This is a genomic window from Sphingomonas humi, from assembly GCF_039536725.1.
Taxonomy (GTDB): Bacteria; Pseudomonadota; Alphaproteobacteria; order Sphingomonadales; family Sphingomonadaceae; genus Sphingomicrobium; species Sphingomicrobium humi.
Map to the genome: position 1 here is coordinate 54941 of NZ_BAAAZD010000002.1, position 107742 is coordinate 162682.

Sequence of the window (107742 nt, forward strand, 5' to 3'; positions counted from 1 at the left end):
GCCCTTGTTGTCCGCGCGCATGGCCACGAACACATACTTGAGGGTGACCACCAGCATCAGCGACCAAAAGATCAGGCTGAGCACGCCGAAGATGTGGAGCCGGTCGACCGCCAGCGGATGCGCGCCGACGAACGTCTCCTTCATGGCGTAGAGCGGCGAGGTGCCGATATCCCCATAGACGATGCCGATGGCGCCGAGCATGAGGGTGGGAAGCGAGTGCTGCTCGACCGTGGGGGGAGCGCTGTCGCCGGTGTCGGACGCAATGATGGCTGGGGTGGACATTGGCTTTACATGGTCGTCGTCGCCGTGAAGATTCCATGTGAAAGCCATGTGCTGGCCGTGAAGGATCAGGGGGGAAGCGGAGGGCGCCCCCTCGACCTTCGCGGGCGCCGGACGCACATGAGGGGAATGACGCGCACCCGCCTTGCAGCCTCGCCGCTGGTCCACCTGATTGCCGCCTTGCTGATGGTCGGGGTCTCGACGCTCGGCGGCCTGATCATCGCGCCGCGCTATGGCAATTCGGCGGTCGACCTTCTCTATCTGCCGGCGGTTCTGGGCGCAGCGGTGGTCGGTGGGTTCGGCCCGGCGCTGCTCGCTGCCGCAGCCGCCGCCTTATCCTACAACTTCTTCTTCACGCAGCCGCACTTCACCTTTCGGGTGACCGAGGCGAACGACCTGCTGACGATCGTCGTGCTGCTCGGCGTGGCGCTTGCGACGAGCCAGCTTGCGGCGGGGATTCGGCGCCAGGCCGAGCGCGCCAATGGCCTGGCCAACCGAAACGCGACGATCGCCGGGCTGGCGCGGCGCCTGCTGAGCTGCACGGGCGAGGAGGAGATTGCGGCGGTCGGCGCGAGCGAGGTGGCGCGCGTGTTCGATTGCAACGCGCTGCTGATCCCGGCGCCCATCACCGGCGCCATCCTTGCCGCCGCGCCGCATCCGAGCGAGCTTGGACCCAACGACTGGGCCGCCGCCGAGCTTGCCCTTCAGACCGGCGAACCGACCGGCCGCGGGGTCAGCCGCGCGGTGCCGACCGAATGGCAGTTCCGTCCCGTTCGGTCGGGCACCAAGGTGCTGGCGATCATGGCGATCGCCCGCGACGACGGGTCGAACCTCGACCCCGAAGGCCAGCTGAAGCTGCTCGACAATCTGCTCGACCAAGTCGCCCTTGCGCTCGAACGCGGGCGGCTGGAGGGCGAAATGCGCGAATTCACCCGGGTCCACGAACGCGACCGGCTGCGCTCGGCCCTGTTCTCGACGATCGGGCAGGACGTGCAGCCGACGCTTGTCGCCATCGGCAAGGCGGTGCGCGACATCCGCCGCGAAGGGGGCGCCGACCGCACGCTGCTGGGCGAGCTTGGCGGCGACGTGGCGAAGCTCGAACGCTATCTGATGAACCTGCTGAGCCTCGACGATGCCGACGACCAGCGCCCGGTGGTCAGCGGCGAGGTTTCGATCGACCTCTTCCGCCGCGAGGTCCGGCGAAGCGGTGAGCCGGTGCACCTGACCCCCAAGGAATATGGGCTGCTCGCCGAACTGGCGCGGCAGCCGGGGCGCGTGCTCAGCCATGCCCACCTCCTGCGTTCGGTGTGGGGGCCGGCGCATGAAGGGAACAGCGACTATCTGAGGGTCGCCGTGCGGGGCCTGCGGCAGAAGCTCGAAGACGATCCCAAGGCGCCCCGCCTGATCGTCAACGAGCCAGCGGTCGGTTACCGGCTGAACGTCTGAGCCGGACCCTCAGACGTTGAACTTGAAGTGGAGGACGTCGCCGTCCGCCACGACATATTCCTTGCCTTCCTGGCGGAGTTTGCCGGCGTCGCGGGCACCCGCTTCGCCGCCGAGCGCGACATAATCGTCGAAGGCGATGGTCTCGGCGCGGATGAAGCCGCGTTCGAAATCGGAGTGGATGACCCCGGCGGCCTGCGGGCCCTTGGCGCCCTTCTCGACGGTCCAGGCGCGGGCTTCCTTGGGGCCGACGGTGAAGAAGGTGATGAGGTGGAGGAGGTCGTAGCCGGCGCGGATGACGCGGGCGAGGCCGGTTTCCTTCAGGCCCATCTCGCCGAGGAATTCGAGCCGTTCGGCCTCGTCCATGCCGACCAGTTCCGCCTCGATCGCGGCCGAGACGACGACGGCGTTGGCGCCTTCCGCCTTGGCCTTGGCGAACACCTGCGCCGAAAGCTCGTTGCCGTTGGCGGCATCCTCCTCGTTGACGTTGCAGACGTAGAGGATCGGCTTGGCGGTGATCAGCTGGGCCTGGGCGAAGACGCGGGCTTCCTCCTCGTCCTTCGGCTGCGTCAGGCGCGCGGGCTTGCCGTCGCGCAGGAGCTCGAGCGCCTGGGTCAGGACCGACGCTGCGATCTTGCTTTCCTTGTCGCCCTGCTGGCCCTTCTTGACGAGGTTGGGGACGCGCTTCTCGAGGCTTTCGAGGTCGGCGAGGAGAAGCTCGGTCTCTACCACCTCGGCGTCGGCCAGCGGATCGACCTTGTTCGCGACATGCTGGATGTCGTCATTCTCGAAGCAGCGCAGGACATGGACGATGGCGTCCACCTCGCGGATGTTGCCGAGGAACTGGTTGCCGAGGCCCTCGCCCTTGCTGGCGCCCTTCACGAGCCCGGCGATGTCGACGAAGCCAAGCTGGGTGGCGATGATCTTGGCCGACTTGGCGATGCTCGCGAGCTGGTCGAGGCGCGGGTCGGGGACCGCGACCTGGCCGACGTTGGGCTCGATCGTGCAGAAGGGGTAATTGGCCGCCTGCGCCGCCTGCGTCTCTGTGAGCGCGTTGAAAAGGGTCGATTTGCCGACGTTCGGCAGGCCGACGATGCCGCAGCGGAAGCCCATGGAAAGTATATCTCGATAACGGAGGAAGCTCGCGCGCCCTTAGCCGCTGCAGCGGAGCAGACGCAACCGGGCGGCGGCGGGGCTACTCTGGAATGGAGCGGCAAGCAGAAGCGGATGCTAACGGCCTAGGCGAAATTGAAGCTGACGCTCAGCCGCTCGGACCGGCCGGCACCGGGCAGGACCTCGTGGCGCAGCCAGCTTTCCCACAGTAGCAGCTGGCCGGGTTGCGGGCGGACGGTCACGAAGGTCTGCAGCGGCTCGGGCGCATCGGTTCGGCGGGTCGGCGCGGCCATCATCATCGGCAGGCGCGGATCCTCGAAGCGGATCGCACCGGCGCCTTCGGGTACCTCGACATAGAAGGTCCCGCTGAGAATCGAGTGCGGATGGAGGTGGGCACTGTGGTGACCGCCGGGCTTCATCAAATTTACCCACAGGCTGTCGAGCTTCGGCTTCACATCCCACGCGAGGTCGCGCGCGAAGGTCGCGGCATGGCGGGTGAGCAGGCGGCCGAGGTCGGCGAACACCGGATCGCGGCGCGGCAGGTCGTTCAGCGAGGCGTAGCTGGTGTAGCCCTTGTAGCCATGCTCCTTCGCCCAGCGGCGCCCGGCACCATCGTCCTCGGCAAGGCTGCGGATCGAGTGGGCGATCTCGGCAAGGTCGATGGCGAGGTCGGCTTCGTAGAGCGGCGTGGCGAAAAGCTGGCGCGACATGGCAGCGGGTTAGTGCGCCGCGCCCGTGAAGGCAAAGGATGCGCTGCCCGGCGGATTGTCGCGGCCGCCTGCGGAGGCTAGCGGAAGGGGAGAAGCCCGAGGGACTGATGACACTCAAACTGCTTCGGATCGAACCCTTGTTCCAATCTCCGCTCGCGGTGTTCGAGGTGGAGGACAGTGGCCCGCTCAACGCCCGGCTGCTGGAAGAGATCGGCGTGCGCCGCGCGGGCGAGCCGTCGCTCAAGCGATCGAACCGGCTTGGCTGGCATTCCGAACCCGATTTCTTTCGCCGCCCCGAGCCGGCGCATCGCGAGCTTGCCGGCCAGCTGAAGGAGATGGTCGCCGCCGCGACCCGGCGGATCGCGCCCGACGCCAGTTTCGATCATCTCGAATTCATCTGTGACGGGTGGATCAACGTCAATCCGGCCAGCGCCTACAATACGCCGCACGACCATGTCGGGGCGCTGTGGTCGGGCTGCTATTATGTGGCGGTGCCGGCGGCGGGAGCGGACAATCCCGACGGCGGCGCGATCGAGTTCCTGTCGCCCAACCCGTCGAGCCCGTTTGCAGGGCTGCTTTCGTCAGCGATGACTGTCGACAAGGTGAAGGTGCAGCCATCCGCCGGCAAGGCATTGCTCTTTCCCGGCGCGCTGCGGCACTGGGTTCACCCGCAGGGCAGCGGCGAGGACCGGGTGACGATCGCCTTCAACGCAGTGCTCAGGAAGCGAGCCTGAGCGCGATCTCGCTCATGAAGCGCGCATCTTCCCCGCGCGCCAGCCACTCGGCCTCGGCGGAGATGGCGGCGAGGAGGTCGGACAGGGGCTCCATCTCGCTCTTGGCGTAATTGCCCAGCACGTAGCCGGTGACCCGGTCCTTGTGGCCGGGATGGCCGATGCCGATGCGGACCCGGCGGAAGTCGGGACCAAGCGCGGCGTTGATCGAGCGCAGGCCGTTGTGACCGGCAAGGCCGCCACCGACCCGCACCTTCACCTTCATCGGCGCAAGATCGAGCTCGTCATGGAAGACGGTGAGGGCGGCTTCGTCGAGCTTGAAGAAGTGCAGCGCCTGCTGAACCGAGTCGCCGCTGTCGTTCATGAAGGTCTGGGGTTTCAGCAGCAGGATCTTCTGCGTGCCGATGCGGCCTTCCGAAATGAGGCCGCGAAATTTCTTCTGCCAGGGGCTGAAGCCGTGGACTTCGGCGATCGTGTCGAGCGCCATGAAGCCGACGTTGTGCCGATGCAGCGCATATTGCGCGCCGGGATTACCGAGGCCGGTCCAGATCTGCATCGATGGGGCAACTCCCCTCCCGCGCGGACACGGGAGGGGAGGAGCCGATTACTCGGCGTCGCCGGCGGCTTCTTCGCCTTCGCCGTCGACGGTGGTGTCACCCTCGTCGCTCTTCAGCGCCGACGGAGCCACGATCGTCGCGATGGTGAAGTCGCGGTCGGTGATGGTCGGAACCGCACCCTTGGGCAGGGTGACGTTCGAGATGTGGATCGAATCGCCCACGTCGAGGCCCTTGAGGCTGACTTCGATGTCGTCGGCGATTTCCGACGCGTCGCAGGTCAGTTCGATGTCGTGCTTCACGACGTTGAGCACCGCGCCGCGCTTGATGCCGGGGCTTTCCTCTTCGTCGACGAAGCGCACGGGCACCGAGACGGTGACCTTGCTGTGCTCACCGATGCGCAGGAAGTCGACATGGACCGGGCGGCTGGAGACCGGGTGGAACTGCACGTCCTTGGGGAGGGTGCGCGTCGTCTTGCCACCGGCGTCGATCATCACGACCGAGTTCATGAAGTGACCGGTCGAAAGCATCTTGGCGAGGAGCTTTTCCTCGACGTGGATGCTCAGCGGCTCCTGGTTGGCGCCATAGACAACGGCGGGGACCCGACCCGAATTACGCAGCTCACGGGAGGCTCCCTTGCCAGCCCGGTCGCGCGTCTCGGCGGGCAGCGTCAGCTGTTCGCTCATACGTGCATTCCTTTGAAAAAGAGTTTTGTACCGCTCCCCACGCCTCCAGGGATGACCATGCAGGAGCGGCCGGGCGCATAGCGCGGGACGGGCGGAATGGCAAATTGCGGGGCCGATCGGTCATTGCGAGCGCTAGCGAAGCAATCCATTCGCCGCGTGGATTGCTTCGCCTCCGGCTCGCGATGACGGGGGAGACTATTTGAGCGTCTGGCGGAAGCGGAACAGCTCTTCGCGCTGCACTTCGCCGACCTGGCCCGGGGCGAGGTCGAGCATGGTGAAGGGGCCGTAGGAGAGGCGAATCAGGCGCGAAACCTGGAGGCCGAGATGCTCAAGGACGCGGCGGACCTCGCGGTTCTTGCCTTCGGTCAGCGCCAGTTCGATCCAGCAGTTGGCGCCGGTGCGGCGCTCGAGATTGGCGTCGATCGACCCGTAGCGCATGCCCTCGATCTCGACGCCTTCCGAAAGCTCCTCGAGCTGGGCCTGGCTGATCTCGCCAAAGGCCCGGGCGCGATAGCGGCGGACGACGGCGGTGGCGGGCAGCTCGAGCTGGCGCTTCAATTCGCCATCGTTGGTGAGCAGCAGCAGGCCCTCGGTCATGTAGTCGAGGCGACCGACCGGCATCACGCGCGGAAGGCCGGCGGGCAGGCGATCATAGATGGTCGGGCGGCCCTTGGGGTCGTTGGCGGCGGTCAGGCAGCCCGCGGGCTTGTGGAAGCGCCACAGGCGAGCGGCGGCGGGCGGCGCGACCGGCTTGCCGTCGACCGTCACTCCGCGCAGGTCCTCGAGCAGGGTGGCGGGAGTGGTCAGTACCTCGCCTTCAAGGGCGATGCGGCCCTCGGCGATCATCCGTTCAATGTCGCGGCGGGAGGCGACGCCGGCGCGCGCAAGCAGCTTGGCAATGCGCTGCGGCCCGGTGTCGCGAGCGGGGCCCGGCTTGGCGCCACGCGGCCCGGTCGGGCGAGGACCAGTCGGGCGCTGGCCGCCTAGACGCGGACCATCGGCACGCGGACCATCGGCACGCGCACCTGTGGCGGGCGGAGCACGCCGCGGCATTTTGGAAGGGGGACGGGGCCCGCGAGGACCTGTCGTTCGTTGCGGGGGCACAATCTAATTCCTCGAGGATCGCGAATGCTGTTCGGCAAGCAGGTACGCCACGTCAAGCGCATCCTCATCGTCGAGGACGAGCCGCTGGTGGCGTTCGACAATGAGCTGATGGTGGAAGCCGCCGGATACACGGTCGTGGCCACGGTGGATAGCGTGCGCGACGCCCTTACCATGCTGAGCCGCCATCACGAGGCCTGCGATCCGGCCGACAAGGAGTGCGGGATCGACCTCATCCTGACCGATATCGGCCTGACCGGAAACCGCAGCGGCGTCGATCTAGCGCGGGAAGCCGGAAAGATCGGCATTCCGGTGCTGTTCGCCACCGCCGCTCCGCCGGCCGGCGCCGAACAACTGGCGATCGGCGTGCTGCTCAAGCCTTACAACGACCGAACGCTCAAGGCAGCGTTGAAGGTCGTCGAGAAGCGGCTGGCGGGCAAGGCACGGATCAAAGCGCCCGACGGGATGATCCTCTACGACGAACCGCCGCTGGCGGCCTGAGACGGCCCTTCGGGCGCTGTCGTGACGGGCGGACGGGAGCGCTCGCCCCGGCGCCGGGCATAGCGAAGTATCATCTTCTGGGCCGGCTTTTCGAACCACCAGAAGAGCGCGATCGACAGCACCACCGCGAGCATGGCGACCAGCCATTCGGGGAGGAAGCGCAGATATCGAATGAGCGGCAGGTGAAGCATGTAGAGCATGAAGCTTGCATCACCGAGCAGGATCAGCGGCTGGGCGGAGAGAAGCCGCGCGAAAAGGCCCGAGGAGCGGGCGAAGACGGCGACCAGCGCGATCGCCGCCGGGATGAAGAGCAGGGCCGACCCGAAGGATCCCGGAACCCCGAACTCGAACGCCGCGAGGGAGCCCGCGGCCAGCAGGATCGCCGCCAGTTCGGACCCGGTACCAAGCGGGGGTCCGTCGGCGCGCAGCTTTGCGAGGCTGATGCCGATCGCGAATTCGAGCAGGCGGGTTGGCGGAAAGATGTAGAAAAGGAAGTGCGTGGGCTGATCGTCAAGAGGCTGCGGCAGGAAGATCGCGAACGCAGACGCCGCAGCGAGCAATAGAGCTGCCCAGATGGCGACGCGAAACCGGGTCACGAGCGGCAGCAGGAACGGGAAGACGGCGTAGAAGAAGGCTTCGTCGCTGATCGACCAGCTTGGCGCGTTCAGGCTGAAATAGGCTGTCCGTGTCGGCACCCAGCTTTGCAGCAGGGCCAGATTGAGTGGCAGCGTGAAGAGCGCCGAACTGATCGGGATGACGAGCAGCGCCGTCAGCAGATGCGTCGGGTAAATGCGCGCAACCCGCTTCCACCAGAACAGCCTTCGTTCCTCGGGCGTCGAGACCTTGCCTTCGTAGTTCATGGCCAGGACGAAGCCGGACAGGACGAAGAAGAAGGAAACGCCGGCATGGCCGGCCGAGAAACCGAAATAATGCTGCGCGACGACCAATGATGCCGCAAAGAAACGAAGCGATGTCAGCGGCGCGATCATCGCTTCGGCATAAGGCCTGAAGGATTTGCGTCCAGTCCGCGCTCCGCGGATGGCGCGCTAGAGGGTGGCCGGTGGTTCCGGCATCAGGGCGGCGGCGATATTGGCGTGGAAGTCGGCGACGCCATGTTCGAGGGTGCCGAGCGTGACCTCGTCGATCAGGCCGCTGGCGAGGCCCTGGTGGCAAAGCGCGGCGGCGCGGAAGTCTTCGGCGGCGAAGGTGCCGCCGTCGAGGAGGTCCCAGCTCTTCTGCCAGTGACGCTCTTCTTCTTCGGTGCGCGGCGGTTCGGGGATGAGCATGACGTCCTCGACCAGGGTGCGCCCGACCCCCCGCGGCCAGCAGGTGAGCAGGTTCACGTAATCCGGGCTCATGATCAGGATCGAGTTGGGGAACAGGTGATAGGTGTAGGTGACGGCCTTGCGCAGCTGGCGCCAGTCGGTGCGGTCGATGCGTTCGAGATAGTCGGTGCGGCCCACCGCGGCGCGCTGATGCGGTCCGATACGGTCGGCGACGGTGATCCCGTCGGCGAAGAAGGGCGCGATGGTTGCCGCGTGAAGCCGCTGGACGTGGTAGCTTTCGAGGAAAGCGTCGACCACCAGCTTCCAGTTGCAGGCAACGTCGTGGGTGCGGCGGCGATAGAGGTGCAGGTGGGGCAGGCCGAAGGCGTCGAGGTCGTCGGCCAGCGCCTCTGCGGGCGCAAAATCGGCATCCGGGTCCTGCGCGAACCAGATCAGGCCGCCGCTTTCGACCGCAGGGAAGCGGCGCAGGCTCATGGTGCCCTTGTCGAGCCCAGGGAAGCAGTCGGGGCGTGGCAGGGCCGCCAGGCTGCCGTCGGGCCTGTAGGCCCAGGCGTGGTAGGGACAGACGATGCGCGCGGCCGGGACCAGTTCCTCGCTCTCGATCAGCCGGGTGCCGCGGTGGCGGCAGGCATTGGCGAGGACATGGACCTTACCGTCGCCATCCCGGCTGACGATCAGCGGGACGCCATAGCCGTCGTGCGCGACCGCCGTGCGCGGGTTCGGCAAGAGGGCCGAGGGTCCGAGCACCAGCGGAAGCCTAGCGAACAGGTGTTCCTGCTCGGCCGCGAAATGGGCCTGGTCGGTATAAAGATTGGCCGGCAGCCGGGCGATGCCTTGTCCAAGCAATTCCTGTCCGCCCGCCAGCTGTTCGGCGAGGGCAAGTTGCCCGGGGGTGGGGCGGGTTGACCGGAGCGGCGCATCCATCGCGGCAGACTGCGCTTGGCGGCGGGCGGGCGCAAGCACTGACGGGCTGTTCACGCGAATTGCGGCTGCTAGGGTCCGGCGAATTCGTGCTTGGTGAAGGAAACGGAATGAACGGTCTGCAGGTGGCGATCTTCGTCGGGTTGCTGGTGGCGCTGGCCCTGCTGGCGACGCGGATCGAGTCCTTCCGGCCCTATCTGAAGAAGCGGCCGCTGGTCGCCTTCCTGCTCGGCATCAGCAGCGGCTTTCCGCTGACCTTGCTGCTGTCGACCATGACCTTCTGGCTGAGCAAGGTGGGCATCGACAAGACGACCATCGGCTTCGCGGTGGGCCTGACAACGCCTTATACGCTCAAATTCCTGTGGGCGCCGCTCATCGACAAGCTGCCCCTGCCGGTCCTGACACGGGTGTTCGGGCAGCGGCGCGGCTGGCTGTTCCTGATCCAGGCCCTGTTGTTCGTCGCGGTGTGGCAGCTTGGCGCCAGCAACCCGCAGGTCGGGGCGATGGGGACCTTCGCCTTCTGGGCGATCGTGGTCGCCTTCCTGTCGGCGACGCAGGACATCGTGATCGACGCCTATCGCATCGAGATCCTGTCGGACGAGGAAATGGCGCACGGCACCGCGACCAACCAGTTCGGCTATCGCACGGGTAATCTCATCGCCGGCGCGGGGACGATCTTCATCGCCTCGACCGAAGGGCTGGGGATGGGCTGGGCCGCGGCTTATGCGCTGACCGGCCTGGCGATCCTGCCGGCCATCGTCGGTGCGCTGTGGGCCGGGCCCGGCCGCTATGTCGATCGCTATGCGACGGCGGCGGGGATGGGCGCCGGCCAGTGGCTGCGCGAGACGGTGTGGAACCCGTTCCGCGAATTCCTTGGCCGCAGGGGCGCGTTCCTGATCCTCGGCTTCGTGCTGCTCTACAAGGTAGGCGACGCGATGGGGCAGATCATGCTGTCGCCGATGATCGTCGAGCTGGGCTTTGCCGACCTTGATTACGTGTCGGCAAACAAGGCGTGGGGCTTTGCCGCGCTGATCGTCGGCTCGGCACTCGGCGCGCCGTTCATCCTGTGGCTTGGGATGGGCCGGGCGCTGCTGATCTCGGGCCTGCTGATGATGGTCTCGAACGTCATGTTCATGCTCCTTGCGGCGGTCGGCAACAATTACTGGATGCTGGTCGCGGCGGTGGTGACGGAGAATATCACCAGCGGGATCGGGCTTACGGTGTTCACCACCTATCTCTCCGGCCTGTCGAGCCTCGCCTATACGGCGACGCAGTTCGCCCTGCTGTCGAGCTTCGCGGCGGTCGGGCGAACCTGGCTGTCGGCCCCTGCCGGGATTGCGGCGGAGAAGCTTGGCTGGGTCGGTTTCTGGGGCCTGACCATCGTCGCCGCGGTTCCGGGCATGCTGCTGCTGTGGCTGCTGTGGAGCAAGGGTTATGTCGTGCAGTCGGTACGGCAGCCGAGCACCGAGGATGATGGCGAGCCGCTGCGCACGATCCCCGAGCAGGAAGCGCCGCCGCCGAGGCCGGCCTAGTCCGGCAGCTCGCCGTTGAGCGCGAGCACTTCGCCCGCGAGGTAGAGCGAACCGGCGATGAGGATGATGGCGTCCGAAGCGGCGCCGGCGATGGCCGCGCGAAGATCGGTCTTCGCCGTCATCGGCAAGCCGAGCGTACGGCCGACGCCGGCCAGATCTTCGGCACGCATGGCGAGCGGATGCGCGAAACTGATCGCGCTCACCTGCTGCGCTACCCCGCGGAAAGGCGCGAGGAGCCCCGCCGCATCCTTGGTCGTGAGAGCGCCGGCGATGAGGTGGAGCGGACGGCCGTTCGCCAGTTCTTCGATGCTACGGGCGAGGACTTGGGCGGCTTGCGCATTGTGACCGCCGTCCAGCCAGATGTCGCGGGTACCGGTCAGCGGGCCGGGGCGGAGCTTCTGCAGGCGGGCAGGCCAGCGGACTTCGCTCATGGCGCGGGCGAGCGCTTCGTCAGGGACGGCCATCGCCTGCTGATAGCGTAGCATGGCGACCGCCAGCGCGGCATTGTCGGCTTGGTGGAGGCCGGGGAGGGCGGGCAGCGGGAGGTCGAGCGCACCTGCCCCGTCGCGGTAATGGAGGCGAGCGCCGGCGACATGGCTGTGCCACTGCGCCCCCTGGACGAGGAGAGGCGCGCCCGTCGCTTCGGCAAGCTCACGGATGCGGGCCGCGGCGTCGGGCGGATGGGCGAGGGTCACCAGGGGAGCGCCCGGCTTGGCGATGCCAGCTTTCTCGCTCGCGATCTCGGCCAGGGTCTCGCCAAGCCATTGCTGGTGATCGAGCCCTAGCGCGGCAATCCCCGTGACGACGGGGCGCTCGACCACGTTGGTCGCGTCGAGCCGGCCGCCCATGCCGACTTCGAGCACCAGCGCGTCGGCCGGGGCGCGGGCAAAGGCGAGAAAGGCGGCGGCGGCGGTTGCTTCGAAGAAGCTTGGCGCGATCGTGCCGGAGACGTCGAGAACCTCTTCGAGCAAGGCCGCGAGCGAGGCGTCGTCGATCAGCCTGCCGGCAAGGCGGATGCGTTCATTGAAGCGGACGAGGTGGGGTGAGGTGAAGACGTGGACGCGCTTCCCCGCGGCTTCGAGCGCGGCGCGCAGGAAGGCGGTGGTGGAGCCTTTACCGTTGGTGCCCGCGACGTGGAACACCGGCGGCAGGTGCCGCTGCGGATCCCCCAGCGCGGCCAGCAATTCGGCGATGCGTTCGAGGCCGAGTCGATCACCGCCCGGGCTCAGCCTCGCCAGCCGGTCGAGCTGCGCCTGCACGCCCGGATGGTCCGAGCGGGCGCCGTCCGCCATCAGGCCGCCGCCTTCTCCGTCGGGGCGAGATAGTCGATCAGCCGGGCGAGCCGCTCGCGCAGGTCGGCGCGGCGGACGACCATGTCGATCATGCCATGTTCGAGGAGATATTCGGCGCGCTGGAAGCCTTCGGGCAGCTTCTCGCGGATGGTCTGCTCGATGACGCGCTGGCCGGCAAAGCCGATCAGGGCACCGGGTTCGGCGAGCTGCACGTCGCCAAGCATCGCATAGCTGGCGGTGACGCCGCCGGTGGTGGGATCGGTCAGCACAACGATATAAGGCAGGCCCGCATCGCGCAGCAGCTCGATCGCGACGGTGGCGCGCGGCATCTGCATCAGGCTGAGGATGCCTTCCTGCATGCGCGCGCCGCCAGCGGCGGTGAAGACGATGTAAGGCGCACGGGCGGCAAGCGCGGCCTGGACACCCGAAACGAAGGCCGAGCCGACCGCGACGCCCATCGACCCACCCATGAAGGCGAAGTCCTGCACGCCGACGATCGCGGTACGACCCTCGATCGTCCCGCGCGCATTGAGGAAGGCGTCCTTCTCGTTGGTCGCGGTGCGCGCGGCCTTGATCCGGTCGCTATACTTCTTGGTGTCGCGGAACTTGAGCGGGTCCTCGCGCACGTCGGGGGATGGCAGCAGCTCATAATGGCTGTCGTCGAACACCTGGTCGAAGCGGGTGCGCGCACGGATGCGGTCGTGGTGGTCACATTTGGGGCAGACCTGGAGATTGTCTTCCCATTCCTTGGTGAAGACCATCGCGTCGCAATTCTTGCACTTGTGCCAGAGCGTGTCGGTGGTCTGGCGCTTCGGCAGGAAGGAAATGGAATTACGGACGCGGCTGAGCCAGCTCATGATACAGTCCTTGGGTTGGTTCAGACGCCGGCGGGTAGCGCGGCGGATGCCTTGAGGGAAGCAGCGATGGCGCGGGCGGCCTCCGCCGGATCGGGGGCGCCGGTGATCGGGCGGCCGATGACGAGCACGGAGGCGCCGCGCTGCAGGGCGTCCGCCGGTGTCAGCACGCGCTTCTGGTCGCCGACGTCGCTGCCGGCCGGGCGAAGTCCCGGTACGACAAAGGTGCCGCCGGGCCAGCGGGCCGACACCTGGCCGACTTCCTCGCCCGAGCAGACGATGCCGTCGCACCCGGCAGCGCGGGTGAGGTCGGCGAGGCGATCGACCTGTGCGGCAGGGGTGCCATGGACGCCCGCCTGCGCAAGGTCGGCGGCATCGAGGCTGGTAAGGACGGTAACCGCGACCACCTTGCATGCGGGCGGCGCGGCGGCGCGGGCGGCTTCGAGCATGGCCCGGCCCCCTGCGGCATGGACAGTGAGTATTGCGGGCGCGAGCGGGGCGAGGGCGGCGACGGCCTTGCCGACGGTATTGGGAATGTCGTGCAATTTGAGGTCGAGGAAGATCGGCAGGCCGACCTCGCCGAGGAAGCGAACGCCGGCAGGGCCGTTGGCGGCGAAGAATTCCAGCCCGAGCTTCAGGCCGCCGACATGGGGCGCGATGCTTCGGGCAAGGGCCTCGGCCGCCCGCAGGTCGGGCGTGTCGAGCGCGACGAAGACGGGGTTGCTCACTGAGCGAACTCGTCGGTGGGCGGAGGCGGCGGCGCAAGGGTTGGCGCAGGCGGATTCGAAACCGCGATCCGCCGCTCCAGCCGCCACAACCGGGCGCGGAGCAGCAGGAAGGGCGGCAAGAAGCCGACCAGCGCCGCGATCAGCACCAGCAGGGGCAGCTTGATGTCGGCCTGGAGCGAGCCCCACAGGTTGATCGTTACGTCCGACCAGTTGTTGCTGGCGATGATCGCCAGGAACACCGCCAGGACGACCCAGAAAAGTGTTCGCAGGAACTGCATGGGGCAGCGGTTTAGGAGCGATGGCGCCGCTTGGCCAGCCGCGCCGCTTCTCGTCGCTGCAGAGCTTCGTTTCGCCGCAGGCCCCGGGTGACGGCAGTTGAGCCTTGGCGTCAGTCGCTCCAAGCCCACGCCCGGGGAGGACAAGTCACTGAAGAAGCGCGTCGTCGCCGGCGTAGGCGCCGTCCTGTTCATGGGCGCCGCCATTGCCAGCATCCGGGTGGTCGAGCCCGTTCAATCCGCCAGCAGCAGTGCGGCCGAGGTGCGCGCGGCGAGCATGCGCCTTGCCAAGGTGCAGCCGGCCGCGCGGCAGAGGGTGAACTATGCCCAATTGGACGCGCGCCTGAAGCGGATGGCGGCCAAGCCGACGATGGTCGGTATGGCGGTCGGCGTGGTCGAGAACGGCCGCATCACCTTTCTTTCCGGCTATGGCGAGACGCTGGCGGGCTCGGGCGAGAAGGTCACCGCCGACACGGTGTTCCGCTGGGCCTCGGTCAGCAAGGGCGTGGCGGGAACGATGGTCGCCAAGCTTGCCGAGCAGGGCAAGGTCAGGCTCGACGCGCCGGTGGTCAATTACGCACCGGGGCTGAAGCTGCCGGCCGGAAACCAATATCGCGCTAGCGTCACCGACGTGCTCAGCCACCGCCTCGGCCTCTACAAGAACGCGCTCGACAACAAGCTGGAGGAAGGACAGTCGCCGCAGGTGCTGCGCGCCGAGCTGGGCTCGCTCAACGCCATCTGTGCGCCCGATACCTGCTGGTCGTACCAGAATATCGCGTTCGACACCGCCAGCGACATCGTCGCGCGGGCGACGGGGACGACCTATCAGGAGGCGGTCAGGCACCAGCTGTTCGAACCATTGGGCATGACCAGCGCGTCGCTGACCCGCGAAGGGCTGGTGACGTCGAAGAGCTGGGCCAGGCCCCACAGCGTCGGCCGCCGACCGCTCGAGGTGCTCGAGCCTTATTATCGCGTTCCGGCGGCGGGCGGGGTCAACAGCAATATCAAGGACATGTCCCTGTGGCTGATCGCGCAGATGGGCGGGATGCCGGGGGTGCTCGACCAGCGGGTGCTCGAAACGGTCCATGCGCCGCTGGTGAAGACCCCGAGCGAACGGGCGCGGATGCGCAAGTTCCTCGAGCGGGTGGGCGAGGCGACCTACGGCCTTGGCTGGCGCAATTATGATTATGCCGGGCACCGCATCATCGGCCACCGCGGCGGGGTCGCGGGTTATCGCTCGCTGATCCTGTTCGATCCGGTGCTGAAGAGCGGCGTGGTGGCGCTCTGGAACAGCAACACGAGCCAGCCCGGCGGACTGGAGTTCGAAGTCATGGACATGCTCTACGGCCTGCCGTTCCGTGACTGGATGGAGCTCGACAAGTCTGGCGACGCGACGCCCGAGCCGACCGGCGACGAGATCGCCACCGCGGGCAGCGGCGACCGGCGCTGACGATCACTTTACCGGGCGGATGAGGCCGACCCGGCTCTCCACGGCGTTCAGTTCGTGCTTCTGTTGCCTGCTGGCGAGCCAGCGCAGTCCCATGCCGCCGATCGATAGCGCCATCCCCAGCAGCACCGCGGGCATGTGCCAGGCGGGATCTCCGGGTTTGGGCCATGCCACGGCACCGAGCAGCAGCACGCTGACGATTGAGATGAGATAGCCGAGCCCACGCATTATCTTCCCCGTGACAGTTCGATGACGATCACCGGCGGAACCATCATCGGTTGCTTCCGGTTTCCCTTGCGAAACGATCAAGCAAGGACGCAGCCATGGCCGACACCGCACCCGACGCCGTCACCCTCCTGAAAGAGGACCACCGCGCGGTTGAGAAACTGTTCAAGGAATATGAGGATGCGTCAGGCAACGCCGCAAAGCGCAAGATCGCCGAGCGGATCGCCGGCTCGCTGATCGTCCACACCCGGATCGAGAACGAGATCTTCTATCCGGCCTGCGAGGGAAAGGTCGAGGAAGCGGACCTCAAGGAAGCCTATGTCGAGCATGACGCGGCCAACGTGCTCATCGCCGAGATCCTCGCGAGCACCAAGGGCGACGAATTCGCCGAGGCGAAGGTCAAGGTCCTGAAGGAAGAGATCGAGCATCATGTCGGCGAGGAAGAGCGCTGGCTGACCGGCATCTTCAGCCAGGCCAAGCGCCATGGGGTCGATATGGACGCGCTGGGCGCCAAGCTTGCCGACGCCAAGACGCGCTATGAAGCCGAGCTGGAGAAGGACGGGCCGGAAGTGCATCTCGCGGCCCTGAAGAAGACCAAGGTCGCAGCGGCCTAAGAAATGAAGGTGCTCCGGCCGACCGCCGGAGCACTTTTCATTCAAACGTGGGCGACGAGGAATTTCTCTAGGTCGCTGCAGCCGCCGATGGTCTTCCCGTCGACCACGATCAGCGGAGTCGTCGACAGGCCATGCTCGGTCTTGAAGGCGTCGGTTTCCTCGCGGGTCTTGAGCTGATGCTCCTCGACCTCGAAGCCATGGTCGCGAAGCAGCTGGAGCGCACGGCGGCCAAACGGGCATTCGTGGTCGGGCAGGACCATGCGGGTGATCTGGGCGGTGGGCATGAAAGGTTCTCCTGAAGGAACAGGGAAGCGCCCGGACCGCCGCCACGGTTCCACCCCGGTAGCCAATCGCAACGATTCGCACTAAGGGGCACTCATGCTCCATCAACATCTCCCTTCGGCGCTCGCCCGGGCGCTCGAAACGCGCGGCTATGAAACGCTGACCGAAGTCCAGGACGCCGTCTCGACTCCCGAGGCCGCCGGCCGTGACCTCCTCGTTTCCGCCCGCACCGGTTCGGGCAAGACCGTCGCCTTCGGCCTTGCCATGGCCGCCGACCTCCTCGGCGAGGCCGAACGCCTGCCCTTTTCGCTTAAGCCGCTGGCGCTGGTGATCGCCCCGACCCGCGAGCTTGCGCTGCAGGTGTCGACCGAATTGCAGTGGCTGTACGAGCCCGCCGGCGGACGCGTCCTGACCTGCGTCGGCGGCATGGACCCGGTGCGCGAGCGCCGCGCGCTGGAAAATGGCGCGCATATCGTGGTGGGAACCCCGGGCCGCCTTCGCGATCACCTCGAGCGCGGGGCGCTCGACCTGTCCAACCTCAAGGTCGTCGTGCTCGACGAGGCCGACGAGATGCTCGACATGGGCTTCCGCGAGGAACTGGAGGAAATCCTCGACGGCGCCGCGGAAACCCGCCGGACCCTGCTGTTCTCGGCCACGCTGGCAAAGCCGATCGTCGCGCTTGCCCGCCGCTACCAGCGCGATGCGCTCCGGATCAGCACGGTCGAATCAAGCCCCGGCCACGGCGACATCAGCTATCAGGCGGTGACAGTCCGTCCGACCGACGTCGAGCATGCGGTGGTGAACCTCCTCCGCTTCCACGAGGCCGAGACCGCGATCCTGTTCTGCGCCACGCGCGAAGCCGTTCGACGCCTTCACGGCAGCCTGTCCGAACGCGGTTTCACCGCCGTCGCCTTGTCGGGCGAGCATAGCCAGGCCGACCGCAACCGCGCGCTCCAGGCGCTGCGCGACAAGCGCGCCCGCGTGCTGGTGGCGACCGACGTCGCCGCGCGCGGCATCGACCTTCCCTCGGTCAGCCTGGTCATCCACGTCGAACTGCCTCGTGATGCCGAGGCGCTGCAGCACCGATCGGGCCGGACCGGCCGGGCAGGCCGCAAGGGTACGGCGGTGCTGATCGTCCCCAACATGCGTCGCCGGCGGGTCGAAGCGATGCTTCGTACCGCGCGGATCCCGGTCGAATGGACCGATGTCCCGAGTGCCGAGGCGATCCGCGACCAGGATCGGGCGCGCCTGCTGGCCCAGTTCGACGAACCGCAGCCGCAGGACGAGGGCGACGCGAACCTTGCCGCGGCGTTGCTCGACCGGCTCGGCCCGCAGGGCGTGGCGCAGGCGCTGGTCGCTCGCCTCCATGCCGATCTTCCTGCGCCCGAAGACCTGCTCGACGGTCCGGCCGACGATGGCCCGCGCCATGGCGGCTTCGAAGGCGCCGGCTGGTTCCGGATCAATGCCGGGCGGCGGCAGGGCGGCGACCCCAAGTGGCTGCTGCCGCTGATCTGCCGCATCGGTCACGTTCCCCGCAGCGAGATCGGCGCGATCAAGGTCGCGGCGACCGACAGCTATTTCGAAGTGAGCCCGCGCGCCTTGCAGACCTTCATGAAGGCACTGCGCAAGAATTCGCCGGCGATGGCGCAGGACGGGATCATGGTCGAGCCGAGCACCAGCCCCGACGAGCATCATGCGACCGGGGGCGGTCCGCCGCCGCCGCGCCGTCAGCGCCTCGCGCCGCGGCGCTGAGGTTCAGCCCAAGCTGACGAAACTGTCGAGCACGCGCTTGCGCCCGGCGTGCTCGAAATCGATTTCGAGCTTGTTGCCCTCGATCGCGGCGATCGCGCCGTAGCCGAACTTCCCGTGGAAGACGCGCTGTCCGATCGACAGGTCGTCGCGGCCCTTGTTGCCGAGGCTGACGGCCGACGCGCGTGCCTCGACGATGCGCTGGGGGACGGGGGTAAACGTCTGCGCCGCGCGGCCGAAGCCGGGGCCTCGGGTGGTCAGGCGGTCGGGGCGCTGGGCGGCGACATGGGCGAAGGGATCGCCATGCTCGCTCCACTGCGCCCGCCACAGCGACTCGCCGCCGGTCATCGTGGTCTCCTCCTCGATATGCTCCTTGGGGAGCTCGGCGACGAAGCGGCTGGGGATGCTGCTGGTCCACTGGCCGTAGATGCGGCGGTTGGCGGCGTGGAAGATGGTCGCCTTTTCGCGCGCGCGGGTAATCGCGACGTAGGCAAGGCGGCGCTCCTCCTCGAGTGAAGCGGTGCCACCTTCGTCCAATGCGCGCTGCGAGGGGAACACGCCTTCTTCCCAGCCAGCGAGATAAACGATCGGGAATTCCAGCCCCTTGGCGGCGTGGATGGTCATGATGGTGACCTTGTCGCCAGTCTTGTCGGCGTCATTGTCCATGACCAGGCTGACATGCTCGAGGAAGGAGGGGAGGTGCTCATACTCCTCCATCGCGCGGGTGAGTTCGGCGAGGTTCTCGAGCCGGCCGGTGGCCTCGGCGGTGCGCTCGGCCTGAAGCATGGCGGTGTAGCCGCTTTCGTCCAGCAGCTGGCGGGCCAGTTCGGCATGGGCCGGCGGCGAGCCGAGCGGGGCGGGGGTGTCTGCCGCGGCGAGGTGCATCTGCCGCCAGCGCGCGAAGTCACCGACGAAGCGGCCGAGGCTGCGCCTTGCCTGCGGGGTCAGCTCGTCCGAATCGAGCATTTGCGCGGCAGCCAGCAGGAGCGGCTGGCCGGACGCGCGGGCATAGCGATGGATGTTGGCCACCGCCTTGTCGCCGAGCCCGCGCTTGGGGGTGTTGATGATCCGTTCGAACGCAAGGTCGTCCGCCGGGCTCTGCACGAGGCGAAGGTAGGCGAGGGCGTCGCGGATCTCGGCGCGCTCGTAGAAGCGGAAGCCGCCGACGATCTGGTAGGGCAGGCCGATCGCGATGAAGCGTTCTTCGAATTCGCGGGTCTGGAACTGCGCGCGGACGAGGATCGCGATGTCGCTGAGGCTTCCGCGGCGCTGGTGCTGCTCGGCTTCCTCGCCGACCCGGCGGGCTTCCTCCGGGCCGTCCCACACGCCGACGACCTTCACCTTTTCGCCCTTGTCGAGCTCGGTCCACAGGTCCTTGCCGAGGCGGCCCGAATTGTTGGCGATGAGGCCCGACGCCGCGCCGAGGATGTGCGGGGTGGAGCGGTAATTCTGCTCCAGCCGGATCACCGCCGCGCCGGGAAAGTCGCGCTCGAAACGGAGGATGTTGGCGACTTCCGCCCCGCGCCACGAATAGATCGACTGATCGTCGTCGCCCACGCAGCACAGGTTGCGGCGCGGTTCGGCAAGCAGCTTCAGCCACTCGTACTGGACGGCGTTGGTGTCCTGATATTCGTCGACCAGCAGATATTTGAAGCGGGTGCGGTAGCGCTCCAGCACATCTTCGTGGGTGCGGAAGATCACCAGCATGTGGAGCAAAAGGTCGCCGAAGTCGCAGGCGTTCACTGCCTTCAGGCGATCCTGATACTGCTTATAGAGATCGGCGCCGCGGCCGTTGGCAAAGGCCTCCGCCTCGCCGGCATCGACCTGTTCGGGGGTGAGTCCCTTGTTCTTCCAGCGGTCGATGCAGGAGGCGAGCTGGCGGGCAGGCCAGCGCTTCTCGTCCAGTTCGGCGGCAACGATCAGCTGCTTCATCAGGCGCAACTGGTCGTCGGTATCGAGGATGGTGAAGTTGCTCTGCAAGCCGGCCAACTCGGCGTGGATGCGGAGCATCTTGGCGGCGATCGAATGGAAGGTGCCGAGCCACGGCATCCCCTCGATCGCGCCGCCGCTGATTCGGCTGATCCGCTCGCGCATTTCGCGTGCGGCCTTGTTGGTGAAGGTGACCGCCAGGATTTCGCTCGGCCACGCCTTGCGGGTGGCGATGAGGTGGGCGAGCCGGGCGGTCAGCGCGGCGGTCTTGCCCGTGCCGGCGCCGGCCAGCACCAGCACCGGGCCTTCGGTGGTCAGCACCGCCTGGCGCTGGGGGGCGTTGAGGCTCGCGAGATAGGCCGGCTCGGGCGAGAGGGAAGCGGATTCGGACACGTCCTGCCCAGTTAGGGGGAGGAGAACGGAACGGCAACAGCGCTGGGAGTGCCGGGGGCGAAACGATTGCACCCGATATCCCCGTTATCCACAGGCATGGTGCCTCAGATTCCGCTTTGCGCGACTCACTTTTGGAGTCATCTTGCATGGGTGATCGGGGGGCAACGGCCTCCTCCTCTCCGGAAGCCCGCAAGGGCCGACAGGCAGGAAGGGGAAGGGACTTCCGATCTCCGCCGGCAAGGCGACGAAGTGGAATTCGGTTTTGCGAAGATTGGGCTTCCCCAGGATGCCCGGACGGAGCGACCGAGGGATCTTCGAAGCGAAGCCGGCAAGAGGCGCCGGAAGAGATGATCGTCTCACCGCCGCAGGCCGGATCGCCCGAAAGGGCTGGTCAGGGCAGCGCGAGAGGTTGATCGTTCCAAGAAGGGCCGCGAACGGACGGACGGTGGCCGACCGAACCTTGAACTGGCTTGCCAGGGATGGAGACGGGAGGCGGGTTCAGGACCGGACCGAGGGTTGGGTCGCGATGCTTTCGAAAGGAAGCGGATCGACGCAAGCGGAGGCGAGGACCAGGACCGCCGGAGCGGAACGGACAAGTGGAGCAAGGGTCTTCGGACCGGCGCTCGACAGGTTCGGGAGGCGACGGCAGAGCCGGATGGAAGCGAAGGGGAGCCGCAAGGCGAACCGGAGTGGAGATCCGGGGAAGGAGCCCGGGAGACCGGGCAGCCGATCGAGACCGACGCGACGCCTGAGCGGGCGAGCGAGGATCGCGGAACGCTGAAGCTTTTCCTTCGGGACGGAGCATCGGCATGAAACGAAGACCGGCAAACTCAAGCTCGGCGCAGTGGGGCTCGGCAGCAATGCCGGGCCCCATTTCTGTTGTGCGCGTGCGTTTCAATGGTGCGGGTGCGAATCATCTGCGCGGGTGCGCCGATGTTGTCCGCTGGTGGGCGAGCCACGCCTGCTGCTTTCCTCGCAATTGCCAGTGGCCAGCAGCAAGTGGCCGGCATGTCAGGGGTTTGCGGTTGCGGCTTTAGGGCAGGTCGGCAACCAGGCGCACCCACTCCTCGTTCAGTGACGAAAGAGGAGAAAGGCCTTGGCAGACACCATCGACGCCGACGAGCGCACCAAAGTCCGCAAGGAATTCCACGACGCGGTCAACATGACCCCAGCGGAGCTCGAGAAATGGCTCGCGACCGAGGAAAGCCGTGAGGTCGGATTCAAGGGTGCCGATGGTCATGGCTCGGGCGAAAGCGTCGGTCACAAGTCCGGCACCCGGATCATCGAACTGCTTCGAACCAAGGTGGCCGATCTCGACGAGGATGACCTTGCGCATATGAAGAAAGTGGTCGGCTACGTGCATCGCCACCTGGCGCAAAAGCCCGATCATCCGGACGGATCGCGCTGGGCGGCAAGCCTCAAGAACTGGGGCCACGATCCCGCCAGGAAGTAGCAGGACCTGTCTCGACACGCCTTTGCCTTCTGGTAGCCTGCGGCGGCTACAAGGAGTGTGCGTCCGATGTTCCTGATTTCACTTGTCGCTTTGGCCCAGGCCGGCACGGCCAGCGTCCCGGTGGCCCGCGGACCGGCGCGCAGCTTCATCAGTGCCCTCGATTATCCTGCCGGGGTTGCCGCTTCCGCCGCCCGTGCGGTCGAAGTTGCTATGGTCGTCGGGCCCGACGGGCGGGTCGCTAGCTGCACGATCCTTGGAAGCAGCGGAACCTCGCTGCTCGACGCCACGACCTGCCGGCTGCTGCGCAGCCGGATGCGCTTCACGCCGGCCCGCGATGCCGCCGGTAATCCGACCGCCGGCGAAGTGCGCGAGACGATCGACTGGGCGGCAATCCGCAGCGGGACCTCGCCCTCGTCGGAAGCGAGACCGCCGCTCGTCCGCACCGAGGCCCCACCGATCATCACTCTCCCGGTCGCGCCGCCGGCCGATAACCGAGAATGGGCGGCAAGGGCGCGGGCCGACCTTGGGTCCCTGATCACCGCCGATGATTATCCGGTCGATGCGCGCCGGGCGGGCGTCCAGGGAACGACCGGATTCAGGCTGGACGTGGGCCCAGACGGCAGCGTCACCAAGTGCACCGTTACGCAGTCGAGCGGGTCGGAAGCGCTCGACACGGCGTCGTGTCGGCTGATGTCGGCCAGGGCGCGCTTCACGCCGGCCCGCGACATGAAGGGCAAGGCGGTCGCCGATACGGTCAACAATCGCATCGCGTGGCGGCTGCCGCCGCAGAACAACATCGTCCCCGACCTCGTCATTACCCATTTCACCATCGGGACAGACGGCACGCCGCGGGACTGCAGCCGCTTTGCCGAACTGTCGGGACGAACGGCCGAGAACAAGGCGCCGGACTGCGGGCCATCGCCGCCCGCCGGGACGTTGCTCGAAGCCTTGCGTGGGATCGCCAACAAGCGCGAAACCCGCTTCCGGATCGAGGCGCGCCTCCTTCGCGACGCTGCCAAGCCCTGGCCGGTGCTCGAGCAGGAAGGCCGCAAGATCATTGGCTACGACCTGATCCGCCTGCGGGTGGCGCCGGGTGGCCGCGTCATCGGCTGCGTCGTGCTCGACCGGCAGACGGGCGGGCTGCCGCAGAACAATATCTGCCGCAACGCCCTGCAGATCCAGGATTACAAGAAGCCGGGCGAGGCGGAGATGCGGATGGTCGTGTTCACCGCGATCGAGTCGCAGGCCTGAGCAGACAACAAGAAGGCGGCAGGACATGAGCCCGGCCGCCTTCTTGCTTAAGCATTACGTGTCCGGTCAGTCGATAAAGCTGGCCGGCACCCGCCCGCCATTGGCGGCAAGCTGCTTCATCACGGCCTTGTGCAGCCAGATGTTCATTTCCGCCGAGCCGTCGAGCTCGCCGGTGTAACCGAGTTCCTGCGCGAGTTCCTTGCGGTTCTCGAGACTGGAATCGATGCCGAGCAGCTTCATCAGGTCGACGATCGAACTCTTGTAGTTGAGGTCAGGATTCCCGCGCTGAGTGCTGATGTCGGACAGGACCTGTTCGACATCGACGTCAGTCGGCTGCTGAGGGGTCGCCGATGGCGGCTGGGTAGCCGTCGCGCTGCCGGCCTGCTGGCCCTGCGGCTGCGCGGGCGCCGTCGCGGGCGGGCCCCCGGCCATTCCGGCCGGGATGGTCGGACGATTGCCCGGCCCCGGATCCTTGTGGCCGAAGATGGCGCCCTTGATCTTGTCGAAGATACCCACGGGCTCAGGCCTCCAGGCCGTGCTTCAGGCTGCTGATCTGGTCATGGCCCTGACGCACCGACTGGTAGGCGCGTTCGATGATGCTGCGGGTTTCGGGCGCAACGTCGGTGGCGTTCAGCGCCGCTTCGAACTTCTCCTTGAGATAGTCCTCGCCGCGCTCGACTTCGTTGATGATCGCCTTGTCGTCACGGCCGGTCACCGCCGCCTTGAGGTCGAGGAAGCGCTGGTGGGTCGCGCCAAGGAAGCTGCCGTCGTCGGGGGCGTTGCCACCGAGGCGGCTGATTTCGGCGCGGAGTTCCTCGACGATGCGGCTGCGCTCGTCGGCGTTACGGCGGAACAGCTCCTGGAAGCGGGTGCCCTCGGCGTTCTGGGCGGCGTCGCGATAGCCGTTGATGCTGTCGATGAGCGTGGTGGTGAGGGTCTCGAGCGTACCGACGCCCGTGCTGTCCGAAGAACCAATCATGGTTTCACTCCTTTAAAAACGCGTGGATTTGTCTGTCGTGCTGTTCAACGCGCGTGACCGCGGCGAAGTTCGGGGCGGCGCCGAAATAATGAGATGGAGCGAGCGTCGCTCTGGATGGAAGGTGCCAAGCGCCCACTCTTGCGCGACAGGAGAGGGGCGCTAGGCAAGGAGCCGCGCGCTCGCGCCTGGAGTTTGGATGCCCATGACTGACGACACTGCCGCTCCAGCGGCCAGCACTTCCGGCGCGGGCGGCAGAAGCGCGCTGCTGCTGATGGCCGCGCTGGTCGTCGGCCTGATCCTCGGCATTCTCGCGTCGCGGTTGGGCGACGGGATCAAGGAGCCGTTGGTGTCCGCCGCGGCACTGGTCGGCGGCCTGTGGTTCAATGCGCTGAAGATGACGGTCATTCCGCTGATCGTCGCCCTGCTGGTAGTCGGCGTGGTCAGCGGGTCGGATGCCGCCAAGGCCGGCGGGCTCGCGACCAAGGCGGTGATCTGGTTCGGCGCCTTTTACATTTTCTCCGCCTTGTTCGGCGCGGTGATGACCCCTGCGCTGCTGGCGATCTGGCCGCTTCCCGAGGCCGCCGCGCAGGCACTTCGCACCGGCCTCGCCGGGGTCGACCCGAGCGCTACGGCCATCACTGTCCCGTCGATCGGCGACTTCTTCAAGAACCTGGTGCCCGGCAACCCGGTCGCCGCGGCGGCCGAAGACCAGATCCTGCCGCTGGTGATCTTCACCACCATCTTCGCCTTCGCTCTCGCCAGGCTCAGCGCCGACAAGCGCGGCCCCGCGCTTCGTTTCTTCGAAGCGATCGGCGATGCGATGCTGCTGGTGATCGGCTGGGTGCTCGCTCTGGGTCCGATCGGCGTCTTCGCCCTGGCGTTCGAATTCGGCGCGGGCGCCGGCGGGTCGGCGCTGGGCGCCATCGTCCATTACATCGTGATCATTTCCTCGCTCGGCCTGATCTTGACCGTCCTCGGCATCGTCATCGCCGTGGTTGCGGCGCGCTTTTCGCCGGGGACCTTCCTGCGCGCGGTCGGTGGCCCATCGGCGGTGGCGCTTGCGACCCGGTCGAGCCTTGCTTCGCTACCGGCCATGCTGACCTCCTCGGCGGCGCTTGGGGTGAAGCGCCAGGATGCCGACGTCGTGCTGCCGCTGGCGGTGGCGCTGTTCCGGGCGACGGGCCCGGCGATGAACATCGGTGTCGCGCTCTACGTGGCGCACTGGCTGGGCGTGCAGATTACCCCGGCAGGCTATGCCGGCGGGATCGCGGTGGCGGCGCTGGCCTCGATCGGCGCGGTCAGCCTGCCCGGCCAGGTCAGCTTCGTCACCTCGATTGCGCCGATCAGCATCGCGCTTGGCGTTCCGATCGAACCGCTGGCCTTGCTGCTGGCGCTCGAGACCATCCCCGACACCTTCCGCACGCTCGGCAACGTGGTGGTCGACGTCGCGGTGACCGGGGCGGTGTCGGAGCGGGAAGGGGCCTAGCGCCCCGCGATTTCCCGCACGCAATCGGCGTAGAGCCGGCCGACCGGCTGCTCGGCCCCATCGGCCAGCCGCGCGATCCAGCGGCCCGACGCGTTGCGCTGGAAGCCGCTGATGAAGTCGCGGCGGACGATTGCCGAGCGGTGCAGGCGCACGAAGGTGGCAGGGTCGAGCCCTTCTTCCAGCGCCGCCATGCTGTGGTGAATCAGCCAGCTGCGGGCCCCGACGTGCAAACGCATGTAGTCGCGCTCGGCCGACACGCGGTCGATGTCGATCGCGCGGATCCGGACCAGCCCGCTGAGATCAGAGGCCCAGAATTCCTCGAGATACTGGCCTGGCGGCGCGGCTTCCTCGGCCCCGACGCCGCTGCGCCATTCAATGTGCGCGCGGGCGCGTTCGAGGGCGCGCTCCAGCCGCTTGGGATCGACCGGCTTGACCAGATAATCGACCGCATCGACGTCGAAGGCGGAGACCGCGAACTGGTCGAAGGCGGTGACGAAGATGACTGCCGGCCGCTGGGGGGAGCGGCCAAGCTCGCGGGCGACATCGATGCCGTCCATGCCCGGCATGGCGATATCGAGAAGCAGGAGGTCGGGGCTCAGCGCCTCGGCCATGCGGCAGGCCGATTCGCCATCGCTGGCGGTGCCGACCAGGTCGACGCCGCCGATCCGGGCGAGAAGCAGCTGAAGCCGCTCGGTGGCGAGCGGCTCGTCATCGACGACCAGGGTTTTCAACGGCGGCTCATGCATCGTTCCGGCTCGGCATCGTGATTGCAACCTTGTATCCGCCGCCGTCGATCGGTCCATGCTCCACGCCAGCAGCGCGTCCGAACCGGGCGCTGAGGCGCTGGGCGACATTGGCGAGCCCGACCTTGGTGCCCGCCGGCGGCGCCGGCTTGCGCGGCGATTTCAGCGCCGTGCCGCCGAAATTGCTGATCTCGATCCTGAGGCGGCCGGGCAGCGGTTCTTCCGCGCTGATCCGAAGCGTCACCTTGTCGCGGGTGTTGCTGAGACCGTATTTGATCGCATTCTCGACGATCGGCTGGAGGATCAGCGCGGGCAGCCGGACGGTCGCCAGCGCGTCGGGAACGTCGATCTCGACCTTCAGGCGGCGCGGGAAGCGGACCTGTTCGATCTCGAGGTACAATCGCTGCAGCTCGATTTCCTCGGCGAGGCTGACGTCGGCGGTAGGATCGAGCGACAGGCTGGAGCGGAAAAAGGTCGACAGCTTGAGGATCATCTCCTCCGCTTCGGCGGGGCGGCCGGTCATCACCAGGCTCGACAGGCTGTTCAGCGTGTTGAACAGGAAGTGGGGATTGACCTGGTAGCGCAGCGCCCGGACCTGCGCGACCTGGGCCGCGCTTTCGGCCGCTGCGGCGCGCCGTTGCAGGCTGAGCGCCTGGGCCTGGCTGACCGAGGCGAGATAGACCGCCGACCAGGCGGCGAAGAAGAACAGCCACACTACCGCCGTATCGGCCGCGATCCGCAGCTGGTCCTTGTGCTTGAGGTCGGCAAGGCGCGGCATGGTGACGACGACCGGATCGGCCGCGTTGCGCTCGATCCGCACCTGGTCGCCCTTCTGGATCACCACGAAGCCCTCGCGGGCCTGGAAGCGAAATTCCTCCTTGCTGGTCTTGAGCTTGGCTTCGGTCAGGACGAGCCCGCTGGCCAGCACGATGGAGGCGAGCACCGAGCCCACGCCCGCGATCACGGCCTTGCGCCGCATCGATCCGTCGCGGCTGAAGCTCGCGATTGCGATGTACAGCAGCAGGGTCAGGGCGACGCCGAGGATCAGCGTCAGCAGCTTGTTGACGAGGATGGTGCCAGGGTCGCTGCCGAGAAACGCGCGGGCGACGACGGTGACGGAATAGATGGCCCAGAAGCCGCCGATGGTCTTCAGGGCCATGCGCCAGTCCGCGAAGCGCGGGGTCTCGTGCTTGGCCTGGCCGAACGCCAGGTTGTCGCTGCTGAGGGGCATGTTCATGGCAGCGGAGAGTGACGAAGCGGACCGGGCTGTGCAAGCGCCCGCCGGCCGGTCGCCGAACCCTGCCGCGCATTGGTCGAAGCGGAACGGCGATGCAGCGACAACGTTATGCCACCGAAAGGAAGATCAGATGGACGAGCAAAGGGGCACGGAGGCGCCGCCGCCGGTATTGTCGGGCGATCCGGAGCAGGAACTGGAGCACAAGCTGCGCCGCAATCCTGAAGACGACGACGCCAAGGTCGACGTCGGCAGCGATGAATCGATGGACGCTTCCGATCCGCCGTCGACCTCGCAGCCGGGCTGTGTCGACGAGCCGGTCCCGTCGAGCGGATTTCCGGGCTGAGGCCCGTCCGCATCGTCAAGGTGAGATGATCACTGCGTTGCAGGATTGCGACAGCTGAGCGACAAGTCGCCCAGCCGACAATAAGCACGTGCAATCACCCGGCATTTCCGGTTTCAATATGAACCGGGCTTGGGGTGATGGTTAAGCGTTCGGAAACGCTTAGGCGCTCATATCTACCAGCCCGAGTTGAAGGAGCTGGGTGCCATGACGACGCGTTCGACGCAGCCTGCCGGTGGAGCGTTGCTGCTGAGCGAAATGAAGGAGTTTGCGGGCTTTCCCAAGGCCACGCAGCGCTACATTCGCCGCAGCCTCGACATCGCCTTCGGCCGCCGCAACGCGCTTGAGTGCTGGGCGCGCGACGAAGGCGAAGCCGCCTCGATCCGGGCGCAAGGCCGGCTCTACAAGCAGCTCGACGCGCTTCGGATGCAGGTGCCCGACGACAGCGGTCTCGACACCATCGATCCGTTCATGGGCCTGCTGATCACGCTGACCGCGTTCGACCTCGGCCAGGATCGCATCCCGAACTTCGCGGCGTTCCGCTTCCTGTACGAGCGCCTGCTCGGGGCCGCGGCGCGTCCGTGGCTTCCGGCCGCCTTCTGCGCGGCTTCGGCCCTGCCGCACCTCCACCCCGATCGCCGCCGCCTGCTGCTGCAGTCGATCAGCGAAAGCGCGGCCACCGCGCCGGGCTGGTCGAACCGCGAGCCGGTGTTCTGGCCGGAGTGGGTCGAGAAGGTCGACATGGCGGACGCCGCCTAAGACGACTTTGGTCGTTGCGAGCATGGCGAAGCAATCCACCGCTGCGGCCATGGATTGCGTCGCTCCGCTCGCAATGACGAGGACTAGGACCTCTTTCCGACGCTAGGGTAGATTTCCGCCAGCCGTGCGATGCTTTCCCGCGCGCTGCGGTGGAGCACGTAGATCCCGCCCGCGGCCTCCCACGCCGCGAGGTGCCGCTCGCTATCGTCGACCAGCACGTCGGCGCCTTGCATATGGCGGTGCTTGTCGCGCGCCATGCAGGTGATGATGGGAACGCCGGGGAAGTGCTCGGCCGCCCAGCGGACCTTCTGCGGCGCGGCCCATTGGCCGATCGGGAGGCCGGTCAGGATGGTGGGTTCGAGATGCCGGACCGCGTCGAACAGTTCGTCGGCGTCGGCCATCTTGGGCAGGCTCGCGTAGAAGTCGCCGTGCCGGGCAAGGCGCTTCCAGAATTCGCCCCTGCCGTGCCGTGCCTCGAAGCTTCGCGCATCGGTGCCGAGCAGGTCGCGCACGCCGGCGTCGAAATCCGCCAGCACGCCGTCGCAATCGAGAAACAGCTTGGGTTCGCTCACCGCAGGCGGGCCGGGGTCAGGGTAATCGGGACGGGATGGTCCCATTCCTTCCACCCGCGCTCCTTCAGCACGTCGTTGCTTTCCTTCGCCGCGCGGCCGTCCCCGAGCGACCAGGTGATATGGTAGGTCGACCCGTCGGGCCGGTCGACGCTGCCGTCGATGCTGACGACGAGTGCCTCGACCCCTTTCTCGTCATCGGTCGACCCGAGGACCGCGGCCTTCACCTCGTGGGGCGGGTCGCTGGCCCTGACGTCGAGGGTCACGTGATGCGCCACCACCGTCGCGTAGCGGGGCGGATGGTCGCGCAGCAGGGTTTCGCGGTCATGTTCGTCGAGCAGCCATCCGTTGGTCATGCCCGTCCAATCAGCCGCGCGCCGCGAGGTTCCCCACCAGCTCGGCGGCAAATTCGCTGAGCGTATCGTCGCGCGCACCGAGGATGGCGATGGTGTCGCCCGGTCGCGCCAATTCCAGCAGGCGAGCCGCGATGGCGGGGCGTTCGGGAAGGTGCTCGGCCTGTGCGCCCCTGGCCCGGACGGCATCGACAAGCCACTCCGACCCGCGCGAGCGATCGACGGTGCCGCCCTGATAGACCGGATCGGACAGGATCAGCCGGTCATCGGGCCGCAGGCCAGTGGCGAAGGTCTGGGCCAGTTCGTCACCCATCTTGGCGAGCGGACCATAGCCGTGCGGCTGGAACAGGACGAGCAGCCGTCCGGGCCGTGCCGCAAGGGTGGCCAGCGTCGCGGCGATCTTGTCGGGATTGTGGGCGAAATCGTCGATCACTGTCACGCCGCCGGTACTGCCGACGGTTTCGAGGCGGCGCTTGAGACCCTTGAACCCGGCAAGCGCCGCCGCTGCCTTGGCGAGTGGCACGCCGAGGGCGTGAACGGCGGCGATCGCGGCCAGCGCGTTACCGGCATTATGGCGGCCGGGCAGGGGGACGGCGACTTGCGCCTGTTCCTCGCCCGCGCTGACCGTGAACTGGCTGCCCTCATCATCCAGGACGAGGCCCGAGCCGCGGACGGTCGCGTCCCGGTCGAAGCTGAAGCCGGTCGCTCCGGGCGGGGTCAGCGCACGGCTTTCGGCGTCGTCGAGATTGACGACAGCGGTGCCTGCCGCGCGCAGGAAGCCGCCGAACAGCGTGCGCAGTTCGTCCATCTCCTTGTGGTCGAGGCTGACGTTGTTGAGCACGGCGACTGAGGGCCGGTAGAGCGAGATCGAACCGTCGCTTTCGTCCACTTCGCTGACGAACAGGTCGGGGTCGCCGACCAGCGCGCTGGCGAAGGGTGTTTCGGTCGAGACGAAATTCTTCATCACCGCGCCGTTCATGACCGTCGGGCGCTTGCCGGCGTGGTGGAGGATCCAGCCAATCATCCCCGTCACCGTCGACTTGCCCGAGGTGCCGCCGACCGCGACGCTCGTCGCCGCCGCGTTGAGCAGTTCGGCCAGAAGCTGCGGGCGGGTGAGGTGCGGCAGTCCCAGCGCGCGGGCCCGCGCGACGTCGGGGATGGTCGCCTCCACCGCGGCGGAGGTAACAAGGGTCATGCCGTCGGCAAGGCCGCTGCCGTCCTGCGGGAAGAGCGCGATGCCCTGTGCCCGGAGGAATTCGAACTTGGCGGCCAGCCGTCCGGCATCGAGCGCGCGGTCAGATCCCGCGACGCTTCCGCCCCGCGCGCGGACGATGCAGGCGAGGGGAAGCATGCCACTGCCGCCGATGCCGCAGAAGAAGGTGCTGGAAGAGGTCATGGCGCTGCCCCTATTGAGGAGGCGAGCGAAGGGCAACGGAGCGCGGACATGAGGATCGGGGTGGTAGCGCCAAGCTGTCCGCTGAAGCGAGAGGCGGCGGAACAGGCGGCGGTGCTTGCGGCAACGCTCGGGGCGGAACTGGTCGTCCATCCCCAGGCCTTTCGCGAGGAGGGACATTTCGCGGGATCGGACGCCGAGCGGCTGACGGGGCTGCGGGAGATGATGGCCGACCCGGGCATCGACGCGATCTGGTTCGGACGGGGCGGCTATGGCTCCAACCGGATCGCGGCCGCAGCCATGCGCGATCTTCCGCCGGCCGCCGGTGCCAAGACCTATCTCGGCTACAGCGATGGCGGCTTCTTGCTGGCGGCGCTGCACAAGGCCGGGCTGCGGGTCGCGCATGGGCCGATGGTCCAGGACATCATGCGCCAGGGCGGAGAGGAGGCGGCGGCGCGCGCGCTCAACTGGCTGATCAGCGCCGACGCAGCCTCGCTCGAGCCCGGGCTCGATGGCCCGGCTTTCGCGTTCAACCTCGTCGTCCTGTCGAGCCTGATGGGAACGGGCCTCGAACCGGACTTCACCGATGGTGAGCTTCTGATCGAGGAAGTGGACGAGGAACTGTACCGCGTCGACCGCTTCCTCTTTCACGTCAGCAGCCAGCCGGGCTTCGGGAAGCTCCGCCGATTGCGGCTTGGGCGCGTCCAGCTCAAGTCCAACGACCGACCGTTCGGGGCCGAGATGGAGGCGGTCGCGCGGCATTGGTGCGAGGAAGCTGGGGTGCCGTTCGGTGGTTCCGCCGACATCGGGCACGACGTGCTTAACCGGGTGGTACCGTTTCCCGTCGGCAACGGCCCTCATTTCCTCTCTTAGCCGCCTCTTGCAGTGACGGGCGCTTTGCGCTCTATCTCCTCTCCGAACCAACAGGAGGGCCGTATGGCAAAGGAAGCGAGCGGGACTGGGCGTAAGGCAGGGGGCGGGCTGGCCCGTCCCGTTCAACCGTCGCCTGATCTCGCCAAGATCGTCGGCAACGACCCGCTGCCGCGCAGCGAAGTCGTGTCGAAGGTCTGGGACCACATTCGCAAGAACAACCTGCAGAACCCTCAGAACAAGCGGGAAATCGTCGCTGACGACAAGCTGCAGAAGATCTTCGGCAAGGACCGTTGCACCATGTTCGAAATGAACAAGCACCTGTCCAAGCATCTTTCGTAAGCGCGTCGAAAGACGTCGCTTCGACAAAGAGGGGCTCGCCGCAAGGCGGGCCCTTTTGCATTGGGGCCAGAATCGACTCGGGGAGGCTTAGCGGCAGGCTCGCCAGCCTGCAGACCCTTGATCGGCCGTGTCGAAGTGCAGATGATCGCGGTGCGCGTCGTTGTAATCGGGCGAAAGCACCGTGGTGAATACTTGGCATCCGGCGTCGCGCGCGGCCTTGAGGAAGCGGCTTTCGGCCGACCCGCCGCGCCAGTCGCGCAGCACCGACAGCCGCCGGCCATCGTCCAGCTCGAAGCTGAGGATGTCGACGGCGTCGGCCGTCGCATGCTCGCTGAACGGCCCGTCGGCCCGATTGTAGAGCCGGCGGCAGGAATAGCTGCCAGCGTGAACGAAGCGGCGCACTCGGGTCCCGAGGATGTTGCGGGCGTCTGCCTGGACCTGCCGCTCCCACAGTTCGAGCGCCGCGGCGACCGGACAGCTGGTGACGAGCCCGGCCGGGGCCGGCGCGATGTCGAGCGAGAGCAAGGTGCCGTCCTCATAGCCGCAGGTTTCGGAAGGGCGGCGCGATGGCGCTGGCTGGCTCCGGTTGCCAGCCTGAGCGAGCAGCGCCCGGCAGCGCGGCGGATCGCTCCCCAGTTCGGCGATCTTGGCCGCGGTGAAGCGCCCCGGCGCTGCCGATAGGTCAAGCTGCGTCCATGGCAAGTCCTGGCGATGGCGCTGCACCAGGGCAGCACCCTCGATCACTAAAACCGCCAGAAACGAGAGCAGCAGGAAAAAACGGAGGGCGAAGAGCATATCCTGCCTTAACGCAGGGGGCGGCATTCAGGCGCGGAGGGCGCGATCCAGCCTTTCGGCGGTAATCGGATAGCCGAGGTGGTCGGGGATCACGAGGAATTGCGTCCCGTCGCGCTCCTCGATCCAGGGGCTGATGATCTCGACCGGGTGCGCCAGCGCATGTTCCCGTGCATGATCGAAAGACGAAAGCGCGGCCAACCGCTCGAGATTGCGGATGGTGGGAAAGATCGCATTGGCACGTTCGGCGCGGACGTCGTCGAGCATGGCTTGGGCCGAAATCCACACGGCCCGCTCGCACTCGCCCGGTTGCGGCCGGAGCGGTCCGGCGTCGACGGGGCAGGGAGCGATGAAGAAAAAGGTGTCGAAGCGGCGGTGGCGGACATTGTCCGGCCGCCAGCGCGCAAAGGGCACCAGCGCTTCCAGGGCGACGTCGAGCCCGGTTTCCTCGGCGGTCTCGCGCACGGCAGCACGCGCTGCCGCTTCCTCGAGCGTGCCAACCCCGTCCCAGTCGGCCGGGTCGATCCTGCCACCGGGAAAGACCATCGCGCCGCCGGCAAAGGCCATGGTGCGCGGCCGTTCGACCATCAGCAGTTCGGGCGGCGCGCCGGCGAGGGTGTCGCGAATCACCACCAGGGTCGCTGCGGGAATGGCCTCGCTGTCGCTCATGGGTCGGCAGATGCGTCCACCGCAGGCAAAAGAAAAGGCCGGCCTCCCGCTGGGGGAGACCGGCCCGTCCAATCGCTCGAGGCGATTGATTACATCGCGTTGACGGCAGCGGCCGCAGCAGCGCCGTTCTGCGCATTGACGTCGGCGTCGTCGATCGCATCTTCCTTGCGCTCGCCTTCGGCCTTCAGGGCGTCGGCCTGATTCTCGAGGGTCGCGGCCTCGGCGGCGTTGCCGGTGTTGTCGGCCATCGCTTCGAGGTTCTCGGCGGCGTTCTCGTAATTCTCCTGGACGTTCTCGCCCAGCGCGTCGTCACCCTTGCCGCCGCAAGCGGCGAGAGCGAGGCTGGCAGCGCCGACGAGCGCGAAAGTGATCTTCTTCATGGTTTTCTACTCCCCTTGTGGTTCTAACGACCCGCGGTTTCTTATCCGCTTGAGGGCGCCCAACGCCAGCCCAATCCTTTCGGTTCCGACACGCGGCGCTTGGAATGCCGTTCCCAAACGCCTACATAGGGCGGGCCGGGCAACCGGCTATGCTGGTAGAGTGTAGGTTGAAATAGGCATTTCGGACCCGGGGGGCAGTACCCCGGCGCCTCCACCACCGGGATCGCTTCGACGGTCTCGCTGATGGGGGCGAAACAGGATCGACGAGTGTAGTAAAGTGCTTGCTGCCAGCGGGCTTGGACAGGCCCTAAAACCGTCATTCTCACAAGTGCCAACGATAACGAGGCGCTCGCGATTGCTGCGTAACTGACGGCCTAACGGTCAGACGTTACAAAGCTTAAGCGCGGTTGGACCGAACCGGGCAACAGAATCGGATTCCAGCGGCCGCCGGGGGGGCCGGGCAACAGAACCCCCCGGACCTTCTGCAAAGCCGCGATGCACCGGGCAACAGAAGGCTCCCGCTTTTACTTCACATCATCGGTATCGCGCGACGGCGGGATTGCAGCGTCGCGGTGTCCCACCTACGTAACGCACTCACCAATGATTGCATGCAGGGGAAGCCACCGATCATGACCACCATTCGCCGTCTCGGCCTGCTCGCGCCGCTCGCCGCCCTGTCGCTTGCCGGCTGCGGCCTCAACTCGGTCCCGACCGCCGAGGAGAATGTGAACGCCAAGTGGGGCGACCTCCAGAGCGAATATCAGCGCCGGTCCGACCTCATCCCCAATCTCGTCGCGACCGTGAAGGGCGCCGCCCAGCAGGAAAAGAGCGTGCTGGTCGAGGTGACCGAGGCCCGCGCCAACGCCAACAAGATCCAGCTCAACGGCGATGATCTGTCGGACCCGGCCAAGGTCGGCGCCTTCAACGATGCTCAGAACCGCCTGACGATCAGCCTGCAGCGGCTGCAGGAAGCCTATCCCGAACTCAAGACCAACCAGAATTTCCTGACCCTGCAAAGCCAGATCGAGGGTACCGAGAATTCGATTTTGGTCGCGCGCCGCGATTATAACGAGGCGGTGCAGGGCTATAACACCCGCATCCGCACCTTCCCCGACGCGGTCGGCGCCAAGATCTTCTATGGCGCCAAGCCCAAGGTGCCGTTCGAGGCCTCGGCGCAGGCGCAGGCCGCGCCGTCGGTCAACTTCAACGCGCAATAAGGTGCGTAATTTCGTCCTGGTGAGTGCATTGGTTCTCGGAGGATGCCGAGCTCAAAGCGACATCGCGCAAGTGACTTACTTCGACAACGGCGCACTCGGCATCACTGAGGTTCAGCGGTCGGGCATTGGCGTAAGCCAAGCAAAACGAAGCGCAACCTTTGTCGTGACCTCTCCCGAAGGTAAGGTCGTCGATCTCGCTTTTGTGCTCGACGATGGTGCGGAAAAGCGCCTTGCAGACCGCGTAGCTCGCGTGAATGCGCAGGGAAGTCGGCAGCTCATGGTCGTCACCGTACCTATCGACAAACACGGTTCGCTCGAGCTGTTTGGATGGGGCGTCAGAATGCCGCAGACGATGATGGCGTTGATGGTCGATCCTGATGCCGGGGCAGTACGCATCGAAGGACCTATGTCCGCGGAGGCCAAGGCCTTGATCGTTCGGCAGATGCAGCCGGCGCTGAAAGCCCATCGCCTCGAAGAAGCATTGACTGCCGGGATCGATCGGCTGGGGTCATGATTATTCGATTCCTTCTCTCCATGCTTCTCGCCCTTGTGCTGGCGAACCCGACATCCGCCCAGACTTTTCCCAAGCTGACCGGGCAGGTCGTCGATGACGCCAACCTGCTCGATCCCGCGCGCGAAGCGGCGTTGACCCAGCAGCTTCAGCAACTCGAACAGCAGACCGGCCGCCAGCTGGTCGTCGCGACCATTCGCAGCCTCGAAGGCCGGACCATCGAGGATTATGGCTATCGCCTGGGGCGGACGTGGGGGATTGGCGACAAGGAAGAGGATGACGGCGTCCTCCTCATCGTCGCGCCCAACGAGCGCAAGGTGCGGATCGAGACGGGCTATGGCGCGCGCGTATTCCTGACCGACGCGGTCAGCAGCATCATCATCCGCAATGCCATCCTTCCGCGCTTTCGCGACAATGATTACCCCGGCGGGATCGAGGCCGGCGTCAACGAAATCGCCACCCAGATGCAGCTTCCCCCCGCCGAAGCGGCAAAGCGCATCAAGGATGCCGAGGCGCAGGCATCGACCCAGCGTCGGGGCAGTGGCGGGGCGGGCTTCGTGCCGATGGTCTTCTGGATCCTGGTGATCGCCTTTGTGTTCCTGTCCTTCGCGCGCCGCGCCGGTGGCCGCCGCTATCAGGGCAAGCGGCGTCGTGGCGGCGGGATCGATCCGATGGTCGTGCTGTGGGGCCTCGATGCGCTGAGCCATGCCGCCCGCAACAGCCGCGGTGGCGGCGGCGGCGGCTGGGGCGGCGGCTTTGGTGGCGGCGGTGGCGGCTTCTCCGGCGGCGGCGGAAGCTTTGGTGGCGGGGGAGCGTCCGGATCATGGTGACCCTCCGGCTCCAGCCCGACGATCATCGCAAGGTCAGCGAGGCGATCGCTTCGGCCGAAGCGGCCAGCGACGGCGAAATCCTGACAATCGTTTCGGCTGACAGCGACAGCTACCACGATGTCGCCCTGCACTGGGCGGTGGCGGCGATGATCGGCGTGCTTGCCTTCTGCGCCTGGCAATCCGCCCTGCTGGCTGCAATGTGGGAGCGGCTGCTTCCGTGGCGCGCCGAACCGAGCGTCGGCGAACTGCTGTTCGCGACCATGATGCTTGCGGTGCTCAAGTTCCTCGGTGTGCTGCTGGTGCTGAAGTGGAAGCCGCTGCGCCTTGCGCTCACCCCGGGCGCGACCAAGGGGCGCCGGGTGCGGCGCCGCGCCATCGCCCTGTTCCGCGCCGCCGCCGAAAGCCGGACGGTCGGCCGCACCGCCGTGCTCGTCTACCTCAGCCTTGCCGAGCGGCGGGCCGAAATCGTCGCCGATGAAGCGGTAGCCAAGGTCACCACCCCCGAATGCTGGGGCGATGCGATGGCAGAATTGATCGGCGCGATCCGCGAAGGACAGCCGGGCGAGGGCCTTGCGCTGGCGGTCGAGGAAGTGGGCGAGGTGCTGACCCGTCACTTCCCCAAGACCAGCGAGGACGTGAACGAGATACCGGACAAGCTGATCGAGCTGTGAGCCGCGATCCCGATCTCGACCTGCCGCCCGAAACCATGTGGGCGGGCCGGTTCGTCACCGCCCAGCGCAAGGGCAAGTGGGAATATGCCGGGCGCGTCGGCGGGATCCGCGCGGTCGTCATCCTCGCCGAGCACGAGGGCAAGTGGATCCTCGTCGAGCAGCCGCGAGCGGCGCTGGGCGGTCCTTGCCTCGAGCTTCCCGCAGGCCTCGTCGGCGATCATGGTGACGGAGCGACGATCGAGAATACGGCGGTCAAGGAGCTCGAGGAGGAGACCGGCTTCACCGCCGGCTCGATCCGCCGCCTCGGCGAATTTCATGCTTCCCCCGGCATGTTGAGCGAAAGCTTCACCCTGGTCCGGGCCGAGGATGTGCGGCGGGTCGGCGAGGGCGGGGGTGTGCCGGGCGAGGAGGATATCACCGTGCACCTCGTGCCGAAGGCCGACCTCGCTGCGTTTGTCGCGGAGCGCCGCGCGGCGGGCGTCGCGGTGGACGTCAAGCTGCTGCTTCCGCTGGCGCAATTCCTTCTCGCTTAATCAATCACTTGGCCATGCGGCGTTCAGCGGCGACGGCTACCGGTGCGATCGATGATTATGCCGCTCGTCGAACGACCACTTGGCGATTGGCAGCGAGCGCGGCAGTGACGCTGGCGCACATGTTCAAAGGGCCGATCCTTGATGCTGAAAACGTCTCTTCTTGCCACTTCCTCCCTGCTGCTCCTCGCCGGCTGCGCCACCGTGCCCGCGGCTGAGCCCCTTGCCGTGCCGCCAGCGGCCTCGGCCGAAGCGGCGCCGCCGGCTACGCCCGCGGTCCCGGACAACGTCCTGCTGGCCGACTGGACGGGCGCGTACGGCGGGGTTCCGCCGTGGGACAAGGTCAAGCCCGCCGACTTCCCCCAAGCCTTCACCTTCGCGATCGACGAGCAGCGCCGCGAAGTTCGCGCCATCGCCGACAATCCCGAGGCGCCGACCTTTGCCAACACGATCGAGGCACTGCAGCGCGCCGGCCAGCGGCTCGACCGCGTCGGAAGCATCTTCGGCGTCTACACCAGCAACCTTGCGACCCCCGAAGTCCAAGCGCTGAACAAGGAATGGAGCCCCAAGCTCTCGGCCGCGAACGACGAGATCACGCTCGATCCCAAGCTCTTCGGCCGGATCGAGACGCTCTACACCAATCGCGCCAGCCTCGGCCTCGATGCGCCGCAGCTTCGCCTTCTCGAGCGGACCTATGAAGCCCGCGTCCGCAACGGCGCCAAGCTGTCGCCCGAGCAGAAGCAGCAGCTGTCGGCCTACAACCAGCAGCTTGCCGGGCTGTTCAGCGACTTCAACGCCAAGCTGCTTGCCGATGAAAGCACCTTCATCCAGGCCAGCGAGGCCGAGATGGCCGGCGTTCCGGCCGACGTGAAGGCCGCCGCGGCCGCCGTCGCCAAGGACAAGGGCCTGCCGGCCGGCACCTATGCCGTGCGCAACACCCGTTCGGCGTTCGAACCGGTGATGACCTTCGGCACCAACCGTGCCTTCCGCCAGAAGGTGTGGACCGCCTTCGTCAACCGCGGCGACAACGGCAATGCCAACGATACCAATGGCCTGATCGCGCAGATCGTGAAGCTGCGCGCCGACCGCGCCAGGCTGCTCGGCTTCCCCACCCATGCCCACTGGCGCATGCAGGACACGATGGCGAAGACGCCTGACCGTGCGATGGACCTGATGATGCGGGTGTGGCCCGCCGCAGTCGCCCGCGCGAAGGAAGAGATTGCCGACATGGCGCCCTTCGCCCGCGCGGCCAAGATCTCGACCGTCGAGCCATGGGATACGCGCTTCCTCAACGAGAAGGTGCGCAAGGCCAAGTACGACCTGTCGGAAGAGGAGATCAAACCCTACTTCCAGCTCGATAACCTCGTGCAGGGCATGTTCTGGAGCGCGGGCCAGCTTTATGGTCTGCAGTTCAAGGAAAACACCGGCGCGGTGCCGGTCTTCCACCCGGACGTCCGCACCTTCGAGGTTACCCGCGAGGGCAAGACCGTCGGTCTCTTCTACCTCGACACATATGGCCGCGAGGGCAAGCGCTCGGGCGCGTGGATGACCAGCTATCGCCTGCCGAGCGACCTCATCGGTCGCGAACCCGCGCTGGTCAGCAACAACAACAATTTCAACAAGCCGGAGCCCGGCCAGCCGGTGCTGGTCAGCCTGGATGACGCCTCTACCCTGTTCCACGAGTTCGGGCACGCCATCAATTACCTGCTGTCGAACGTCCGCTATCCGGCCTTCAACGGCTCCCAGCGCGACTTCGTGGAATACCCCAGCCAGGTGAACGAGAATTGGCTGCTGACCCGGCCGGTGCTCGACCGCTTCGCGCTGCATTACCAGACCAAGCAGCCGATGCCGAAGAGCCTGGTCGACAAGATCGAGCGCGCCGATACCTTCGGTCAGGGCTTCCAGACGGTGGAATATCTTTCCTCCGCGCTGGTCGACATGAAGCTTCACTTGCTGCCGGGCGGCGTGGTCGATCCCGACAAGTTCGAGCGCGACACGCTGACCGAACTCGGGATGCCCAAGGAGATGACCATGCGTCACCGCCTGCCGCAGTTCGGGCACCTGTTCAGCTCGGACGCCTATTCGGCGGGCTATTACAGCTACCTGTGGTCCGAAACGATGGACGCCGACACCTGGGCGGCGTTCGAGGAGACCGGCGATCCGTTCAACAAGGCGGTGGCGGATCGCTTCCGCACCCTGCTGCTGTCGACGGGCAACCAGACCGACCGCGCCGAGGCCTATCGCCAGTTCCGCGGCCGCGATCCGGACGTGACGGCGCTGCTGAAGCGCCGCGGCTTTCCGGTGAAGTAAGCGATGAGAAGGCCGTCCCGACCGGGGCGGCCTTCTTCGTTCAGAGCCGTGCTTGTTCGGCTTGCGCCCAGGCCATGGCGGCCAGCGGCTCCAGCGCCTTTGCGCTTTCCGCTGCATGGGCGCTCGACGCGTTGCCGCGCGCCAGCCGGCCCTTGATGCCGTGGATGATCGCGGCAAGCCGGAACAGGTTGAACACCATCAGATAGTCGAACGCCGGAATGCCCGCCCGGCCGGTGCGGCGGCAGTAGGCGGCGACATAGTCTTCCTCGCTCGGGATACCGAGTGCCGGGAGGTCGAGCCCGGCCAGCCCGGTGAAGATCCCGGACGGCATCCGGTACATCATGCAATGATAGACGAAGTCGCTTTCGGGATCGCCCAGCGTCGACAGTTCCCAGTCGAGCACGGCGCGGACCTGCGGCGCGTCGAGGTCGAAGATCATATTGTCGCAGCGATAGTCGCCGTGAATGACCCGGCTTTCGCCCCGGTCCGCGGGGAGGTGCTTGCCGAGCCAGTCGACCAGCCGATCCATGTCGGCGTTGCGCCCCGCCTCGACGTCGCCGAGATATTGCTTCGACCAGCGCGCCACCTGCCGCTCGACGAACCCGCCCGCCTTGCCATAGTCGCCAAGCCCGATCGCTGCCGGATCGTAGCTGTGAAGCCTGGCGATCGTCGCATTCATGGCGTCGAAGTGCGCGGCGCGGCCCTCCGGCGCGACGTCGGGGAAGTGCGCTTCCCACACGATCCGCCCCGGTACCATGTCCATGACGAAGAAGGGGGTGCCGACGACGCCTTCGTCCTCGCACAGCCCATGAACGCGCGGGACGGGGAATCCTTGCGCGCCTAGCGCCGCCATGACGCGATACTCGCGGTCCACTGCATGCGCGCCCGGCAAAGTCTTGCCCGGTGGCTTGCGGCGCAGGACATAGGAGGCGGCCGGCGTATCGAGCTTGTAGGTCGGGTTCGACTGCCCGCCCTTGAACTGGCTGACTGTCAGCGGGCCTCCATAGCTGTCGACGTTCGCCGCCATCCATTCCGCCAGCGCGGCCTCGTCGAAACGGAGGCGTTCGGACACCTCGCGGGTGCCGCTATTTGCCGTGGTACGATCCATGGCCGGCACACTAAGGGCGACCAGCGGCGAAACAAGCCGCCGCCACGGCGGTTCAACCCCCATGGCCCGTATCGTACACCTTTCCGACCTTCACTTCGGCGCGCATGACGACAGGATCGTCGCCGCCGTCCTTGAGGAGGTCGATGGCGCGTCGCCCGACCTCGTCATCATCAGCGGCGATTTCACCCAGCGCGCGAAGACCGAGCAATATCAGGAGGCCTGCCGCTTCCTCGAGCGGTTGCGCGATGCGGGGCACGAGGTGCTGGCAGTGCCCGGCAATCACGACGTTCCGCTCTACGACGTCTTCCGCCGCTTCCTCTCGCCGCTCGCCCGCTACAAGCGCTACATCGACGAGACGCTTTGCCCCTGGCACCGGCTGGAGGGTGTGTCGGTGCTCGGCCTCAACACCGCACGGTCGCTGACCATCAAGGACGGGCGGATCAATTCGGAGCAGCGCGACTTCGTGTGCCAGCATTTCGAGGAAGTACCGAAGGGGGACCTCAAGGTCTTGGTTACCCATCACCCGCTGTTCGCGCTGCCGGTCAGCGACGAAGGCATCCTCGGCCGCCCGATCGGCCGCCAGGAAAAGGCGCTCGACGTCGTCAACGAGCTCGGCATCGACCTGCTTCTGGCGGGTCACAATCATCGCGCCTCGACGCACCAGGCGCGCGACCTCGTGACGCGGGCGGGCGGGGCGCTTGTGGTGCAGGCCGGCACCGCCACGTCGGTGCGGACGCGGGAGGAGGAGCAGAGCTTCAACATCCTCGAAGTCGCACCCGGCACCGTCACGCTGGGCCTCAAGCGCTGGACCGGCGACGCGTTCGAAAGCGCCGAACCGACCCGCTTCACCAAGGACGAAGGCAAGTGGCACAAGGCCGAGGTGCTGGCCGATCCCGCCGAGGCATAGGCCGTCCTCGCCAGCAATGACGCGGGCAGGGTTGAGCAAGCGCGACTTGCCCTCCATGAGCTTTCCCATGATCACCGGCTTCGACCTCCACGATTTCGTCACGCGCACCCTGGCGGAAGACCTTGGCGAGGGCGGGGACGTTACCTCCGCCGCCACGATCCCGCCCGACGCCCGCTTCACCGCGACGATGAATTGCCGTGAGGAGATCGTCGTCGCGGGGATCGAGATCGCCGCCGCCTTCTTCCGCCGCATCGACCCCGACGTTACTCTGAGCTGCGAGGTCGCCGACGGCGACAGGGGTGCAGCCGGAACGGTCCTGATGCGCCTGGAAGGCACCGCGCGGGCCATGCTCACCGCCGAACGCTCGGCGCTCAATACGTTGCAGCACCTGTCCGGCATCGCGACGCTGACCCGCCGCTATATCGACGCGATTGAAGGCACCGGCGCGATCCTGCTCGACACCCGCAAGACCATCCCGGGGCTTCGTGTCCTCGAGAAATATGCCGCGCGCATGGGCGGGGCGCAGAACCACCGGATGCGGCTCGACGACGGGCTGCTGATCAAGGACAATCACGTTGCGGTGAACGGCACCGTCGAGGCCGCCGTCGCCCGCGCGCAAGCTTATGGTTCGAACCTGCCGATCCAGGTCGAGGTCGACCGCATCGCGCAGATCGAACCTGCCTTGGCGGCCGGGGCCGACCGCCTCCTCCTCGACAACATGCCGCCGCCCGTCCTGCGTGAGGCCGTGGCGCTGGTCGCCGGCCGGGTGCCGCTGGAAGCATCGGGCGGGGTCCGGCTCGACACCATCCGTGCGATTGCCGAAACGGGGGTCACCTACGTCTCGGTCGGGCGCATCACTCAGTCGGCGCCGGCGGTCGATATCGGCCTCGATTTCGCGCTCGCCTAGCTGAACGAACGCCAACGAAACGGTTCAGGCAAGCGACACGGCGAATCGCCCAGAACGGCTCCAACGAAAAAGGAGCCTTCCTCATGGCCAACAAGTTCATTCTCGCCGCAACTGCCGCTTCGCTGGTCGCCATTCCGGGCGTTGCAAGCGCGCAATATTATCCGGGCAACCCCTATGGCGGCGGCTACAATGGCCAGAGCTATTATGGCGGTAACCGCTGTTCGGGCACTACCGGCACCGTCCTTGGCGGCGTCGCCGGCGCAGTGGTCGGCAGCAAGATCGCCAATGGCCGCCAGCGCTACGATTATTACGGCAATCGCCGCGGCGGCAGCGGCGCGACCGGTGCTATCATCGGCGGCGCGGTCGGTGCGCTCCTCGGTCGCAAGATCGACAAGGACAGCTGCAACCGTCGCAACTACGGCTACAACAATTACGGCTACCGCTACTAGGCCAGCCGGATTGTCAAAGCGGGGGCCGCCGGGCAGGAGCCTGGCGGCCCCCTTTTTCGTTTGGGGTGGAGAAGCGCCGGAGTATAGGCGCTGCTAGTTCAGCCAACGCCAGGAGTGTCGCGGAGTGTTCAAGGGTTTGTCGCCAATCAACTATCGCGGCCGCGAGGTCTGGCCGCTGGTCGAGGGTGGCAAGGGCGTGTCCGCGACCAACCACATGAGCTCGGGCGCCTGGGCGGCGGCGGGCGGCATCGGCACCGTCAGCGCGGTCAATGCCGACAGCTACGATCCCGAAGGCCGCATCATCCCCCAGATCTACAAGGGAATGACCCGGCGCGAGCGGCATGAGGAACTGATCAGCTTCGCCATCGACGGCGCGGTCACTCAGGTCGAGCGCGCCTACGAGATGGCGGACGGCAAGGGCGCCATCAACATCAACGTGCTGTGGGAAATGGGCGGCGCGCAGCCGATCCTGCACGGTGTGCTGGAACGGACCCGCGGCAAGGTCGCCGGCGTGACCTGCGGCGCCGGCATGCCCTACAAGCTCAGCGAGATCGCCGCTTCCTACGGCGTTTCCTATCTTCCGATCGTCAGCTCGGGCCGCGCGTTCCGCGCGCTGTGGAAGCGCGCTTATTCCAAGTTCGCCGATTATCTGTCGGCCGTGGTTTACGAGGATCCTTGGCTCGCCGGCGGGCATAATGGCCTCAGCAACGCCGAGGACCCGCGGGTTCCGCAGGCGCCGCTTCCGCGCGTTGCCGAACTGCGCACGATGATGCGCGAATGCGGTGTGCCCGACAGCGTTCCGATCGTCATGGCCGGCGGCGTATGGCGGCTCGACGAGTGGGAAGAGTGGATCGACAATCCCGAGCTTGGCGCGATCATGTTTCAGTTCGGTACCCGCCCGCTGCTGACGCAGGAAAGCCCGATCCCGCCCGAGTGGAAGGCCCGCCTCACCACGCTTGAGGAAGGCGATGTCCTCCTCCACAAATTCTCGCCGACTGGCTTCTACAGCTCGGCAGTGCGCAACCCGTTCCTGCGCAACCTCGAAGCCCGCAGCAACCGCCAGATCGCCTTCACCCGCGAGGGAGTCGGCGATCATGCGTTCGAGCTCGACGTCGGCATCGGCACCAAGAAGAATTACTGGGTCACCAAGGGCGACCTGCAGCATGCGCGCGAATGGTATGGCGCAGGCTTTACCAACGCGATGAAGACGCCCGACGACACGCTCATCTTCGTCACGCCAGAGGAAGAAAAGCTGATCCGCAAGGACCAGGCAGACTGCATGGGCTGCCTGTCGCAGTGCAGCTTCTCGAGCTGGGCCGACAATGAGAAGAACACGACCGGCCGGCTCGCCGATCCGCGCAGCTTCTGCATCCAGAAGACCCTGCAGGACATCGCCCACGGCGGCCCGGTGGAGGAGAACCTAATGTTCGCCGGTCACTCGGCATTCCGGTTCAAGACCGATCCCTTCTATTCGAACGGCTTCGTGCCGACCGTGAAGCAATTGGTAGACCGCATCCGCACGGGGGCGTGATGAAGCGATTGGTTGGGCTTGGCCTGCTTGCCCTGGCGGCAAGCGCATCGGCGCAGGATCGCCCGGTCCCCTACTGGGCCTCGATCCAGAGCGGCGAGGCGATGATGCGCACGGGCCCGGCGCGCACCTATCCGGGCATCTGGCTCTACCAGCGCCGCGACCTCCCGGTGCGGGTGCTGAAGCGGCACGAGAACTGGCGGCTGATCCAGGACAGCGAGGGCACGCAGGGCTGGATGCTGCGCACCATGCTGAGCGACACCCGCACCGCGCTGGTCCGCGGCAGCTCCCCCCGACCGGTCCACGCCAATGCCGAAGAGGGCAGCCGCGTCCGCTACCTGGCCGAGCCCGGTACCGTCGGCCGCGTCGACGATTGCGGCGACGGCTGGTGCCACATCAAGTTCGGCAACAAGGAAGGCCACATCAAGGTCGCCGACCTGTGGGGCGTCGAACCGAACGAGGTCGTCGACTAGCCTGTAAAGAATACTTGACCTGTCAAACATGTTTGACATACCTCCGGGCCATGGAGAATCGGGTTAGGGACTGGCGTGAACGGGCCGGCTGGTCGCAGGGCGAACTCGCCCGCCGCCTCGGCGTGTCGCGCCAGACCGTCAACGCGGTCGAGACCGACAAATATGACCCGAGCCTCCCGCTGGCGCTGCGCATGGCGAAATTGTTCACCGTGGCGGTCGACCAGTTGTTCCTCGATAGCTGGGAGCCGGAAGCATGAGCGACGCAAAAGCAGTGAACCCCGGTAGCAAGGGCCGCAAGGTCCTGCTTCAGCTCGTTTTGGGCGGCATTTCGGGCGGGGTGGGCATGTTCGCTTTGCTCTCGCTACTTGAACGGCAACAGGGCCTGACCGACGACAAGACCCGGGTGGTCGTGCTCGGCGTCGCGCTCGTCTATCTTTTGATGGCCGCATTCGTCGGTCTCGGAACCCTGCTTCCGGGGGTCGGGGCGCGAACGCTCAACGTCGAATGCGCCGAGGATCTGCGCGAACAGCGCAAGGCGCTGGTGATCGGCAGCGTCACCATGCTTCTCGCGGCCGCGTTTCTGGGAGCGCTCGGGCTGGCTCCGACGCCAGCCATGGCCGGTCCGCTGACCCAGGGTGCCGCCACGACCCTCGCCATCGCCGCCGGCGCCGGGCTCATCATCATGTCGATCCGCTATCGCAATCTTGGCGACGAGCTGATGCAGACCGTTGCGCGTGAAGCGAACGGGATCATGGTCAGCCTGTTATTCCTCGTCCTCTGCGGAAAGTCGGCGGCGGCACAGCTTGGCTATGCACCGCCGCTGACGCCCCTCGCGCTAATCGCGGCCTTCTTCGCGCTATACCTGCTCGCGATGTTCGTCGCGATCGGACGGCGCGGGCTGCTCGGCACGCGCTGAGCGGCGGGCCGCGCCGGCTCAGACCAGCTCGACCGCCACTGCCGTCGCTTCGCCGCCGCCGATGCACAGCGAAGCGATGCCGCGCTTCAGGCCCTTTTGCTTGAGTGCACTCAGCAAGGTCACGATGATGCGGGTGCCGCTGGCGCCGATCGGGTGACCGAGCGCGGTGGCACCGCCGTGCACGTTGATCTTGTCGTGCCCGATACCGAGATCCTTCATCGCGAACATGGCGACGCAGGCGAAGGCTTCGTTGACTTCGAACAGGTCAACCTCGCCGATGCTCCACCCGGCCTTGTCGAGCACCTTGTGAATCGCGCCGATCGGGGCGATCGTGAACTCGGCCGGGGCCTGCGCATGGGCGGCGGTGGCGACGATGCGGGCCACCGGCTTCAAGCCCTTCGCCGAAGCGTCCGACTCGCGCGCCAGGACAACCGCGGCGGCGCCGTCGGAAATGGACGAGCTAGTCGCAGCGGTGATCGTGCCTTCCTTGTCGAAAGCCGGCTTCAGCTGCGGGATCTTGTCGGGGCGGCCGCGCCCGGGCGCTTCGTCGGTATCGACCACGGTCTCGCCCGCGCGGCTCTTTACCGTCACCGCGACGATCTCTTCCTTGAACCCGCCATTGTCGATCGCCGACTTGGCGCGGCTGAGGCTTTCGATCGCATAGGCGTCCATGCCCTCGCGCGTCAGCTGATAATCGTTGGCGGTTGCCTGCGCGAAGCTGCCCATCGCGCGGCCTTCCTCATAGGCGTCTTCCAGCCCGTCGAGGAACATGTGGTCGTAAATCTTGTCGTGGCCGATCCGCGCGCCGCCGCGGTGCTTCTTGAGCAGATAGGGCGCGTTGGTCATGCTCTCCATGCCGCCCGCAACGATCATGTCGGCATTGCCGGTGGCAATCGCCTCGGCGCCCATGATCACCGTTTGCATGCCCGAGCCGCACACCTTGTTGACGGTGGTCGCCTGGACGCTGGTCGGCAAGCCGGCCTTGATCGCCGCCTGGCGCGCCGGTGCTTGCCCCAACCCGGCCGGAAGTACGCAGCCCATGTAGATGCGGTCAATGTCGCCGCCCTCAACCCCGGCCCGCTCGACCGCCGCCTTGACCGCGGTGGCGCCGAGATCGGTCGCGCTGACGTCGGCCAGCGCGCCCTGCATCGCGCCCATCGGGGTGCGAGCGTAGGAGAGGATGACGACGTTATCGGATGCGGTGGCCATGAAAGCGGACTCCGTGAGAAGAATGTTGCACTGCAATAAGCATTCCGCCCGCCTTGTCCAAGCCTCCGGCGCTCTGCTAGCGCCAGCCTCATGTCCGCACCCACCCTCGATTTCGACCTCGGCGAGATGGCCGACACCATCCGCGAGTCCACCCAGCGTTTCGCGACCGACCGCATCCAACCGCTCGCTGCGGAGATCGACCGCGACGATCGCTTCCCGATCGAGCTGTGGCCCGAAATGGGCGAGCTCGGCCTCCACGGCATCACCGTCGAAGAGGAATGGGGCGGGCTTGGCCTCGGCTATCTCGAGCATGTCGTCGCCCAGGAGGAAGTCGCCCGCGCGTCGGCCTCGGTCGGCCTCAGCTACGGCGCGCACTCGAACCTCTGCGTCAACCAGATCCGCCGCTGGGCGAACGATGAGCAAAAGAAGAAATATCTCCCCGGGCTGATCGACGGCACCAAGGTCGGCGCCTTGGCGATGAGCGAGGCCGGCGCGGGCTCCGACGTCGTGTCGATGAAGCTCAAGGCCGAGAAATCGGGCAACGGCTATCGCCTCAACGGGACCAAGTTCTGGATCACCAATGGCGCCTATGCCGACGTGCTGGTGGTCTATGCCAAGACGACACCCGACGCCGGCAGCCGCGGCATCACCACCTTCCTGATCGAGAAGGGGATGGAGGGCTTTTCCATCGGCCAGAAGATCGACAAGGTCGGCATGCGCGGATCGCCGACCAGCGAGCTGGTGTTCGACGATTGCTTCGTTCCAGCCGAGAATATCATGGGCCCCGAGAACGGCGGCGTCGGGGTGCTGATGAGCGGCCTCGATTATGAGCGCACGGTGCTCGCCGGCATCCAGCTCGGCATCATGCAGGCCTGCCTCGACGTGGTCATTCCGTTCGTCCGCGAGCGGGTGCAGTTCGGCAAGCCGATCGGCGCGCAGCAGCTGATGCAGGCCAAGATTGCCGACATGTATGTCGCGCTCAATTCCGCGCGCGCCTACGTCTACCAGGTCGCCAAGGCGTGCGACGCGGGCAAGACCACCCGCTTCGACGCGGCGGGCGCGATCCTGCTGGCGAGCGAAAGCGCGTTCAAGGTCGCGGGTGAAGCGGTCCAAGCGCTCGGCGGCGCGGGTTACACCAAGGACTGGCCGGTCGAACGCTTCATGCGCGACGCGAAGCTGCTCGACATCGGCGCCGGGACCAATGAAATCCGCCGGATGCTGATTGGGCGGGAATTGATCGGAGCTTAGACTTGAGGCCCTGAACCTGCGCCGGCGGTGACGCCTGCGCAGGCCACGGCGCTAGCGCGCGCCCTGCTTGCCGACCACCTTGTCATAGGCGTGAAGCACCTTGTCGCAGGCCGATCGGACCACGGCGTCGACCCCGGCGCCTTCCGCCGACGCGACGACCGGGGCGAGATGCTCCGGACGGACTTCGATCGAGCAGCGATAATCGGGGCTGCTGCCACGGCTTTCCTTGACGTGGGCGATGTGAACCTGCGCGCTGGTCACCTTGCCGTCGAGGCGGCCGAGACGATGACTGACGATGTTCTCGACCTGCTCCTGGCTCGCTTCGTTTTCCTGCACCTGATTATCGCGATTGAAGTCGATGAACACGCCGCTCTCCTTGTTACTGAGTCGGTTAGTGAACGTCCGCCATCGAGTCGCGGTTGCAGGCTATTTACCCCCGAACATGAACCCCACCGCGGCCATGATGCAGGCGAACGCAGCGAGGTGCCGCCAGTGGAGCGGCTCGCCCAAGACCATCACCATGAACCCGCCGAACACGATCAAGGTGATCGCCTCCTGCGCGATCTTGAGCTGCGCGCCGGTCCAGCCGTTGGCATAGCCGATCCGGTTGGCAGGCACCGCGAAGCAATATTCGACCAGCGCGATGCTCCAGCTGATGAAGATCACCAGCAGGACCGGTTTGCTCATTCCGCCTTTCAGGTGCCAGTACCAGGCGGCGGTCATGAAGATGTTCGAACAGATGAGCAGCAGGATCGTCGGCATGACGCCCCCGCTAGCTCATCTGATCGCAGGCGGGGAGGGCCTTACCAGACCTTCACCCGCTCCTCGGGCTTGAGATACAGCTTCTGCCCCGGCTTGACGTCGAAGGCGCCGTACCAGGGATCGAGGTTGCGGACGGTCTGCGCGCGATACTGGCCCGGGGCATGGCCGTCGGTCGCGATCCGGCCGCGCAGCGTCTCTTCGCGCATCTTGGTCGCCCAGGCCTGGCCATAAGCAATGAAGAAGCGCTGGTCGGGGGTGAAGCCGTCGATGGTCGGCCCCGGCTTGCCGCCAAGGCTGTCCTGATAGGCCTGGTAGGCGGCGGCGAGGCCGGCGACGTCGGCGATATTCTCGCCCAGCGTCAGCTTGCCGTTCACGTGCAGGCCCGGAAGCGGCTCGTAGGCGTCGAACTGCTTGGCGAGTGCGTCGCCCGCCTTCTGGAAGCGGGCGAAATCCTGCGGCGTCCACCAGTTGCGAAGCTTGCCGGTCGAATCGAACAGCGCGCCATTATTGTCGAAGCTGTGGCTGATCTCGTGCCCGATCACGCTTCCAATCGCGCCGTAATTATAGGCAGGGTCGGCGTTGGGATCGAAGAAGGGCGCGACCAGGATCGCGGCCGGGAAGTTCAGCGCATTCTGCACCGGCAGGTTGACCGCGTTCACCAGTTGCGGCGGCATCCACCATTCGGCGCGGTCCATCGGCTTGCCGATCTTGGCGATCTGGTGCCTGTATTCGGCAAGGCTCGCCGCCTTCGCATTGGCATAGGCGTTGTCGGGCGTGATGGTCACCGCGCCATAGTCGCGCCAGCTGTCGGGATAGCCGACGCCGACCACGATCGACTTCACCTTGGCGAGCGCTTCCTGCTTGGTCGACGGCGCCATCCAGTCGAGGGCCTCGACCCGCTTGGCGAAGGCCGCCTTGATCCGGTCGACCATCTGCTGGACTTCGGCTTTGGCCGACGCCGGGAAATATTTGTCGACGTACGCCTTGCCGACCGCATCCCGGAGCGCATTGCTGGTCGCGTTCAGCGCCTGGATGTCGCGCGGACGCTGCTGCGGCGTGCCCTGAAGCGCGGTGCCCTTGAACGCGAAGCTCGCGTCGCGGATCGGCTTGGGCAGAACGTTCGCCTGCGCATTCAGCGTCTGGAACGCCAGCCAGTCCTTCCACGCGTCGAGCGGTTCTGAGCCGACCAGCGCGGCAAGCTTGGGAATGGCGGTCGAATGATAGGCCTGGAACTTGGGCGCGCCGCCGAGCTGCGCGGCGTCCAGCAGTGCGGTCCAATCGATGCCGGGCGCATTCTTCTCCAGCTCGGCGCGGGTCCATACCTTGGCCGCCTTGCTGAAGTCCTCGCTCTCCTCGCGGCTGGCGTGGGCCTGCGCGATCTTGGTTTCCAGCGCGACGATGCGGCCGGCGGCTCCGGCCGGATCGAGATAGCCCGCTGCCTGCAGCACCGACTGGATATAGGTCTGATACTTGCCGCGCAGGTCGGCCATCTTGCCGTCGGCAGACAGGTAATATTCGCGCTCGGGCATGCCGAGGCCACCCTGGAGGATGTAGGGCAAGGTCTCGCCCGGGGTGTTCAGCCCCTGGGTGACGAAGATGCCGAACAGGTTGCCGGTCTGGAAATTGGTGCTGTTGAGCGGATCGACGTCGGCCCGCAGGCTCGATCCGATCGCGGCCGACAGCGCCTTCTTGTCGGCAATGGCGGCGATCGCGTCGAGGTCGACCTTGGCCGGGGCCATGCCGGTCTTGTCGATGGCGTCGGTGTTCAGATACGCCTTGTAATAGTTGGCGATCCGACCTTCGTTGGAATTGGCGTCCTGGTCGCTCTTGAGCAGGTTGTCGAACAGCTCGCGGGTGTTCTTCTCGCGGACCTGGTCGGCGATGTAGAAGGCGCCGATGCTGGACCGGTCGGCCGGGATCTCGGTCGACTTCATCCACCCGCCATTGGTGAACGCATAGAAATCGTCTCCCGGCGCCACCGACTTGTCGAGCGCTTCGGGCTTGATCCCGAGCGCGCCGCCAGATGCCGCGGCAACCGGCTTGTCTTCGGTGGTGGAAACCTTGCAGCCGCCGACCGACAGGGTGAGCGCCAGTGCGGAAGCGGCGAGCAGGAGGGGAGAACGAACCATGACAACCTCATGACAGACTAAGTGCGCCGGCAGCGCTGCGTCCGCTGCGCCAGCTTTGCAAGCCGCGGCGGCCCCGCTAGGCGCTGGCACAACATCTGTTTTCGACGAACGGGATTGAACGAGACATGAGTGCGCCGCGCCTCGACACCAAGGTCCAGCTCGACAGCGCCGAATTTCAGGCCCGCGCCGCGCACAACCGCGCGCTGGCCGACCGGCTCCGCGCCGACGTCGCCGCCGCGGCGCTTGGCGGCAATGAGAAGTCTCGCGACCGCCATGTCGCCCGCGGCAAGCTGCTGCCGCGCGAGCGGGTGGAGCGGCTGCTCGATCCCGGTTCGCCCTTCCTCGAGATCGGGCAGCTCGCCGCCTGCGACATGTACGAGGGCGAGGTGCCCGGTGCCGGCATCATCTGCGGGATCGGCCGCGTGTCGGGCCGGCAGGTGATGATCGTCTGCAACGATGCGACGGTGAAGGGCGGGACCTATTATCCGCTGACGGTCAAGAAACACCTGCGCGCGCAGGAGATCGCCGAGGCCAACCGGCTGCCGTGCGTCTACCTGGTCGATAGCGGCGGCGCCAATCTGCCGCACCAGGCCGAGGTGTTTCCCGATCGCGACCACTTCGGCCGGATCTTCTTCAACCAGGCCAACATGAGCGCGCTCGGAATCCCGCAGATCGCCTGCGTCATGGGCAGCTGCACCGCGGGCGGCGCCTATGTCCCCGCTATGAGCGATGAAAGCGTGATCGTCGCCAACCAGGGCACCATCTTCCTCGGCGGCCCCCCGCTGGTGAAGGCCGCGACCGGGGAGGAAATCAGCGCTGAGGATCTAGGCGGCGGCGACCTCCATGCCCGCAAGAGTGGCGTGGTCGACCACCTCGCCGACAATGACGAGCATGCGATTCAGATCGTGCGGGACATCGTCAGCACCTTGCCGCATCAGGCACCCGCGCTTCCGCTGCAGGACGTGCGCGACCCCGTCTACGATCCGGAAGAACTCTACGGCATCGTCCCCGATGATGTCCGCGCGCCGTACGACGTGCATGAAGTCATCGCCCGCATCGTCGACGGGTCGGAATTTCACGAATTCAAGCCGCTCTACGGCTCGACCCTCGTCACCGGCTTCGCGCACATCCACGGGGTGCCGGTCGCGATCCTTGCCAACAACGGCGTCCTGTTCAGCGAAAGCGCGGTCAAGGGCGCGCACTTCATCGAACTCGCCTGCCAGCGCCGCGTGCCCCTGCTGTTTCTCCAGAACATCTCCGGCTTCATGGTCGGCGGCAAATATGAGGCCGAGGGCATCGCCAAGCATGGCGCCAAGCTGGTCACCGCCGTCGCCACCGCGCAGGTGCCCAAATTGACCGTACTGATCGGCGGCAGCTTCGGCGCCGGCAATTACGGCATGTGCGGCCGCGCCTACTCGCCCCGCTTCCTGTTCAGCTGGCCCAACAGCCGGATCAGCGTGATGGGCGGCGAACAGGCGGCAAGCGTGCTCGCCACCGTCCACCGCGACGCCGACAAGTGGGGCCCAGAAGAGGCCGAAGCCTTCAAGGCCCCGATCCGCGAAGATTACGAGGCGCAGGGCTCACCCTGGCACGCCACCGCCCGCCTGTGGGACGACGGCATCATCGACCCCGCCCAGACCCGCGACGTCCTCGGCCTCGCGCTCGCCGCCTGCCTCAACGCGCCGATTGCGGACCGCCCGCAGTTCGGCGTGTTCCGGATGTAGCGCGATCGTGCAGGACGCCCTCGATCCGGTTTCACCCGGCCCCGACGTGACGGCAACGCGCTCAGCGATCGGTCGCACCGCGATCATCGCCCTTGCGATCGTGGTCGCGATGGTGCTCGGCGAGCAATGGTTTCCCGCCGTCCGTTTCTGACCGCCTTCCTGGAGATGACCGCTAAGGTGCCTACGATCGTTCGCCAAGACTGGACCCGCGCCGAGATTGCTGCGCTGTTCGACCTGCCGTTCACCGAGCTCATGTTCCGCGCTGCCGAAACGCACCGAGCGCATCACGCGGCCGGCGAAGTGCAACTCTGCACCCTGCTGTCGATCAAGACCGGCGGCTGCCCAGAGGATTGCGGCTATTGCTCGCAGTCGGCCTTCGCCGACAGTGGCCTCAAGGCCGAGAAGCTGATGGACGTCGACGCCGTCCTCGCCTCTGCCGCCGAGGCCAAGGCAGCCGGCTCGCAGCGCTTCTGCATGGGCGCGGCATGGCGCAGCCCCAAGGATCGCGACATGGCCGCGGTCTGTCGCATGGTCGAGGGCGTCAAGGCGATGGGGCTGGAGACCTGCATGACCCTTGGCATGCTAAGCGGTGAGCAGGCGCGGCAGCTGAAGGCCGCCGGCCTCGACTATTACAATCACAACATCGACACCTCGCCCGAGCACTACGGCGACATCATCTCCACCCGCACCTTCGCCGACCGGCTCGACACGCTGGAAGAGGTCCGCGCGGCAGGCATCAGCGTCTGCTGCGGCGGGATCGTGGGCATGGGCGAAAGCCGCGAAGACCGCGTCGGCTTCCTCCACGCCCTCGCCACCCTGCCGCGTCATCCGGAAAGCGTACCGGTCAACGCGCTGGTGCCGGTCAAGGGCACGGTCCTCGGCGACATGTACGCCGGCGAGCGCCTGATCGACGATATCGAGTTCGTCCGCACCGTCGCGGTCGCGCGCATCGCCATGCCGCGCTCGATGGTGCGGCTGTCGGCGGGGCGCGAAAGCATGAGCGAGGCGACGCAGGCGCTCTGCTTCCTTGCCGGCGCCAACAGCATCTTCACTGGCGATAAGTTGCTCACCACCACCAATGCCGGCGACAGCAAGGATTCGGCGCTGTTCGCCAAGCTTGGGCTGAAACCGATGCAGGCCGAAGAACCTATGCGCGTGCTGGAGGCTGCCGAATGATTTCCTCGCTGCTCATCGCCAATCGCGGCGAAATCGCCTGCCGTGTCATCCGTACCGCGCAGGCGCTCGGCATCCGGACAATCGCGGTCTACTCGGACGCGGACGCGCGGGCCCTGCATGTCCGCATGGCCGATGAGGCGGTCCACATCGGTCCCTCGCCGGCGCGCGAAAGCTATCTGGTGGGCGAGCGGATCATCGCCGCCGCCAGGGAAACCGGGGCCGAGGCGATCCACCCCGGCTATGGCTTCCTTTCCGAAAATGCTGACTTCGCGCAGGCCGTCCTCGACTCCGGCCTTGTCTGGGTCGGGCCCAAGCCAGCCAGCATCCGTGCCATGGGCCTGAAGGACGCCGCCAAGAAGCTGATGGCCCAGGCCGGCGTCCCGGTCACCCCCGGCTACATGGGCGACGACCAGTCGCCCGCGCGCCTCAAGGCCGAAGCCGACGCGATCGGCTATCCGGTCCTGATCAAGGCTGTCGCGGGCGGCGGCGGCAAGGGCATGCGCAAGGTCGATGCCGCGGCCGACTTTGCCGACGCGCTCGACAGCTGCCGCCGCGAGGCAGCGTCCAGCTTCGGCAACGATGTCGTCCTGCTCGAAAAGTGGATCGAAAGCCCGCGCCACATCGAGGTGCAGGTGTTCGGCGACAGCCATGGCAATGTCGTCCACCTGTTCGAACGCGACTGCTCGCTTCAGCGTCGCCACCAGAAGGTCATCGAGGAAGCGCCCGCACCCGGCATGGACGAGGTCACCCGCGCCGCCGTTTGTGGCGCCGCGGTGCGCGCTGCCGAGGCCGTCGACTATGAAGGCGCCGGCACCATCGAATTCATCGCCGACGGCAGCGAGGGCCTGCGCGCCGATCGCATCTGGTTCATGGAAATGAATACCCGGCTGCAGGTCGAGCATCCCGTTACCGAGGAGATCACCGGCCAGGACCTCGTCGAATGGCAGCTCCGCGTCGCCTGCGGCGAACCACTTCCGAAGCGGCAGGAAGATCTCGCCATCACCGGCCACGCGATCGAGGCGCGGCTCTATGCCGAGGATCCGTCGACCGGCTTCCTGCCCAGCACCGGGCGGCTCGATCATTTCGACCTCGGCGAAGACGGCCGCATCGAGACCGGGGTCGAGGAAGGCGACGAAATCTCGCCCTTCTACGACCCCATGATTGCCAAGCTGGTCGCGCGCGGCGAGGACCGTGACGAGGCGATCGGCACGCTCGCCGCGATGCTCGACGGGGTCGAAGTGTGGCCCGTGCGGACCAACGCCGGCTTCCTCTGCAACTGCCTCCTCGACGAGGATTTCGAGGACGCCAGGCTCGACACCGGCTTCATCGCCCGTCGCCTCGACGCGCTGGTCCCTGATGGCGAGCCCGATGACGCGCTGTGGCGCGCTGCAGCGGTGATCGCGCTCGCGGCCGAGGAGCAGCCGGCGCTGGCGGGCTTCCGGCTCAACGCGCGCCCGGCACCGGCCGCGACCCTCGCTTTCGGCGCCGACCGGCGGCGTATCGTCCTCGACGATGAGGAAGATTATGCCCCTGCGTCGGGCTTTGCCGACGATGAGCGCGTCGTGCTGTTCGAAGGCGGCCAGGCCTATGCCTTCGACCGCCGGGCACGCGGCGGCGGCGGCCGCGTCGGCAGCGGAAGCCTGCTCGCGCCGATGCCCGGCAAGGTGACCAGCGTCGATGCGGGAGCCGGCGACAAGGTCGTCAAGGGCCAGCGGCTGCTGACGCTCGAAGCGATGAAGATGGAGCATGCCATGCTTGCACCATTCGATGGCGTCGTGGCGGAAATGAACGTCGAAGCGGGCGCTCAGGTGCAGGTCGAAACCCTGCTGGCTCGAGTGGAGGCATTGCCCGAATAACCGTCATTGCAAGCGTAGCGAAGCAATCCAAGCAGGCGAACCTGCGAACCGTGGATTGCTTCGTCCTTCGTTCCTCGCAATGACAGGATCAGATCTGCCACTCTGTCCTACAGGCCGGGCCTTTGATACACGCGGCAGCGAAGTATCCAGCGCCCGAAATTGCCGAACTGGACGAACTGGACGCTAGTGGAATTTCTTCTGATGGAGAGCGCAAACTCATGAATATCAACGGCATTGCGGCAGTGGTCACCGGCGGCGCGTCGGGCCTTGGTGAGGCGACTGCGCGGGCGCTTGCGGCCAAAGGCGCGAAGGTCGCCATTTTCGACCGCAACCAGGAACAGGGCGAAAAAGTAGCGGCCGAAATCGGCGGCATCTTCTGCGAAGTGGACGTCACCAATGACGACACCGTCGCCGCCGGTTTCGAAAAGGCGCGCGCTGCCCACGGGCAGGAGCGGGTGCTCGTCAATTGCGCCGGCGTCGCCAATGCCGTGAAGACCGTGGGCCGTGACCGTGAAACCAAGGCGGTTAAGAAATATCCGATCCACCAGTTCGAACTGGTGATCGGGATCAACCTCGTCGGTACTTTCCGCTGCATCGCCCATTCGGCCGCCGGCATGGTCGATGCCGAAGCCGGCGAGGATGGCGAAAAGGGCGTGATCATCAACACCGCCTCGGTCGCCGCCCAGGACGGCCAGATCGGCCAGGCAGCCTATTCGGCTTCGAAGGGCGGCGTGCTCGCCATGACCCTCCCGATCGCCCGCGACCTCATGAACGAGGGCGTCCGGGTCAACACCATCCTCCCCGGCGTCTTCAAGACCCCGATGGTCGCGATGATGCCGCCGCAGGTGCAGGATGCGCTGGGCGCGCAGGTGCCGTTTCCCAAGCGGCTCGGCCGACCCGAGGAATATGCCAACCTCGCCGTGTTCATGATCGAAAGCGGCTACATGAATGCCGAGCACGTCCGCCTCGACGGCGGCATCCGGATGGCGCCCAAGTAAGGTGGGTGCTCGCTAAGTGACTTGGGCCCCACTGCTGGAGCCGCTCGGGGCCGCCTGCCGCGAGGCGGGGGAGGCGATCCGGGCGATCCGGCAGCGCGGCTGCGCGGTCGCTCACAAGGGTGATCAGTCACCGGTGACGGAGGCGGACCATGCCGCCGAAGCCATCCTGCTCGCCGCGCTTGCCCGTCATGCTCCGGGCATCCCGGTCGTCGCCGAAGAGGAAGTGGCCGCTGGCCGGGTGCCCGAACTGGGCGATGCCTTTTTCCTGGTCGACCCGCTCGACGGCACCCGCGAATTCGTTCGCGGCGGCGATGACTATACGGTCAATATCGGCCTGGTCGTCGGGGGCGCGCCAGTGCTCGGCCTCGTCCTTGCTCCCGAACAGGGACGGCTCTGGGCAGGAATTGTCGGCGGCGAAGCGTGGGTCGAAAGCAGTGACGGCGCGCGAAAGCCCCTGCACGTCCGCCATCCCGGCGAACGGCTGACGGTGGTCGCCTCCAAGTCGCACATGAACGAGGCGACCCGCCGTTTCCTTGCCGCCGAACTGGCTGATGCCGACCTGGTTTCGATCGGATCGAGCCTGAAGTTCTGCCTGCTGGCCGACGGTAGCGCCGACTATTACCCGCGGCTGTCGCCGACCTCGGAATGGGACACGGCCGCAGGGCATGCGGTGCTGCTTGCCGCTGGCGGGCAGGTCGATGGACTGGATGGACGCCCGCTCGACTATGCCAAGCCGCGCTTCCTCAACCCGGGCTTCGCCGCGACGGCGACCTGGCGCGGCCCGCCGCTTGGCCGCTACATGCCCGAAGGACTGGAGCCGGCATAACGAAACGGGTGGGGTGGCTTGTACCACACCGGATCGTTGTGGGGCTGCTGCGGATCCGGCCTGGTCAGATTTAGACCTTCCAGCTCGGCAGTGATGGCATTCAGCCGGCCCAGCAGCGCCTGCGCTTCGCTGCCGACGATCGAGTCGGTCGCGAGTTGCTCGGCAAGCCGGCAGGAACGGCGAATACCATGGCGCAGGTGGATCAGCACCTCGCCCCTGAACAGCGTATCGTCATTATTGCAAGCCATCACGACCCTCACCCGCTCGACCCCACGAAACGTCTAGACGCCGGGTCGCCTTGCCGACCGATGACGCCTTTCTCCGTTGCGGAGTAACTTTTCGCTGACATGGAACCGATTTGAAGTGTAGTCTTCTCAGGCTCGGTTATTTTGACTCCAACAGGATGGTGTCATGACCGTAGCTACGTCTGCTCTTGATTACTCCTACGCGCAGCCCTCGCGGGCTCCCATCATGGTCGTGGGTGACACCATCGCCGCCCGCCAACGCGCCCGCCATGCCGCGGAAATGAGCGGTTTTGTCACGCTTTCCGATCTCAGTCCCGCCGAGGCGATCGACGCGCTGGAGGAGCGGGCGACGCTTTCGGCGCTGTGGATCGAACTCGATGAAGCGCCGACCTCGCCGGTCCGCCGCCTGTTGGAGCGAGCCGGACGCGAAGCGGCGCGCAAGAAGTTCGGTGTGGTGATCGCCACCAGGCTGGAGCAGATCGACGATGTCCTCTGCGATCTTGCCGACGCCGACGTCGACCTCCTGGTCAACGCGGATGAGATGGAGCGGCTTGCGGCGATCTCGCTCGCGGTCCAGCCGCAACATGCGGGAAGCGCGCGGGATGTCGCGTCCGACGCCAGCGCCGCGCGCCTTCGCCAGCTGAGCGAAGAGGTCAGTCGGATTGCCTCAACCCTCGCACGGCTGAGCACCGCTTCTGCCGGTCCGCCACTCTCGCCTGCCACGATGGCGCCCCCGCGTGACGACGTTCCGAACATTTCCGCCGAGGAGCTGCGGACAATGATCCGGGCACGCCGATTGAGATCGACGTTCCTGCCCGCGGACCTGTTCGCCGATCCCGCATGGGACATGCTGCTCGACCTCCTCCAGGCAGAAGTCGTGCAGCATCGCGTGCCGGTGTCGAGCCTGTGCATCGCCGCTGCGGTTCCGGCAACGACCGCGCTCCGCTGGATCAAATCGATGACCGACCGCGGCCTTCTTATCCGCCGCGACGATCCGCACGACGGCCGACGCGTCTTTATCGAGATGGCCCCCGCCACGAGCGCCGGCCTCCGCCGCTATTTTCAGGAAGTGGGGATGGCCGCCATCTAAGCTGTCGCGGCGAAGCCGAACCGATGACGAGGATGGTGGGCGCTGACGGGTTCGAACCGCCGACCTACTCGGTGTAAACGAGCCGCTCTACCAGCTGAGCTAAGCGCCCCCGCGTGAGGAGGTGGCGCTTTCTCACCCTGCGCCGTGTTGGTCAACTGGCTTCACTAGGTGCGACAGCGCGTCGAAGCCGCCCCCGACGTTTAGCGGCGCCGGGAAAGCCCACGATGACGGCGCCCGGCCTGGGCTAGCCGAGCTTTCGCACAAGGCGGGTGGGGACGACGAGGAAGGCTGGTTCGCTTACCACGACCTGCCGCGCGCCGCTTCCGAGCGGAAGGAGGTGCAGCTTGCCTTCCTCGCGGGCGAGCAGGCGGCCGAACTGGAAACGGCCGGCCGGGCGCGGCACGAGGACGTCGCGATTGAGAGCGCGGCCGAACTGTTCGGGTTCAAGGCGATCGCACCACAGTTCATCACCCGAACGGTAGTCGGCCATGCTGGCAGTCACGAGAATGGCGACCTGTGTCGGTTCGGGTCGTGGCGGCAAGACGACCTGGGCACGTCGCGGAGCCGTCGCGATTTCGCCGCTCAACATGGCGATCACATCGAGCTTTTCAGCTGCCGGATGATCGACGAGATCGGTCGGCGCGACACCAAGCGCCGCCGCAATGCGGTTGAGCCAGCCGATTGAGACGGTTCGCATTCCGGTTTCCAGGCGTCCGATCGTCTGGGGCGTCGTCGGTGGCGTACAGGCGCGGGCGACGTCGTCGAGCGTCATGCGCTTCGCTTTGCGGACTTCCCGGATACGTGTGATCATTAATAGCGCCCCCTAACCCATCAGGTTTTTATCCTGTCCTACATCCTTCCCGTTCTGGCAAGTGTCTATCGACTCGGAAGGCTGGAAGGAGAGGGCGGGTGAGCAAGCGCAAGTTGGTCGAGAAGCGGGTCGAAGACGGGGGGAAGGTCACCCGCAAGGTTCGCAGGTCAGTGACGGTCAACGAGGTGGAGTCGCCGCTTGGATGGCTTCATCGGCATGGTCATCTCAATCGGCGGCAGTTCGACGCCGGTGAGCAACTGCGTCTTGATTGGGAGCGCGCCAATCTCTCTCCGTGCGTCACTATGCGCTGGGATCCGGCGCCCGGGCTGGCGCGTGGTCAGGCGAGGGCGCCTTCACTGGGGCGAACCGAACAGCAAGCCGGTGCCCGAGCGCGTTTCGACGAGGCGCTGGCCGCGACCGGGACTGGAATGTCGGATATTCTGTGGCGAATCGTCTGCGCTGGCGAGGGCGTGCGCGACGCGGAGACTGCCCTTGGCTGGCCGGCGCGGGCGGGCAAGCTGGTGCTCAGCATGGCGCTCGACAGAGTTGCTGAATTTTACCGGATCAGGTGAGATTTAGGTCCCATGGCCTACAAGGAGACGGCGGGGAGGAGAGCAGATGCTTTCCTCCCCGAAGCATCATTAAAGACTGCTGCCTTCGATGTCGCTTTCACGCCCCTGCGAGCGCTCGGTCTCGATGTCGGTATTGCGGGCGGTGTCCTCATCAGATCCCATCAAATCTTCGTTCAGCGCGCCTTGGCCCTGATCGGCAAAATCCTGACCAGTCGTGTCTTGCCGATCCGTTTCGCCAGTGCTGCCCATATCCTTATCGCTACCGCGGAAAAGGCTGCGATCGCCGTCCTGTCGGTTATCCGCGGACTGGTTGGTTTGTCCAAGATCGCTCTCCTGGCCGAGGCTGCTGCTATCCTGGCTCAGTGTGTCGGTGCCGGTTTCGCCACTATTCCCATAGGAAGCCTGACCGGTGGACATGCCCCCGTCCTGCGGGGTCTGCTGCTGCTGTTGCTGCCGGTCAGCATGCTCATTTGCTTGGTTATGCTGCGAGCGCTGCTCGCCAATGCCCTGCTGACCGGGCGTGCGTTCGTCGGCGTTCATGAACTCTCTCCTCCAACTACCCACGCTCTTGCGTTCAGAAAGCATGAGGAGAGGTCGCCGTTCCGGGGCGATGCGATGGACGGAGGGCTGTGCGCCAAAAGGAAAGGGCCGCCCGGAGATACCGGACGGCCCTGATTCCACAGTCAAGAAGTGAAGCGTCAGGCCGCGTCGGGCTGAGCGACTTCCTCTTCGGTCGATTCTGCAATCGTGCCGGGCTCCGCGTTCGGATCGTAATCCTCAGTGAAGCCAGCGTTATCACGCTCGAACATCTGGGCCATGACGTCGACGCCCTGCGACTGCAGTTCGGCTTCTTCAGGCGAACGGGCGACGTTCACCTTGACGGTGACCGCGACCTCGGCGTGGAGGACGACGCGCACTTCGTGCATGCCGATCGACTTGATCGGGCGATCGAGCACGACCTGGCTCTTCGCGACCTTGGCACCGTCCGCCTCAAGGGCGTCGACGATGTCGCGGGCGCTGACCGAACCATAAAGCTGGCCGGTGTTCGACGCCTGACGGATCAGCTGAACGGTCTTGCCGTCGACGCCCTTGGCCGAGTCCTGCGCAGCCGAGCGACGCTCGGCATTGTCGGATTCAATCTTGGCGCGATTGGCCTCGAACAGCTTGCGGTTGGCTTCGTTCGCACGAAGCGCCTTCTTGCGGGGAAGAAGGTAGTTGCGAGCGAAACCGTTCTTGACGGTGACGACGTCGCCAATGGCGCCGAGCTTCTCGACGCGCTCAAGCAGGATGACATCCATGAGTAGCGCTCCTTACTTGACCACGTAGGGAAGCAGACCGATGTGGCGGGCGCGCTTGATCGCCTTGGCCAGCTCGCGCTGCTTCTTGGTGCTGACCGCGGTGATGCGGCTGGGGACGATCTTGCCACGCTCGGACACGAAGCCCTGGAGCAGCCGGACGTCCTTATAGTCGATCCGGGGGGCGTCCTTACCCGAGAACGGGCACGACTTGCGGCGGCGGAAGAATGCACGGGCCATCGATTACGCTCCCATCTCGTCGCGCATGCCGCGCTCTGGGCGGTCGCCGCGGGGACCACGATCACCACGATCGCCGCGATCACCACGGTCGCCGCGATCACCACGGTCGCTGCGATCACGCTCCTGGCGGCGCATCATGGCCGACGGACCATTTTCATGCGCATCGACACGGATGGTCATGAAGCGGATCACGTCCTCGTTGATGCCCGTCTGACGCTCGAGCTCGGCGACGGCCGCAGCCGGGGCGTCGATGTCGAGCATCACGTAATGCGCCTTGCGGTTCTTGGCGATCCGGTAGGCAAGGCCACGAAGACCCCAGGTCTCGGCCTTGACGATGCTTCCACCGTTTTCGGTGATGATGTTGGTTGCCGTCTCAGCAAGGGCGTCGACCTGGGCTTGAGCCAGGTCCTGCCTTGCGAGAAAGACATGCTCGTAGAGCGGCATGCAAATCTCTCATGTTGGCCGATCGCTGGCGCTCGCCCCATGCGAACGCCCCTCCGGCTGTCGTCGGTATTCTGATGTCCGGACGCGCAACCGAAGCTGCGGACGGACGGGGGCCTCTGACACAGGTGAGCGGGAGATGCAAGTTACGTGCAGAGCTGACGGTCAGACATAACCAAACAGGCACAAAACGGTTGACATCGTCACGCTGTTGTGGCACAAGTGTGAACACTGGGATGATTCGGAAAGGATCACCCCGAACAGCGAAAGGTTCATTGATGCGGTGGTTCGGACGTAAGTCGGCGGACCTTCCGCCGATGTTCCTATCCTATGCGGGACGCAGCGAACGAAGCCTGTTTCCGAGCGGCTACCAGGCGCAACTGAAGGAGGTCTTTCTCTCCAATCCAGTGGGGCAGCGGGCCGTGCGCATGGTCGCGGGTGCGCTCGGCGCGCTGAAAGTCTATGCCGTCGAAGGCAGCGAAGAGGCTGCCAAACTGATCGGTCGTGCCAGCCTGCTCGAGCAGATTGCTGCCTCGCTGCTGTTGAACGGCAATGCCTACCTCCAGGTCGTGGAAGCACTGGGTGCACCGGCAGAGTTTTTCCTGCTTCAGCCCGAACGGGTGTCAATCGAGGCTGATGAACGCGGGTGGCCGACCGCTTACACCTATAAGGCAGGGCGCCGAGCGGTACGGATCAACCGGCACGACGCTTTGGAGCGCGTGCAACTGATCCATATCAAGTCGCTTAATCCGGCCAACGACCAGCAGGGGCTGGGCTGCCTCGAGGCCGCGAGTGCGGCGGCGGCAATCCACAATCGGGCGAGCCAGTGGAACAAGGCCTTGCTCGATAACGCTGCCCGGCCGTCTGGAGCGCTTACCTACGATCCACCGGACGGCGCCCCGCTGAGTGCAAGCCAGTTCGAGCGATTGCGTGAGGAGATCGAGCGGCAATTCAGCGGTAGCGGCAATGCCGGCCGGCCGATGCTGCTCGAGGGGGGACTGCGGTGGCAGTCGCTCGGATTAAGTCCGACCGACATGGACTTTGTCGCAGTGAAGGAAGCGGCCGCGCGCGATATCGCCCTCGCCTTCGGAGTGCCGCCCGTCCTGCTCGGACTGCCCGGAGACACCTCCTACAGCAACATGCGCGAAGCGGGCCGAGCACTCTATCGGCAGACGGTGCTGCCACTCGCGGAGAATATCGTCGGCGAAGTCGGGTCGGTACTGCGCGACTGGATCGGCCCGGTGCGGCTGGCGGTCGACACCGATGCGATCAGCGAGCTTGCGGAGGACCGCGAGCGGTTGTGGCAGATGGTCGCAAACGCTGACTTCATCAGCGCCGATGAGAAGCGCGACATGCTTGGTTTTGAACTTCGCAGTACGCAGTCTTGAGCCGACCAAGCGCGGATGCACTGCTGGCCCAGTTGATTGCGTCCGCCGAGGGACAGCCAGTCAATTACATGATGCTTCAGGCCATGGTGGAGGAAGCCAGCAATGCCGGCGCCCGCCGCGCACTCACCTCGCTTGGCCTGGAAGACGAACGGGCGCGGCGCGACATGGACGAGCTGCGCGAGCTGCTCGGGACTTGGCGTGATGTGAAGAAGTCAGCCTGGCAAACGGTCGCACGCTGGGTGGTCCGGGTCATGCTCGCCGCTCTGATGGTGTCGATCGCCTACCAATCGAACCTCCGTGCCCTTCTGAGGAACTGACCCATGCAAATCGAGCGGGCTCGCAAGGGGCTGCGCTTCGCGGGCTATGCCTCGGTCTTCGATCATCTCGATCGCGGAGGCGATATCGTGCGGCCAGGCGCCTTTGCGCGAACCCTGGCGCGCCAGGGCAAGGTACCCCTGCTGTGGCAACACCAGCCGGGTCACCAGATCGGCAATATCGAGCATCTGGCTGAAGACGCGCGAGGTCTTCAGGTCATTGCGTCGCTGAATGACGACGCGTTCGGACGCCAGCTTGCTCGCGAGCTGGAGCAGGGCCGCTTGTCCGGACTGAGTTTCGGATACCGAGTGACAGTTTCCGATCACGGAACAGCGGCGCGCGAGATCCGCGACCTCGAATTGCTCGAGGTCAGCCTCGTGCGTCGTCCGATGCAGCCGCGGGCCTGCGTCCACAAGATTGCTTCGTAGCCGCGCCGCCGGCGCGAACCCAAGAATCCACACTGGAGAGACTGAATGGAAATCAAGGCTGACGCGTTGGAAGAGTCGTTCGCGGCCCTGCAGCGGGATAATGGCGTAAGCGAGCTTCGCGCCGAGATCGATGATCTGAAGGCAAAGCTTCGCAGCAATCTTGTCGAGGCGGGCCGTCCGCACCTTGCCGCAGAGCAAAAGAGCGCTGCCCAGGAAGGCTTCGGCGAATTCCTGCGCACCGGCGAAAGCACGCTTGAAGGCAAGTCCTTCGACAACGCGACAACCGCTGCAGGGGGACATGCCATTCCGCGGGAGATCGACGAAGCCATCGACCGCACCCTGGTCGCAATTTCGCCGATCCGTCGAATTGCGAATGTCGTGAAGATCGGCAGCTCCAATTACCGCAAGCTGCTGTCCACCGGCGGCACTCCGTCCGGCTGGGTCGGTTTCGAGGCGCTGCGTCCCGAAACCGCGACGCCGACCTTCACCGAGATCGTTCCGGCGTCGGGCGAGCTCTACGCAAATCCTGCGGCCTCGCAGCACATGCTGGATGACGCGATGTTCGACGTCGAAAGTTGGCTTGCCAATGAGGTCGCGACCGAATTCGCGCGGGCCGAGGGTTCGGCCTTTATTAAGGGCACTGGCGTCAACCAGCCGCTCGGTTTTCTTTCGTCGCCGAATGCAATCACGGCAGACGGCGTGCGGCCGATCGGGACGCTTCAGACGATCGGCACAGGGGTGTCCGCGGCTTTCCCGGCCGCCAATCCGCAGGACAAGCTGGTCGATCTCGTCCAGTCGCTTCGCCAGCCCTACCGCCAGGGCGCAGTGTTCGTGATGAATTCGTCTACCGCAGCGACAGTGCGAAAGATGAAGACCAGCGATGGCGCCTTCATCTGGCAGAGTGGTATGGTCGCGGGCCAGCCGTCTACCCTGCTCGGTTATCCGGTGATCGAAGCCGAGGACATGCCCGACATTGCTGCCGGAAGCCTGTCGATCGCCTTCGGCAATTTCAAGGCCGGCTACATCATCACCGAGCGAGCCGAGACCAGCATCCTTCGCGATCCGTATTCGAAGAAGCCCTATGTCTACTTCTACGCGACCAAGCGTGTCGGTGGGCAGGTTGTGAATTCCGAGGCCATCAAGCTGCTCAAGTTCGCCTGAGCAGCACTTCGTCTCCGACCGGGATCTAGCAGAAAGACCGAACGCGCATGCCGCAACTCTTCACTTCCAAGTTCGTGGACATGGTTCGTGTCACCACGTCGACGCAGGGCACCGGGCCGCTTGTTTGCGGACCGGCTGTCCCCGGCTTCGCAAGCTTCGCTGACTCGCTCTCGGTCGGAGACAATTTCTATTATTCGGTACAGGGCATCGACAAGCCGCAGGAGCGCGAAGTCGGCCGCGGGACGTTGTTGCCGAACGGTTCGATCAGCCGGCAGCCGTTGCAGGGATCGCCGACATACTTCAGCAACGGGTCGAAGACGGTTGCTCTGGTTGCTTCTTCCGAGTGGTATTCCAGCGTGCAGGAGAGCTGCAGGGCGGGCGGTCGCCTTGGCGCCGTAATGACCCGCGGCGAGCTCAAGTCGGCGACCACTGACGACGCCGGTGCTGCGCGTTATCTCGCCGAAGCGCGACGTGAGGGCAATTTCGTTTGGGATCCCTCAGTCGCGGCTTCATTGCATCAGGCCGATACCGGCGAAGGCATCTTCATCGCCCCCAATACGGGAAGCACGGGTGCGTGGGTGCGCCGCTTCCATGGACCGGTGCAGGTCGACTGGTTCGGCATATTGCCGGGTGCTGGTCGCGGCGCATCGAATACGACGGCGTGGAAGGCAATGGTTGCCGTCCTGCAGGCGCGCGCAATCGTCGTCAACGACTACTACCGATCGCTTGAGCCCATCAGATTTGGGCGCGGGCGATACGAGTTTGCCGAGACCATCGATCTCACCGGCGGCGTTTTTGTCATCGAGGGCCAGGGAGTGGGGGCGGCCGTTGCGCAGGGGACGTCCCTTGTGTTTCCGGCGGGGCAGACCGGCATCCGGGTGCAAAGCTTCAATACGGCGGGGGCGGCCGGGACGCGCACTCCAGGTTTCTCCGCTGGCGGTTCCGTCATGCGAAACCTCGGGCTCGAGGGCGGCTATGCAGGGGTCGAAGCCGAATGCCACGGCATTCACCTTCGCGGATCTGCGACGGTCGAACAGGTCGCGATCGGCAATTTTCAAGGTGATGGCCTTCACGTTGCAGCTGCAGGGTCAGGCGGAGCCCTCGAAGGGAACGCCAACCTTTGCCGCATTCGAAGCCTCCGTGTGACGGGCAATCGCAACGGGCTCTACTTCGACAGCGCTGATGCAAATGCGTGCCTGGTCGATGCCCTCGATGCGTCCGCAAACCGGCGATGGGGCGTATTCGACAGCAGCTTTCTTGGGAACACATACACCGCCTGCCACTCCGCAGCGAACGGCTGGGATGGTGCACTTGGATCAATACCGACCGGCTGCACGCACAACGGGCAGCGCTATTTCGTGAAGCTTGGGCAGGACGCCTGGTGCTCGGCCAACGCGCCGAGTGGAACGACCGCCGACAATCAGGGGTGGGGCTATGTCGAGCCAGGCGGGACGTACAACGGGATTGTCGCCTGGGCGAACGGAGTAACCTTCCGGAGCGGCGGTGGTTACTGCACGGACGATCCCAATTCGTTCAATGCGTTCCTCGGATGCTATGCTGAAGGGGACCAGGGTCCGTCGCAGGTACGTCAGCCGAGCATCGTGGTGGGAGGCATCCTCCCCATGTCCAATCGTGGATCAGCCGCAAACCTGTCGGCGACCGGCGGCGCACTGAAGATTGTAGGCGGAACGATCGAGACGAGCGGTAATCTGGCCACGACCCTAGGTGGGAATCTCAACGTCAGGGGAATGGACAACCAGTTCGGATCCGACGTCGACACCAACGCACAGGGTGGCATTACCTTCAATCGCTTCAGAGCATCCTCGGGCGGGTCGATCCACGAATTCTACACCGCAGGCATCCGAAAGCTCAGCTTCGGGCATTACGGCAGCGGCGCGCTACTTGAAGTGCCCAGTGCCGCGGAGAAGTTCCAGATCCTCATCGGCAGCGATTCCTACGCATGGGATTCAACCGGTCAGGACCTACCCGCAAACAAGGTCTTGCGGATCGGCGGAACGCCGATCATCGGGCCGCGTCGCACAGGCTGGACCGCAGCAACTGGCAGCGCAAACCGCGGCGCTTTCGCGGCTGCCGCTGCTGGCGCCGCCTCTGCTTCCTATGCGCAGAGCGAGCTGCAGTCGGCTCTGAACCGTATCTCTGCCCTGGAAGGCCGTTTGGTAGCGCTCGAGAGCGACTGCCGGTCGCACGGCCTCATCAACTGACTTGTCTCGCCTGGCTTCTGTGGCCGGCGAATATCCTATTTGAGCGAAAGGGCATGATGTGAGCATCGGAGCCTTTGCGATTGCGCAACAGTCCCTGGCGGATGCGATTGCGCCGACAAACTCAAAGACGCCCCCAAAGCGAACGGTCACGCCGTTGCTCGACCAAATCATCATTCCTGAACCCCGCTGAGGAGGCACCATGGCTCTTGTTTTGAAGGACCCGGGAAGCGCGCTTGATTACAGCGTCGATTGGGGCCTGCGTTACCTTACCGGTGATGTCCTTACGGAATCGCTCTGGAGCGTCGTGCCGGTCGAGAGCGGCGGCGTTACGATTGACGGCAGCAAATTCGACAGTCTGAGCAGCACCGTCAACGTGAGCGGTGGGCGACCAGGCAAAGTCTACCGTCTCCTCAATCAGGTCGCGACCAGCCAAGGGCGGCAAGACAGTCGCTCAATTCTCGTGCGCGTGGAGGTGCGGTGATGGTACGGCAAGACCAAGCCACCCTTTGCGTCAGCCTGTCTGAAGTGCAGGCTTATGCACGCGTCGAGACCGGTGAAGAGGAAGCTCTGCTCGCGGGCCTGCTTCGGACCGCCAGCGAATGGTGTGAGACCTTCCTCAACCAGGCCCTGGTCGCACGGGACTTCGAACTGGATCTGCGGTCCGGTGAAAGCTGGACGATGTTGCCACTGCAACCGGTGCGCTCAATCAATTCGGTAAGGCGTAAAGGTGATGCCGATCCGCTGGCTGCATCTGCATATCGAAGTGACATCGACTTTGATGGGCGTGGGCATATCGCTGGGCTCCCTGCGGGCGATACGTTCGTCGTATCTGGATCGGCCGGAATGGGCTTGACCGGCAACGAGATTCCGGAGCCGATCCGCCAAGGCATTCTTCGACTGGCAGCTTATCTATTTGCCAACCGAGACAGTTTGGTCGGAGAGTTGCCGAAGGCCGTGACTGCACTGTGGCGTCCCTACCGGAAAACCGGCTTATGCCGGTGACCGAATTTGCGGGCAGCCTCAATCAACGAATTGAGCTTTGGGCGCATTCGCAGGAAAGATTGCCGAGCGGCACGGCGAGCCAGGAGCGTGAATTTCTACTGAGCTGCCGGGCTGCCATCGTTCTCGAAGGTTTCGGCACCGAGAGTGAAGCCATGAGCCTCAGTGCCATGCCTCGATATCGGCTCGCTGTCCGCAAGTTGCCTGATTTCTCGGTGGGCCATCAGGTCAGGTGGCGCGGCCGAAACCTGCTTATCCGGCAGGTCGTCGACGATCCCGTGCAACCGGATCGTTTGATTCTTCGCTGCGAGGAGCAACGGTAATGGGCGCGACCTTGGAACTGCAAAGCGCAGTGGTTGCGGCCTTCGATGGTTCGCAGCAGTTTGCAGGCGTCTATCACGATGTGCCGGCACGGGCCGAATTTCCTTTTGCCGTGATCACTTGCAGCGACGAAAGGGATTGGAGCTGCAAGGGTAGACGGGGAAGAGAAATCGAACTGCAGATCGTCCTCTGGGACGATCAGCCGTCCAGGCTGCTTGAACTTGAAGATCGGCTGGAGAGCGCTGTTCAAGGCGTCAAAACTGAGGTCGATTGGAAGATGAGTACCATGGTAATCATGGGAAAGCGCAGGACGCGAGATCCGGCGGGACCGTCCAGTTGCATGCTGCAATATCGCGCTCGCCTTTTGAGCAATCGGGGCGAAGAGGAATGACGTCTTCGTCGAGCGGGAGCCAAGGCTTTCTCCGGATCAGGACTTCCGAACCAGACCCGTTCCATCTCGTCGAAGGCGTGCGCGTCAGCGGCTGGTCGCTCTCCCAGGAAGGCGTCGATGTCACGAATGCCGGCGACGGGGCTTGGCGACGACTTATCGCAGGAGCAGGAATGAGGAAGCTTGAGGTCAGCCTCAATGGCCTCTGCCTTGCTTCCCCAGGCGAAGTGATTCTTCGGCGAAATGCGTTCACTGGCGCTGCCTTCGAAGCGGAGCTGACGCTTGAAAATGAGACAGTAATTCTCGGACCGTTCATCGCGACAGAATTGAGCTCGGATAGCGCCGTCAGCGAGGAAGCGACTTTCGCTGCCAAGCTCCTCAGCGCTGGTCCCATCAGCCTCGTCTGAACCTTTACCCGTTCGAGGAAACCGCCATGCGTTACTGGTTGACGCGCGAAGACGCGCGACTTCGCCGTGACTTCATCAAACGGTTCGAACCGTCCCACTGGACGGTGGATTTTCCACGCGGAAGCATGGCTTGCGTCGTCAGCCATGCTGATGAGGCCAGACTGACTGCGACGGCTACGTTCGGGCGCAGAGGTGATCTTGTCGGGCTGATTTACACAACGGCCGACAATGCCGTTCACGTGGGCCACCGCAGATACGAGGTGCGGGATTACTCGCGCTGCACCCTGCGGTTTCGTTGGAAATCGAATGGACTTGCATCGCTCGAAGCGGTGAATGGTCCGACGCTAACGATCGAGGGTCGTGATGGCAGCGGCGCTGCGCGAAGCTGGTATGTGCGTCTTTGGAATTATGCGAGCGGAAGCGGAAGCGACGCCGTTATCGAATTACCGTTCGATGACCTCAAAGCGGGTTTCGATATCTCTACGGGCGGCGAGCGGGTTGATGTTCGAGACATCGACCGAATGTTCGTCAGCCTGGTTCCGCCCGGGTTTGTTGAAGGCAGTTCCGAACGCTTTGGCCAAATTGTCGAGGCCGAAGTCGAAGTAAGTGACATTGCATGTGTCGGTTCCGGCAGCGTCATTCCGATAAACGACGCGATCGTTCCAGAACATCAATTCAGAATCTGCACTGCTTACGACGATTGTTATCACCTTACCCCCGAACGAGTAGTCGATAGCCTCGAACGGCTTGGTTACCGCAAGCTCATCGATCACTATGTCGGGATGAGTCATTTCCCCGCACTCGATGCGAGTGGGAAGGTCGATCCCGGAAAGACACTCAGCCTTCCTGCCCGCCGATGGCACGAGAGTTTTGCATCTTTTGCCAAGTTTCGCGGCTACGATGTCATCTGGTCGCTATCGATGGAGCTTCTCGAGGAGCTTTGTCCCGATGACTGGAAACAGCGTGCTTGGGATGAGAAGCCAGCAAGAACGGGTTGGGTACCTCCGTCGAGCCTGCTGTCTCCTGCTGTAGCGGAAGCTGTAACTTATCTTGGTCGCGTCGCCGGCGATTTCGTCGCAATCGGCATGCAGGCCGGAATGTCGCCCAAGTTGCAGATGGGCGAACCCTGGTGGTGGGTGACAGCCGATCATGCGATTTGCCTTTACGATCAAATGAGTGCGTCAAGGCTACCTGCAGGGCACATACCGATCCGAGACGTGCGAAACGTCAGTGCCGAGCAATCGCAGGTCCTGGACCTAGCCGGCGCCATGCTGAGCGATGCGACAAGCGCAATCGTGGATTCCGTCAGGGCGCGGTTCGCTGATTTGCAGTCTCACATTCTTGCCTACCTGCCTTCGATATTGCGCACTGATGCGCCCGAATTGGTGCGAGCCAATCTTCCTATCGGATGGCGTGCGCCGGCCTTCGATGTGCTTCAGCTCGAAGATTATGAGTGGGTCACGAAAGGGCTGACTTCCGGGCGATTTGGAGCATTGGAAGAGGCGAGGCAGCGTCTCGGTTATAGTCTTGTCGATTGTCACTATCTGGCCGGATTTGTCAGCGCCCCCGACCTTATTCGCGACTGGAAGCAGATCATCGCCGCTGCAAATGCCGCCGAGAAGGCTGGCTTCGCGGAGGTGTTTCTGTGGGCACTCCCCCAGGTTCTGCGCGACGGCCTCACCATCTTTCAAGGAGACGCTGAAGTGGAAGGTTTCCAGGACTTAAGCTTTCCTCTCCAGCTGGGTAAGCATGCTTCGGTAGAGCCGTGCTTTTCGACAACAATTTCCACATCGCCTAGTGGCTTTGAGTATCGAAATGCAGACTGGCAACAGGCGCGCCTTCGCTTCGATGTCGGGCCAGGCCTTCGCAGTCTCGAGGACATTGAAGACTTGTTGAAGTTCTTCAGGTCGACGCGAGGGAACGCAGTCTCATTTCGCTTCCGAGACCCCACGGATTTCAGTTCGAATGGCATGACTGCTCCGCCAACCTCTCGCGACGTGCAGCTTGGTACCGGAAATGGTGTCAGGCAGCGTTTCGAGATCATCAAGGCGTATGGTGATGGTGAAGTGCGCCGCATTACACGGCCAGATCGGCAGTCGATCATTGTCTCGCTGGACGGAATTGCCACCGACGATTGGTTGCTAGCAGAGGGGGGCGTCATCGAACTCAGCGAACCGCCTGCGTTGGGCGTGGCCGTCTGTGCAGGCTTCATGTTCGATGTTCCGGTTCGCTTCGAGGAGCCGAAGCTTCGCATCAGCCGGGGCACTCATCTGGCCGGTGAGCTGACCAGCGTGCCGCTTATCGAAGTGCGCGAACGATGAGCAGGGGACATACAGAGCTGACGACTGGCGCATATCATTTCGTCTTGCAGCGTCCAGACGGCGTTGGCTTCGCTGCCACGAGCAACGACCAACCCCTTGCAGTTGGCACGATGACGTTCGAGCCGGACGTCGATCTTCGTCCAACCACCTTAGTCCTCAGCGAAAGATTGATCGGCAGCAAGCTGCAGATTGAAGGTTCAGCGACGGGTCCAGCAATGCCGGTGGCGGACCTGTTCAATGGGCGCTGGAACGGTGCCAGCCTTCAACTGCTTTCCGCAGATTGGAGCCAGAATTCCGAAGGAAACTTTCTCTGCGAAGGCAGACTGGGCTCGGTCCGATTGGATGCCGGAAGAATGACGATGACGATCGATGTCGGTCCAGCCTCCTCTGCCAATCAGCCTTGCGTTCAAACAAGCCCGGAGTGTCGGGCCCTACTGGGCGACAATAAGTGCCGAATAGACATGCGTTCACGTCGGCGCCGGGCGACTGTCACCGCCATCGATGACCGTGGCATTTCCATCGATACGATCGACATCGAACCATTCGTCATGGGGCGCCTCCGGTGGTTGAGCGGAGCCAATTGCGGCCTGGAGCAGCGCATTATCGCAGCAGATGGAGCGCATCTCGTTCTGCAAACTTCCGAGGGCAGCGAGATCGGCGTTGGCGATTGTGTAGTCCTGACCGAAGGATGCGATGGCCGCCGCGCGACCTGCTCGGAACGCTTCGCGAATGTCGTCAATTTTCGCGGCGAACCCGACCTTCCCGGTTCACAGATCCTCCTCCGTTTTCCGGGTGATTGAACCGCAGCAGCGGGCCTCCGCGCTGATCGGGAGACCGTTCCGTGAACAGGGCAGAGATGAAATCCTCGGGCTAGATTGTCTCGGGGTCGTCATCGCGGCCTTCGACCTGAGCGGCGCCAGCGAGCCACGGTACAACATCACCGATGGCGATTGGGGACTCGTGATGAGTGAACTCTCACCTTGGTTCACGTACGTCGATTCCCGTTTGCCCGCAGACAATGATCTCATTGTCTTCCGACTTCCTCGCTCATTTCACTTCGGGGTCGTGAGCAGAGGTCATTTCATCCATGCGGACGCAGCCCTAGGCAGAGTCGTGCGCAGGCGGATGCCGGAGCGCCTCGGGCCTTTTTGCCGACATTTCAGCTATAAGACGGATCGAACCTAATGGCTTCTCTCTTATTGAGCTCAGCCGGTACTGCTCTCGGCGGTTCAGTGGGTGGCGCGATCGGCGCTTTCGTGGGCAGTCAGATCGACAAGGGATTTGCGAGGTCATCGCCCCAGAAAATCCGGGATCTGCGCATTACGTCATCGCAGTATGGCGACGAAATTCCAGCGATCGTCGGAAGCATGCGCGTTGCCGGAATAATCTTATGGTGCTCGGTCCCGGTCCCTTCGGCGACGGTCAGCAAGTCGGGCAATTCGCAGGGCTTAAGTGCCAGCTTTGCAATGGGATTGAGTTCCGGGCGAGTGGAAGAGATCGGCAGGATTTGGGCGGATGGGCGACTGATCCGCGATCATCTAGGCCGCCAAGAAATGCCGTTCGAATTGCGACTGCATAGCGGTGATGAAGATCAAATGTGCGACCCTCTTGTCGCTTCTGCACTTGGTAATGAACTTGCCCCCGCATTCCGCGGGATAGCCTATCTGGTCTTTGAGAACTTCGACTTCTCGAGTTTTGGCAACAGGCTCCCCATGATCACTGTTGAAGTCGCTTCCGGACCCGCCATGGTATTGGGTGAGGAAGTGATCAGCGATGGTCTAGGCCTTTCAGCTCACGAGCCAACCTCTTCCCATCAACTGAAAGGCTACGCCCTTTCGGGGGACGACATGGCTGGTGCGCTGGCACCATTGTATGAGGCGCTTGCACCGAATTTTGCTTACAGCGCCGAAGGCTGGGCAATCGGATCAGTACCCACTCTCCATGTCATCGAGGATGAACTGTGGACACTTCTGCCAGGCAGTTCCGATCTTGCGAGCGATGCAGGGCAGGTGTCCGAAAGTCCGAGCAAGGTCTCAATTCGGTACTTCGATCCCGCCATCGACTTTGCAGCGAGCGAGAAGTGCGCCAGATTGCCAGGGCAAGAGCGCCTTCAGCGCATCGAACTTCCCGCAGCAGTTGCGGCAGGGCAGGCAAAGGCCCTTGCCTTCGAGCAGCTTGAACGCCTGAATACAGGTCTGGCGACGGCGTGGCTTCGGTTGCCTCTGAGGTATGCCCACATCAAGCTTGGTGATGGGTTGGTGAGCGCGAGCGACATGCTCACCGCGTTCAAGGTTTGCGCTTTGATGCTCGGACCTGGCGAGATCAAATTTCAGGTCCGAAAGGAAAAGAAGGGCCTTTCGCCATTACCTGGGGATGCGGGTGGCATCGGTGGCAGAATGGTTCTTGGTCGCAAACCACTCTCGGTCTCGCTGCTAGAGCTTCCAACTTCCTCTGGCGATGACACTTCCGATGTAGCCGTACTTGTAAGTGGCGGTCACGAGCCGTTCCAGGCTTTGACGGTTCACGTGTCCGCCGATGGCGTCAGTCAGGACGTGCTGTCCGCCAGCCGCCCCTCTCCGCAAGGTATCTTGCAGCAGTCCCTTCCGAGCGGCGCGCATGACTTACTTGACGAGCGATACGCTATCGAAGTCGTGTTCGAGCACGATCCCAAGCTGCTGAGTGTGGACGAAGCGACGCTGTATGCGGGCGCGAATCTCATTCGAGTTGGGCAAGAGTTTATCCAGTTTGCGACGGCAAAGCCTCTTGGAGCCGCGGCCTATCGGCTGTCTGGACTGATCCGGGGCTTATACGACAGCGGAGGCGACACGCAGCACCAGGTGGGATCTGCAGTGCACATCATCAACGCAAGTTCGTACTGCATATTCACCGTGCCACGTGAACGCTTCGGAGGGACTTACACCGTTTGTGTATATGGGCCTGATGGACAGACTGCTTCCGAAACTTTGACGGTGCTTGGCCTGGCGCATCGGCCATGGGCTCCGGACCATATTCAAGTGGTGGAAGATTCAGTTGGGCTTGAAGTCACCTGGGTGCGCCGCAGTGTCGATGAGCGCGCATGGCTGGACGGCGCTGACGCTATGATCGGATCAGGCGTCGAGGCCTATGTGCTCTCCCTGGCCGACCAGAATGGCCGCACGATCCATCTCGAGACCGGGATCGCAAGCGCGCACATCAGTTATTCTGAACTTGCTTTGCTCGGAGCGCGCCCCTGGCTTCTTGAGGTTCGGCAAATTGACAATGGGCTCATTGGTAACGTTCGGACCCATATCATCCCGTGAGGTAGATAGATGGCGAAATCTCCACGAATGCAGCTGCCGTTCCTTTCGGCAGGGCAGGCCCAGAAAGAGATAACTCATAATGAGGCCCTTAATCTGATCGATTCCTTGCTGCAGGCATGCACGGCGAATGCACCGGCCGACACTCCGCCAACGAGCCCCGAGTTCGGGCTATGTTATCTCTGCGGTGCAGAGCCGTCGGGCGCTTGGGCGGGACATGCAAACGGTCTTGCGTGCTGGACCATGGGTGGGTGGCGGTTCGTGGATCCGTTCGAAGGCTTTGTCGTGGTCGACCGGGCGACTGGGCGCTCTTGGCGCTTTGCTTTGGGTCAATGGTCGTTGGGAGTCATCAATGCCAATGAGATCCAGATTGGTGGTCTGAAAGTGGTTGGCAGCCAGCAGCCGGCAATCGCCGGGGCCAGTGGCGGGGCCATGGTCGATGTACAAGCCCGATCAGTGTTGGCGCTCGTCCTAGGCGCCCTCCGTTCGCATGGGTTGATCGCGGCAACGGGGTGAGGCTGGAAAGTCACAGCAGCTTACATTTCGGTAAGGGCGTGAAACAAAGATAGGAACTACCTCGCCTGCTTTCCTATTAGGGGGTCCGAATTCTCGTGAAGGGGGACCTATGTCTTCGAAGTCACTTCTGCTTGCCGCCGCCGCGCTGGCAATAATCCCAACTGCCGCCTCCGCCCGCGATGGTCTCCCCTACATCGGGATCGAGGCAGGTGCATTTAAGCCCGACAAGCTGAAGCTCGATTACCGACTTCAAGCGCTGTCGGTGCCGAATGGCATCGTCATCGATCATAAGACCGGATGGGATGCGGATCTCGTTGCAGGTTATGACCTGGGCGTATTCCGCGCCGAAGCCGAGCTTGGAATGAAGCGCGCGCTGACGACTGGCGTCGGCATTGCCCCGGCTATCCAGTTCAATAACACCGGTCCGCTCACGGTCCGCGGCCGTACGCTCGCAAAAACGGCGATGGCCAACCTCCTGCTCGATTTCGGCAGGGATGAGGGGCTGCAGGTCTACGCTGGCGGCGGTATCGGCGTTGCAAGGGTTTCCTTGAACAACTCGATCACCGGACCCAACGTGGCGGTGGGTCGCGGCATCGTCGGTAGTGACAGCTCCGTAGCTTGGCAGCTTATTGCAGGGATGCGTGTTCCGCTCAGCTATAACATCGATCTGGGTCTGAAGTATCGCTACTTCCGGAGTCAGCTCGATCTTCGTGACGCGACCAATGCCGCTGCCGTGGAGACAATCGAAGGGCAGTTCCGCTCGAATTCGGTTCTGGCGAGCCTGATCTTCAATCTCGGCAAGCAGCCGACGCCCCCGGCTCCCATTGTCGTGGAGCCCGCACCTCCTCCTCCGCCACCTCCGCCGCCCGCAACTCAGACCTGCCCGGATGGAAGCGTGATCCTGGCGACCGACGCCTGTCCGGTGCCACCTCCTCCTCCTCCGCCGCCGCCGGTCGCGCCAGTCCGCGGTTAACCTCCCAGGCCCGGCGCCGAGTTCTTTCGGCGCCGGGCATCTCGACCGGAAAGATCCCTGACGCTAGAGCGCACGGATGCTTTTCCCTCTGGCTTTGCAGCACCGTAAGAGTGCGCTTGCGGCCAACTTTCGTACGCTACGCAACCGCGCTGACACCGCTACGGGTGCAGCCATCAAGGCAAACGCCTATGGTCTAGGCGTTCAGGAGGTTGCTCGTGCGCTTCTCGAAGAGGGCTGCCGCGACTTCTTCGTATCGACGTGGTGCGAAGCCGCCGAACTCCACTTCCTCCCAACCGAAACACTTGCGGTTCTTCACGGACTAGGTTTTGGGGACCAGCCGCGACCTGGTGTGCGGCCGGTCCTTGTCACGCCTGGTCAAGTTGCGCGCTGGAAGGCGAGTTCGTGGTCCAGCGAGCCGTGCGATGTCATGGTCGATACCGGGATGAATCGTCTTGGGTTGGTGCCCTCCGAACTAGAATGTCTTGAGGGCCTTTCGATCCACACGCTGCATAGTCATCTGGCGTGTGCGGACGAGGAGGATCACCCGCTCAACGCTGCGCAGTTGGCTCTCTTCCGCGATATTCGTGCGGCCGTCCCGGCACGCCGCTACAGCCTGGCAAACAGCGCAGGCATTTACCGTGGTCGTGAGTACAGCTTCGATCTCGTGCGCCCAGGTCTGGCCCTTTATGGTGGCATCCCGTGCACGAAAGCTCGCGGCTTTCTAAAGCAAGTCACCTCCGTCTGGGCACGCGTGATCCAGGTCAGGCACGTTCCGGCCGGCGACAGTGTCGGATACAGCGCGACCTTTCGTGCCGAGCGCGACACGCAGGTGGCCGTCATCAACATTGGTTATGCGGACGGCTATCGCCGCGCATTCTCTTCGCTCGGTACTGCTCGCTTTGACGGCAAGACTTTGCCCGTCATCGGCCGCGTTTCGATGGACCTCGTGACACTCGACGCCTCGTCGGTTCCGGCGATTCAGGAGGGGGAGTGGGTCGAGTTGGACTTCGATCTAGAGCGGTGTTCGACGCTGACCGGCATCTCGCAATATGAGTTGCTTACTGGCCTTGGACAGCGCTTCCAGTCGACCTGGACTTAGGCGGTATCAGCTTCTTGTCCCGAAACCGGCAGAGATCGACGATCGCGCAGCGCCAGCATTCAGGAGCGCGCGCCTTGCAGATGTAACGCCCGTGCAGGATCAACCAGTGGTGTGCATGATGCATGTAAGCCGCCGGAGTGACCTTCTGTAGCTTTCTTTCTACCTCGAGCGGGGTCTTCCCGGGCGCGAGCCCAGTTCGGTTGGCAACCCTGAAGACGTGCGTATCGACCGCGATGGTGGGTAAGCCGAACGCGATATTCAGGACCACATTCGCGGTCTTTCGGCCAACACCGGCCAATTGTTCGAGCGCGTCGGGATCGGCCGGTACCTCGCCGCCGTGCCTTTCGAGGATCTGCGACGCCATCAGCAACAGGTTCTTGGCCTTGGTGTTGAAGAGGCCGATCGTCTTGATGTGTTTGCGAACGCCCTCTTCACCGAGTTCGAGCATCTTCTCGGGAGTGTCCGCGACCTTGAAGAGCTTGCGGGTCGCAAGGTTGACGCTGACGTCGGTCGCCTGTGCAGACAGTGCCACCGCGACCAGCAACGTGTAGGGGCTGGTCCACTCCAGCTCACCCTCGGGATCGGGGTTGAGCTCTGCGAGGCGCAGATAGAGCTCGGCCGCCTGTACCTTTTTCACAGTGCCTCGACCACGTCCCGCATGGTGTACAGGCCGGGAGGTTGGCCGGCGAGGAAACGCGCCGCAGCAAGAGCGCCGCGAGCGAAGATCATCCGGTTCTCAGCCCGGTGGCTGAGGATCACGCGTTCCTCCGGCCCGGCGAAGATCACGTCGTGGTCGCCGACCACAGTCCCGCCGCGCAGGGCAGCGAAGCCGATCGCGCCTTCCTGACGCTCCAGTCGCCGCCCGCTTCGCGACTCTTCACGACGTAACGGTTCGGCGCGTCCGCGTGCCGCGGCTTCCCCAAGACTGAGGGCCGTTCCGGACGGAGCGTCGCGCTTCAGGCGGTGATGCATCTCAAGCACCTCTATATCCCATTCCGTGCCCAGGACCCGGGCAGCGCGCTCCACGAGCTCCTCGAGCAGGGCAACGCCGAGCGAGGTGTTCGAAGCACGCAGGACGGCCACCGAGCGGCTGGCTTCGGTAATCCGCCGGCTCGCGAAATCGTCGAGGCCGGTGGTTCCGATCAGGATCGGTGTCGATGCCCGCGTCGCAGTCTCGAGCGAGGAAGCAAGCGCATCGGGTGCAGAAAAATCGACGATGACGTCGCCGCGGTCCTGGTCGATCTTGAAGCGATTGTCGACCGCCACTGCGGCAGCGATGGCCTGCCCCATTCGTCCATCGGGAGCGATGAGGGTCAGTCGCAGCGGCTGGTCGGTCGGGCGCATGGCGGCACCTTGGCGTCGCGGCACGCGAGTGGCAACCGGCTCAGCCCGCGACGAAGCGGCTCACCACGTCCTTCGCCAGCCTCGCCGGACGCAGCGACGCCGCATCGAGGCAGCACCAGGTGCTTTTGACCTCGGCCAGAACATCCTCGCCGCGGCGGATCACCGTGGTAAAAAGTGCCTTGGCACCCTGCACTCGCTCCGCGATCACGTCGGCAACCACGACATCATTGAGGAAGGTGGGGCGCCGAAATTCGATCTCGTGCTTGAGCGCCACCCAGAGATGCCGCGCCACTGCCTCGGCCGGAGCGACCCCCTCCCAATAGCGAACAACCGCCTCCTGAACCCACTTCAGGTAGACGCTGTTGTTCACGTGACCCATGTGGTCGATATCAGAAGGGTCGATCCCGATGGCGTGGCGATACATGGCCTTGTTATCGGTCCTCGAGGTGCTGCTGACAATAGTGTAAACAAACAGGATCGAAGATGGTTGCCAGAAGCATCCTCGTGCTGACCGGAGCCGGCATCTCAGCCGACAGCGGCGTGCCCACCTTTCGAGCCGCCGACGGCTTGTGGGAAGGGCACCGCGTCGAGGACGTGGCAACCCCCGAGGCCTTTCGCCGCGATCCTTCGCTCGTTCACGCCTTTTACGACGCGCGCCGCGCTCACCTCGGCAAGGTCGAGCCAAACCGCGCGCACGTGGCACTGGCTGAGCTTGAACAAGCTTGGCCCGGCGACTTCCTGTTAGTTACGCAGAATGTCGACGATCTCCACGACCGCGCCGGTTCGAAAAACCTTGTCCACATGCACGGCGAGCTGAAGCGCGGATGGTGCCTCGCCTGCGGCAGTCGTTTCTCGTGGTCTGGCGCAATGGGGGAGGGGGCAAGCTGCCCCGTCTGCGCGACCTCGGGTCAGGTTCGGCCCGATATCGTGTGGTTCGGTGAGGAGCCCTATGCGATGGAGCGCATTGAGGACGCCGTTCGAACATGTGACCTGTTCGTCTCGATCGGGACCTCGGGTGCGGTTTATCCGGCGGCCGGGCTGGTGCAGACCGCGCGCTACGTCGGCGCCCACTGCGTCGAGCTGAACCTCGAGCCCAGCCAGGGCAGCATCTTCTTTCACGAAACCCGGCTCGGCCGGGCCTCTCAGATCGTCCCCGCCTGGGTCGAGGAACTGCTCGCCTAGTTCGACCAGTCGAGCCCGATGTCCTCGTACAGGCCCTTGTCTTCGCTCCAGCGCGGGTTGACCTTGACGTGGAGGAACAGGTGCACCTTGCGCCCGAGGTGTTCGCCGATCGCCTCGCGCGCTGCCGCGCCGATCGACTTCAGCTTGGAGCCGCCCTTGCCGAGCACGATCGCCTTCTGGCTGTCGCGCTCGATCAGGATCTGCTGGTGGATCACCGCGGAGCCATCCTTGCGCTCCTCCCACTTCTCGGTCTCGACGGCGCTGGCATAGGGGAGCTCGGCGTGCAGCTGCAGGTAAAGCTGCTCGCGGGTCAGCTCGGCGGCGACCATGCGGTCGGTCGCGTCGCTCAGCTGGTCCTCCGGATAATGCCACGGCCCCTCGGGCATGGCGGCGGCAAGGTGCCGCTTCACGTCCGCAACGCCATCGCCGCTGGTCGCCGAGATCATGAAGACCTCCTCGGGCCGAAGCCGGGCGCTGAGATCCGTCGCGAGCTTGAGCAAGTCGCCCTTGTTGGCGATATCGACCTTGTTGAGCACGAGGATCTTGGGCTCCGGCCGGTCTTCGATACCCTGCAGCACCATCTCGGCCCGCTGCCCGATGCTCGCCGCGGCGTCGATTACCAGAACCAGCCGGTCGGCGCTCTCGGCACCTTCCCAAGCCGCTTTCACCATCGCGCGGTCAAGTCGCCGCTTGGGCGAGAAGATGCCCGGCGTATCGACCAGCAGGATCTGGCTCGACCCTTCGATCGCGATTCCCATCAGCCGCGCCCGCGTGGTCTGCGCCTTGGGGCTGACGATCGCGACCTTCTGGCCCACCAACGCATTCACCAGCGTCGATTTGCCCGCGTTGGGCGCGCCGATCACCGCCACCAGGCCGCACTTCTGGGTCACCCGATCTTCTCCAGCAACGCGGCCGCAGCCGCCGTTTCCGCTTCCTGCTTGCTTGCGCCTTCGGCCTCGGTCTCGCCTGCGCCGGCGACGGTCACCTTCACCCGGAAGGTCGGCGCATGGTGCCGTCCGAACTGCCCCAGCAGTTCATAGACCGGCGCCCGCAGCCCCCGCGCAGCCGCGACTTCCTGCAGCAGCGACTTGGGATGCTGCGGCGCCTTCTTCTGTTCGTTGATGAAGCCTGCCCAGCTCTGCCGGATCAATCGGTCGGCCGCGTCCAGCCCGCCATCGAGCAACAGCGCGCCGAGCAGCGCTTCGACCACATCGCCCACGACATTGTCGGACAGCTGCGCATTATCCTCACGCGCCTGCTTGCCCAGCTTCATCAGCTTGGGCACGCCCCAGTTGCGCCCGACCTCGGCGCAGGTCTCGCGGGCCACCAGCGCATTGTACCGCCGGCTCATCTTGCCCTCGGGCTCCTCCGGGAAGCGTTCGAAAAGCCAGCGGGCGATCACCAGCCCGAGGACCCGGTCGCCGAGGAATTCCAGCCGCTCGTAGCTGTCCTTGCCGGCGCTTCCGTGGGTCAGCGCCCGCTCGAACAGCTTGCGGTCGTTCGGCCGGTAACCGAGCCGTTCGGAGACAAAGGAAGCGACGTCGCCCATCAATGCGCCATTCCGATCCGGTCCCAGCGCGCGGCGCTGAACCAGGTCCACGGAAGCAGCCAGGACGAGCTCCCGTCGGTCGACCAGAAGGTATAGGCCGCTCGTCCGATCAGCGATTCGATGGGGATGAACCCCATTCCGCCTGCTTCCGGCGCGATCCGGCTGTCGGCGCTGTCGTCGCGATTATCCCCCATCAGGAAGACGTGGCCGTCCGGCACCCGCACTGCTGCAAAGTCGTCAACGACCGGATTGTCGACCTGGTCGAGGACGACATATTTGCGGCCATTGGGAAGGGTTTCGCGATAGGCGGCATACAGGCACTGGCCGTTCGCTTCCTTCGGGACGACTGCGCGGCATGGCGTATTGGCGCTGATCCGCACCGGAAGGTCGCCGACCGGCTGCTGCGGCAGCGTCTTGCCATTCAGAACCACCCGGCCACCGCTTGTTCCGACCGTATCGCCGGGCAGGCCGATGACCCGCTTGATTACGTCATTGCCCTGCGGCCCGCGGAACACCACCACGTCGCCGCGTTCGGGCAGGGTCGCGAACAGTCTCCCGCTGATCGGTGGAAAGCCGAACAGGAAGCTCGCCCGGCTGTAGCCGTAGGGCCATTTGCTCACGAGCAGATAGTCCCCGATGTACAGGCCGGGCAGCATCGATCCCGACGGGATGCTGAAGGGCGCGGCGATCAGGCTTCGCAACACCCACGCGAACACCAGGATCATCAGCAGGCCGCGCAGCAGCCCGCCGCCCTCGCCGTTCGTCATCTTGTCCCTGGAATGCGCCATTGGCGGCGAGCCTTGGGCCGGGCAGGGGCCGCCGGTCAAGCATCGCAGGGTGGAATTCGAGCGCCGCCTCGCTATGTCCCGGCCATGTCTTCAGCCTTGCCCTCGCTCGCCTTTCTCGGCGCCCAGCCCCAGTCCACTCTTGCGGAGCTGTTCGCCGCCGATCCGGCGCGGGCGGAGGATTTCGCCCACGACCTTGGCGGTATCCGGTTCGATTTCGCCAAGACGCACCTGACGCGCGAGGCGATCGCCGCCTTTGATCCGGAACCCTATCACGACGCGCTTGCCCGCCTGTTTGCCGGTGAAGTCGTCAATCTGACCGAGGGGCGCGCGGCCGAACATCCCGCCGAACGCGGTTTCGGGTCGCCCGACGCCGTCGCGCTTGCCGCCCAGCGTCACAACCGGCTGCGGGCGCTGGTCGATGCGGTGGAGGCGGGCGCCTTTGGCGACATCACCGGCATCCTCCACATCGGCATCGGCGGATCGGCGCTCGGCCCTGCGTTGCTGGTCGACGCGCTTGGTCGCACCGAGCGCCGCTACCGGGTCGAGGTCCTCTCCAACATCGACGGCCAAGCGGTCGACGAGGCGCTTGGCAGGCTCGATCCGGCGACCACGCTCGTCGCCATTGCGTCGAAGACCTTCACCACCGCCGAAACGCTGCGCAACGCCGATGCGGCGCTCGCCTGGCTGGAAGGCGCCGGGGTCGAGGATCCCTACGGCCGCCTCATCGCCATCACGGCCGCGCCCGAAAAAGCAATCGAATTCGGCATCGACGAGACCCGCGTCCTCTCCTTCGCGCCAAGTGTCGGCGGCCGCTATTCGCTGTGGTCCGCGATCGGTTTCCCCGCCGCGCTCGCCCTCGGCACCGAAGCGTTCGAGGCGATGCTGGATGGCGCCGCGATGATCGACGAGCATGTCGTCGAAGCTCCCACCGACCAGAACGTGCCGCTGCTCGCCGCGCTTGCCGACCTCACCTACACCCAGGGCCGCGGGGCCGAGACCCGCGCGGTGTTCGCCTATGATGAACGGCTTCGCCTGTTGCCGTCCTATCTCCAGCAGCTGGTGATGGAATCGAATGGCAAGTCGGTCCGCCTCGACGGTTCACCCGCCGCCGGACCGACCTCCGCCATCCTGTGGGGCGGCACGGGCACCGATGCGCAGCATGCGGTGTTCCAGCTGCTTCACCAGGGCACCCACCTTGTGCCGGTCGAATTCGTCGCCGTCGCCGAAGCCGCCGATGAACAGGACCCCGCCCACCACCGCGAGCTTCTCCTCAACTGCTTCGCGCAAGGGGCCGCTTTGATGACCGGCCGCGTGTCGGACGATCCGCATCGCCACTATCCGGGCGACCGGCCCTCCATCACCATCCTCCTCGAGGACCTCGACCCGGCGTCACTGGGCGCGCTGATCGCCTTCTACGAGCACCGCACCTTCGCCGAGGCCGTGCTGCTTGGCATCAACCCCTTCGACCAGTTCGGGGTCGAGCTCGGCAAGGACATGGCCCGCGCCATCGACGATCCGGACACCCGCGCCGGCTTCGACCCTTCGACCCGCGCTTTGATCGAGAAGGCAGGCCTGTGACCGACCCGACCTACGATTACGACCTGTTCGTCGTCGGTGCCGGCTCGGGCGGCGTCCGCGCGGCGCGCATCGCTGCCGGGCACGGCGCCCGCGTCGCCGTCGCCGAGGAACATCGTGTCGGCGGCACCTGCGTCATCCGTGGCTGCGTGCCCAAGAAGCTGCTCGTCTACGGCGCCCATTTCGCCGAGGACCTCGACGACGCAGCCATGTTCGGGTGGGACATTCCGCAACGCCGGTTCGACTGGCCGGTGCTGCGCGACAATGTTCTGGCGGAGGTCGGCCGGCTGGAAGGCCTTTACGGCCAGACCCTCGCCAACCACGATGTCACCGTATTCAAAAGCCGCGCGGTCCTGACCGGGCCCAATGCGCTCCGCCTCGACGATGGCCGCACCGTCACCGCGGGCAAGATCCTGCTCGCTCCCGGCGCGCGCCCGGCGCTACCCGAGGTACCGGGCATCGAGCATGCCCTCACCTCCAACGAGGTGTTTCATCTGGAACGCATGCCGAAGCGCGTGGTGATTGCGGGCGGCGGCTACATCGCCAACGAATTCGCGGGCGTGTTCCACCAGCTCGGTGCGCACGTCACCATCGTCAATCGCTCCGACACCATCCTGCGCGGCTATGACGAGCAGATCGTCGACCGCCTGGTGAAGACCAGCCTCGCCAAGGGCATCGACTTCCGCTTCAACGCCGGCTTCGACGCGATCGAGCGCCAGGACGACGGCTCGATCCTGTGCCGGATGAAGGGCTGCGACGACATCCACGCCGACGAGGTGCTGTTCGCGATCGGCCGCATGCCCAATACCGAGGGCCTCGGGCTCGAGGAGCTGGGGGTCAAGCTGACCGAGCGCGGCGCGGTGGTGGTAGACGACCAGTATCGCTCCTCGGTCCCGTCGATCTTCGCCGTCGGCGACGTCACCGACCGCATCCAGCTCACCCCCGTCGCCATCCGCGAGGGCCATGCCTTTGCCGACACCCAGTTCGGCGACAAGCCGTGCACCGTCGACTACCAGTGCATCCCGAGCGCGGTCTTTTCGCATCCGCCGATCGGCTCGGTCGGCCTCACCGAGGGCCAGGCCAAGAACAAGCTGGGCGTCATCCGTACCTACACCTCGGACTTCCGCCCGATGAAATATGTGCTGGCCGGCCGCAACGAGCGCGCGCTCTACAAGATCGTTGTCGACGAAGGATCGGACAAGGTGGTCGGCGTCCACATGATCGGCCCCGACGCGCCCGAGGTGCTCCAGGCCGCCGCCATCGCGGTCAAGGCCGGGCTGACCAAGGCCGACTTCGACGCCACCGTCGCGCTTCACCCGACCATGGCCGAGGAACTGGTCCTGATGCGCTGACCCGGATAGGGCCGTCATCGTGACCAATTACGACGCGATCATCATCGGGGCCGGGCACAACGGCCTCGTCTGCAGCTTCTATCTCGCGAAAAAGGGCCTCAAGGTCCTTCTTCTCGAAGCGCAAGACAAGGTCGGCGGCGCGGCCGTCACCGACGAATTCCTGCCCGGCTTCCGCAACAGCGCGGCAAGCTACACGGTAAGCCTCCTGAACCCCAAGGTCATCCGCGACCTCGACCTCGCCCGCCACGGGCTGAAGGTCGTCCTCCGCAGGACCGACAACTTCCTCCCCGGCGAGGAGGGCGACTACCTGCTGTCGGGCCGCGGCGGCCTCACCCGCGCCGAAATCGTCCGCCACCATGCCGAGGACGGCCCCGCCTACGACCGCTACATGGCCGAACTCGAAACGGTCGTGCCCCTCATCCGCAAGTGGATCCTGAAGGCTCCGCCCGAAGCCGGCGCGGGCCTTGGCGGGCTTCCCAGCATCCTCGCCCTCGGCCGGGACCTCGTCGGCCTCTCCACCGCCGAAGTCCGCACCGTCCACGAATATGCGACCAAGTCGGCCGGCGACATCCTCGACCGCCACTTCCGCGGCGACCTTGCCAAGGCGTTGTTCGGCTTCGACGGCGTGGTCGGCAACTTCGCCAGTCCCTATGCGGCCGGGACCGCCTACGTCCTCCTCCATCATCTGTTTGGCGAAGCGGCCGGCGTTCCGGGGGCATGGGGCCACGCGATCGGCGGCATGGGCGCGATCACCCGCGCCATGGCCAAGGCCGCGCGCGAAGCGGGCGTCGACATCATCCTTAATGCCCCGGCAGAGGAGATCATCGTCGACAAGGGCAGGGCGGCCGGGGTCGTCGCCAGCGGCAAGGCGTGGCGCGCGCCTCAGGTCATCGCGGGCATCAACCCGCGCCTGCTGTTCACGAAGCTGGTGCCGCAGGGCGCCGTGCCCCAGCCGATCCACGATCACCTGACTCGCTGGTCGTGCGAAAGCGCAACCTTCCGGATGAACGTCGCGCTGTCCGAACTCCCGCGCTTCACGGTGAAGCCCGAAACCGGCGACCACCTTACCGGCGGCATCATCATCGCCCCCAGCCTCGCCTACATGGACCGCGCCTATGACGAGGCGAAGCAGGGCGGCTGGTCGAAGCAGCCGATCGTCGAGATGCTGATCCCCTCCACCCTCGATTCCAGCCTCGCGCCCAAGGGCATGCATGTCGCCAGCCTGTTTTGCCAGCATTTCCGCTACGAACTTCCGGGCGGCAAGAGCTGGGACAAGGTCCGCGACAAGGTTGCCGATCACGTCATCGCCACCGTCGATCGCCACGCGCCCGGCTTCGCGGCAAGCGTCATCGGCCGGCAGATCCATTCGCCCCTCGACCTAGAACGCCGCTTCGGCCTCGTCGGCGGCGACATCTTCCACGGCAAGATGGGCCTCGACCAATTGTTCAGCGCCCGGCCGATGATCGGCGCCGCCGACTACCGGATGCCGCTTGCCGGCCTCTACCTCTGCGGCTCGGGTGCGCATCCCGGCGGCGGAGTGACCGGCGCGCCCGGCCACAATGCCGCGCAGGCGGTGCTCGCCGACCGCAAGCCTTGGCGCCGCCGCGCATGAGCACGCGTGCTTCGACTTCGCTCAGCACAAACGGTAGCTTGCGAGCATGATCGTCAGTCCTGAGCGGAGCGCAAAGCGCGTAGTCGAAGGGCGCAAGGCGTGACCAGGCCCCTCGCCGGAATCCGCGTCCTCGACCTCAGCCGCGTCCTCGCCGGGCCGTGGTGCACGCAGCTCCTTGCCGACCTCGGCGCCGACGTGATCAAGATCGAGCGGCCGGGCGCCGGCGACGACACCCGCCATTGGGGCCCGCCCTGGCACGACGAGGGCGAGGAACGCGTCGCCGCCTATTTCCTCGCCGCCAATCGCGGCAAGCGAAGCGCCGCCATCGATCTCGCCAGCGCCGAAGGGGCCGAACAGGTCGCTCGCCTCGCCGATCGCAGCGACGTCGTGGTCGAAAACTTCAAGGTCGGCGCGCTCGCCAGATATGGCCTCGATTCCGCGACGCTTCGGAAACGCAATCCGCGCCTCGTCTACGCCAGCATCACCGGCTTTGGTCAGGACGGCCCGCGCGCCGGGCAGGCCGGCTATGACTTCATGATCCAGGGCCAGGCCGGCCTGATGAGCGTCACCGGACTTCCCGACACGGTCGAAAATGGCGGCCCGCTCCGCGCGGGGGTCGCGATCGTCGACCTCTTCACCGGCATGTATACCGCCAATGCGATCCTCGCCGCGCTGGTCCGCCGCGGCACGACGGGGGAGGGGGCGACGATCGACAGCGCGCTGTTCGACTGCGGCCTCGCCATGCTGGCCAACCAGGCGTCGAACTATCTCGTCAGCCAGGAAAGTCCGGGCCGCCAGGGCAACAGCCACCCCAATCTCGTACCCTACCAGCCCTTCGCCTGCGCCGATCAGCCGCTGATCATCGCCGTCGGCAACGACCGCCAGTTCGCCGCCCTCGCTGCCATGCTGGGCCATGCCGAATGGGCCGTGGAAGAACGTTATGCGACAAACGCCGCCCGCATCGCTCACCGCGCCGAACTAGTCGCCGCGATCGAGGCGATCACCCGCACCAGGCTCGCCGCTTACTGGTACGAAGCGTGCGAGCGCGCCGGCATCCCCGCCGGGCCGATCAACGATATCGCGCAGGCGCTTGCCGACCCGCAGGCGACCCACCGCGCCATGCTGCGGGAGATGGAGGGCATGCGTCTCCTCGGCAGCCCGCTCCGTCTCGATGGTGAGCGGATGGACAGCGATCGACTGCCCCCGCGCCTCGGGGAGCATACCGCCGAAATCCTCGCCGAGCTCGACTGACCCCCTCGGACAATCTGCCCAATGTCGTCTTCCGGAGGCGCGACGTACACCCGTCCCATGCAGACCGATCGCGACAAGGCCACGGCGGAATTCAAGCGCGTGATGAAGCTGATCCTCGCCTTCGCCGTCATCTTCACGATCGGCGCCTTGGGCTATCTTGGCGCTACGGGCGAACTCTACCTGCACATGGTCGTCGCCGTGATCGGCGGCGTGTTCATCTCGGTCCTGCTCGGCTGCGGCCTGTTCGCCGCCGCCTTCTTCAGCGACAAGAGCGGTCACGACCAGAGCGTGACCGAGGCGACGCGCCGCAACTGACTGCGCTGTTCGGTGGTTTGGAACCACTGTAATGAGTGTCATGACCAACCCCCGGCCCGCATCATGAGCGTCGCCTTCCGCCGCGAAAGCGATGAAGAGCATCTCGAACCCAAGTACGAGCTGCCGATCCCGCCCGGCCCCAACCTCGTCACCACGCGCGGCCTTGCCCTGATCGAGGCCCGCGTCGCCGAGCTCGAAGCGCGCCTCGCCGAGCCCATGGAGGAAGAGCAGCGCAAGAAGGTCCAGCGCGACGCCCGCTACTGGCTCAATCGCCGCGCCACCGCGCAGCTCGTGCCCGTTCCCGACGGCGAGGAAGTCGCGGTCGGTACCCGCGTCACCTTCGCCCGCAACGGCCAGTCGCGTACGATCCTCATCGTCGGCCATGACGAGAGCGACCCCGAAACCGATCGCATCGCCTTCACCGCCCCGTTGGTTCGCGCCATGCTTGGGCAGGCCGAGGGCGACGAGGTCGCGCTTGCCGACGGCCAGACCCTGACCATCGAGGCCATCGAGCCCGCCTGACCATCCGGAGACCAGACCAATGCAAACCCGCCGTCTCGGGGACAGCGACCTCCACGTGTCCGAAATCTCGCTCGGCTCCTGGCTGACCTATGGCGTGGGGGTCGAGGCGGACAAGGCCCGCCGCTGCCTCGATGCCGCCTTCGATGCCGGGATCAACTTCATCGACACCGCCAACGTCTACGGCCGCGGCGCCGCCGAAAGCTTCCTCGGCGAGGCATTGGCCGACCGGCCTCGCGACAGCTACGTGCTTGCGACCAAGCTCTTCTTTCCCATGTCCGACCACGACCGCGGCCTCTCCCGCGCGCAGGTCGAAAAGCAGCTCGACGCCTCCTTGAAGCGCCTGCGGACCGACGTGATCGACCTCTACCAATGCCACCGTTACGACGATTCGACCCCGCTTGAGGAAACGATGGAGGCGCTGTCCGACGCCGTGCGCAGCGGCAAGGTCCGCTACCTCGGATTTTCCGAATGGCCGGTGGACCGGATCCGGGCCGCGATCGACATGGCGGGGGTCGAGAAGTTCGTTTCCAGCCAGCCCCAATACAGCCTCCTCCACCGCGATCCGGAAGAGGACGTCATCCCGCTTTGCGCCGCCAACGGGATTTCTCAGATCGTCTGGTCACCGCTCGGCCAGGGCGTGCTGACCGGCAAGTACAAGCCCGGCGAGGCGCCGGCGACCGGTACCCGCGCCACCAGCGATGAGATGGGCGGCTTCATCAAGGGCCTGATGACCCCCGCAATCCTCGATGCCGTCCAGCAGCTCCGCCCACTCGCCGACGAAGCCGGACTCTCGCTCTCGCAGTTCGCACTCGCCTGGGTGCTTCGTGAACCCAATGTCGCCAGCGCCATCATCGGCGCTTCCCGCCCCGAACAGGTCCACGAGAATGCCGTGGCCTCGGGCGCGAAGGTCGATCCCGCGCTGTTCGCCAAGGCCGAACGGATCGTCGCGGCGGCGCGCCGGTAGGGCTGCTTCCTTTCGTGCTTGAACAATAGGATTTGAGCTGCTCACAAGGGCTCAAGTCATTGAGGCGAAAGGTTCATCGGAAGGGCAGGGGCATGGGGTGCCAGACCCCCGCACCCTGTCAACTTCGACAACTTAGGTAAGCGCTACTCGCTCTGGCCGTAGCGGCTTTCGATGAAGCGTCCCTGCGTGCTGAACGCATCGACATCGCGCTTGGCCAGCCTCTCGCTGACCTCGTCCAAGGCGGTCCGCGATGCGCTCAGGCCCTCGACCAGCCTTTGGTCGACGGTCTTGCCCTCGCCGTCCGCTTCTGCGCGGTAGGCTGCCGGCACCTTGGCGTAGCGGTCGATAAGGCCCGGCAGGTGGATGCTCATCAGGCGCCGCGCGTCCTGCGCGTCGGGGTCCAGCGGATCGGTCCGGTCCAGCGTCTGCTTGAGCGTGCCGAGGCTGTTGCTGATCGAGTCCACGACCTCCTGCGCCGGAGCGGGGAGGGCACGGCGGTTCTGGTAGAGGTAGCTTCCGAACCGCTGCACCATCTCGCCGTTGGAGACATCCTTGGGCACGGCGGTGACCGGCTCCTCGCGCACGCCCCAGACGAACAGCAGGGCCGCGACGGCGACCGCCAGAAGCACCGCGGCGAGGAAGCCGAACAGCCCGATCGGGGTCACCACTCCGACCATGATCGCACCGAGGCTGACCGCAAGCAGCGCCAGCGCCGAATTGCGCCCGGCCTTGCCGTAGCGCTTGATCGTCCGCTGCCGCTCCTGCCGCGCCTGCGTCGCGATCGGTCCCTGCTTTTCATCGACGACCGCCATTACCCGGTCGAACCGGGCAAGCGCCTTCGAAACCTTGTCGTCGGTCCCGGTCACTTGACCTCGATCGCGGCGAACGGCGAGCTCGCCTCCAGCCGGTTGCCGCCGCTGTTAGCGCCCTCGGCGCGGGCGATGTAGCCGCGGCTCTTCTCCACCTCGTTGCCGAGGGTGTTGACCGTCTGCTTCATGTTCTCGAGCGCCTTCAGCTTGAAGCTGTCGATCGAGTCCATCGTGTCATAGATGTTCTGGAACGCCCGCTGCAGCGTCTCCAGCGGAATGGTCGAGCTTGCGGCCTGCTCGTGAATGGTCGCCGACTGGCTCTTCAGCAGCTGCCCGGTCGAATCGATCATCCCTGCGGTGGTCGTGTTGAGCGCCCCGATCTGCTCCAGCACCAGCCGCTGGTTGGTGAGCGCCTGCGCCACCGTCACCGCCGTGCGAAGCGCAGAGACGGTGGTGGTCGACGCGCGGTCGACACCCTTCACCAGTTCGACGTTGTTCTTCTTGACGATGTCGAGCGCGAGATAGCCCTGCACGGTCACCGCCATCTGCGTCAGCAAGTCGGTGGTCCGCTGCCGGGTGTAGAAGAGGGCGGTCTCGCGGATCGCCTTGGCCTTCATCGGATCGGTCGCATCGAGCTGGGCCGCCTTCTCCTCCAGCTTGCCATCAAGCGCCTTGGAGATGTGGATCATCTGCTCGAGCTTGTGCATCGTCTTCCAGAGGTTGGCGCGCTCGGTGTCGATGGCGGCATTGTCCATCAGGAGCTCGTCCTTGCCGCTCTGCAGCCGCGCGAGGATCGCGCTGATGTGCCCCTGCGCGCTTTGATACTGGCGGAAGTAGTTCTTGATCGACTTACCGAAAGGGATCAGCCCGAACAGCTTCCTGGTCGGGGTCAGCGCTCCGTTCCGCTTGGGATCGAGCGCCTCGACCGTCGAACGCAGCTGCGTCAGGTCGGCGCCGATCCCGGTGTCGCTGTCAATCGCCTTGACCGGCCGGTCGAGGAACCGGTTCGACGCGCCCGCCGCCTCCGAAATCTCCTTGCGCCCCATGGCGGTCAGCTGGTCGACCTTCTTGCCGAAGTCGGGGCTGTTGGCATCGAGCGCGACCAGTTCATCGACGAAGCTGTCGACCTTCTGTTCGAGCGCGCTGCGTTCGGTTTCCTTGAGCGGCACCAGGCCCGCGGCTTCCTGCGGCACGACCGGCTGCAGCACCTCGGGCGGATCAAGCTTGAGCTTGGTTGCGGTGGGAGCAGCGGTTGCAGTCGGATCGGTGGCCATGATGTCCTTTTTCCCCTTCTCGATCGAACATGGCCGTCGGCGGCCCTGCGCGCAAGAAGTCGGTGTATTGTAAGGGTGATACAGCCCGTCTTCAAGCAAGTGATGATGCTCTGCGGGCCGTTAACTCTTCTTCAAAGGGATTCACTCACCTTGTTGGGGCTACCACCCGGGTTCGGTTCCATGATCTTGAGGCCATTTCGATGCTGCGACTGCTGAAAAAGCTCCGGCGCAACGAGCGTGGTAACATCCTCATCATCGTTGCGGCGGCGATGCCGCTGCTGGTCGGATCGGCCGGCCTTGCGGTGGATACCATCCAGTGGGCGCTGTGGAAGCGCCAGCTCCAGCGTGCCGCCGATTCCGCGGCCATGGCGGGCGTCTACGAGCGGGTGCGCGCCGGCGGCGACACGGCTGGCGTCGCCAATGCGGTGTCTTCCGATCTGGCGATCAATCAGCGTACGGGCATTACCTTGCTGGCGGACCCGGTCATCACCTTTCCGGCCAGCACCACCGACATGACCAACCAGGTCAAGGTCGAGCTCAAGGTGCGCAAGACTTTGGCCTTCAGCAGCTTCTTCATGGCGGAGGCCCCGACCATTCCTGCCGTGGCGACGGCGGCGGGTGTCCCGGGCGGCGGCGAATATTGCGTGATGGGCCTGGATCGCCGTTCGACCGTGGTCGGCATCGACATCGGCGGCAGCACGACCGTCGACATGGAAAAATGCTCGCTGATCGCCAATTCGGCGAACCCGACCAATGCCGCTACGAATACCGGTAATGCTTCGACGGTGAAGGCGAAGAGGCTTGCTGCGGGTGGCGCAATCCAGGCATCGGCGAAATGGCAGGTCGAAGGTTACGATCCCTACAGCCCGCCCGCCGACGATCCCTATGCCGGCACCGCGATGCCGAGCAGCCCGTCGGAGTGCACCCGGACCGCGAACATCTCCGACAAGCAGCAAGATTATCCGATGAACCGCTCGAGCATCGACAAGGCGGGCGACATCGTGTGCATCAACGGCGACCTCAAGATCGCGGGACAGCTCACGCTCGGGCCGGCGACCTACGTCATCAACGGTGGCGATTTCATCATGAATTCGTCGACCAGCGGGGTCGGTGTAACCTGTTCGAGCTGCTCGTTCCTTCTCACGAAGTTCGGCGACCCCACCAAAACGGGGAATTTCAAGATTACTGGCGGCAACCTCAACGTAACTGCTCCGACGTCCGGCACCTACGCTGGTATCGCCTTCTACCAGGACATCCGGGCGACGGACAACGACAGCAAGAGCCAGAACCAGTTCAACGGGAATGGCGGATCGGTCATCACCGGAGCGATCTACACTCCCAACCGATCGCTGCTTTACAATGGCGGCGCGGGCGTGACCTCGGGTCCGGCGTGCGTCCAGATCATCGGCAAGCGGGTCGAGTTCACCGGTAATTCGAAGATCAAGCTGTTCAGCGAATGCGCGACCGGGGGCAAGAATGGCGGCGGCAGCGTGATCCGCGTGAGGCTTGTCGCATGAGGCGGCTTTTCAAATCGCTCCGGAAGGACGAGCGCGGGCTCGCGACGGTCGAACTTGCGCTGAGCGCAACCATGCTCAGCATCATGGTCGCGGGCATCGCCGACCTCAGCCTTGCCTACAGCCGCAAGCTCGCGCTCGAACAGGCCGCGCAGCGCGCGATCGAAAAGCAGATGCAGACCACCGGCGAGGATACGCCGGAAGGAACGCTCAAATCCGAAGCGATCGCGCAGGCGGGCGGGGGACTGACCGCCGACAAGATCACGGTCACCTACACCCGCTATTGCGATGGCGTGAAGCGCAACACCTATCTCAGCGACCGGTGCGTCGCCCCGCAGATCACGACCCGTTACCTGGCGATCCAGATCTACGACGATTACACGCCAATCCTGCCGATCACTTTCGGTACCCTGGTGGACGGCAAGTATCGCGTGCGAGCGCAAGCAGGAGTGAGGATCCAGTGATGATCTTCAAGGATCTGGCGCGCGACGAACGCGGTGCGACCATCGTCGAACTCGCCTTCGCCTTTCCCATCGCCATCACCTTCATCTGGATGATCGCCCAGATGGGCATGCTGTTCCGCGCCAATTCGGGAATTCAGCATTCGCTCGGCCAGGGCGCGCGCACCGCGACGCTGTGGCCAACGCCCACCGCCACGACGATTAAGCAGAAGATGACCGACGCGGTCTATGGAATCGGGCCGGGCACCTTCAAGATCACGGTACCGGCGACGCCGGTCGAGGATCCGACCGACAAGGCCAAGTATCTCGACCTTCAGGTGACCTACGAGCAGAGCACCAGCATGCTGTTCTTCCCCGGTCCTGAAATCCAGATCACCAAGAAGAAGAGGGTCTGGGTCGCGTCCTAACCGCGGGCGTTTCGCCCGGCGAAGAAGGCCATGATGGCCTGTTTGACCTCATCCGAGGTCAGCCGTTCGGAAAAGTGGCCGTTTTCCCACTCCATCCGCTCGAGCACGGCGTCGTGCGACGTGCCGCGCAGGAGGCGCTGGGTCAGGCGAAGCGCTTCGGGCGGGCGGGAAAGAAGGTCGCCCATCACCTTGCCGAGGCGCTCGGCAAGGCCGCCCGCGGGCGCGCGGTGGGTGACGAGGCCGAAGCGTTCCGCCTCGTCGACGCCGAACGCCTCGCCAAGCAGCAGATATTTGGCGGCGAGCTGGCGGCCGGCCAGTTGCGGAAGGATCAGCGAGCTTGCGGCCTCCGGTACCAGGCCAAGTTCGGTGAACGGCATCTTGAAGCGCGTTCCTTCCTCGGCGACGACGAGATCGCAGTGGAACAGGATAGTCGTGCCGATGCCGACCGCATTGCCGTGGACGGCGGCCACCAGCGGCACCTTGTTGGTGGCAAGCACGCGCAGCAGCCGCCAGACCGGGACGTCGGTCTGCCCGTCCTGCGGCAATTCCTTCATGAAGTCGGCGAGGTCGTTGCCGCCGGTGAAATCGACCCCTTCGCCCTCGAGCGTGATGACGCGGATTTCGGGATCGTCCTGCGCGGCGGTCAGGGCGTCGGCGAGCGCGGCATACATGGCGACGGTGATCGCATTGCGCCGTTCCGGCCGGTTGAAGGCGAGGCGAAGGTGGGCGCCGTTGCGCTCGGCAAGGAAATGCTCGGTCATGGACGCTTGTGTGCCGCGCCGCTAAGCGCAGGGCAACTGCACTTGGGATGGTACCGACATGAAGTTTTTCGCCGATACTGCCGACCTCGCCGATATTCGCGAGCTGATGGACACCGGGCTCCTCGACGGCGTCACCACCAACCCCAGCCTGATCATGAAGTCGGGCCGCGACTTCATCGAGACAGTTACCGAGATCGCGCGCATCTGCCCCGGCCCGGTCTCGGCCGAAGTGGTCGCGCTCGACCATGAGGGGATGATGCGCGAGGCCGAGGTGCTGCGGCGGATTGCCGACAACGTCACCGTCAAGGTGCCGCTCACCATTGACGGGCTCAAGACCTGCAAGGCGCTGACCAGCGACGGAACGATGGTCAATGTGACCCTCTGCTTCTCGGCCAACCAGGCGCTCCTCGCCGCCAAGGCGGGAGCGAGCTTCATCTCGCCCTTCGTCGGCCGCCACGACGATATCGGCTACCCGGGGATGGAGCTGATCGCCGATATCCGGATGATCTACGACAATTACGATTTCGGGACCGAAATCCTGGTCGCGAGCGTGCGCAATCCGATCCACGTCCACGAGAGCGCCAAGCTTGGCGCCGACGTGATGACCGCGCCGCCGAGTGTCATCAAGGCACTATTCAATCACCCGCTGACCGAGAAGGGAATCGCGGCCTTCATGAAGGACTGGGAATCGACCGGTCAGAAGATCGGCTGACGACCGTTGCGTCCAGGCACTGGACGTTAACCTTCCTGGCCATAGACTGTGCGCATGGGACAGCTCCTCTCCTTCGAGGATCATGCGCTTGCGCGGTTGCGCGCGCGGGTCGCCGCCGCCGAGGAGGCGCGGGAAGACCTGCTCGCCTTCGCGCGCGGCCAGTCGGGCGCGGTTGCGGCCATCCACCAGGCGGTGCTCGCCGCGATGGACACGACCGACTTCGATCATCTGCTGCACGTGGTGGTCCAGGAATGGCCGCTGATCCTCGGCCTCGACGCCGTGGCGCTCGGGCTGATCGTCGGCACCCAGGGATTCCGGATCGATTCGAGCGGCGTGCAGCATTGCGAGGCTGCGCTGCTGCGCCAATGGATGGGCGGCGGTGAGCCGGTCGAGCTTCGCACTGTCGAGCGCGGCCATGCCCTGTTCGGGCCGGCCTGCGACCTGATCGGGGCCGAAGCGCTGATCCGCCTGCCCGATGCACTGCCCGAGGCAGTGCTGCTGCTTGGCCAGCGCGGGTCGGAACCGATGGATGGGCGGCACGGGTCGGAACTGCTGCTGTTCCTCGGGGCCAGCCTCGGCGCTATGCTTCGGCGGTGGACGCTGACCAACTGACCACCGATTGCCGCGCGCTCGCCGCCCGCTTTGACGCGCGGCTTCGGCTCGAGCGGAGGGCAAGCGTGCACACCGCGCGCGCCTATGTCGCGACGGCGCACCGGTTGCTCAACTTTCTCGCGCTTCACCGGGGCGGGCCGGTGGCGCCCTCCGACCTCGTCACGCTGGAGGCATCCGACCTTCGTGCCTTCCTCGCGGCACGGCGCGGGGAGGGACTCGGCGCGTCGGCGGCGGCACGCGAGATGTCGGCGGTGCGCGCCTTCCTGCGCTTTGCCGCCGATCAGCTGGGGACAAGCCCCGCGCTGCCCCGGATCGCGACGCCCAAGCGTCCCCGGACCCTGCCGCGCCCCGCCGCACCGGCCGACGCGATTGCGCTTGCCGAAGAGACCGGCGCGATGGCCCGACACCCGTGGATCGCGGCCCGTGACACCGCCCTCTTGCTGTTGCTGTACGGGTCGGGGCTGCGCATCTCGGAGGCGCTCGGGCTGCCGGCGTCGGTGCACCCGCTTGGCGAGACGCTGCGGGTGACCGGCAAGCGAGGCAAGACGCGGGTGGTCGCCGTACTGCCGCTGGTGGCAGAGGCTGTCGGGCATTACGCCGCGCTCTGTCCGTGGCCGCTGACGTCCGACGCGCCGCTGTTCCGGGGGGCGAAGGGCGGGGCGTTAAGTGCAGACGTCGTTCGGCGCGCGGTGGCTTCGGCGCGCCGAACGCTGGGGCTGAGCGACCGCATCACCCCGCATGCGCTTCGGCACAGCTTTGCAACGCATCTGCTGGCCGGGGGCGCCGACCTGCGATCGCTGCAGGAGCTGCTCGGCCATGCGAGCCTGAGTTCGACGCAGGTCTATACTGCGGTGGACGCCGCCCACATGCTCGACGTCTGGCGGACCGCGCACCCGCGATCCTGAGCGATCAGCTGGCCGGGCGGTAGCGGATCAGGCGCCAGACATAAGCGAGCACGAGGGTGACTAGGATCGCGTTGCTGATCGGGCCCAGCCACTGGTCCACCTCGCTGAAGTGCTCGCGAAGCTTGTAGCCGGCATAGGCCAGCGCCGAGGTCCAGCCGGCGGTGCCGATGGTCGAGGCGATGAAAAAGGTCTTGAACCGCATCTTGAGAAGACCGGCCGGGACCGAGACGAGGCTCCGCACCGTCGGCAGCATGCGGCCAAGGAAGACGAAGAAGGTGCCGTTCTGCAGGAACCAGCGTTCCGCACGCTGCACTTCGGCCCAGTCCATGGTGATCCAGCGGCCGAAGCGGTCGATGATCGGCTTCAGGCGAATGATACCGAGCGCGCGGGCAGCGAGGTACCAGACGATATTGCCGAGCATCGCGCCGGCAGTTCCGGCCGCGATCGCGCCGCCGAGGCTCATCTCTCCCTTGGCGGCGGTCACGCCGGCGACCGACATGATGACCTCCGACGGAATCGGCGGGAAAATGGTTTCGAGGAACATCAGGAAGGCGACGCCAAGATAGCCCGATTGCTCGATCAGACGGACGACCCAATCACCCACGCGCCATACTCCCACCGGCCTTGCGTTCGATCGCGTCCCAGATCAGCCCGGCGCTGTTGATCCCCTCGAAGCGGTCGAGGGCGACGAGGCCGGTCGGCGAGGTCACGTTGATTTCCGTCAGCATGCCGCCGATCACGTCGATCCCGACGAACAATAGGCCGCGTGCGCGCAGTTCCGGCCCGAGCGCCGCGCAGATCTCGCGCTCGCGCTCGCTGAGTTCGGTGCGGTGCGCGGTTCCGCCGGCGGCAAGGTTGGAGCGGATCTCACCCGCGCCGGGGACGCGGTTGATGGCACCGATCGGATCGCCGTCGACGAGGATGATGCGCTTGTCGCCGTCGCTGACGGTCGGGAGGAAGGCCTGGGCGATGAACGGTTCTTTCCAGGTTTCGGAAAACAGTTCGGCCAGCGCGCGCAGATTGCCGCCCTCGCGCCCGATCCGGAACACTGCGGCGCCAGCATTGCCGTGGAGCGGCTTCAGGACGATCTCGCCATGCCGGGCGTGGAAGGCGGTAAGCTCCTCCATGCTGCGGGTGATCAGGGTCGGCGGCATGAAGCGGGCGAAGTCGAGCACCCACAGCTTTTCAGGGGCGCTGCGCACATTGGCGGGATCGTTGACCACGAGGGTGCGGCCGGTCACCCGCTCGAGCAGGTGGGCGGCGGTGATATAGCCCATGTCGAACGGCGGGTCCTGCCGCATCAGGACGACATCGACGTCCTCCACCAGGTCGAGCGTAACTGCCTCGCTGGCGTGGAAATGCTCGCCGGTGATGCGCTGCACCGTCACCGGACGCGCCAGGGCCCGCACCGCGCCATCCTCGTAGCTCAGCGCATGAGCTGGATATTCGAACAGGTGATGGCCACGCTGCTGGGCCTCCAGCATCAGCGCGAAGGTCGAGTCTCCCTCGATATTGATCGTCTCGAGCGGGTCCATCTGGACCGCGACGGTGAGGCTCATTGGGGCTCCGAACGCAATTGGTCCGTCCTCCTAGTCGCCCCCCGGCCCGCTGTCATCCTTGCCAGACGTCTTCGAGATGGCGCGGCAGCTGACCCGGAACAATGTGGATCACGTCGATCCGGACGTCCTCGGCCGCGCCAAGGAAACGCGGGATGAGCAGTTCGGAGGCTGCGACGACGCGGCTGAGGCGGCGAAGGTCGAGCGAGTGGTCGGCCGCTTCTCGCGTGGCCCGTGCCTTTACCTCGATAAAGGCCAGGACCTTGCCGCGGCGGGCGACCAGATCGACTTCGCCGACCGGCGTTCGAACCCGCTGGGCGAGCACGGTCCAGCCCTTGCAGCGAAGATACCAGGCAGCAAGCGTTTCGGCCTTGCGGCCGCGGCGCTCGGCCTCGGCCCGCGCCTCGCTCAGCGTCCGAGCTCCAGCGCGCGTTCGTAGGCGAGCTTGCGCCGGATCCCGAGGTCCTGCGCGACCGCGGCTGCGGCGCGGCTTGGGCTCTCGCCTGCCGCAAGCGCGGCCTTGAGCGCTTCGTCGAGATCCTTTGCCGTCGGCTCGGCGGCCGGGGCCGGTGGTCCGACCACGATCACGATCTCACCGCGTGGCGGGGCGTCCGCATAGCGTTCGGCAAGCTCGGACAAGGTGCCGGTGACGCATTCCTCGTGCATCTTGGTCAGTTCGCGGGCGACTGCCGCTTCGCGCTGGCCGAGGCCGTTGGCGAGCGAGGCCAGCGCGGCGCCGAGGCGAGGCCCGCTTTCGTAGAGGACAAGCGTCGCCCGCACCGCCGCAACTTCGGCGATGGCTTCCGCCCGGGCCTTTTCCTTTGGCGGCAGGAAGCCGAGAAACAGGAAGCGATCGGTCGGGAGACCGGCCAGCGTCATCGCCGCGATGGCGGCGCAGGGGCCGGGCAGGGTGACGACATGGTGCCCCGCAGCCCTCGCCTCACGGACCAGCTTGTAGCCGGGATCGCTGATCAGCGGCGTGCCCGCGTCGCTGACCAGCGCGACGACTTCGCTGCCGAGCCGGGCGATGACGGCCTCGCGGTCTGCCGTGTCGCTATGGTCGTTGTAGGTGCGCATGGGGACGCTCGCCCCGACGTGAGAAAGGAGCTTGGCGCTCACCCGCTTATCCTCCGCCAGGACGAGGTCGGCCGAGCGCAACAGGTCGGCGGCGCGCGCCGTCAGGTCGCCCAAGTTGCCGATCGGGGTTGCGACGATGTAGAGGCCGGGGGGCGGGGGCTGGTTCATGGGAAGCGATTACCGTCATGGCATTCTCCGACTGTAGGGCACAAGGCCGCCGTAACTTTCTCGTCGCCGCGATCGGCGCACTGCTGCTGGCGGGTTGCGCCACCGGGCCGTCGAACCGGCCGGGTCCCGCCGCGCCGGGCGTCAACAAGGTTGCGGTGCTGGTGCCGCTGAGCGGGCCGGATGCGGCGGTTGGCCGGGCGCTCGGCAATGCGGCCCGCCTTGCGGTTGCCGATGCGGGCGTCACCGCGTTCCAGCTCAACGTCTATGATACCGCCGGACAGGGCGCCGCGGCTGCGGCGCGGCAGGCGATCGGGGCCGGCAACGGCCTGATCCTCGGACCGCTTCTGAGCGCGGACGTGCGCGCGGTCACCCCGGTGGCGCGGACGGTCCGGGTCCCGGTGATCGCCTTCAGCAACGATCGCGACGCGACCGCGCCGGGCACCTACATCCTCGGTTTTACGCCGAGCCAGGCGGTCGAGCGGGTGGTGGCCGAGGCCGCGAAGCGCGGCTCGCGCCGCTTTGCCGTCGTGGCGCCTGTGACGGATTACGGGCAGCGCTCGATCCAGGCGATGGCGGTGGCCGTGCGGCAGGCCGGCGGGCAGATGGTGGGGGTGCAGACCTATCCCAGCCCGGCCGAGGCACGAGGCGCGGTGCGCCGTCTTCCGGCCGGCAGTTATGATGCCTTGCTGATCGCCGACGGGAGCAGGGCGGCAGCGGTCGTGGCGGCGGACGTGCCGGCCGGCGTTCGGATCCTCGGCACCGAATTGTGGGCGAACGGGAATGTCGGCGCGAGCCCGCGGCTGCGCGGGGCCTGGTTTGCGGCGCCGACGGAGGGACGGTGGGGCCAGTTCGTCCAGCGTTACCGGGCGCGCTATTCCGGACAGACCCCGCCGCGGATCGCCAGCCTCGGCTATGACGCGGTGCTGCTTGCAGCGCGGGCGGCGAGGAGCTGGCAGCCGGGACGGCGCTTTCCGCTCGGCGCGATCGATGACCGCGAGGGCTTCTCCGGGGTCGACGGCGTGTTCCGGTTCCGCCCCGACAATGTCGCCCAGCGCGCCTTTGAGGTGCGGGCGGTGACGGCGTCGGGATCGGCGCTCGTCTCGCCTGCTCCGACGAGCTTCTGAACCATCTAGCCAAGTCCGCAGAAGCGCGGCATTCTCCCCTTTGCAACCAACTTGGGGAGGGCCAGCGTGATGCTGACGGGTATGTTGCTAGTGACTGCCGCGGCGACGATGCAGGTGGACGCGGGGGCGCAGCGCAAGGCGTTCATCGCATGCCTCAGGACTTCGGTCGAACAGGCGCAGAAGGACAAGAAGACGCCAGCGGACTTCGACGGCATCGCGCGGGCGAGCTGCGCGTCGCAGGTGACCGCATTCCGGTCGGCGCTGGTGTCGATCGACGTGCGCAACGGCCGGCCGCGCAAGCCGGCCGAGTCGGACGCCGACCAGCAGATCGCCGACTATGTGGCGACCTATGCCGAGCGCGTGACTGCCGACGGCGGCTGAGGATCGGCGACCTGGCCGAGGATGTGATCAAGTAGCAGGCGGCCCGCGGGCGTGGTGCGCAGGCGCTCGCCCATCCATTCGAGGTGGCCGCTGGCGACCAGCCGCGCGACCGCCCGGTCGTCGAGCAGGCGGTCGAGGCCGAAGCGGCGGCAGATCGCCTGGGGGTCAATGCCTTCGACGAGGCGAAGTCCCATGACCAGCGCCTCGTCCGCGCCCTCGATCAGCGACAATGGCGCTTCCTCGACGATGCCGTGCCCGTTGCGGGCGAGGGCGGAGAGGAAGTTCTCGGGCTTGCGATGGCGGACGGTGCGCGCGCCGAGGCGGCGGCCGTGCGCGCCGGGGCCGATCCCGGCATAATCGCCATAGCGCCAATAGGTGAGGTTGTGGCGGCTTTCCTGGCCCGGACGGGCGTGGTTGCTGATCTCGTACAGCGGAATGCCGGCCGTCGCGGTCATCGCGCCGGTGAGTTCGAACAGGTCGGCGGCCTCGTCCGTGTCGAGCGGCTTGAGCTTTCCGGCGGCGTGAAGCGCGGCGAAGCGGGTGCCGGGCTCGATCGTCAATTGGTAGAGCGAGAGGTGGCCGGTCCCGAGCGCCAAGGCGCGGGCGAGCATGGCCTCCCATTCGGCGGCGGACTGGCCGGGGAGGGCGTAGATGAGATCGAAGCTGACGCGACCGAAATGGCGCTGCGCGACGTCGAGGGCGGCAAGGCCCTCTGTGGCCAAATGGGCGCGCCCGAGGAAGGCAAGCGCCTGATCGTCAAGCGACTGAAGCCCGAGGCTGACGCGGTTGATCCCGGCGGCGGCGAGGTCGGCGAAGCGGGCGGCCTCGACCGAAGAAGGGTTGGCCTCGAGCGTGATCTCCACATCGTGGGCGGCCGGCCAGTGGCTGGTCGCCGCATCGATCAGTGCGCCGGCGGTGGCCGGATCCATCAGCGAGGGTGTGCCGCCGCCGAAGAAGATGCTGGTCAGGCGGCGGCCGGGGAGGAGCGCGGCTTCATGGGCGAGGTCGGCAAGGAGCGCGTCGCGCCAGGCCGGCTGGTCGATCGAGTCGCGGACGTGGCTGTTGAAGTCGCAATAAGGGCATTTGCTGACGCAGAACGGCCAGTGAATGTAGAGGGCGAGACTGTTGTCCCCATCGTTCGTGCTGAGCGAAGTCGAAGCACGCTCGGGCAGGCGCCCTTCGACTACGCGCTGCGCGCTCCGCTCAGGACGAACGAAGTTCATCGCTTGAGATAGTCGACCAGCAGTTCAAACGCCTTGGCGCGGTGGCTCATCGCGTGCTTGGCCTCGGGTGCCATCTCCCCGAAGGTCTGCTCGTGGCCGTGGGGGACGAAGACGGGATCGTAGCCGAAGCCGTGGTCGCCGCGGGACGGCCAGACGAGGTGGCCGAAGACCTTGCCTTCAAAGCTTTCGACAGTGCCGTCGGGCCAGGCGAGCGAGAGCGCGCAGGTGAAGTGCGCGTCGCGCCCGGCCTCGGGACCGGCGGCCAGAAGCGCGGCTTCGACCTTTTCCATCGCCCGGCCGAAGTCGCGATCGCCCGCCTCGTCCTCGGCCCAGCGGGCGGAGTGGATGCCGGGTTCGCCGTTCAGCGCGTCGACCGACAGGCCGCTGTCGTCGCTGAGCGCGGGAAGGCCGGTCAGGTCGGCGGCGGCGCGGGCCTTGAGTTCGGCGTTGGCGACGAAGCTGGTCCCGGTCTCCTCGGGCTCGGGAAGGTCGAGCTCGGCCGCGCCGACGCATTCGATCCCGAACCGCGCGACGAGGGCGCGGATTTCACGCAATTTGCCACTGTTGTGGGTGGCGATGACCAGCTTGTCGCCGACGCGGTTCACCGGCCGCAGGCCTTCAGCTGTGCGGCGAAGATGTCGCCGCAGCCGATGCGGGCGAGGCGGAGCAGGCGGAGCAGGCCTTCCTCGTCGAAGGTGGCGCCTTCCGCAGTCAGCTGCGCTTCGACGATCGCGCCGTCGGCGGTGAGGACGAAATTGCCGTCGCTGCCGGCGGTCGAATCCTCGGCATAATCGAGGTCGAGGACCGCGGTGCCGTCATGGAAGCCGCAGCTGACCGCGGCGACCTGGGTGCGAATGGGATCGCCCGAAAGCTTGCCCATGATGCCATCGACCGCGAGGCGGAGCGCGACCCACGCGCCCGAAATGGCGGCGGTGCGGGTGCCGCCGTCGGCCTGGATGACGTCGCAGTCGAGCACGATCTGGCGTTCGCCGAGCAGCGTCAGGTCGGTGACGGCGCGCAGGGACCGGCCAATCAGGCGCTGGATTTCCTGGGTGCGGCCCGACTGCTTGCCCTTGGCCGCTTCACGCGCGCCGCGGGTGTGGGTGGCGCGGGGGAGCATGCCATATTCGGCGGTGACCCAGCCCTGGCCCTTGCCGCGCAGGAACGGCGGGACCTTCTCTTCAAGGCTGGCGGTGACCAGCACGCGGGTGTCGCCGAAGCTGACGAGGCAGGAGCCTTCGGCGTGGCGGGTGAAGCCGGGCTCGAAGCTGAGCGTGCGCATCTGGTCGGGGGCGCGGCCGGAGGGGCGCATCGATTATTCTCCTGATGATGGTTCGGGCGGGCCTTAGCGGGTGGGCGGAAAAAGAAAAACCGCCTTGGATTTCACTTCGTCCACTTCGTTCGGGATCAATGGCTTGGGCACGCGAAAGGGGGAGGGCGAGGGCGGTCAGCGCCATGGGCAGACGTATCCCACATCGCACGCGTGTAGGACAGGCGTCATTGCGGGAGCGATGAAGCGATCCATATGAGCGCTGCTGGATTGCTTCGTCACCTGGTTCCTTTCAATGACAGGATCATGAGCCCGCCGCTGCCCGAACTGACGACCCGGATGCGCGACATCTTCGGCCTGGTGGTCGAGGCTTATCTGGAGCGCGGGCAACCGATCGGGTCCAAGTCACTGAGCGGGACGGTCAACCTGTCGCCCGCGTCGATCCGTTCCGTGCTGGCGGAGTTGGAGGAGCGCGGGCTGCTGACGCATCCGCATACGTCGGCGGGGCGGCTTCCGACCGAGACCGGGCTGCGGCTGTTCGTCGACGGAATCATGCAGGCGCATTTGCCGAGCGCGGAAGAGCGCGCCGCGATCGAGGGCCAGGTCCGCAACCGCCCGATTGAGGAAGCGCTGGCCAATGCCACCGCGGCGCTGTCGGGCCTGTCGGCCTGCGCGGGTGTGGTGGTCGCGCCCAAGATCGAGCGGCGGCTGCGCCAGCTGGCGTTCGTGCCGCTGGGCCACGGGCAGGCGCTGGCGGTGGTGGTCGGCGAGGACGGCAGCGTCGAGAACCGGATGGTCGCGCTTCCGCCCGGGCTGACGGCGTCGGCGCTGAGCGAGATCGCGGCATTCGTGACCGCGCGGCTGGCCGGGTTGACGCTGGGCGAAGCGGAAGCGCGGCTTCGGACCGAGATCCGCGAGCGGCGCGAGATGCTGGACGCGGCGGCGGCCGAACTGGTCGCAACGGGCCTTGCCGAATGGCGCGAGGACGGACCGTCGCGGCCGATCCTGATCGTTCGGGGGCAGGCCAACCTGCTCGACGAGGCGGCGGCGTTGGACCTCGAGCGGGTCCGGATGCTGCTCGACGAACTGGAGGACCGGCAGGAAATCGTCCGCCTGCTGGAGAGCGCGCGCGAGGGCGAGGGGTGCCGGATCTTCATCGGATCGGAAAACCGGATGTTCGCCCTGTCGGGCTCCAGCGTCATCGCCGCGCCCTATCGCGGGGCCGAGGGACGGGTGGTCGGCGTGGTCGGGGTGATCGGGCCGACGCGGTTGAACTATGCGCGGATCGTTCCCATGGTGGATTATACGGCGCAAGCACTCACCAGATTGATGGGATAAGAATGAACGATCGTCACGACGAGGCTGAAGAGATCCGCGCGGAAACGGCAGCGGAAAGCCCCGAATTGCAGGAGCATGATCAGCTGGCCGAGCTGCAGAAGCAGCTTGAGGAAGCGCAGCAGAAGGCGCTGTACGCCGCCGCCGAGGTGCAGAACGTGCGCCGCCGCGCCGAGCAGGAGCGGGTGCAGGCGGTGACCTACGCCAACACCGGGTTCGCGCGCGACATGCTGAGCGTGAAGGACAATCTCGACCGCGCGCTGAGCCACATTCCGGCCGGTGCGCGCGAGGGCGAGCTCAAGAACTTCATCGAGGGGATCGAGGCGACCGCGCGCGAGCTGGATTCGGTGTTCGGCCGCAACGGCGTGACCCGGGTCGAGGCCAAGGGACTGCCGCTCGATCCCAACCGCCACCAGGCGATGATCGAGATCCCGAGCGATGCCGAGCCGGGTACGGTCGTCGAAGAGATGCAGGCCGGTTACGTGCTCAAGGACCGGCTGTTGCGGCCGGCGCTGGTCGGGGTCGCCAAGGCGGGCTGAGCTAGATCACCTCGCGCTTCTGGACATTGCTCTTGGTGGCAAGGCCGAAGCGCGGGTCGGGCTGCTTGCCGTCGAGCACCAGTTCG

General features: G+C 65.7%; 123 protein-coding genes, 1 tRNA gene and 1 other RNA gene (2 of these 125 only partly in view). 71 read left to right on the forward strand and 54 right to left on the reverse strand.

Translation table 11 applies throughout. The features are described from left to right. A protein-coding gene (locus tag ABD729_RS08085; RefSeq protein ID WP_425564875.1) for a potassium transporter Kup crosses the window boundary here: on the reverse strand, positions 1-282 show its beginning. It extends 1632 nt beyond the left edge of the window; the window shows 282 of its 1914 coding nt (coding positions 1-282); the start codon lies at positions 280-282; the stop codon falls past the left edge of the window. 126 nt (positions 283-408) lie between these two features. Between ABD729_RS08085 and ABD729_RS08090 the strand changes: the two genes are divergently transcribed. Continuing rightward, positions 409-1725 carry a DUF4118 domain-containing protein gene (locus tag ABD729_RS08090; protein WP_344709717.1) on the forward strand — a complete coding sequence of 439 codons (1317 nt, stop codon included), beginning with the start codon at positions 409-411 and terminating at the stop codon, positions 1723-1725. Positions 1726-1734: 9 nt separating this feature from the next. On the opposite strand, the gene ychF is transcribed toward ABD729_RS08090, so the two are convergent. Both ychF and ABD729_RS08100 read right to left on the reverse strand, forming a co-directional pair. Continuing rightward, entirely contained in the window at positions 1735-2835 is a 1101-nt protein-coding gene (gene ychF / locus ABD729_RS08095; protein ID WP_344709718.1) for a redox-regulated ATPase YchF, read from the reverse strand. A gap of 125 nt (positions 2836-2960) precedes the next feature. Beyond that, positions 2961-3545, reverse strand: coding sequence for a TIGR02466 family protein (locus ABD729_RS08100; protein WP_344709719.1), 585 nt, complete (start codon positions 3543-3545; stop codon positions 2961-2963). Positions 3546-3652: 107 nt separating this feature from the next. Here ABD729_RS08100 and ABD729_RS08105 point away from each other — a divergent pair, with 107 nt between their 5' ends. Beyond that, positions 3653-4279 (forward strand): TIGR02466 family protein, encoded by a 627-nt coding sequence (locus tag ABD729_RS08105; RefSeq protein ID WP_344709720.1) that lies wholly within the window; start codon positions 3653-3655, stop codon positions 4277-4279. Here ABD729_RS08105 and pth read toward each other — a convergent pair. The 3 genes from pth to ABD729_RS08120 all read right to left on the reverse strand — a co-directional run bounded on the left by pth (position 4263) and on the right by ABD729_RS08120 (position 6569). Further along, positions 4263-4832, reverse strand: a complete 570-nt coding sequence (pth, locus tag ABD729_RS08110; RefSeq protein ID WP_344709721.1) for an aminoacyl-tRNA hydrolase — start codon at positions 4830-4832, stop codon at positions 4263-4265. The two genes, ABD729_RS08105 and pth, sit on opposite strands and share 17 nt — an antisense overlap. Positions 4833-4880: 48 nt before the next feature. Continuing rightward, on the reverse strand, positions 4881-5516 hold the full coding sequence (locus tag ABD729_RS08115; RefSeq protein ID WP_344709722.1) for a 50S ribosomal protein L25/general stress protein Ctc: 636 nt from the start codon (positions 5514-5516) through the stop codon (positions 4881-4883). A 195-nt stretch (positions 5517-5711) separates the two neighbouring features. Further along, complete coding sequence (locus tag ABD729_RS08120; protein WP_344709723.1) at positions 5712-6569, reverse strand: pseudouridine synthase; 858 nt, start codon at positions 6567-6569, stop codon at positions 5712-5714. A 75-nt stretch (positions 6570-6644) separates the two neighbouring features. On the opposite strand from ABD729_RS08120, the gene ABD729_RS08125 reads away from it, so the two are divergent. Next, on the forward strand, positions 6645-7118 hold the full coding sequence (locus tag ABD729_RS08125) for a response regulator (protein ID WP_344709724.1): 474 nt from the start codon (positions 6645-6647) through the stop codon (positions 7116-7118). Here ABD729_RS08125 and ABD729_RS08130 read toward each other — a convergent pair. After that, a complete protein-coding gene (locus ABD729_RS08130; RefSeq protein ID WP_344709725.1) occupies positions 7091-8107 on the reverse strand; it encodes an acyltransferase family protein in 1017 nt (338 codons plus the stop codon). The genes ABD729_RS08125 and ABD729_RS08130 overlap by 28 nt on opposite strands. A 57-nt stretch (positions 8108-8164) precedes the next feature. After that, on the reverse strand, positions 8165-9328 hold the full coding sequence (locus ABD729_RS08135; RefSeq protein ID WP_344709726.1) for an aromatic ring-hydroxylating oxygenase subunit alpha: 1164 nt from the start codon (positions 9326-9328) through the stop codon (positions 8165-8167). A 107-nt stretch (positions 9329-9435) separates the two neighbouring features. Between ABD729_RS08135 and ABD729_RS08140 the strand changes: the two genes are divergently transcribed. After that, entirely contained in the window at positions 9436-10857 is a 1422-nt protein-coding gene (locus ABD729_RS08140; protein ID WP_344709728.1) for an AmpG family muropeptide MFS transporter, read from the forward strand. On the opposite strand, the gene ABD729_RS08145 is transcribed toward ABD729_RS08140, so the two are convergent. From ABD729_RS08145 to ABD729_RS08160, 4 genes are read right to left on the reverse strand one after another with little or no spacing between them, the layout of a single operon-like run. Then, positions 10854-12149, reverse strand: a complete 1296-nt coding sequence (locus ABD729_RS08145; protein ID WP_344709729.1) for a bifunctional folylpolyglutamate synthase/dihydrofolate synthase — start codon at positions 12147-12149, stop codon at positions 10854-10856. The genes ABD729_RS08140 and ABD729_RS08145 overlap by 4 nt on opposite strands. Then, on the reverse strand, positions 12149-13006 hold the full coding sequence (gene accD / locus ABD729_RS08150; RefSeq protein WP_344709732.1) for an acetyl-CoA carboxylase, carboxyltransferase subunit beta: 858 nt from the start codon (positions 13004-13006) through the stop codon (positions 12149-12151). The genes ABD729_RS08145 and accD overlap by 1 nt, the downstream gene beginning before the upstream one ends. A 20-nt stretch (positions 13007-13026) precedes the next feature. Continuing rightward, complete coding sequence (gene pyrF, locus ABD729_RS08155; protein ID WP_344709734.1) at positions 13027-13731, reverse strand: orotidine-5'-phosphate decarboxylase; 705 nt, start codon at positions 13729-13731, stop codon at positions 13027-13029. Next, positions 13728-14009: a hypothetical protein gene (locus ABD729_RS08160; RefSeq protein WP_344709735.1), complete on the reverse strand. Its 282-nt coding sequence runs from the start codon at positions 14007-14009 to the stop codon at positions 13728-13730. Before ABD729_RS08160 ends, pyrF begins: the two co-directional genes overlap by 4 nt. A 97-nt stretch (positions 14010-14106) precedes the next feature. On the opposite strand from ABD729_RS08160, the gene ABD729_RS08165 reads away from it, so the two are divergent. Further along, positions 14107-15456, forward strand: a complete 1350-nt coding sequence (locus ABD729_RS08165) for a serine hydrolase domain-containing protein (RefSeq protein ID WP_344709736.1) — start codon at positions 14107-14109, stop codon at positions 15454-15456. A 3-nt stretch (positions 15457-15459) separates the two neighbouring features. On the opposite strand, the gene ABD729_RS08170 is transcribed toward ABD729_RS08165, so the two are convergent. After that, a complete protein-coding gene (locus ABD729_RS08170) occupies positions 15460-15681 on the reverse strand; it encodes a hypothetical protein (protein WP_344709737.1) in 222 nt (73 codons plus the stop codon). Between the two features lie 95 nt (positions 15682-15776). On the opposite strand from ABD729_RS08170, the gene ABD729_RS08175 reads away from it, so the two are divergent. Continuing rightward, on the forward strand, positions 15777-16292 hold the full coding sequence (locus tag ABD729_RS08175) for a hemerythrin domain-containing protein (RefSeq protein ID WP_344709738.1): 516 nt from the start codon (positions 15777-15779) through the stop codon (positions 16290-16292). A 41-nt stretch (positions 16293-16333) separates the two neighbouring features. On the opposite strand, the gene ABD729_RS08180 is transcribed toward ABD729_RS08175, so the two are convergent. Then, positions 16334-16576: a glutaredoxin domain-containing protein gene (locus tag ABD729_RS08180; protein ID WP_344709739.1), complete on the reverse strand. Its 243-nt coding sequence runs from the start codon at positions 16574-16576 to the stop codon at positions 16334-16336. A 94-nt stretch (positions 16577-16670) separates the two neighbouring features. Between ABD729_RS08180 and ABD729_RS08185 the strand changes: the two genes are divergently transcribed. Next, positions 16671-18326: a DEAD/DEAH box helicase gene (locus ABD729_RS08185; protein WP_344709740.1), complete on the forward strand. Its 1656-nt coding sequence runs from the start codon at positions 16671-16673 to the stop codon at positions 18324-18326. A gap of 3 nt (positions 18327-18329) precedes the next feature. Here the strand turns inward: ABD729_RS08185 and ABD729_RS08190 are convergent, their stop codons facing one another. After that, positions 18330-20645 (reverse strand): ATP-dependent helicase, encoded by a 2316-nt coding sequence (locus ABD729_RS08190; protein WP_344709741.1) that lies wholly within the window; start codon positions 20643-20645, stop codon positions 18330-18332. 1096 nt (positions 20646-21741) lie between these two features. Here ABD729_RS08190 and ABD729_RS08195 point away from each other — a divergent pair. After that, entirely contained in the window at positions 21742-22098 is a 357-nt protein-coding gene (locus ABD729_RS08195; RefSeq protein ID WP_344709742.1) for a DUF3140 domain-containing protein, read from the forward strand. 66 nt (positions 22099-22164) lie between these two features. After that, positions 22165-23349 (forward strand): energy transducer TonB, encoded by a 1185-nt coding sequence (locus ABD729_RS08200; RefSeq protein WP_344709743.1) that lies wholly within the window; start codon positions 22165-22167, stop codon positions 23347-23349. Between the two features lie 66 nt (positions 23350-23415). Here ABD729_RS08200 and ABD729_RS08205 read toward each other — a convergent pair whose 3' ends face one another. Continuing rightward, a complete protein-coding gene (locus ABD729_RS08205) occupies positions 23416-23865 on the reverse strand; it encodes a DUF3597 domain-containing protein (protein WP_344709744.1) in 450 nt (149 codons plus the stop codon). 4 nt (positions 23866-23869) lie between these two features. After that, entirely contained in the window at positions 23870-24328 is a 459-nt protein-coding gene (locus tag ABD729_RS08210) for a ferritin-like domain-containing protein (RefSeq protein ID WP_344709745.1), read from the reverse strand. A 202-nt stretch (positions 24329-24530) separates the two neighbouring features. Between ABD729_RS08210 and ABD729_RS08215 the strand changes: the two genes are divergently transcribed. Beyond that, complete coding sequence (locus ABD729_RS08215; RefSeq protein ID WP_344709746.1) at positions 24531-25814, forward strand: dicarboxylate/amino acid:cation symporter; 1284 nt, start codon at positions 24531-24533, stop codon at positions 25812-25814. Here ABD729_RS08215 and ABD729_RS08220 read toward each other — a convergent pair. Further along, entirely contained in the window at positions 25811-26560 is a 750-nt protein-coding gene (locus ABD729_RS08220; protein ID WP_344709747.1) for a LytR/AlgR family response regulator transcription factor, read from the reverse strand. The two genes, ABD729_RS08215 and ABD729_RS08220, sit on opposite strands and share 4 nt — an antisense overlap. Further along, positions 26553-27794, reverse strand: coding sequence for a sensor histidine kinase (locus ABD729_RS08225; RefSeq protein ID WP_344709749.1), 1242 nt, complete (start codon positions 27792-27794; stop codon positions 26553-26555). Before ABD729_RS08225 ends, ABD729_RS08220 begins: the two co-directional genes overlap by 8 nt. A 130-nt stretch (positions 27795-27924) precedes the next feature. On the opposite strand from ABD729_RS08225, the gene ABD729_RS08230 reads away from it, so the two are divergent. Further along, positions 27925-28137, forward strand: coding sequence for a hypothetical protein (locus ABD729_RS08230; RefSeq protein WP_344709750.1), 213 nt, complete (start codon positions 27925-27927; stop codon positions 28135-28137). Between the two features lie 204 nt (positions 28138-28341). Then, a complete protein-coding gene (locus ABD729_RS08235; RefSeq protein ID WP_344709751.1) occupies positions 28342-28893 on the forward strand; it encodes a hypothetical protein in 552 nt (183 codons plus the stop codon). 83 nt (positions 28894-28976) lie between these two features. Here ABD729_RS08235 and ABD729_RS08240 read toward each other — a convergent pair whose 3' ends face one another. From ABD729_RS08240 to ABD729_RS08250, 3 genes are read right to left on the reverse strand one after another with little or no spacing between them, the layout of a single operon-like run. Continuing rightward, on the reverse strand, positions 28977-29465 hold the full coding sequence (locus ABD729_RS08240) for a 5' nucleotidase, NT5C type (protein WP_344709752.1): 489 nt from the start codon (positions 29463-29465) through the stop codon (positions 28977-28979). Then, positions 29462-29818, reverse strand: a complete 357-nt coding sequence (locus ABD729_RS08245; RefSeq protein ID WP_344709754.1) for a hypothetical protein — start codon at positions 29816-29818, stop codon at positions 29462-29464. Before ABD729_RS08245 ends, ABD729_RS08240 begins: the two co-directional genes overlap by 4 nt. 10 nt (positions 29819-29828) lie before the next feature. Continuing rightward, positions 29829-31211 (reverse strand): Mur ligase family protein, encoded by a 1383-nt coding sequence (locus ABD729_RS08250; RefSeq protein ID WP_344709755.1) that lies wholly within the window; start codon positions 31209-31211, stop codon positions 29829-29831. 48 nt (positions 31212-31259) lie between these two features. Here ABD729_RS08250 and ABD729_RS08255 point away from each other — a divergent pair, with 48 nt between their 5' ends. After that, entirely contained in the window at positions 31260-32081 is an 822-nt protein-coding gene (locus ABD729_RS08255; RefSeq protein WP_344709756.1) for an LD-carboxypeptidase, read from the forward strand. A gap of 63 nt (positions 32082-32144) precedes the next feature. Then, positions 32145-32420, forward strand: a complete 276-nt coding sequence (locus ABD729_RS08260; protein WP_314446528.1) for an SWIB/MDM2 domain-containing protein — start codon at positions 32145-32147, stop codon at positions 32418-32420. An 87-nt stretch (positions 32421-32507) separates the two neighbouring features. Here the strand turns inward: ABD729_RS08260 and ABD729_RS08265 are convergent, their stop codons facing one another. From ABD729_RS08265 to ABD729_RS08275, 3 genes are all read right to left on the reverse strand, one after another. Then, positions 32508-33215: an extensin-like domain-containing protein gene (locus tag ABD729_RS08265; RefSeq protein ID WP_344709758.1), complete on the reverse strand. Its 708-nt coding sequence runs from the start codon at positions 33213-33215 to the stop codon at positions 32508-32510. A gap of 27 nt (positions 33216-33242) precedes the next feature. Further along, positions 33243-33881: an NUDIX hydrolase gene (locus ABD729_RS08270; RefSeq protein WP_344709759.1), complete on the reverse strand. Its 639-nt coding sequence runs from the start codon at positions 33879-33881 to the stop codon at positions 33243-33245. Positions 33882-33970: 89 nt separating this feature from the next. Beyond that, positions 33971-34261, reverse strand: a complete 291-nt coding sequence (locus ABD729_RS08275) for a hypothetical protein (protein ID WP_344709760.1) — start codon at positions 34259-34261, stop codon at positions 33971-33973. Between the two features lie 95 nt (positions 34262-34356). Here ABD729_RS08275 and ssrA point away from each other — a divergent pair. The 7 genes from ssrA to ABD729_RS08310 all read left to right on the forward strand — a co-directional run bounded on the left by ssrA (position 34357) and on the right by ABD729_RS08310 (position 40330). Beyond that, positions 34357-34700, forward strand: a transfer-messenger RNA (tmRNA) gene (gene ssrA / locus ABD729_RS08280). Between the two features lie 190 nt (positions 34701-34890). Continuing rightward, positions 34891-35478 (forward strand): LemA family protein, encoded by a 588-nt coding sequence (locus ABD729_RS08285; protein WP_344709761.1) that lies wholly within the window; start codon positions 34891-34893, stop codon positions 35476-35478. A 1-nt stretch (position 35479) separates the two neighbouring features. After that, positions 35480-35992, forward strand: coding sequence for a TPM domain-containing protein (locus ABD729_RS08290; protein WP_344709762.1), 513 nt, complete (start codon positions 35480-35482; stop codon positions 35990-35992). A 20-nt stretch (positions 35993-36012) separates the two neighbouring features. Then, complete coding sequence (locus ABD729_RS08295) at positions 36013-36819, forward strand: TPM domain-containing protein (RefSeq protein ID WP_425564878.1); 807 nt, start codon at positions 36013-36015, stop codon at positions 36817-36819. Continuing rightward, complete coding sequence (locus ABD729_RS08300) at positions 36813-37490, forward strand: TPM domain-containing protein (protein ID WP_344709764.1); 678 nt, start codon at positions 36813-36815, stop codon at positions 37488-37490. Before ABD729_RS08295 ends, ABD729_RS08300 begins: the two co-directional genes overlap by 7 nt. Continuing rightward, entirely contained in the window at positions 37487-38023 is a 537-nt protein-coding gene (locus ABD729_RS08305; RefSeq protein ID WP_344709765.1) for an NUDIX hydrolase, read from the forward strand. The genes ABD729_RS08300 and ABD729_RS08305 overlap by 4 nt, the downstream gene beginning before the upstream one ends. Positions 38024-38164: 141 nt before the next feature. Next, on the forward strand, positions 38165-40330 hold the full coding sequence (locus tag ABD729_RS08310; RefSeq protein ID WP_344709766.1) for a M3 family metallopeptidase: 2166 nt from the start codon (positions 38165-38167) through the stop codon (positions 40328-40330). A gap of 40 nt (positions 40331-40370) precedes the next feature. On the opposite strand, the gene ABD729_RS08315 is transcribed toward ABD729_RS08310, so the two are convergent. Then, complete coding sequence (locus tag ABD729_RS08315) at positions 40371-41438, reverse strand: phosphotransferase family protein (protein WP_344709768.1); 1068 nt, start codon at positions 41436-41438, stop codon at positions 40371-40373. A gap of 61 nt (positions 41439-41499) precedes the next feature. On the opposite strand from ABD729_RS08315, the gene ABD729_RS08320 reads away from it, so the two are divergent. The 7 genes from ABD729_RS08320 to ABD729_RS08350 all read left to right on the forward strand — a co-directional run bounded on the left by ABD729_RS08320 (position 41500) and on the right by ABD729_RS08350 (position 46618). After that, entirely contained in the window at positions 41500-42345 is an 846-nt protein-coding gene (locus ABD729_RS08320; RefSeq protein ID WP_344709769.1) for a metallophosphoesterase family protein, read from the forward strand. Between the two features lie 55 nt (positions 42346-42400). Then, positions 42401-43252: a carboxylating nicotinate-nucleotide diphosphorylase gene (gene nadC / locus ABD729_RS08325; RefSeq protein ID WP_344709770.1), complete on the forward strand. Its 852-nt coding sequence runs from the start codon at positions 42401-42403 to the stop codon at positions 43250-43252. Positions 43253-43335: 83 nt separating this feature from the next. Next, positions 43336-43701, forward strand: a complete 366-nt coding sequence (locus ABD729_RS08330) for a glycine zipper 2TM domain-containing protein (protein ID WP_344709771.1) — start codon at positions 43336-43338, stop codon at positions 43699-43701. Between the two features lie 124 nt (positions 43702-43825). Then, the gene (locus tag ABD729_RS08335) at positions 43826-45232 is read left to right on the forward strand and encodes an NAD(P)H-dependent flavin oxidoreductase (RefSeq protein ID WP_344709772.1); all 1407 of its coding nucleotides are present in this window, start codon (positions 43826-43828) and stop codon (positions 45230-45232) included. Continuing rightward, positions 45232-45702 (forward strand): SH3 domain-containing protein, encoded by a 471-nt coding sequence (locus ABD729_RS08340; RefSeq protein ID WP_344709774.1) that lies wholly within the window; start codon positions 45232-45234, stop codon positions 45700-45702. The genes ABD729_RS08335 and ABD729_RS08340 overlap by 1 nt, the downstream gene beginning before the upstream one ends. Positions 45703-45752: 50 nt before the next feature. Beyond that, positions 45753-45959 carry a helix-turn-helix transcriptional regulator gene (locus tag ABD729_RS08345; protein WP_344709775.1) on the forward strand — a complete coding sequence of 69 codons (207 nt, stop codon included), beginning with the start codon at positions 45753-45755 and terminating at the stop codon, positions 45957-45959. Next, the gene (locus ABD729_RS08350; RefSeq protein ID WP_344709776.1) at positions 45956-46618 is read left to right on the forward strand and encodes a hypothetical protein; all 663 of its coding nucleotides are present in this window, start codon (positions 45956-45958) and stop codon (positions 46616-46618) included. Before ABD729_RS08345 ends, ABD729_RS08350 begins: the two co-directional genes overlap by 4 nt. 18 nt (positions 46619-46636) lie before the next feature. Here the strand turns inward: ABD729_RS08350 and ABD729_RS08355 are convergent, their stop codons facing one another. Beyond that, positions 46637-47827 (reverse strand): thiolase family protein, encoded by a 1191-nt coding sequence (locus ABD729_RS08355; RefSeq protein WP_344709777.1) that lies wholly within the window; start codon positions 47825-47827, stop codon positions 46637-46639. 90 nt (positions 47828-47917) lie between these two features. Between ABD729_RS08355 and ABD729_RS08360 the strand changes: the two genes are divergently transcribed. Continuing rightward, a complete protein-coding gene (locus ABD729_RS08360) occupies positions 47918-49075 on the forward strand; it encodes an acyl-CoA dehydrogenase family protein (RefSeq protein ID WP_344709778.1) in 1158 nt (385 codons plus the stop codon). Positions 49076-49126: 51 nt separating this feature from the next. Here the strand turns inward: ABD729_RS08360 and ABD729_RS08365 are convergent, their stop codons facing one another. Genes ABD729_RS08365 through ABD729_RS08375 form a run of 3 tightly spaced genes read right to left on the reverse strand, consistent with a single transcriptional unit; the run spans position 49127 to position 51966 of the window. Continuing rightward, on the reverse strand, positions 49127-49441 hold the full coding sequence (locus tag ABD729_RS08365; RefSeq protein ID WP_344709780.1) for an HPF/RaiA family ribosome-associated protein: 315 nt from the start codon (positions 49439-49441) through the stop codon (positions 49127-49129). A 60-nt stretch (positions 49442-49501) separates the two neighbouring features. Then, complete coding sequence (locus ABD729_RS08370; RefSeq protein ID WP_344709782.1) at positions 49502-49837, reverse strand: DMT family protein; 336 nt, start codon at positions 49835-49837, stop codon at positions 49502-49504. A gap of 41 nt (positions 49838-49878) precedes the next feature. Beyond that, on the reverse strand, positions 49879-51966 hold the full coding sequence (locus tag ABD729_RS08375) for a M13 family metallopeptidase (RefSeq protein ID WP_344709784.1): 2088 nt from the start codon (positions 51964-51966) through the stop codon (positions 49879-49881). A 125-nt stretch (positions 51967-52091) separates the two neighbouring features. Here ABD729_RS08375 and ABD729_RS08380 point away from each other — a divergent pair, with 125 nt between their 5' ends. From ABD729_RS08380 to cysQ, 6 genes are all read left to right on the forward strand, one after another. Continuing rightward, positions 52092-53690, forward strand: a complete 1599-nt coding sequence (locus ABD729_RS08380) for a carboxyl transferase domain-containing protein (RefSeq protein WP_344709785.1) — start codon at positions 52092-52094, stop codon at positions 53688-53690. Between the two features lie 7 nt (positions 53691-53697). Then, positions 53698-53841 (forward strand): hypothetical protein, encoded by a 144-nt coding sequence (locus ABD729_RS08385; protein ID WP_344709786.1) that lies wholly within the window; start codon positions 53698-53700, stop codon positions 53839-53841. 14 nt (positions 53842-53855) lie between these two features. Continuing rightward, complete coding sequence (bioB, locus tag ABD729_RS08390) at positions 53856-54866, forward strand: biotin synthase BioB (protein ID WP_344709787.1); 1011 nt, start codon at positions 53856-53858, stop codon at positions 54864-54866. Beyond that, positions 54863-56722, forward strand: coding sequence for an acetyl/propionyl/methylcrotonyl-CoA carboxylase subunit alpha (locus ABD729_RS08395; RefSeq protein WP_344709789.1), 1860 nt, complete (start codon positions 54863-54865; stop codon positions 56720-56722). Before bioB ends, ABD729_RS08395 begins: the two co-directional genes overlap by 4 nt. Before the next feature lie 218 nt (positions 56723-56940). Then, positions 56941-57720: an SDR family oxidoreductase gene (locus tag ABD729_RS08400; protein WP_344709790.1), complete on the forward strand. Its 780-nt coding sequence runs from the start codon at positions 56941-56943 to the stop codon at positions 57718-57720. 16 nt (positions 57721-57736) lie between these two features. Next, the gene (gene cysQ / locus ABD729_RS08405; protein ID WP_344709791.1) at positions 57737-58546 is read left to right on the forward strand and encodes a 3'(2'),5'-bisphosphate nucleotidase CysQ; all 810 of its coding nucleotides are present in this window, start codon (positions 57737-57739) and stop codon (positions 58544-58546) included. Here cysQ and ABD729_RS08410 read toward each other — a convergent pair. Next, positions 58516-58755 (reverse strand): hypothetical protein, encoded by a 240-nt coding sequence (locus tag ABD729_RS08410; RefSeq protein WP_344709793.1) that lies wholly within the window; start codon positions 58753-58755, stop codon positions 58516-58518. The genes cysQ and ABD729_RS08410 overlap by 31 nt on opposite strands. Before the next feature lie 262 nt (positions 58756-59017). On the opposite strand from ABD729_RS08410, the gene ABD729_RS08415 reads away from it, so the two are divergent. Beyond that, on the forward strand, positions 59018-59881 hold the full coding sequence (locus tag ABD729_RS08415) for a MarR family transcriptional regulator (protein ID WP_344709794.1): 864 nt from the start codon (positions 59018-59020) through the stop codon (positions 59879-59881). A 33-nt stretch (positions 59882-59914) separates the two neighbouring features. Here the strand turns inward: ABD729_RS08415 and ABD729_RS08420 are convergent. Together ABD729_RS08420 and ABD729_RS08425 are read right to left on the reverse strand one after the other, a co-directional pair. Next, positions 59915-59990: transfer RNA gene (locus tag ABD729_RS08420), tRNA-Val, on the reverse strand. A gap of 135 nt (positions 59991-60125) precedes the next feature. Continuing rightward, entirely contained in the window at positions 60126-60692 is a 567-nt protein-coding gene (locus ABD729_RS08425) for a helix-turn-helix domain-containing protein (RefSeq protein WP_344709796.1), read from the reverse strand. A gap of 98 nt (positions 60693-60790) precedes the next feature. Here ABD729_RS08425 and ABD729_RS08430 point away from each other — a divergent pair, with 98 nt between their 5' ends. Beyond that, a complete protein-coding gene (locus tag ABD729_RS08430) occupies positions 60791-61264 on the forward strand; it encodes a DUF6456 domain-containing protein (protein WP_344709797.1) in 474 nt (157 codons plus the stop codon). A 69-nt stretch (positions 61265-61333) separates the two neighbouring features. On the opposite strand, the gene ABD729_RS08435 is transcribed toward ABD729_RS08430, so the two are convergent. From ABD729_RS08435 to rpsF, 4 genes are all read right to left on the reverse strand, one after another. Then, positions 61334-61804 carry a hypothetical protein gene (locus tag ABD729_RS08435; protein ID WP_344709798.1) on the reverse strand — a complete coding sequence of 157 codons (471 nt, stop codon included), beginning with the start codon at positions 61802-61804 and terminating at the stop codon, positions 61334-61336. Between the two features lie 158 nt (positions 61805-61962). Beyond that, positions 61963-62562, reverse strand: coding sequence for a 50S ribosomal protein L9 (gene rplI / locus ABD729_RS08440; protein ID WP_344709799.1), 600 nt, complete (start codon positions 62560-62562; stop codon positions 61963-61965). A 12-nt stretch (positions 62563-62574) separates the two neighbouring features. After that, on the reverse strand, positions 62575-62799 hold the full coding sequence (gene rpsR, locus ABD729_RS08445; RefSeq protein ID WP_264883537.1) for a 30S ribosomal protein S18: 225 nt from the start codon (positions 62797-62799) through the stop codon (positions 62575-62577). A gap of 3 nt (positions 62800-62802) precedes the next feature. Further along, a complete protein-coding gene (rpsF, locus tag ABD729_RS08450; protein WP_344709800.1) occupies positions 62803-63243 on the reverse strand; it encodes a 30S ribosomal protein S6 in 441 nt (146 codons plus the stop codon). 275 nt (positions 63244-63518) lie between these two features. Between rpsF and ABD729_RS08455 the strand changes: the two genes are divergently transcribed. From ABD729_RS08455 to alr, 16 genes are all read left to right on the forward strand, one after another. After that, positions 63519-64628 carry a phage portal protein gene (locus ABD729_RS08455; RefSeq protein WP_344709801.1) on the forward strand — a complete coding sequence of 370 codons (1110 nt, stop codon included), beginning with the start codon at positions 63519-63521 and terminating at the stop codon, positions 64626-64628. A 32-nt stretch (positions 64629-64660) separates the two neighbouring features. Next, positions 64661-64945, forward strand: coding sequence for a DUF6127 family protein (locus ABD729_RS08460; protein WP_344709802.1), 285 nt, complete (start codon positions 64661-64663; stop codon positions 64943-64945). Positions 64946-64948: 3 nt separating this feature from the next. Then, entirely contained in the window at positions 64949-65371 is a 423-nt protein-coding gene (locus ABD729_RS08465) for an HK97 family phage prohead protease (RefSeq protein ID WP_344709803.1), read from the forward strand. Positions 65372-65416: 45 nt separating this feature from the next. After that, positions 65417-66532, forward strand: a complete 1116-nt coding sequence (locus ABD729_RS08470; protein ID WP_344709804.1) for a phage major capsid protein — start codon at positions 65417-65419, stop codon at positions 66530-66532. 47 nt (positions 66533-66579) lie between these two features. Continuing rightward, the gene (locus ABD729_RS08475; RefSeq protein WP_344709805.1) at positions 66580-68754 is read left to right on the forward strand and encodes a hypothetical protein; all 2175 of its coding nucleotides are present in this window, start codon (positions 66580-66582) and stop codon (positions 68752-68754) included. Positions 68755-68953: 199 nt separating this feature from the next. After that, positions 68954-69235: a phage fiber-tail adaptor protein gene (locus ABD729_RS08480; RefSeq protein WP_344709806.1), complete on the forward strand. Its 282-nt coding sequence runs from the start codon at positions 68954-68956 to the stop codon at positions 69233-69235. Further along, positions 69235-69756 (forward strand): head-tail connector protein, encoded by a 522-nt coding sequence (locus tag ABD729_RS08485; protein WP_344709807.1) that lies wholly within the window; start codon positions 69235-69237, stop codon positions 69754-69756. The genes ABD729_RS08480 and ABD729_RS08485 overlap by 1 nt, the downstream gene beginning before the upstream one ends. Next, complete coding sequence (locus ABD729_RS08490) at positions 69753-70076, forward strand: phage head completion protein (protein WP_344709808.1); 324 nt, start codon at positions 69753-69755, stop codon at positions 70074-70076. The genes ABD729_RS08485 and ABD729_RS08490 overlap by 4 nt, the downstream gene beginning before the upstream one ends. Further along, entirely contained in the window at positions 70076-70465 is a 390-nt protein-coding gene (gene gp17 / locus ABD729_RS08495) for a tail completion protein gp17 (protein WP_344709809.1), read from the forward strand. Before ABD729_RS08490 ends, gp17 begins: the two co-directional genes overlap by 1 nt. Next, entirely contained in the window at positions 70462-70869 is a 408-nt protein-coding gene (locus tag ABD729_RS08500; protein ID WP_344709810.1) for a phage tail tube protein, read from the forward strand. Before gp17 ends, ABD729_RS08500 begins: the two co-directional genes overlap by 4 nt. Before the next feature lie 26 nt (positions 70870-70895). Beyond that, the gene (locus ABD729_RS08505) at positions 70896-73190 is read left to right on the forward strand and encodes a DUF2460 domain-containing protein (RefSeq protein ID WP_344709811.1); all 2295 of its coding nucleotides are present in this window, start codon (positions 70896-70898) and stop codon (positions 73188-73190) included. Then, the gene (locus ABD729_RS08510; protein ID WP_344709812.1) at positions 73187-73990 is read left to right on the forward strand and encodes a DUF2163 domain-containing protein; all 804 of its coding nucleotides are present in this window, start codon (positions 73187-73189) and stop codon (positions 73988-73990) included. Before ABD729_RS08505 ends, ABD729_RS08510 begins: the two co-directional genes overlap by 4 nt. Positions 73991-74374: 384 nt before the next feature. Next, on the forward strand, positions 74375-76489 hold the full coding sequence (locus tag ABD729_RS08515) for a GTA baseplate fiber-binding domain-containing protein (protein WP_344709813.1): 2115 nt from the start codon (positions 74375-74377) through the stop codon (positions 76487-76489). A gap of 27 nt (positions 76490-76516) precedes the next feature. Further along, complete coding sequence (locus ABD729_RS08520) at positions 76517-77002, forward strand: DUF2793 domain-containing protein (protein ID WP_344709814.1); 486 nt, start codon at positions 76517-76519, stop codon at positions 77000-77002. A gap of 109 nt (positions 77003-77111) precedes the next feature. Then, a complete protein-coding gene (locus ABD729_RS08525; RefSeq protein ID WP_344709815.1) occupies positions 77112-77975 on the forward strand; it encodes an outer membrane protein in 864 nt (287 codons plus the stop codon). Positions 77976-78051: 76 nt separating this feature from the next. Then, positions 78052-79074 (forward strand): alanine racemase, encoded by a 1023-nt coding sequence (alr, locus tag ABD729_RS08530; protein WP_344709816.1) that lies wholly within the window; start codon positions 78052-78054, stop codon positions 79072-79074. Here the strand turns inward: alr and nth are convergent. From nth to ABD729_RS08545, 3 genes are read right to left on the reverse strand one after another with little or no spacing between them, the layout of a single operon-like run. Then, positions 79034-79711, reverse strand: a complete 678-nt coding sequence (nth, locus tag ABD729_RS08535) for an endonuclease III (protein ID WP_344709817.1) — start codon at positions 79709-79711, stop codon at positions 79034-79036. The genes alr and nth overlap by 41 nt on opposite strands. Further along, complete coding sequence (dapB, locus tag ABD729_RS08540; protein WP_344709818.1) at positions 79708-80418, reverse strand: 4-hydroxy-tetrahydrodipicolinate reductase; 711 nt, start codon at positions 80416-80418, stop codon at positions 79708-79710. Before dapB ends, nth begins: the two co-directional genes overlap by 4 nt. Positions 80419-80458: 40 nt before the next feature. Then, positions 80459-80842, reverse strand: coding sequence for an acyl-CoA thioesterase (locus tag ABD729_RS08545; RefSeq protein WP_344709819.1), 384 nt, complete (start codon positions 80840-80842; stop codon positions 80459-80461). 59 nt (positions 80843-80901) lie between these two features. On the opposite strand from ABD729_RS08545, the gene ABD729_RS08550 reads away from it, so the two are divergent. Beyond that, positions 80902-81600 (forward strand): NAD-dependent deacylase, encoded by a 699-nt coding sequence (locus tag ABD729_RS08550; protein WP_344709820.1) that lies wholly within the window; start codon positions 80902-80904, stop codon positions 81598-81600. Here ABD729_RS08550 and era read toward each other — a convergent pair. From era to lepB, 3 genes are read right to left on the reverse strand one after another with little or no spacing between them, the layout of a single operon-like run. Further along, the gene (gene era / locus ABD729_RS08555; RefSeq protein ID WP_344709821.1) at positions 81597-82490 is read right to left on the reverse strand and encodes a GTPase Era; all 894 of its coding nucleotides are present in this window, start codon (positions 82488-82490) and stop codon (positions 81597-81599) included. The genes ABD729_RS08550 and era overlap by 4 nt on opposite strands. Then, positions 82487-83149, reverse strand: a complete 663-nt coding sequence (gene rnc / locus ABD729_RS08560; protein ID WP_344709822.1) for a ribonuclease III — start codon at positions 83147-83149, stop codon at positions 82487-82489. Before rnc ends, era begins: the two co-directional genes overlap by 4 nt. After that, complete coding sequence (lepB, locus tag ABD729_RS08565; RefSeq protein WP_425564879.1) at positions 83149-83937, reverse strand: signal peptidase I; 789 nt, start codon at positions 83935-83937, stop codon at positions 83149-83151. Before lepB ends, rnc begins: the two co-directional genes overlap by 1 nt. Positions 83938-84021: 84 nt before the next feature. Between lepB and pgi the strand changes: the two genes are divergently transcribed. From pgi to ABD729_RS08600, 7 genes are all read left to right on the forward strand, one after another. Next, positions 84022-85515, forward strand: a complete 1494-nt coding sequence (pgi, locus tag ABD729_RS08570) for a glucose-6-phosphate isomerase (RefSeq protein WP_344709823.1) — start codon at positions 84022-84024, stop codon at positions 85513-85515. Continuing rightward, entirely contained in the window at positions 85512-86864 is a 1353-nt protein-coding gene (gorA, locus tag ABD729_RS08575; RefSeq protein ID WP_344709824.1) for a glutathione-disulfide reductase, read from the forward strand. Before pgi ends, gorA begins: the two co-directional genes overlap by 4 nt. A gap of 16 nt (positions 86865-86880) precedes the next feature. Continuing rightward, on the forward strand, positions 86881-88476 hold the full coding sequence (locus tag ABD729_RS08580; RefSeq protein WP_344711372.1) for a phytoene desaturase family protein: 1596 nt from the start codon (positions 86881-86883) through the stop codon (positions 88474-88476). A 99-nt stretch (positions 88477-88575) separates the two neighbouring features. Continuing rightward, entirely contained in the window at positions 88576-89727 is a 1152-nt protein-coding gene (locus ABD729_RS08585) for a CaiB/BaiF CoA transferase family protein (protein WP_344709825.1), read from the forward strand. Between the two features lie 57 nt (positions 89728-89784). Continuing rightward, positions 89785-90042, forward strand: a complete 258-nt coding sequence (locus ABD729_RS08590) for a hypothetical protein (protein WP_344709826.1) — start codon at positions 89785-89787, stop codon at positions 90040-90042. A 63-nt stretch (positions 90043-90105) separates the two neighbouring features. Continuing rightward, entirely contained in the window at positions 90106-90564 is a 459-nt protein-coding gene (locus ABD729_RS08595; protein ID WP_344709827.1) for a GreA/GreB family elongation factor, read from the forward strand. 19 nt (positions 90565-90583) lie between these two features. Then, positions 90584-91528 (forward strand): aldo/keto reductase family protein, encoded by a 945-nt coding sequence (locus ABD729_RS08600; protein ID WP_344709828.1) that lies wholly within the window; start codon positions 90584-90586, stop codon positions 91526-91528. Between the two features lie 143 nt (positions 91529-91671). Here ABD729_RS08600 and ABD729_RS08605 read toward each other — a convergent pair whose 3' ends face one another. Beyond that, positions 91672-92394, reverse strand: coding sequence for a hypothetical protein (locus tag ABD729_RS08605; RefSeq protein ID WP_344709829.1), 723 nt, complete (start codon positions 92392-92394; stop codon positions 91672-91674). Further along, the gene (locus ABD729_RS08610) at positions 92391-93611 is read right to left on the reverse strand and encodes a toxic anion resistance protein (RefSeq protein ID WP_344709830.1); all 1221 of its coding nucleotides are present in this window, start codon (positions 93609-93611) and stop codon (positions 92391-92393) included. Before ABD729_RS08610 ends, ABD729_RS08605 begins: the two co-directional genes overlap by 4 nt. 200 nt (positions 93612-93811) lie before the next feature. Here ABD729_RS08610 and ABD729_RS08615 point away from each other — a divergent pair, with 200 nt between their 5' ends. From ABD729_RS08615 to ABD729_RS08625, 3 genes are read left to right on the forward strand one after another with little or no spacing between them, the layout of a single operon-like run. After that, positions 93812-95128 carry a pilus assembly protein TadG-related protein gene (locus ABD729_RS08615; RefSeq protein ID WP_344709831.1) on the forward strand — a complete coding sequence of 439 codons (1317 nt, stop codon included), beginning with the start codon at positions 93812-93814 and terminating at the stop codon, positions 95126-95128. Then, positions 95125-95589, forward strand: coding sequence for a TadE/TadG family type IV pilus assembly protein (locus ABD729_RS08620; RefSeq protein ID WP_344709832.1), 465 nt, complete (start codon positions 95125-95127; stop codon positions 95587-95589). Before ABD729_RS08615 ends, ABD729_RS08620 begins: the two co-directional genes overlap by 4 nt. Next, complete coding sequence (locus ABD729_RS08625; protein ID WP_344709833.1) at positions 95589-95993, forward strand: TadE/TadG family type IV pilus assembly protein; 405 nt, start codon at positions 95589-95591, stop codon at positions 95991-95993. Before ABD729_RS08620 ends, ABD729_RS08625 begins: the two co-directional genes overlap by 1 nt. Here the strand turns inward: ABD729_RS08625 and ABD729_RS08630 are convergent. After that, positions 95990-96754, reverse strand: coding sequence for an enoyl-CoA hydratase-related protein (locus tag ABD729_RS08630; protein WP_344709834.1), 765 nt, complete (start codon positions 96752-96754; stop codon positions 95990-95992). The two genes, ABD729_RS08625 and ABD729_RS08630, sit on opposite strands and share 4 nt — an antisense overlap. A 58-nt stretch (positions 96755-96812) precedes the next feature. Here ABD729_RS08630 and fsa point away from each other — a divergent pair, with 58 nt between their 5' ends. The 3 genes from fsa to ABD729_RS08645 are packed head-to-tail and all read left to right on the forward strand — an operon-like array spanning position 96813 to position 98983. Further along, positions 96813-97466 (forward strand): fructose-6-phosphate aldolase, encoded by a 654-nt coding sequence (gene fsa / locus ABD729_RS08635; RefSeq protein ID WP_344709835.1) that lies wholly within the window; start codon positions 96813-96815, stop codon positions 97464-97466. 54 nt (positions 97467-97520) lie between these two features. After that, complete coding sequence (locus ABD729_RS08640) at positions 97521-98078, forward strand: DUF484 family protein (RefSeq protein ID WP_344709836.1); 558 nt, start codon at positions 97521-97523, stop codon at positions 98076-98078. Further along, the gene (locus ABD729_RS08645; protein ID WP_344709837.1) at positions 98060-98983 is read left to right on the forward strand and encodes a tyrosine-type recombinase/integrase; all 924 of its coding nucleotides are present in this window, start codon (positions 98060-98062) and stop codon (positions 98981-98983) included. Before ABD729_RS08640 ends, ABD729_RS08645 begins: the two co-directional genes overlap by 19 nt. A 4-nt stretch (positions 98984-98987) precedes the next feature. Here the strand turns inward: ABD729_RS08645 and ABD729_RS08650 are convergent, their stop codons facing one another. The 4 genes from ABD729_RS08650 to rsmI are packed head-to-tail and all read right to left on the reverse strand — an operon-like array spanning position 98988 to position 101784. Continuing rightward, on the reverse strand, positions 98988-99587 hold the full coding sequence (locus tag ABD729_RS08650; RefSeq protein WP_344709838.1) for a DedA family protein: 600 nt from the start codon (positions 99585-99587) through the stop codon (positions 98988-98990). Then, positions 99580-100542: a glutathione synthase gene (gene gshB / locus ABD729_RS08655; RefSeq protein WP_344709839.1), complete on the reverse strand. Its 963-nt coding sequence runs from the start codon at positions 100540-100542 to the stop codon at positions 99580-99582. Before gshB ends, ABD729_RS08650 begins: the two co-directional genes overlap by 8 nt. A 52-nt stretch (positions 100543-100594) precedes the next feature. Beyond that, entirely contained in the window at positions 100595-100951 is a 357-nt protein-coding gene (locus ABD729_RS08660; RefSeq protein WP_344711375.1) for a YraN family protein, read from the reverse strand. After that, positions 100948-101784, reverse strand: coding sequence for a 16S rRNA (cytidine(1402)-2'-O)-methyltransferase (gene rsmI, locus ABD729_RS08665; RefSeq protein WP_344709840.1), 837 nt, complete (start codon positions 101782-101784; stop codon positions 100948-100950). The genes ABD729_RS08660 and rsmI overlap by 4 nt, the downstream gene beginning before the upstream one ends. A gap of 17 nt (positions 101785-101801) precedes the next feature. Between rsmI and ABD729_RS08670 the strand changes: the two genes are divergently transcribed. Together ABD729_RS08670 and ABD729_RS08675 are read left to right on the forward strand one after the other, a co-directional pair. Continuing rightward, positions 101802-102908 carry a penicillin-binding protein activator gene (locus ABD729_RS08670; protein WP_344709841.1) on the forward strand — a complete coding sequence of 369 codons (1107 nt, stop codon included), beginning with the start codon at positions 101802-101804 and terminating at the stop codon, positions 102906-102908. A gap of 69 nt (positions 102909-102977) precedes the next feature. Continuing rightward, positions 102978-103289 (forward strand): hypothetical protein, encoded by a 312-nt coding sequence (locus ABD729_RS08675; RefSeq protein WP_344709842.1) that lies wholly within the window; start codon positions 102978-102980, stop codon positions 103287-103289. On the opposite strand, the gene hemW is transcribed toward ABD729_RS08675, so the two are convergent. From hemW to rph, 3 genes are read right to left on the reverse strand one after another with little or no spacing between them, the layout of a single operon-like run. Beyond that, positions 103256-104512, reverse strand: a complete 1257-nt coding sequence (gene hemW / locus ABD729_RS08680) for a radical SAM family heme chaperone HemW (RefSeq protein ID WP_344709843.1) — start codon at positions 104510-104512, stop codon at positions 103256-103258. The genes ABD729_RS08675 and hemW overlap by 34 nt on opposite strands. After that, entirely contained in the window at positions 104509-105117 is a 609-nt protein-coding gene (gene rdgB, locus ABD729_RS08685) for an RdgB/HAM1 family non-canonical purine NTP pyrophosphatase (protein ID WP_425564880.1), read from the reverse strand. Before rdgB ends, hemW begins: the two co-directional genes overlap by 4 nt. Further along, positions 105114-105824, reverse strand: a complete 711-nt coding sequence (gene rph, locus ABD729_RS08690; protein ID WP_344709844.1) for a ribonuclease PH — start codon at positions 105822-105824, stop codon at positions 105114-105116. The genes rdgB and rph overlap by 4 nt, the downstream gene beginning before the upstream one ends. A gap of 264 nt (positions 105825-106088) precedes the next feature. On the opposite strand from rph, the gene hrcA reads away from it, so the two are divergent. Together hrcA and grpE are read left to right on the forward strand one after the other, a co-directional pair. Further along, positions 106089-107120: a heat-inducible transcriptional repressor HrcA gene (gene hrcA / locus ABD729_RS08695; RefSeq protein WP_425564881.1), complete on the forward strand. Its 1032-nt coding sequence runs from the start codon at positions 106089-106091 to the stop codon at positions 107118-107120. Between the two features lie 2 nt (positions 107121-107122). After that, entirely contained in the window at positions 107123-107656 is a 534-nt protein-coding gene (gene grpE / locus ABD729_RS08700; RefSeq protein WP_344709845.1) for a nucleotide exchange factor GrpE, read from the forward strand. A gap of 1 nt (position 107657) precedes the next feature. Here the strand turns inward: grpE and ABD729_RS08705 are convergent, their stop codons facing one another. Continuing rightward, on the reverse strand, positions 107658-107742 hold the 3' end of the coding sequence (locus tag ABD729_RS08705; RefSeq protein ID WP_344709846.1) for an FAD-dependent oxidoreductase. The gene runs 1130 nt beyond the window's last position; only the last 85 of its 1215 coding nucleotides appear in the window; the start codon falls outside the window, past its right edge; its stop codon occupies positions 107658-107660.

What these genes read in the sequence shown, in the direction of transcription:
- ABD729_RS08090 (WP_344709717.1), top strand. Translation starts at nt 409, where the DNA reads ATGACGCGCACCCGCCTTGCAGCCTCGCCGCTGGTCCACCTGATTGCC.
- ychF (WP_344709718.1), bottom strand. Translation starts at nt 2,835, where the DNA reads ATGGGCTTCCGCTGCGGCATCGTCGGCCTGCCGAACGTCGGCAAATCG.
- ABD729_RS08100 (WP_344709719.1), bottom strand. Translation starts at nt 3,545, where the DNA reads ATGTCGCGCCAGCTTTTCGCCACGCCGCTCTACGAAGCCGACCTCGCC.
- ABD729_RS08105 (WP_344709720.1), top strand. Translation starts at nt 3,653, where the DNA reads ATGACACTCAAACTGCTTCGGATCGAACCCTTGTTCCAATCTCCGCTC.
- pth (WP_344709721.1), bottom strand. Translation starts at nt 4,832, where the DNA reads ATGCAGATCTGGACCGGCCTCGGTAATCCCGGCGCGCAATATGCGCTG.
- ABD729_RS08115 (WP_344709722.1), bottom strand. Translation starts at nt 5,516, where the DNA reads ATGAGCGAACAGCTGACGCTGCCCGCCGAGACGCGCGACCGGGCTGGC.
- ABD729_RS08120 (WP_344709723.1), bottom strand. Translation starts at nt 6,569, where the DNA reads ATGCCGCGGCGTGCTCCGCCCGCCACAGGTGCGCGTGCCGATGGTCCG.
- ABD729_RS08125 (WP_344709724.1), top strand. Translation starts at nt 6,645, where the DNA reads ATGCTGTTCGGCAAGCAGGTACGCCACGTCAAGCGCATCCTCATCGTC.
- ABD729_RS08130 (WP_344709725.1), bottom strand. Translation starts at nt 8,107, where the DNA reads ATGATCGCGCCGCTGACATCGCTTCGTTTCTTTGCGGCATCATTGGTC.
- ABD729_RS08135 (WP_344709726.1), bottom strand. Translation starts at nt 9,328, where the DNA reads ATGGATGCGCCGCTCCGGTCAACCCGCCCCACCCCCGGGCAACTTGCC.
- ABD729_RS08140 (WP_344709728.1), top strand. Translation starts at nt 9,436, where the DNA reads ATGAACGGTCTGCAGGTGGCGATCTTCGTCGGGTTGCTGGTGGCGCTG.
- ABD729_RS08145 (WP_344709729.1), bottom strand. Translation starts at nt 12,149, where the DNA reads ATGGCGGACGGCGCCCGCTCGGACCATCCGGGCGTGCAGGCGCAGCTC.
- accD (WP_344709732.1), bottom strand. Translation starts at nt 13,006, where the DNA reads ATGAGCTGGCTCAGCCGCGTCCGTAATTCCATTTCCTTCCTGCCGAAG.
- ABD729_RS08160 (WP_344709735.1), bottom strand. Translation starts at nt 14,009, where the DNA reads ATGCAGTTCCTGCGAACACTTTTCTGGGTCGTCCTGGCGGTGTTCCTG.
- ABD729_RS08170 (WP_344709737.1), bottom strand. Translation starts at nt 15,681, where the DNA reads ATGCGTGGGCTCGGCTATCTCATCTCAATCGTCAGCGTGCTGCTGCTC.
- ABD729_RS08175 (WP_344709738.1), top strand. Translation starts at nt 15,777, where the DNA reads ATGGCCGACACCGCACCCGACGCCGTCACCCTCCTGAAAGAGGACCAC.
- ABD729_RS08180 (WP_344709739.1), bottom strand. Translation starts at nt 16,576, where the DNA reads ATGCCCACCGCCCAGATCACCCGCATGGTCCTGCCCGACCACGAATGC.
- ABD729_RS08185 (WP_344709740.1), top strand. Translation starts at nt 16,671, where the DNA reads ATGCTCCATCAACATCTCCCTTCGGCGCTCGCCCGGGCGCTCGAAACG.
- ABD729_RS08200 (WP_344709743.1), top strand. Translation starts at nt 22,165, where the DNA reads ATGTTCCTGATTTCACTTGTCGCTTTGGCCCAGGCCGGCACGGCCAGC.
- ABD729_RS08210 (WP_344709745.1), bottom strand. Translation starts at nt 24,328, where the DNA reads ATGATTGGTTCTTCGGACAGCACGGGCGTCGGTACGCTCGAGACCCTC.
- ABD729_RS08215 (WP_344709746.1), top strand. Translation starts at nt 24,531, where the DNA reads ATGACTGACGACACTGCCGCTCCAGCGGCCAGCACTTCCGGCGCGGGC.
- ABD729_RS08220 (WP_344709747.1), bottom strand. Translation starts at nt 26,560, where the DNA reads ATGCATGAGCCGCCGTTGAAAACCCTGGTCGTCGATGACGAGCCGCTC.
- ABD729_RS08225 (WP_344709749.1), bottom strand. Translation starts at nt 27,794, where the DNA reads ATGAACATGCCCCTCAGCAGCGACAACCTGGCGTTCGGCCAGGCCAAG.
- ABD729_RS08230 (WP_344709750.1), top strand. Translation starts at nt 27,925, where the DNA reads ATGGACGAGCAAAGGGGCACGGAGGCGCCGCCGCCGGTATTGTCGGGC.
- ABD729_RS08235 (WP_344709751.1), top strand. Translation starts at nt 28,342, where the DNA reads ATGACGACGCGTTCGACGCAGCCTGCCGGTGGAGCGTTGCTGCTGAGC.
- ABD729_RS08245 (WP_344709754.1), bottom strand. Translation starts at nt 29,818, where the DNA reads ATGACCAACGGATGGCTGCTCGACGAACATGACCGCGAAACCCTGCTG.
- ABD729_RS08250 (WP_344709755.1), bottom strand. Translation starts at nt 31,211, where the DNA reads ATGACCTCTTCCAGCACCTTCTTCTGCGGCATCGGCGGCAGTGGCATG.
- ABD729_RS08255 (WP_344709756.1), top strand. Translation starts at nt 31,260, where the DNA reads ATGAGGATCGGGGTGGTAGCGCCAAGCTGTCCGCTGAAGCGAGAGGCG.
- ABD729_RS08260 (WP_314446528.1), top strand. Translation starts at nt 32,145, where the DNA reads ATGGCAAAGGAAGCGAGCGGGACTGGGCGTAAGGCAGGGGGCGGGCTG.
- ABD729_RS08265 (WP_344709758.1), bottom strand. Translation starts at nt 33,215, where the DNA reads ATGCTCTTCGCCCTCCGTTTTTTCCTGCTGCTCTCGTTTCTGGCGGTT.
- ABD729_RS08270 (WP_344709759.1), bottom strand. Translation starts at nt 33,881, where the DNA reads ATGAGCGACAGCGAGGCCATTCCCGCAGCGACCCTGGTGGTGATTCGC.
- ABD729_RS08275 (WP_344709760.1), bottom strand. Translation starts at nt 34,261, where the DNA reads ATGAAGAAGATCACTTTCGCGCTCGTCGGCGCTGCCAGCCTCGCTCTC.
- ABD729_RS08285 (WP_344709761.1), top strand. Translation starts at nt 34,891, where the DNA reads ATGACCACCATTCGCCGTCTCGGCCTGCTCGCGCCGCTCGCCGCCCTG.
- ABD729_RS08295 (WP_425564878.1), top strand. Translation starts at nt 36,013, where the DNA reads ATGCTTCTCGCCCTTGTGCTGGCGAACCCGACATCCGCCCAGACTTTT.
- ABD729_RS08300 (WP_344709764.1), top strand. Translation starts at nt 36,813, where the DNA reads ATGGTGACCCTCCGGCTCCAGCCCGACGATCATCGCAAGGTCAGCGAG.
- ABD729_RS08310 (WP_344709766.1), top strand. Translation starts at nt 38,165, where the DNA reads ATGCTGAAAACGTCTCTTCTTGCCACTTCCTCCCTGCTGCTCCTCGCC.
- ABD729_RS08315 (WP_344709768.1), bottom strand. Translation starts at nt 41,438, where the DNA reads ATGGATCGTACCACGGCAAATAGCGGCACCCGCGAGGTGTCCGAACGC.
- ABD729_RS08320 (WP_344709769.1), top strand. Translation starts at nt 41,500, where the DNA reads ATGGCCCGTATCGTACACCTTTCCGACCTTCACTTCGGCGCGCATGAC.
- nadC (WP_344709770.1), top strand. Translation starts at nt 42,401, where the DNA reads ATGAGCTTTCCCATGATCACCGGCTTCGACCTCCACGATTTCGTCACG.
- ABD729_RS08330 (WP_344709771.1), top strand. Translation starts at nt 43,336, where the DNA reads ATGGCCAACAAGTTCATTCTCGCCGCAACTGCCGCTTCGCTGGTCGCC.
- ABD729_RS08340 (WP_344709774.1), top strand. Translation starts at nt 45,232, where the DNA reads ATGAAGCGATTGGTTGGGCTTGGCCTGCTTGCCCTGGCGGCAAGCGCA.
- ABD729_RS08345 (WP_344709775.1), top strand. Translation starts at nt 45,753, where the DNA reads ATGGAGAATCGGGTTAGGGACTGGCGTGAACGGGCCGGCTGGTCGCAG.
- ABD729_RS08350 (WP_344709776.1), top strand. Translation starts at nt 45,956, where the DNA reads ATGAGCGACGCAAAAGCAGTGAACCCCGGTAGCAAGGGCCGCAAGGTC.
- ABD729_RS08355 (WP_344709777.1), bottom strand. Translation starts at nt 47,827, where the DNA reads ATGGCCACCGCATCCGATAACGTCGTCATCCTCTCCTACGCTCGCACC.
- ABD729_RS08360 (WP_344709778.1), top strand. Translation starts at nt 47,918, where the DNA reads ATGTCCGCACCCACCCTCGATTTCGACCTCGGCGAGATGGCCGACACC.
- ABD729_RS08370 (WP_344709782.1), bottom strand. Translation starts at nt 49,837, where the DNA reads ATGCCGACGATCCTGCTGCTCATCTGTTCGAACATCTTCATGACCGCC.
- ABD729_RS08375 (WP_344709784.1), bottom strand. Translation starts at nt 51,966, where the DNA reads ATGGTTCGTTCTCCCCTCCTGCTCGCCGCTTCCGCACTGGCGCTCACC.
- ABD729_RS08380 (WP_344709785.1), top strand. Translation starts at nt 52,092, where the DNA reads ATGAGTGCGCCGCGCCTCGACACCAAGGTCCAGCTCGACAGCGCCGAA.
- bioB (WP_344709787.1), top strand. Translation starts at nt 53,856, where the DNA reads ATGACCGCTAAGGTGCCTACGATCGTTCGCCAAGACTGGACCCGCGCC.
- ABD729_RS08395 (WP_344709789.1), top strand. Translation starts at nt 54,863, where the DNA reads ATGATTTCCTCGCTGCTCATCGCCAATCGCGGCGAAATCGCCTGCCGT.
- ABD729_RS08400 (WP_344709790.1), top strand. Translation starts at nt 56,941, where the DNA reads ATGAATATCAACGGCATTGCGGCAGTGGTCACCGGCGGCGCGTCGGGC.
- ABD729_RS08415 (WP_344709794.1), top strand. Translation starts at nt 59,018, where the DNA reads ATGGTCGTGGGTGACACCATCGCCGCCCGCCAACGCGCCCGCCATGCC.
- ABD729_RS08425 (WP_344709796.1), bottom strand. Translation starts at nt 60,692, where the DNA reads ATGATCACACGTATCCGGGAAGTCCGCAAAGCGAAGCGCATGACGCTC.
- ABD729_RS08435 (WP_344709798.1), bottom strand. Translation starts at nt 61,804, where the DNA reads ATGAACGCCGACGAACGCACGCCCGGTCAGCAGGGCATTGGCGAGCAG.
- rplI (WP_344709799.1), bottom strand. Translation starts at nt 62,562, where the DNA reads ATGGATGTCATCCTGCTTGAGCGCGTCGAGAAGCTCGGCGCCATTGGC.
- rpsR (WP_264883537.1), bottom strand. Translation starts at nt 62,799, where the DNA reads ATGGCCCGTGCATTCTTCCGCCGCCGCAAGTCGTGCCCGTTCTCGGGT.
- rpsF (WP_344709800.1), bottom strand. Translation starts at nt 63,243, where the DNA reads ATGCCGCTCTACGAGCATGTCTTTCTCGCAAGGCAGGACCTGGCTCAA.
- ABD729_RS08455 (WP_344709801.1), top strand. Translation starts at nt 63,519, where the DNA reads ATGCGGTGGTTCGGACGTAAGTCGGCGGACCTTCCGCCGATGTTCCTA.
- ABD729_RS08465 (WP_344709803.1), top strand. Translation starts at nt 64,949, where the DNA reads ATGCAAATCGAGCGGGCTCGCAAGGGGCTGCGCTTCGCGGGCTATGCC.
- ABD729_RS08470 (WP_344709804.1), top strand. Translation starts at nt 65,417, where the DNA reads ATGGAAATCAAGGCTGACGCGTTGGAAGAGTCGTTCGCGGCCCTGCAG.
- ABD729_RS08475 (WP_344709805.1), top strand. Translation starts at nt 66,580, where the DNA reads ATGCCGCAACTCTTCACTTCCAAGTTCGTGGACATGGTTCGTGTCACC.
- ABD729_RS08480 (WP_344709806.1), top strand. Translation starts at nt 68,954, where the DNA reads ATGGCTCTTGTTTTGAAGGACCCGGGAAGCGCGCTTGATTACAGCGTC.
- ABD729_RS08485 (WP_344709807.1), top strand. Translation starts at nt 69,235, where the DNA reads ATGGTACGGCAAGACCAAGCCACCCTTTGCGTCAGCCTGTCTGAAGTG.
- gp17 (WP_344709809.1), top strand. Translation starts at nt 70,076, where the DNA reads ATGGGCGCGACCTTGGAACTGCAAAGCGCAGTGGTTGCGGCCTTCGAT.
- ABD729_RS08500 (WP_344709810.1), top strand. Translation starts at nt 70,462, where the DNA reads ATGACGTCTTCGTCGAGCGGGAGCCAAGGCTTTCTCCGGATCAGGACT.
- ABD729_RS08505 (WP_344709811.1), top strand. Translation starts at nt 70,896, where the DNA reads ATGCGTTACTGGTTGACGCGCGAAGACGCGCGACTTCGCCGTGACTTC.
- ABD729_RS08510 (WP_344709812.1), top strand. Translation starts at nt 73,187, where the DNA reads ATGAGCAGGGGACATACAGAGCTGACGACTGGCGCATATCATTTCGTC.
- ABD729_RS08515 (WP_344709813.1), top strand. Translation starts at nt 74,375, where the DNA reads ATGGCTTCTCTCTTATTGAGCTCAGCCGGTACTGCTCTCGGCGGTTCA.
- ABD729_RS08520 (WP_344709814.1), top strand. Translation starts at nt 76,517, where the DNA reads ATGCAGCTGCCGTTCCTTTCGGCAGGGCAGGCCCAGAAAGAGATAACT.
- ABD729_RS08525 (WP_344709815.1), top strand. Translation starts at nt 77,112, where the DNA reads ATGTCTTCGAAGTCACTTCTGCTTGCCGCCGCCGCGCTGGCAATAATC.
- alr (WP_344709816.1), top strand. Translation starts at nt 78,052, where the DNA reads ATGCTTTTCCCTCTGGCTTTGCAGCACCGTAAGAGTGCGCTTGCGGCC.
- dapB (WP_344709818.1), bottom strand. Translation starts at nt 80,418, where the DNA reads ATGCGCCCGACCGACCAGCCGCTGCGACTGACCCTCATCGCTCCCGAT.
- ABD729_RS08545 (WP_344709819.1), bottom strand. Translation starts at nt 80,842, where the DNA reads ATGTATCGCCACGCCATCGGGATCGACCCTTCTGATATCGACCACATG.
- ABD729_RS08550 (WP_344709820.1), top strand. Translation starts at nt 80,902, where the DNA reads ATGGTTGCCAGAAGCATCCTCGTGCTGACCGGAGCCGGCATCTCAGCC.
- rnc (WP_344709822.1), bottom strand. Translation starts at nt 83,149, where the DNA reads ATGGGCGACGTCGCTTCCTTTGTCTCCGAACGGCTCGGTTACCGGCCG.
- lepB (WP_425564879.1), bottom strand. Translation starts at nt 83,937, where the DNA reads ATGGCGCATTCCAGGGACAAGATGACGAACGGCGAGGGCGGCGGGCTG.
- pgi (WP_344709823.1), top strand. Translation starts at nt 84,022, where the DNA reads ATGTCTTCAGCCTTGCCCTCGCTCGCCTTTCTCGGCGCCCAGCCCCAG.
- ABD729_RS08590 (WP_344709826.1), top strand. Translation starts at nt 89,785, where the DNA reads ATGCAGACCGATCGCGACAAGGCCACGGCGGAATTCAAGCGCGTGATG.
- ABD729_RS08595 (WP_344709827.1), top strand. Translation starts at nt 90,106, where the DNA reads ATGAGCGTCGCCTTCCGCCGCGAAAGCGATGAAGAGCATCTCGAACCC.
- ABD729_RS08600 (WP_344709828.1), top strand. Translation starts at nt 90,584, where the DNA reads ATGCAAACCCGCCGTCTCGGGGACAGCGACCTCCACGTGTCCGAAATC.
- ABD729_RS08610 (WP_344709830.1), bottom strand. Translation starts at nt 93,611, where the DNA reads ATGGCCACCGATCCGACTGCAACCGCTGCTCCCACCGCAACCAAGCTC.
- ABD729_RS08615 (WP_344709831.1), top strand. Translation starts at nt 93,812, where the DNA reads ATGCTGCGACTGCTGAAAAAGCTCCGGCGCAACGAGCGTGGTAACATC.
- ABD729_RS08620 (WP_344709832.1), top strand. Translation starts at nt 95,125, where the DNA reads ATGAGGCGGCTTTTCAAATCGCTCCGGAAGGACGAGCGCGGGCTCGCG.
- ABD729_RS08625 (WP_344709833.1), top strand. Translation starts at nt 95,589, where the DNA reads ATGATCTTCAAGGATCTGGCGCGCGACGAACGCGGTGCGACCATCGTC.
- ABD729_RS08630 (WP_344709834.1), bottom strand. Translation starts at nt 96,754, where the DNA reads ATGACCGAGCATTTCCTTGCCGAGCGCAACGGCGCCCACCTTCGCCTC.
- fsa (WP_344709835.1), top strand. Translation starts at nt 96,813, where the DNA reads ATGAAGTTTTTCGCCGATACTGCCGACCTCGCCGATATTCGCGAGCTG.
- ABD729_RS08640 (WP_344709836.1), top strand. Translation starts at nt 97,521, where the DNA reads ATGGGACAGCTCCTCTCCTTCGAGGATCATGCGCTTGCGCGGTTGCGC.
- gshB (WP_344709839.1), bottom strand. Translation starts at nt 100,542, where the DNA reads ATGAGCCTCACCGTCGCGGTCCAGATGGACCCGCTCGAGACGATCAAT.
- rsmI (WP_344709840.1), bottom strand. Translation starts at nt 101,784, where the DNA reads ATGAACCAGCCCCCGCCCCCCGGCCTCTACATCGTCGCAACCCCGATC.
- ABD729_RS08670 (WP_344709841.1), top strand. Translation starts at nt 101,802, where the DNA reads ATGGCATTCTCCGACTGTAGGGCACAAGGCCGCCGTAACTTTCTCGTC.
- ABD729_RS08675 (WP_344709842.1), top strand. Translation starts at nt 102,978, where the DNA reads ATGCTGACGGGTATGTTGCTAGTGACTGCCGCGGCGACGATGCAGGTG.
- hemW (WP_344709843.1), bottom strand. Translation starts at nt 104,512, where the DNA reads ATGAACTTCGTTCGTCCTGAGCGGAGCGCGCAGCGCGTAGTCGAAGGG.
- rph (WP_344709844.1), bottom strand. Translation starts at nt 105,824, where the DNA reads ATGCGCCCCTCCGGCCGCGCCCCCGACCAGATGCGCACGCTCAGCTTC.
- hrcA (WP_425564881.1), top strand. Translation starts at nt 106,089, where the DNA reads ATGAGCCCGCCGCTGCCCGAACTGACGACCCGGATGCGCGACATCTTC.
- grpE (WP_344709845.1), top strand. Translation starts at nt 107,123, where the DNA reads ATGAACGATCGTCACGACGAGGCTGAAGAGATCCGCGCGGAAACGGCA.